Consider the following 115,343-nt stretch of genomic DNA (forward strand, 5'->3'; position numbering starts at 1 on the left):
AGCGTACCCCGTCAATGTAAGATATACACATATTTAAGAAATAATGTTAGAAACTTTGTCGAAAAATATTTTTTTGACACCCCTGAAACGGCTACAACCGTTGATATATCAACATTTATAGAGGGAGGTGAAAAAAGGATGGAAGCGATTTTACGTGAAATTTTAGGGAAGTTGACGAATGTCGAAAGTCATTTTCTACAGTTTCAACAAGAAGTGCGTAACCAATTTGCTCGAATTGACGAACGATTCGCACAGATAGATAGACGATTTGAACAAATGGAAGCGCGATTTGCCCAGATTGATGAACAATTCGCTCAAATTGACGAACGGTTCGCACAAATTGATGAACGATTCGTGCAAATTGACGAACGATTCGCACAAATGGAAGCGCGATTTGCTAACATGGAAGCTCGTTTAACCGCACTTGAACAAGAGATGAAAGAGGTAAACACGCGCATTAGTCGTCTCGAAGAAGAAATGTGTGATGTCAAAAAACGTCTGGAACATGTCGAGATGCAACTAAGCGACGTAAAAGAAACAGTGCATCGTTTAGAAATTCAACTAGCTAACGATGTACAAACATTACTGCAACATATTTATAAAAAGATTGACGAAAAAGGTTTTGAAATTTATGCTCTCAACAAACGACTCCACCATGTCGAAGCAACGATCGAACAACTTCAATCACCTCAACGATAACATCTCCCCAGCGTCCCCTACGCTGGCTTTTTCTTTTCTTTCGTATGAGTTGTCACCTTTTCTTGTAAGTGATATGATGGTAATTAGCGACTATATAAGCAAGGGGCGTTTTTGTATGCTTGGAATGTTGAAAAAAGTGTTTGACCCGAATAAACGACAAATTGCGCGATTAGAGAAAATCGCGAATGAAATTGATGCGCTCGGTCCGCAAATGGCGCAGCTTTCTGATGACGAGTTGCGTCAAAAAACAGAAGAGTTTAAGGCGCGTCTTGAAAAAGGCGAAACGCTTGATAATTTACTTGTTGAGGCGTTTGCGGTCGTTCGCGAAGCAGCGAAGCGCGTGCTTGGCATGTATCCATATAAAGTGCAATTAATGGGGGGCATCGCCCTTCATGAAGGCAACATTGCTGAAATGAAGACAGGGGAAGGAAAAACGTTAACCGCAACGATGCCGGTATATTTAAACGCATTAACAGGAAAAGGTGTTCATGTCGTCACGGTCAACGAATATTTAGCAAGCCGCGACGCAAATGAAATGGGCAGACTGTATCAGTTTTTAGGTTTATCTGTTGGACTGAATTTAAACAGTATGTCGCGTGAAGAAAAGCAAGCGGCTTATAACGCCGACATTACATACGGAACGAATAACGAGTTTGGTTTCGACTATTTGCGCGATAACATGGTGCTCTATAAAGAACATATGGTGCAACGCCCGCTTCATTATGCGATTATTGACGAAGTTGACTCTATTTTAATTGACGAAGCCCGTACACCGCTCATCATTTCTGGGACGGCGCAAAAGTCTACAAAATTGTACATTCAAGCAAACGCGTTCGTTCGCACATTAAAACGCGATGTCGATTATACGTACGATGAAAAAACGAAAAGCGTGCAGCTGACGGAAGAAGGAATGAACAAAGCAGAGCGCGCGTTTGGAATCGACAACTTATTCGATTTAAAACATGTGACGTTAAACCACCATATTAACCAAGCGTTGCGCGCCCATGTTGTGATGCAGCGTGACGTCGATTACGTTGTCGAAGATGGAAAAATCGTTATCGTCGATCCGTTTACCGGTCGTTTAATGCGCGGACGCCGCTATAGCGATGGGCTTCATCAAGCGATTGAGGCAAAAGAAGGGCTTGAAATTCAAAACGAATCGATGACGCTTGCGACGATCACGTTCCAAAACTATTTCCGCATGTATGAAAAGCTCGCGGGGATGACGGGAACAGCAAAAACAGAAGAAGAAGAATTTCGCAACATTTACAATATGCAAGTCATCGTTATTCCGACAAATAAACCAGTCATTCGCGATGATCGCCCAGACTTAATTTATCGCACGATGGAAGGAAAGTTTCGTGCGGTTGTTGAAGATATTGCGGAACGTCATGCGAAAGGACAACCTGTTCTCGTCGGTACGGTGTCGATTGAAACGTCTGAATTGTTATCGGGCATGTTAACGAAGCGCGGCATTCGCCATAACGTGTTAAACGCGAAAAACCATGCGAAAGAGGCAGAAATTATTGCGCAAGCTGGTCAAAAAGGAGCCGTAACGATTGCGACAAACATGGCAGGACGCGGAACGGATATTAAACTCGGCGAAGGAGTGCGCGAACTTGGCGGCTTAGCGGTCATCGGTACGGAGCGTCACGAAAGCCGCCGCATCGACAACCAGTTGCGCGGTCGTTCCGGCCGTCAAGGTGACCCTGGGGTATCGCAATTTTACTTGTCGCTTGAAGATGAACTCATGCGTCGCTTCGGCTCAGAAAATATGATGGCAATGATGGATCGTTTAGGCATGGACGATTCACAGCCAATTCAAAGCAAAATCGTATCTAAAGCGGTCGAGTCGGCACAAAAACGCGTCGAAGGAAACAACTTTGATGCGCGTAAACAACTATTGCAGTACGACGATGTATTGCGTGAACAACGTGAAATTATTTATCGTCAACGCTTCCAAGTGCTTGATTCGGAAAACTTGCGTGACATCGTTGAAAAAATGATTCAATCGGTTATCGAGCGTGTCGTACGCATGCATACACCAGATGAAGAAATGCCAGAAGAATGGAACGTGCAAGCGATCGTTGATTATGTGCAAGCGAACCTCCTTCCAGAAGGAGATGTGACTGTCAACGACTTGCGCGGCAAAGATCCAGAAGAAATGATTGAATTCATTTGGAATAAAGTACGTACACGTTACGATGAAAAAGAAGGCCGCATTCCAGCGGAGCAAATGCGCGAGTTTGAACGCGTCATCGTGTTGCGTGCGGTCGATATGAAATGGATGGAACATATCGATGCGATGGAACAGTTGCGTCAAGGCATCCATTTACGTGCGTACGGTCAAATTGATCCGTTGCGCGAATATCAAATGGAAGGATATGCGATGTTTGAAGCGATGATCGCTTCCATTGAAGAAGAAGTCGCTCGTTACATTATGAAAGCGGAAATCGAAAGCAATCTTGAGCGACAAGAAGTCGCGAAAGGTGAGGCTGTCCATCCGAAAGAAGGCGAAGAAGTAAAACGCAAGCCGGTGAAAAAAGCGGTGGAAGTCGGTCGAAACGATCCATGCCCGTGCGGAAGCGGAAAAAAATATAAACATTGTTGCGGACGATAAGTGAGGGATGTTCCCTCGCTTTCGTTATGTTGCGTCCGCCGAGATGTTTGCATACAATAATGGTTGAGGTGAAGGACATGATCGATTTAGTAGAAATTAAGCAAGAGCTTGAAAAAATGGCTAAGCGATTAGCGGATATTAGGGGGTCTCTTTGACCTCGAAACGAAAGAAGCCCGCATTGAACAACTAGAAGCGCAAATGGCTGCCCCTGACTTTTGGGACGATCAAAAAGCGGCTCAATCGGTCATTAGTGAGGCGAATGCGCTCAAAGATTTAGTCGGCGAGTTTCGTTCACTTGAAGAGCGATTTGAAAATTTAGAAGTAACATACGAACTTGTCAAAGAAGAACCTGATGAAGAATTACAAAAAGAGCTTGTAGCTGAGGCGAAAAAACTATCGAAAGACTTTAGCGAATTTGAACTGCAGTTACTATTAAATGAACCGTACGATAAAAATAACGCCATTTTAGAACTTCATCCTGGCGCAGGTGGAACGGAGTCACAAGACTGGGCATCGATGTTGTTGCGTATGTATACGCGCTGGGCGGAGAAAAAAGGATACAAAGTGGAAACGCTCGATTATTTGCCTGGTGAGGAAGCGGGAATTAAAAGCGTCACGTTGTTAATTAAAGGGCATAATGCATACGGATATTTAAAAGCGGAAAAAGGCGTGCATCGCCTCGTGCGCATTTCTCCGTTTGACGCTTCCGGTCGCCGTCATACATCGTTCGTTTCGTGCGAAGTGGTACCTGAATTTGATGACAACATTGAAATTGACGTGCGTCCGGATGAAATAAAAGTGGATACGTATCGTTCGAGCGGTGCGGGTGGTCAGCACGTCAATACGACTGACTCAGCGGTACGTATTACACATATCCCGACAGGTATTGTCGTCACGTGCCAATCGGAGCGGTCGCAAATTAAAAACCGCGAAAAAGCGATGAATATGTTGAAAGCGAAGTTGTACCAAAAGAAACTAGAAGAACAACAAGCGGAGCTCGCTGAAATTCGCGGTGAACAAAAAGAAATCGGTTGGGGAAGCCAAATTCGTTCTTACGTGTTTCATCCATACTCGCTTGTAAAAGATCATCGAACAAATACCGAAGTCGGAAACGTGCAAGCGGTAATGGACGGCGAAATAGACGTCTTTATCGACGCATATTTACGCTCGAAATTAAAACAAGGATAAGGTGTCCGACATGGGCACCTTTTTATGTGGTGAAAATTTTTAATTAAGTTGTTTGAAAATATTAAAAATTTTAATAAAAAATGTTTAAAGATAAAACTGTTTTTGTTATTATTATAAGTAGGAGGTGATGAGATGAAAGCGAAAGAAGTATTAGAGTTGTTGCAAATATCAAGACCAACGCTCACTAAATATGTAAAAGAAGGAATCATAAAAGTCCATGTCTTGCCTAACGGAAGATATGATTATGACAAAGAAAGTGTATATCAATTGTTTAATAAAGGCGTGGAAAGAAAAACATATATCTACGCCAGAGTTTCTACGCCAAAACAGAAAGCCGATTTAGAAAATCAAATTCAGATGCTAAAACAATTTTGTTTTGCGAATGGCTATTCTGTATCCAAAGTTTTTTCAGATATTGCAAGTGGCATCAGTTTTGAAAAGAGAAAAGACTTTTTTCGTATGCTTGATGATGTGTTGGCTGGAAAAGTTGAAAGAGTTGTCATTAGTTACAAAGATCGGTTGAGTAGAGTGGGTTTTGAATTATTTCACCATTTGTTTAAAAAATACCATTGTGAAATTGTTGTGATGAGCGAAGTGGGTTCTGAAAAATTAGACAGCGAGGAAATATTTGAAGAAATCATCAGCCTGTTGCATTGTTATTCCATGAAGATGTACAGCAAAAGAAAAGGCGAGAAGATCAAGCAAATATTAAGCGAAGGAGAACTTCCGTCATGATGGCGAATCGAGTGGAAAGGCATATGATTTGCGCCACTCATCCGTATTATCCGATGATCGACGAATATTGTTTTCGGTCAAAAAACTTGTACAACTTCGCCAACTATCAAGTCAGGCAAACGTTTTTCCAACACGGCACGTATCTTTCTTACAACAAGCTAGACAAGCTGCTGAAAACAGAAGGGATGGATGCAGACTATCGAGCGATGCCAATGGCTCAATCCGCCCAACAAACGTTAAGAATGTTGCACCAAAACTGGAAGGCATTTTTTAAATCGATGAAAGATTGGGCAAAAAACAAAGACAAATATACAGGCAGACCGAAACCGCCCAAATATCTCAAAAAAGACGGACGGTATGTACTTGTGCTAACGAATCAATCATGCAAAGTCGTCGATGAACACATCACGTTTCCTGCCTGTTTCCAAGGGTTTCAACTAAAAACAAACATGAAAGGGAAGCTTCAACAAGTCCGATTTATTCCAAAACACCGCCATATCATCGTCGAAGTCGTTTACAAAATCCCTATTCCACCGCAAAAACAAGATCACAACAGATACATCAGTATTGATTTGGGTTTAGATAACTTCGCAACCATTGTGAATAACGTGGGCAAACAACCGATTGTCATCAATGGTAAAGGTCTAAAATCCGCCAATCAATACTATAATAAAAAAATGAGCCACTACCGCAAAGTAGCGAAACAGATGAATGGACTTGATTGGACAAAACGAATGAGCAACATGACAGAAAAACGAAACCGCATCGTAGAAAACTTTATGCACCAAGCGAGTGCCTTTGTCATCAAACATGCGTTGGCTTTAGACTGCGATACGATTGTGGTGGGGATAAATAAAGATTGGAAGCGTGAAGTCCATCTCGGAAAGCGCACGAATCAAGCGTTCGTTCACATTCCGTATCAAACGTTTCTTCATCAGTTGCAGTACAAAGCGGTACAGCATGGCATTCGCGTCGTCGTGACAGGAGAAAGCTATACATCCAAATGCAGTTTTTTAGACATGGAAGAAATGAAGAAACAAAAACAATACAAAGGAAAACGAATCAAGCGTGGGCTGTTTCAATCTGAAAACGGAACGCTCATCCACGCAGATGTCAATGGAGCATACAACATCATGAGAAAAGTATTCCCAAAGGCGTTCGCCAATGGGATAGTGGGTGTGGGGTTACACCCGATCCGAGTACATGTCGCTTAAACGGCGTGGACGGATAAACAATTTTATTAAAATCTTCCCCATGATTTTGATAAAATTGATAACCTACTCACGAGGGAAGGTGAGAAGCATGCGAAAAAGAAGCAACATAACAAATCCATTCGTTGAAAAAGTGCTCGAATACGTATACATTCTTGTTGGCTCGGCTGTTGTGGCCGTTGCGTTTAATTTATTTTTACTCCCGAACCGTGTTGCGTCAGGCGGCGTGAGCGGCATTAGTACTATTTTACATGCGACGCTGGGTTGGCAGCCAGCATACGTGCAATGGTCTCTTAACATTCCGCTATTTATCGCAGGCGTGTTGTTGCTTGGAAGACAGTTCGGCATTAAAACGTTAGTTGGCACTGCTTTTTTGCCGTTTGTCGTATATTTGACGCGTGATGTCGCATCAGCAACAAACGACGCTCTACTTGGGGCGTTATTTGGCGGCATTGGCGTCGGTATAGGATTAGGGATTGTATTTCGTGGCCGGGCATCAACGGGAGGAACGGATTTAGCTGCTCAAATTATTCACAAATATACGGGTCTATCGTTAGGGACATGCGTCATTTTAATTGATGGCTTAATTGTTTTAACAGCTGCACTCGTCTTTGACTTAGAACGGGCGTTATATGCACTCATCGCGTTATTTGTGACGAGCAAAACAATTGATTTTGTTCAAGTTGGTTTCGGTAATTCAAAAATGGCGATGATTATTACAGAAAAAGAAGAACAAGTGCGTGAAGCGATTTTGCATAAAATTGACCGCGGTGTGACAAAACTACATGCATACGGCGGATATACAGAAAAAGAACGGCCTGTTCTTATGTGTGTCGTAGCACAAAGTGAGTTCACAAAATTGAAACAATTGGTGAAAACCATTGATCCGTCTGCGTTTGTCGTCGTTATGGACGCAGCGGAAGTGCTTGGAGAAGGATTTAAACGTGTCTAACATAAAAATGATGCGATATAATAGAAATATATGAAAATGTTGACAAGGGGGATTTCGTATGAAGAAAAAGCTACTGAGCTTATTTGCTGGTACAGCGATTGTGTTAGCGGCCTGTGGTGGCGGAAATACTGCAACAGAAAAGCCAGCGACTGGTGGAGAGGCGGTTTCAGCTGCTGAATCTTTGTATAAAAAATCATGTGCAAGCTGTCACGGCCAAAACTTAGAAGGTGGCGTTGGACCTGCCCTTGATAAAGTAGGCGGAAAATATTCACAAGACGAAATTAAAAACATTATCACAAACGGTCGTGGAGGCATGCCAGGTGGCTTACTTCGCGGTGAAGATGCTGATAAAGTAGCAGAATGGCTAGCTGCGAAAAAGTAAGAGGATGCGATTTTGTGCATCCTCTTTTTATTTGTAACAGTGTTGAAATATAACTGTAAATAAAATTCGCCCCCTTTTTGCGACAAATGATGATATAATGGACGAGGTAAGAATTTTGCAGGAATATGTAGAAAAACATCGAATACTTAGGTGGTTGCTTATGATTGAAATGCAAGATGTATATAAAACGTATCCGAACGGAGTGATCGCATTAAACGGCATTTCCGTTCGCATTAAGCAAGGTGAATTTGTATATGTCGTCGGTCCGAGCGGTGCTGGGAAATCGACGTTTATTAAAATGATGTATCGCGAAGAGAAGCCGACAAGCGGCAAAATTATGATTAATGGCGTGAACTTAGCGAATATAAAAGACAGTAAAGTGCCATTGCTTCGCCGAAATATCGGGATCGTCTTTCAAGACTTCAAGCTTCTTCCAAAGTTAACGGTGTATGAAAACGTCGCGTTTGCTTTGGAAGTCATTGAAGAATCGCCAAAAAACATTCGCAAGCGCGTCATGGAAGTGCTTGACTTAGTGCGACTAAAACATAAAGCGCGCTTTTACCCTGATGAATTGTCTGGAGGAGAGCAACAGCGGGTGTCGATCGCTCGTTCAATCGTCAACAACCCAGCAATTGTTATTGCTGATGAACCGACGGGAAATTTAGATCCAGATACATCTTGGGAAATTATGGACATCTTCGAGCGAATTAACGATCGTGGGACGACCATTGTGATGGCGACGCATAACCGCGAAATCGTCAACACGATTCGCAGGCGCGTCATTGCGATTGAGCGCGGCAAAATTGTGCGCGATGAAGTGAAGGGGGAATACGGTTATGAAGCTTAACACCCTTCGCCGCCATTTTCGTGAAAGTTTTAAAAGTCTCGGACGAAACGGTTGGATGACATTTGCATCCATTAGTGCTGTTACGGTGACGCTTTTGCTTGTCGGCGTGTTTCTCGTCATTATGCTCAATATTCAACATATAACGAAGCAAATTGAGCGCGATGTTGAAATTCGCGTGCATGTCGATTTGAGCGCGACAGATGCGGATAAAGATGCGCTGCGGGCGAAACTCGAAGCTTTTGCCGGTGTAGAAAAAGTGACGTACTCATCAAAAGATGAAGAGCTTCAAAAATTAATTGACAGCTTTGGGGAAGATGGACAGTCGTTTCGTTTGTTTGAGCAAGACAATCCGTTAAGCGATGTATTTATTGTGAAAGCGGAAAATCCGCTTGATACAGAAAAAATCGCAAAACAAATTGAAACTTTGCCTTCTGTCAGCAAAGTCAAGTACGGGAAAGGACAAATTGAAAAGCTATTTGCGGCAACGACGACGATTCGCAACGTCGGATTGGCGCTCATTGTCGGATTATTATTTACGGCGATGTTTCTCATCTCAAATACGATTAAAATTACAATTTTTGCCCGTCGTCGTGAAATTGAGATTATGAGATTAGTAGGGGCGACTAACGGATTTATTCGCTGGCCGTTTTTCCTTGAAGGGCTATGGCTCGGTGTATTAGGTTCGATTGTGCCAATTGCCATCGTCCTGTCCGCCTATTCGTACACATTTGATTTATTGTACCCAAGATTAAAAGATACATTTTTTCAACTTCTCCCATTTTATCCGTTTGCATGGCAAGTGGCGGCTGTGCTCGTCTTATTAGGTGCATGTATCGGCATATGGGGAAGCATGATGTCCGTCAGACGATTTTTGAAAGTATAGAAAGAGAGAGGGGTTTACGGTGCGAAAAAGTTGGGGAATGATTGTTGTCGCTGTGATGTTGCTTGTTTCGAGCGTAGCTGCGCCTGCGCATGCGGTGACGAAGCGCGATATTCAACAGAAAAAAGAAGAAATAAAAAATGTACAACAAAAGCAGTCAACGATTGAAAATAAAATTGAACAGTCGCAACAAGAAATTGAGCGATTGAAAGCAGAACAAGAGCAATTAGATGCAGAAATTAAAAAGCTAGATTTAGCGGTAGAAGAAACAAGCGCCAATATTCGTACAAAACAGCAAAACATTGAAGAAACGAAACAACAAATTGTTGCGCTTCGCAAAGAAATCGAGGAAGTAACAGCCCGCATTGAGCAACGCAATGAGTTGTTGAAAGAGCGGGCGCGTTCGCTGCAAGAAAGCGGAGGAGTTGTTAGCTATTTAGACGTGTTGCTTGGGGCGAAAAGTTTTAGCGATTTTATTGATCGAATGAGCGCTGTTGCGACCATTTTTGAGGCAGACCGTCAAATTATTAGAGAGCAAGAAGCAGATAAAGCGCTAAAGGAAGCGAAAGAGGAAGAACTAAACGATAACTTAGTTCGCCTGCAAGAGCAGCTAAATGAGCTACAAAAGTTAAAACAAACGTTAAGTGAACAAATTGCAGCAAAAGGAAAACTGATGGCGCAATTGAAAGAGCAGCAAAAGCACGAAGAGGAAAGGCAACTCGCTTTAGAGGAAGAAAAAGAGCTGCTTGAGAAGCAAGAAGCAACTATGAAAAACCAATTACAAGAAATAATTCGTCGCCAAAAAGAACAGGAAGAAGCGCGGAAACGAGCATTATCAAGCCGCGGATCGTCATCAGAGAGCGGTGGCAGTTTGCCTCCTATGTCGAACGGTGCGTTTATGCGCCCAGCGAACGGTCCAATTACATCAACATTTGGACCGCGGTGGGGTGAATTCCACTACGGTGTAGACATTGGTAAGCGTGGTGCTAGCGTTCCTGTCGTGGCAGCTGCTGACGGGTATGTGTATCGCTCCTATTACTCCTCAAGCTATGGAAACGTTATTTTTATCATGCATTATATTAATGGACAAGTATATACGACCGTATATGCTCACTTAGAATCGCGTCTTGTCGGTGAAGGACAAAACGTCAGCAAAGGACAAATGATCGGCTATATGGGCAATACAGGTCGCTCATTTGGCGAGCACTTACATTTTGAGTTGCATCGCGGACCTTGGAATGCATCAAAATCGAATGCGGTAAATCCAATGCAATACGTTCCGTTTTAAAGCACAGCTTGCCTGCTGTGCTTTTGCGTATTGGTTGAGAAAATGGTACGCTCGGTGTAAAATAAATACATCTTCAAATAGTTATGAACGGTACAAGCTATTCATATAATGAAAACAAACAGGCATCGCACACGGTGTGATGCCTTTCATGTATCGAAGGGTGAGGAGGCAAAACATGAATAAAAAAACAATCGCAGCACTCATGGCTTTATCGATGTTGTTCGGATCTGGGGTGACGTATGTCGGGATGCAGTCGCTTTCTTCCGATACGTCAACGATGACGATCAACATCCCAACAACAACGGAGAAGCCATCGAACGAAGAACTACAAAAAATTGAACAAGCATACAGCATGATTAAACAAAAATACGTTCAAAACATTGACGACCAACAGCTTATTGATGGCGCCATTCAAGGAATGATTGCGACGTTAAAAGATCCGTACTCTGTTTATATGGATAAAGAAACAGCAGAGCGATTTAACGAGTCGCTTGATTCTTCTTTTGAAGGAATCGGAGCGGAAGTGAGCATGGTTGACGGCAAAGTAACGATTGTCGCTCCATTTAAAGGATCGCCTGCGGAAAAAGCTGGGCTCCGTCCGAATGACCAAATTATTAAAGTGAATGGGGAAAGTTTAGAGGGGCTTGATTTGTATGAAGCCGTCTTAAAAATTCGCGGCAAAAAAGGGACGGTTGCTCGCTTGGAAATTATTCGCCCTGGTGTAAACGGTGTATTGACAATTGATGTCGTTCGTGACGAAATTCCGATCGAAACGGTATATGCGTCCATAAAGGAAGTGAACGGCAAACGAATCGGCTATATTGAAATTACATCGTTTGCGGAAACAACAGCAGAAGATTTTAAAAAGAAGTTATCCGAGTTTGAGAAAAAAGGAATCGCAGGGCTCATTATCGACGTGCGCGGCAATCCAGGAGGGTATTTACAAAGCGTGGAAGATATTTTAAAAGATCTTGTTCCGAAAGATAAACCGTACGTGCAAATTGAAGAACGTGATGGCGATAAACAACGCTTCTTCTCCAATATAACGAAGAAAAAAGATTATCCAATTGTTGTGCTTATTGATAACGGAAGCGCCTCGGCATCAGAAATTTTAGCCGCAGCGTTAAAAGAAGCGGGTGGTTATATGCTTGTCGGTGAAAAAACGTTTGGAAAAGGAACGGTTCAACAAGCGTTGCCGATGGATGACGGTAGCCATATTAAATTAACGTTATATAAATGGCTCACACCAAACGGAAATTGGATTCATCAGAAGGGCATTGAACCGGATGTGAAAGTGAAGCAGCCAGACTTTTTCTATGCTCATCCGCTTCAAATCGATAAGCCGTTGGCATATGACATGAACAACGAACAAGTGAAAAGCGCACAACAAATGTTAAAAGGTCTCGGTTTTGACCCGGGTCGCGAAGATGGCTATTTCAGCAAACAAACGGAGCAAGCCGTTCAATCGTTCCAAAAAGCGAATGGCTTACAAGTGACCGGAAAAATTGATAAGCAAACAGCGAATATGTTGCAAACAAAAGTGATGGAAGCTGTTCGCGACGAGCGATACGATGAACAATTGAAACGGGCATTGCAACTCATTGCGAAATAAAACATATCCCCCTGCCCATGTTGAAGGCAGGGGGAAACTATTATAAAAAGAAGCTAATAATGCCACGTCGTTTTTGTTTTGTTGGTTGCTCGATAGCTGGTTCGATTTGTTTTTGTTTTTCAAGTTGTGCGATGCGTTGTTCGAGCTGTTGCATATATTGAAGCATTTCTTCCATTTCTCGCCGATGTTGCAATAGTTGAAACGAGACGACGTCATCTGCTTTTTGTTCGATTTTCCGTTCCAGTTCGTGTAATCGTTGTTCTACTTCTTCCCAATCGACATGTTCCTTCTCTTCTTCCTCTATGCCGAGAAACTTATATTTTTCTAGTTGTTCGACCGCTTCGTTCGTAAACACATAATGTCCTGCCTCGTTTTTTTTGCATGGAATGTTATATTTTTTCACCCAACGTTGCACCGTTTTTGTTGATACGCCAAGCCGTTTAGCTACTGTACTCGTTTTTAGCTCCATCGTTCCACGCTCCTCCTCATCTTATATGAGAAAACAGTTAGACACTTCTTTTGAAATTCCTTTTACCTTGACAAAACTAGTGTTTATTCGGCAAAGAAAGTGAATTTTCGTCAACAATAAATGCTTGAAATTTGTTACAATACAACATAGATGATCGGAAAAAATGGAGATGATGGAAATGGAATTATGGGGACTAGAATGGTTGAAAGCATTCGGAACGTTTTGGCTGCAACCGTTGTTATATTATGTAATCATATTTGCATTTTTTATTGGATGGCGTCGCGTGCAACGCGAGCGGCGCGATTTTCATACGCGCGTCTATCGTTCTTCTCGTGAGCTGCGTGCGATCGTTCGCTCACGCAGTTGGTTTGCCATTGTTTTTTCAATTGTAACCGTTGGCGTTGGACTTGTCATTCCGAATGATACGCTCGTTTTTTGGACGATTGTGACGATCGTATGCAGCTTTATGATGCAGCTCCGGCTTCTATCGGCTGCATATATCGGGAGCATCGTCATATTTACTATTAGTTTTTTTGCGCAAATGGAGTGGGCGAAGCCATTTTTTGATCGTTTTTTCCCGCATATGACGGAAACAAATGTGACTGCCGTCGCGCTTTTAATCGGGTTGCTTTTGTTTATCGAAATGTGGCTCGTTTACCGCGAAGGAGCAGAACTCAGCTCTCCGCAACTTGTGACGAGTAAGCGAGGGCTTACGATCGGTGAGCAAGTTGTTCAACGGCTTTGGATTGTTCCATTAATGATTCCTGTACCAGGAGATGGTGTGCAATCGTTTGCTGCTTGGTGGCCGATGATTTCAGGCGGTGATGCGTATTCATTTGTTCTCGTGCCGTTTTTACTTGGCTTTTCCCACCGCGTGCAAACAAACATGCCTACTCATATGGCGAAATGGATCGCAAAGCGCATCGGTTGGCTCGCTACGGTTGTTAGTTTGCTAGCGATTGCTAGCTACTGGTGGGAGCCGCTAGCGATCGTTGTTGCAGTTGTCGCTATTTTATGGAGGGAATGGATTGCTTTATCAGCGAAATTGTATGAACAAAAGCGGCCTCCGTATTTTACAAAACGAACGAATGGGCTTGTTATTTTAGGCGTGTTGCCGGATACGCCAGCACATAAAATGGCGCTTTCGGTCGGAGAAGTAATTGTGAAGGTAAACGGTATACCGGTCGTGACGGAAGATGAATTTTACGCAGCATTGCAACATAATCGTGCATTTTGTAAGCTAGAAGTATTAAACGAGAGCGGAGAAGTTCGCTTTGCGCAATCGGCTTTATTTGAAGGCGAACATCACGAACTTGGACTGTTATTCGTAAGAGATGAGGGATAGTATGTGGTTTTTGTTAGCGTTAATTGTACCGGCGTTGCTAGTTATTTTATTTACGCGGGTGACGTATAACCATTATGTCGGAACGTTGCTTACTGTCGCGTTGCTCGTAGCATCGTATGTGAAAGGATATACGGATCAATTGTATGAAATTGTTGCTGATATAGCGTCGCTCATCGTCGGATTTTTGTATGCTAAACGCATGGTAGAAAAGCAAAAACAGTCGTAAACCTGTCCATATGGGCAGGTTTTTTCATAGAATATTTGTTCGTATTTTTCGCTTTTCGATTCGTGAATATGGTACAATGAAAATAGAAATGAAGTGGAGGGACGATTGTGGACACATTTCAATTAGTATCCGCTTATAAGCCGCAAGGTGATCAGCCGAAAGCGATTGCCGAACTCGTTGCAGGCATTCAACAAGGAAAAAAACATCAAACGTTGCTTGGAGCAACAGGAACAGGTAAAACGTTTACGATTTCTAATGTCATTCAACAAGTCAATAAACCAACGCTCGTCATCGCTCATAATAAAACGTTAGCGGGGCAGCTATATAGCGAGTTTAAACAATTTTTTCCTAACAATGCTGTTGAATACTTTGTCAGCTACTATGACTATTATCAGCCAGAAGCGTACGTGCCGCAAACGGACACGTACATTGAAAAAGATGCGAGCATTAACGATGAGATCGATAAATTGCGCCATTCCGCGACGTCTGCGTTATTTGAACGACGTGACGTGATTATTATTGCGAGCGTTTCATGTATTTACGGGTTAGGTTCGCCTGAAGAATACCGTGAACTTGTCGTTTCGCTTCGTGTCGGCATGGAAATCGAGCGGGATCATTTGCTTCGTCGCCTTGTCGACATCCAATATGAACGAAACGATATTGATTTTCGCCGCGGAACGTTTCGCGTGCGCGGAGATGTCGTTGAAATTTTCCCTGCGTCACGTGATGAGCATTGCATTCGCATTGAGTTTTTTGGTGACGAAATTGAGCGCATTCGCGAAGTAGATGCATTGACAGGGCATGTGATGGCAGAGCGAGAACATGTGGCGATTTTCCCAGCATCGCACTTCGTCACGCGTGAAGAGAAAATGAAGCTAGCCATCGAAAATATTGAAAAGGAATTAGAAGAACGGCTTCGTCAGTTGCGTGAACAAGGAAAATTGCTTGAAGCGCAGCGATTAGAACAACGGACGCGCTACGATATTGAAATGATGAAAGAAATGGGTTTTTGTTCAGGCATCGAAAACTATTCACGCCATTTAACGTTGCGTCCACCGGGTTCAACGCCTTATACGTTACTAGATTATTTTCCTGATGATTTTTTAATTGTCATCGACGAATCGCATGTGACATTGCCGCAAATTCGCGGCATGTATAACGGTGATAAAGCGAGAAAAGAAGTGCTTGTTGAACACGGCTTCCGTTTGCCGTCGGCGCTCGATAACCGGCCATTGACGTTTGAAGAATTTGAACAAAAAGTCAATCAAGTCATTTACGTATCTGCGACGCCAGGTCCGTATGAGCTTGAACATTGTCCAGAAGTCGTCGAGCAAATTATTCGTCCGACAGGGTTGCTTGATCCGACGATCGACGTACGGCCAATTGCGGGACAAATTGACGATTTAGTCGATGAAATTCAAAAACGCATCGCTCGTAAAGAACGAACGCTTGTGACGACGTTGACGAAAAAAATGGCGGAAGACTTAACCGATTACTTAAAAGATATTGGCATTCAAGTGGCATATTTGCATTCAGAAATTAAAACGCTTGAGCGAATTGAAATTATTCGTGATTTACGATTAGGAAAATATGATGTGCTCGTCGGCATTAACTTATTGCGAGAAGGGCTTGATATTCCAGAAGTATCGCTTGTCGCCATTTTAGATGCGGATAAAGAAGGCTTTTTACGTTCTGAACGTTCACTTATTCAAACGATTGGTCGGGCGGCGCGCAACGCTAACGGTCACGTCATTATGTATGCCGATACGATCACGAAGTCGATGGAAATTGCGATCAATGAAACGAAGCGACGTCGCGCGATTCAAGAAGCGTATAATCGCGAGCATGGCATCGTACCGAAAACGATTCAAAAAGACATTCCAGATGTCATTCGTGCGACATTTGCCGCGGAAGAAAAAGAAACGTATGAAACGAAAGATGTTCGTCATTTATCAAAAGAAGAGCGTGTTGCGTTCATCGCCCAACTTGAACAAGAAATGAAAGAAGCTGCAAAAGCGCTTCATTTTGAACGTGCGGCAGAACTGCGCGATCTCATTTTACAATTGAAAGCGGAGGTGTAACGAATGGATCATATCGTCGTCAAAGGTGCACGAGCACACAATTTAAAAAATATTGATGTCGTCATTCCGCGCAATAAGCTCGTTGTGCTTACCGGCTTATCGGGCTCGGGAAAATCATCGCTTGCGTTTGACACCATTTACGCGGAAGGGCAACGGCGATATGTCGAATCGTTATCGGCATACGCCCGGCAATTTTTAGGGCAAATGGATAAGCCTGATGTCGATTCGATTGAAGGTTTGTCACCTGCCATTTCAATCGATCAAAAAACGACAAGCCGCAACCCACGATCAACAGTTGGAACAGTCACAGAAATTTACGATTACTTGCGCTTATTGTTTGCACGCATCGGTCGCCCTGTTTGTCCAACACACGGCATCGAAATTACGTCGCAAACAATTGAACAAATGGTTGACCGCCTGATGCAATATCCAGAGCGGACGAAAATGCAAATTTTAGCGCCCATCGTCTCTGGCCGAAAAGGGACACATGTAAAGACGTTAGAGGAGATTAAAAAACAAGGATATGTGCGCGTCCGAGTTGATGGGGAATTGCGCGATGTATCAGAAGACATCATACTTGAAAAAAATAAGAAGCATTCGATCGAAGTGGTCATCGACCGCATCATCATGAAAGAAGGTATTCAGTCGCGCCTGGCTGATTCGCTTGAAGCGGCGTTGCAGCTTGCGGACGGTAAAGTGCTCGTTGATGTCATCGGACAAGAAGAGTTGTTATTTAGTGAACATCACGCTTGTCCGCACTGCGGTTTTTCAATCGGTGAACTAGAGCCGCGTTTATTTTCGTTTAACAGCCCGTACGGTGCGTGTCCATCGTGCGACGGATTAGGAGCAAAACTGGAAGTCGATCTCGATTTAGTCATTCCAAATAAAGAGTTGACGCTTCGTGAGCATGCGCTCGCGCCATGGGAGCCGCAAAGCTCGCAATATTATCCACAACTGTTAGAGACGGTATGCCGTCATTACGGCATCGATATGGACGTGCCTGTGAAGCAATTGCCAAAACAACAGCTCGATCTTTTATTGTACGGATCAAATGGAGAAAAAATATATTTTCGCTATGAAAACGACTTCGGTCATGTGCGCGAAACGTATGTGGAATTTGAAGGTGTCGTGCGCAACGTTGAACGCCGCTATCGTGAAACGACGTCCGATTACGTGCGTGAACAAATGGAAAAATATATGACCGAACAGCCTTGTCCGACGTGTCATGGCAACCGATTGAAAAAAGAAAGTTTAGCGGTTTTCGTTGGCGGCAAACATATCGGTGAAGTGACGGCGATGTCGGTGAACGAAGCGCTCATGTTTTTTGAAACGCTTCAGCTAACGGAAAAAGAACAAAAAATCGCTCATCTCATTTTACGTGAAATTGTTGAGCGACTTGGCTTTTTAAAAAATGTTGGGCTCGATTATTTAACGTTAAACCGCGCGGCAGGGACATTGTCAGGCGGAGAAGCGCAACGTATTCGATTAGCGACGCAAATCGGATCGCGGTTAACAGGGGTGTTATACGTGTTAGATGAGCCGTCGATCGGGTTGCATCAGCGCGATAACGACCGGCTTATTGCGACGTTACAAAGCATGCGTGATTTAGGGAATACGCTTATCGTTGTGGAACACGATGAAGATACGATGCTTGCGGCAGATTATTTAATTGACATCGGACCGGGAGCAGGGGCGCACGGCGGACAAGTCGTCGCTGCAGGCACACCTGAACAAGTGATGAACGATCCACATTCATTAACCGGTCAATATTTATCAGGGAAAAAGTTTATTCCGCTCCCGATTGAACGAAGAACGCCAGATGGTCGTTGGCTTGAAGTCGTTGGAGCTCGGGAAAACAACTTAAAAAACGTCGATGTTCGCATTCCTCTCGGGTTGTTTGTTGCGGTGACGGGGGTATCCGGTTCGGGAAAAAGTACGCTCATTAATGAAATTTTGCATAAAGCGTTAGCGCAAAAGTTACATCATGCAAAAGTAAAACCGGGAGAGCATACGGACATTCGTGGCATTCACTATTTAGATAAAGTGATTGATATCGACCAGTCGCCAATCGGCCGAACACCGCGCTCCAATCCGGCGACATATACGGGCGTTTTTGATGATATTCGTGATCTGTTCGCAACGACAAATGAAGCGAAAATGCGTGGATATCAAAAAGGACGGTTTAGTTTTAATGTGAAAGGCGGTCGTTGTGAAGCGTGTCGTGGCGACGGGATTATAAAGATCGAAATGCACTTTTTACCTGATGTCTATGTACCGTGTGAAGTATGCCACGGTAAACGATATAATCGCGAAACGTTGGAAGTGAAATATAAAGATAAAAATATCGCTGAAGTGCTCGATATGACAGTAGAAGAAGCGCTGACGTTTTTTGAAAACATCCCGAAAATTAAACGAAAGTTACAAACACTTCACGACGTCGGGCTTGGCTATATGCAACTCGGGCAGCCAGCTACAACGCTTTCTGGTGGCGAGGCGCAACGAGTAAAGCTAGCATCTGAGTTGCATCGTCGTTCAACCGGAAGAACGTTATACATTTTAGACGAACCGACAACAGGTTTGCATGTGGATGATATTGCCCGTTTATTACATGTTCTGCAACGGCTTGTGGGACAAGGGGATACAGTACTTGTTATCGAGCATAATTTAGATGTCATTAAAACAGCCGACTATATTATTGATCTTGGACCAGAAGGCGGCGATGGGGGTGGACAAATCGTTGCGGTAGGTACGCCAGAAGAAGTAGCGCAAGTTGAGCGATCGTATACTGGGAAGTATTTGCAACCAATTTTGGCACGCGATCGCGAACGCATGCGTCAACGTATACCGAGCGTATAATGCGCTCGGTTTTTTGCAAGAAACTTTCCTTGTGATGAAACGTATGTATGAGTAAAGGAAAAAAGGAGGAATTATAAATGGAAGGAAATAAATTGCTTGCGGCGTTATGTTATTTCAGCGTATTTTTTGCCCCGTTTTTATTTCCGATTATCGTTTATTTTGTCACGAAACATGAACGAGTGAAAGAACATGCGAAAAAATCGTTTTTATCTCATCTCATCCCTATTGCGATTGTCGTTACGACTGGTGGGTTGTTTATGTTGTTTGCCATCGCAGGAGTAGACGGATGGATCGGTCTTCCGTTTATCGGCATTGTGATCGGTGGCATTGTACATGTTGTCGTTATTGTTTGGAATATTATTAAAGGAATTCAAGTATTGCAAGAATCGGGAGGGATGTATGAATGAAAAAGCTTGTTAGGCTTCGTCATGATCGCATGATTGCAGGTGTGTTAAGCGGATTAGCCGCTTATATGAATATGGACGCTACGGTTGTACGTTTATTGTTTGTCGCGCTATTATTAATTACCGGCATTATGCCGTTTGCGCTTTTATACGCGCTTGCGGTATTTATTATTCCGAGTGAGGAGAACGTCATATGAGATGGCTAGCACATATAGTGATTAACGCTGTTTTATTATTAGCGTTAGCTGGGTATTTTGATTCGATTTATTTATCAAGTGTTGGTGCCGCGCTCGTTGCAAGCGTTCTTTTGTCTTTTCTCAATACGTTCGTTCGCCCGTTACTTATTTTACTGACGCTTCCTGTGACCGTATTGACGTTCGGGTTGTTTTTATTCATCATTAACGCAATGACGCTAGCAATGACAGCTTCGCTCATGGGCAGTTCGTTTGACATTGGCGGCTTTAGCAACGCGTTATTTGCGTCGCTTGCGATCTCACTTTTTCATTTACTCATTGAGTCAGTACGAAAAGAAAAGTAAAACGTTCCACTTCGTGCGTGAGCGTTTTTATTTTGACGGGAAAGTGTTACAATGAGAAAAAAGGAGGGGGTTCATGTGCCAAAAGTACGGACAAAAGATTTAATTGATGAGTTTCAATTTGAACTTGTAAGCGGGGCAGAGGGGATTCATCGCCCGATTACAACGAGTGATTTATCCCGTCCGGGCATTGAAATGGCCGGTTATTTTGCATATTATCCTGCTGAGCGTATACAGTTGCTTGGTGTGACTGAACTATCTTTTTTCGAACGATTAACGCCCGTAGAAAAACGGTTGCGTATGGAAAAGTTATGTACGGATATTACACCTGCGATTATCGTTTCACGTGGACTAGACGTACCAAAGGAGCTTATCGAAGCATCGGAAAAAAGGGAAGTGCCTGTCATGCGTTCAACGATGAAAACGACGCGATTGGCTAGCCGCCTGACAAACTATTTAGAAAGTAAACTCGCACCGACGACAGCTGTGCACGGCGTGCTCGTTGATGTGTACGGCGTTGGTGTACTTATTACAGGAAAAAGCGGGGTCGGAAAAAGTGAAACGGCACTTGAACTTGTAAAGCGCGGACATCGTCTCGTCGCCGATGATTGTGTCGAAATTCGACAAGAAGATGAAAACTTGCTCATCGGTAGCGCCCCCGAGCTCATTGAACATTTGCTTGAAATTCGGGGACTTGGAATTATTAATGTTATGACGTTGTTCGGTGCAGGTGCAGTTCGCCCGCATAAACGCATTTCGCTCGTGATCGACTTAGAACTATGGGATCCGAATAAACAATACGATCGTCTCGGGCTTGAAGAGGAAAAAGTAAAAATTATTGATACGGAAGTGACGAAGTTGACGATTCCTGTTCGTCCAGGGCGAAATTTAGCGGTCATTATCGAGGTGGCGGCGATGAACTTCCGTTTGAAGCGCATGGGGGTCAACGCAGCAGAAGAATTTTCTGCGCGGTTAGCGGATGCAATTGGCGATGCGGAACACGATTATGAATGAGAGGATGGAGAAACATGTTTTTATATATCCAACCACTTGATCGAGTCTTTTTTCAGCTCGGTCCTATTACAATTTATTGGTACGGTGTCATTATTGCGACTGGTGTATTGCTTGGACTTTGGTTGGCAACAAAAGAAAGCGAGCGGTTAGGGATACGAAAAGAAACATTTGTTGATCTTGTGTTAATTGCTGTGCCGATTGCGATTGTATGTGCACGGGCGTATTACGTTATTTTTCAATGGGACTACTATTCCAAACATATAGGTGAAATTCCGCAAATTTGGAACGGTGGCTTGGCCATTCATGGCGGTTTAATTGGTGCGATCGCAACAGGTGTTGTGTTCGCTAAAAAACGAGGGCTGTCGTTTTGGAAACTAGCCGATATTGCAGCACCAAGCATTATTTTAGGGCAGGCGATTGGACGTTGGGGGAATTTTATGAACCAAGAAGCGCACGGTGGACCTGTATCGCGCGCATTTTTAGAAAGTTTACATTTGCCGGATTGGATTATTAATCAAATGTACATACAAGGGCAATATTACCATCCGACGTTTTTATACGAATCGTTATGGAATGTGCTTGGGTTTCTCGTTTTGCTTGCGTTGCGGAGAAGAAATTTGCGACGAGGGGAATTATTTTTCACGTACGTGATTTGGTATTCGATTGGACGCTTTTTCATTGAAGGATTGCGAACAGATAGTTTAATGTTAACAGAAACGATTCGCATGGCGCAGTTTATCTCAGCTTTGCTTATCGTGTTTGCGGTCATGATGATTGTTTTGCGTCGCATGCGCGGTTTAGCGAATGAGCGGTACAACGATTAAACGAAGGGGGAGAGCGAGATGCTCCAAAGGGGTTTGTTTGTTGGGTTAAAAACGACATGGACGCTCGGAAAAGTGATTTTTCCGATTACGGTTATTGTGACGCTTTTACAATACTCCCCCGTTTTGCCGTGGGTGACAAATGTGTTAACGCCGATGATGCGATGGATCGGTTTACCGGGAGATGCTGCGGTCGTTTTAGTGCTCGGCAATTTTTTAAATTTATACGCAGGCATTGGTGCGATGTTAACGATGGATTTGACAGTGAAAGAAGTGTTTATTTTAGCGGTCATGTTGTCATTTTCGCACAATATGCTCGTTGAGTCGGCTGTTGCCGCCCAAGTAGGCGTTCGTGTATGGTGGACGGTTGCTGTGCGCGTCGGTTTAGCGTTTACGTCCGCTTGGCTTATTCATGTGTTATGGGATGGCGGAGAACAAATGGCGAAGTACGGCTTTATGCCGCAATCTTCGACAACGCCGCATACGTGGGGAGAAATCGTTTGGACAGGGATCGAAAAGGCGCTATATGGTATTGGGCAGTTAGCGCTCATTATTATTCCGCTTATGATTGCGATTCAAGTGTTAAAAGAATTAAAGTGGCTAGATACGTTTTCTACATGGTTGTCTCCATTTACACGAATGCTTGGCATTCGCGAAAACGCGTCGCTTACGATGGCAGCAGGCTTATTGTTCGGTCTTGCTTACGGGGCTGGTGTTATGATTCAAGCGGTGAAAGAAGACGGGGTATCTAAAAAAGATTTAACGTTGACGTTTTTATTTTTAGTGGCGTGCCATGCGGTAGTAGAAGATACGTTATTGTTCGTGCCGCTTGGAATTCCTGTATGGCCGCTTTTAGTCATTCGGCTAACAACGGCAATTTTGCTTACAGCTACGTTAAGTTTTATTTGGAATAGAATGGAACAACGAAAAAGAAAGGAAGCGACGTATGAATATTAACACGATTTTATTTGACTTAGACGGAACGCTCATTAATACGAACGATTTAATTATTGAATCATTTTTGCATACGCTCAATCATTATTATCCAAATCAATATACGCGCGAAGATGTGCTCGCCTTTATTGGCCCGCCATTGCGTGATACGTTTGAAGCGATTGATCCAGAGCGCGTTGATGAAATGATTGAAACGTATCGGGCGTTTAATCATGCACATCACGATGCGTTAGTGAAAGAATACGAAACGGTATATGATACTGTACAAACGCTACATGAAAAAGGTTTTAAACTTGGCATTGTCACAACAAAAATTCGCCATACGGTCAATATGGGATTGAAGTTAACAAAGTTAGACTCGTTTTTCGAATGTGTGATTACGCTTGATGACGTCGAGCATGCAAAACCGCATCCGGAGCCGATTGAAAAGGCGCTCGCTTGTTTACAGGCAAAACCGGAAGAAACGTTAATGGTCGGCGATAACCACCATGACATTTTAGCAGGAAAGCATGCGGGAACGAAAACGGCGGGAGTTGCTTGGACGATCAAAGGGCGCGAACATTTAGCTACATACGAACCAGACTTTATGCTTGAAAAAATGAGTGATTTATTAAGCATTTTAGGGGTGACATCGCGTTGAGAAAAACCGAACGCTATGTTGTAACCGGAACGAACTCTTTGTGGCAACTATATCGAACCGTTTCGTTTTGGAAAGTATTGAAAAATGTCATCGTCATTTTGATCGGGCGCTATACTCCCTTTTTTCCGTTGAAAAACTGGCTATATCGCACGTTTTTACGGATGGACATTGGTCAGCATACAGCACTTGCGTTTATGGTGATGCCAGATATTTTGTTTCCGGAAAAAATTCACATCGGTAACAACACGATTATTGGCTACAATACGACCATTTTAGCACATGAATATTTAGTGAACGAATATCGGCTTGGGGATGTCATTATTGGAAACGACGTTATGATTGGAGCCAATTCAACGATTTTGCCGGGGGTGACGATCGGGGATCGTGCTGTTGTTTCCGCAGGTACGCTCGTGCATCGTGATGTACCAGCTGGTGCATTTGTCGGCGGCAATCCGATGCAAATCATTCGTCTTAGCGAACGCTAAGGCGTTTTTTTATGAATAAAAAGGAATGAAGTCGAAAAAAATCGAATGAGTTTGTAGTTGACGAAATGAAAAATGGGGAGTAAACTACAAATAACAAACTTTACTTTGCTAATATATTAGCGAACTAAAGTAAAAGAAGGACGGGACAAAAATGAGAGTATTTATGTTTGAGAAACCGCTTGGCATGCGAGATACGTTGCCAGATGTATACAAAACAAAACGAGCGTTGCGGGAAGCGATGATGGCAGAAATGGAAATGTGGGGGTATTCGTTTATTGAAACGCCGACGTTAGAATATGACGAAACGGTTGGAGCTGCTTCTGCCATTTTAGATCAGCAATTATTTAAATTGCTTGATCGGGAAGGACATACGCTCGTGTTGCGCCCAGATATGACCGCGCCCATTGCGCGTTTAGCGGCATCGAAATTATATAAAGAAGGGTGTCCGCTTCGTTTAGCGTATGCAGCAAATGTGTTTCGTGCTCAGCAGCGTGAAGGCGGGAGACCGGCAGAGTTTGAGCAAGTGGGAGTGGAATATATTGGTGATGGTACGATGTATGCTGATGCAGAAGTGATCAGTTTAATGATTTTTGCTTTAAAGCGAGCAGGATTGCGCGACTTTACGGTGACAATCGGACATATTGGTTATGTGGATGCGTTGTTTTTTGATATTTTGCGCCACGAACAACGAGTAGAAACGTTGCGTCGCTTTTTATATGAAAAAAATTATGTTGGTTATCGCGAACACGTCAAATCGTTGCCGCTTTCCTCGATTGATCGTGATCGCCTTTTACGACTCTTAACGCTAAGAGGAGGAGAGGAAGTCGTTGCGGAAGCAAAAGCATTCGCAACAACAGAGGAGGAGCGACGGGCAGTCGAGGAACTAGAGCAATTATGGATGCATGTAAAACAATATGGCGTCACCGACATGGTGAAATTAGACATGAGCTTAGTGAGCCATATGAGTTACTATACTGGCGTTCTTTTTGAAGTGTACGCAAAAAACATTGGGTTTTTACTCGGAAATGGCGGTCGATATGATGAATTGTTAGGAAAATTCCATCGTCCATCGCCTGCGACAGGGTTTAGCGTCCGTTTAGATCGTTTAATGGAGGCGATTGGTGAGCAACACCGTAGAGAAAAGACGACGTGCATTATTTTTAGTCAAGAACGTTTTGCGGAGGCGTATGCGAAAGCTGCGGAAATGAGAAAAAAAGGGGAAAAAGTTGTATTGCAACACGTTGCTGGTGTAGGAGATATGGATCAATTTACTGCATCATTTGACGATGTAGAGTACGTATTAGGGAAACGCGGAAAGGATGAACAATCATGCTGACGGTTGCGATGCCAAAAGGTCGTATTTTTTCAGAGGCGCTTGCTTTGTTAAAACAAGCAGGTTATGACATTCCCGATGATTTGGAACATTCTCGAAAACTAATGATTGACGTGCCAAGTGAGCAACTGCGTTTTATTTTGGCGAAGCCGATGGATGTTGTCACATATGTTGAACATGGAGTTGCTGATGTTGGCATTGCCGGTAAAGATGTGCTCCTTGAAGAAGAACGCGATGTGTATGAAATGTTAGATTTGCGCATTAGCCCTTGCTATTTGGCGGTGGCAGGACTTCCGAATACGCACGTTCATCCGATTGCGCCAAGGGTGGCGACAAAATATCCAAATATTGCATCGACCTATTTTCGCGAACAAGGGGAGCAAGTAGAAATTATTAAACTAAATGGGTCTGTTGAATTAGCACCGCTTATCGGTTTAGCGGAACGAATTGTCGACATTGTTTCGACAGGGCGAACGTTAAAAGAAAATGGGCTTGTTGAGCTCGAACGAATTGTTGATGTGACATCGCGTTTTATTGTCAATCCAGTGAGTTATCGCATGCAAGATCGGGCGATTGAACGAATGGTTGATCGTTTAACGTACGCGATCGAGAAAGTGGGGGAAAATGATGAAAATTGAACGTGTACAAGGAGTTGTATCGCTTCGACGGACGATTGAAAATGGGACGGAAGAGCAACGACAAGCGGTAAAGCGAATCATTGATGACGTACGCAACAATGGGGATGCGGCGTTAAAAAAGTATACGGAAATGTTTGGCGGCATTTCACCTCATACGCTTGCTGTTACACAAGAAGAAATTGAAGAGGCGTATTGGCTTGTGGATGAAAACATCGTTCAAATTATTCGCGAGGCGGCACAAAACATTCGCGAATATCACGAACGTCAACGTGAGACATCATGGTTTATGACGCGTGACGACGGAACGATTCTCGGACAAAAAGTTACCCCGCTTGATGCAGTCGGGTTATATGTGCCGGGGGGGACAGCGGCTTATCCGTCTTCGGTGCTTATGAATGTCATCCCTGCACAAGTGGCTGGAGTGAAACGCATCGTCATCGTTTCTCCACCAAATGAACGAGGCACGTTGCCAGCGGCGGTGCTTGTTACGGCGTGTGAACTCGGTGTGCAAGAAATATATAAAGTAGGCGGTGCTCAAGCGATCGCTGCATTAGCATACGGTACGGAAACGATCGAGCCGGTCGATAAAATTTTTGGGCCTGGAAACATTTACGTCGCACTTGCCAAAAGGGAAGTGTTCGGTCAAGTCGATATTGATATGATTGCGGGACCGAGTGAAATTGTCGTGCTCGCTGATGAAACAGCCAAACCGAACGAAATTGCCGCCGATTTATTATCGCAAGCAGAACATGATGAGCGGGCGGTAAGTATATTGGTGACACCGTCTTTACAACTCGCTTTAAAAGTAGAGGAAGAGGTGGAAAAACAGCTTGTTACCCTTCCAAGAAAAGAAATTGCCCAAAAAGCGATCAATGAATATGGCGCCATTTACGTAACTGATACGATGAAACAGGCGATTGATGTCGTGAACGAATTAGCGCCTGAACATTTAGAAGTGATGACGGCAGAGCCGTTTGAAATATTAGGTGACATTCGACATGCAGGAGCGATCTTTTTAGGCCCGTACAGTTCTGAACCGGTAGGAGATTATTTTGCAGGAACGAATCATGTGTTGCCGACAAATGGGACCGCTCGTTTTTCGTCTGGGCTAACAGTTGAGGCATTTATGAAAAAATCAAGCATCATTTTTTATAGCGAGCAAGCTTGGCAACAACATGCGGCAAAAATTGCGGCGTTTGCACGACTAGAAGGGCTTGAAGCACATGCACGAGCAGTAGAGGAACGGTTAAAAAGGGGAGGAAAATAATGCGAACAGCAACCATTCAACGAGCGACAAGTGAAACACAAATTGAGCTTACGTTTGCGGTGGACGGAGAAGGAAAAGCGGAGTTAGAAACGGGTGTGCCGTTTTTAACACATATGCTTGATTTATTCACCAAGCATGGGCATTTTAATTTGTCCGTTCACGCCAAAGGGGATACACATATTGACGACCATCATACGACAGAAGATATCGGCATTTGTTTAGGGCAAGCAATTCGCCAAGCACTTGGTGATAAAAAAGGAATTAGACGATACGGAAATGCGTTCGTTCCGATGGATGATGCGCTTGCGCAAGTCGTCATCGATGTGAGCAATCGCCCGCATCTTGAGTTTCGTGGGGAGTTTCCGAGTCAAAAAGTAGGGACGTTTGATGTCGAGCTCGTACATGAATTTTTATGGAAATTAGCATTAGAAGCGCGAATGAATGTGCATGTCATCGTTCATTATGGGCGCAATACACATCATATGATTGAGGCGGTGTTTAAAGCACTTGCGCGTGCACTTGATGAGGCAACAATGATCGATCCACGCGTCAAATCTGTACCGTCAACGAAGGGAATGTTGTAAATGATCGGCATTATTGATTATGGTATGGGCAATTTATATAGCGTCAGCAAAGCGTTAGAACGGTTAAACGTGCCGTATATCGTTGAAAGCGATCAAAACAAGTTGAGTCAAGCAGATGGTTTCATTTTGCCTGGTGTTGGTTCATTTAAAGATGCGATGCACATGTTAACAGAAACGAAGCTGGACTCTTTTATCCACGAACAAGTTGCAGCAGGAAAGCCGCTTCTTGGCATTTGTTTAGGCATGCAGTTGTTGTTTGAAGAAAGCGAAGAAAACGGTTTGACGGCTGGGCTAAAGTTGCTCCCAGGTCGTGTCGTTCGCTTTACGGGCATGACAAAAGAAGGAAAACGATATAAAGTGCCGCATATGGGATGGAACGAGCTTGCTTTCCATCAATCGTCTCCGCTTTTTGATGGCGTTGAACGAGGGCATGTATATTTTGTTCATTCGTATTATGTACAAACAGATGATCGAATCGTTGTGCTAGCAAGTGCGCAATATGATGTAGAAGTTCCTGCGGTCGTTGGACGCGGGAAGATATTCGGGACACAATTTCATCCGGAGAAAAGTGGGGCACTCGGCATGCGTCTATTGCAAAATTATGCAAGGCTTGTAGAAAGGGAGAGAAACTAATGTTTACGATTTATCCAGCCATCGACATGCGTGACGGAAAATGTGTTCGTCTCGTGCAAGGAGACTATAACAAAGAAACGGTATATGGACATTCGCCAGTCGAAATGGCGCGTTCGTTTGTTTCACAAGGGGCGACATGGATTCATATGGTCGATTTAGACGGGGCGAAAGAAGGAAGACGGGTGAATGATGCATTCGTCGTCGAAGTGGCACAAACGCTTGCGGTGAACGTTCAAATTGGCGGTGGTATTCGTACAGAAGAAGACGTGGCATATTACTTAGAACAAGGTGTATCGCGCGTCATTTTAGGAAGTGCTGCGATTTCGAATCCTTCGTTTGTGAAAGCGATGCTTCGCGCGTATGGTGAACGCATTGTCATCGGTATTGATGCAAAAAACGGATTTGTTGCGACAGAAGGATGGACACATACGTCGACGATCGAAGCGGTTGAACTCGGGAGACAGCTTGCGGACGCTGGAGCAGAAACGTTTATTTTTACCGATATTGCGACAGACGGGATGTTATCCGGTCCAAATATTGAGGCGGTTGTTCGCCTAGCTCAGGCGACGAACAAACGTGTTATTGCTTCTGGCGGCATTCGCTCGCTCGATGATTTACACGCCTTAAAGCAATTCGAAAATGAAGGAGTGGCTGGAGCGATTGTTGGTAAAGCGTTATATACAGGGCAGTTTACTGTTGCTGAAGCGTTAAAGGCGGTGGAACAATGATTACAAAACGCATTATTCCTTGTTTAGACGTGAAAGATGGTCGTGTTGTCAAGGGGGTGCAATTTGTTTCGTTGCGCGATGCGGGTGATCCGGTTGAGCTCGCGCGTGCATATGATGAACAAGGAGCTGACGAGCTTGTTTTTTTAGATATTTCAGCGTCACATGAAGGACGAAAAACAATGGTACACGTCGTTCAGCGTGTCGCTGCACAGCTAGCCATTCCGTTTACGGTCGGGGGCGGAATTAGCACATTAGAAGATATGAAAACGATTTTGCGTGCGGGAGCGGACAAAGTGTCGGTTAATACGGCTGCGTTATTACGCCCAGAGTTGATTACAGAGGGAGCGAATTTTTTTGGTTCGCAATGTATCGTCGTGGCGATTGATGCTAAATATGATGAAACGATGCAATCGTGGCGCGTGTATACGCATGGCGGTCGCCGTCCAACGAATTGGGAAGTTGTTGCATGGGCGAAAGAGGCTGTCAAACGTGGAGCAGGAGAAATTTTATTAACGAGCATGGATCGTGACGGTGGAAAAGACGGTTTTGATTTGGCGTTGACGAAACGAGTAAGTGAAGCTGTTTCTGTTCCTGTTATTGCATCAGGAGGGGCTGGGTGCGCCCAACATTTTGTTGATGTGTTTCAAACCGCTCAAGCAGATGCCGCATTAGCCGCCTCGATTTTTCATTATAAAGAAACGTCCGTCCAGCAAGTGAAACAGTACGTGCGTGAACAGGGGGTAAACGTCCGATGAATATTCAATTTAATGAACAAGGACTTGTGCCGGCGATCGTCCAAGATGCACACAGTAAAGAAGTGTTGACGTTAGCGTATATGAACGAGCAATCGTTGCAAAAGACGTTAGAAACGAAAGAAACATGGTTTTATAGCCGCTCGCGGCAACAGTTATGGCATAAAGGAGAAACGTCCGGAAACGTACAAAAAGTTGTTGATATTCGTTATGACTGTGATGCGGATGCCCTTCTTATACTCGTTGAGCCGAAAGGATCGGCATGCCACACAGGGGAATACTCTTGTTTTCATCATCGGTTAAACGATGAAAAGCCAGTTGCTACGCCGAATCGTTTCGCGATTTTAAGCGTGTTAGAGTCGCTGATTGCAGAACGTGAGGCAAAACGTCCTGAAGGGTCGTATACAACGTATTTATTTGAAAAGGGAATTGATAAGATCGCAAAAAAAGTTGGGGAGGAAGCGGCAGAAGTCATTATTGCAGCTAAAAACCGCTCAAAAGAAGAACTACGATGGGAAGCGGCAGATTTATTATATCATTTACTCGTTTTGTTGCGTGAACAGCGTGTGTCGCTCGATGATGTGCTTTCCGTATTAGCGGAGCGTCATCGGTAACGCTTTTTTCTCCATCCATGTTGTTCTGAAGCGAAAATGTGGTATACTTTCTTTCGGTGAAAGAAATCAACATGGAGGGTTCGATGAAAAAACATTTGCAAAAACGTGTCGGGAAAGTCATTCCGTTTATTCAAGACGGTACGTACTTTTTTAATAAAGGTGTCACATATTATCGTCGTCGCGATTTACGTAAAGCGAAAGCGTATTTGCAACGGGCGGTGCAACTGGAGCCAGAACAAAGCACATTTGCGTGCCAATTGGCGATTGTATTGTCAGAATTGGGGGAATATGCGCAATCGAACGAATGGTTATTACGCATTATTGAACAAGACGACGATTTAGCGGAATGTTTTTACTTTTTAGCGAACAACTATGCTCATTTAGGGTTGTTTGGTGAGGCGACGAAATATGCGGAGCAGTATATGGAACGCGAACCGGATGGAGAGTTTGCGGAGTATACGCTCGATTTATTAGATATTTTAACGATTGAACAAGATGACGAGTGGCTGAATTATGATGATATGTTAATGAAGCAAGAACAGGCTCGTACGCTGCTTGAAAAAGGCGAGTTTCAAGAAGCGATTGTTTTGTTTGAAGAAATGATTAAAGAGCATCCAGAACATTGGGCGGCTTACAACAATTTAGCGCTCGCTTATTTTTATCAAGGGAATGTCGGGAAAGCGAAACAAACGATCGAATACATTTTAAAGCAAAATCCAGGTAATTTACATGCTCTTTGCAATGATGCGGTGTTTTCGTATTATTTACAAGAACAAGAGCGACTATTTTCACTTATTCAGTCGTTACAACGCGTACATCCGATTTCATTTGAGCATCGCTATAAGCTTGGGGTGACGTTTGCAATTGTCGGACGCTATGATTTAGCGTTTCAATGGTTGCGACAGTTACAACGCCGCGGTTTTGAAGGGGATGCACCGTTTTATTATTGGTACGCATATGCTGCATATCATATGGGATATCGCATGCTAGCGGAGTCGATGTGGAAAAAGTTCATTGCGCTTCACCCAGATAAAAAAGGAAGCGAGCCGTGGCGTTATCGTGAACAGACGATTGAACACATTCAGTCATTATTTGCAAAACAAGATATTGCTTCTTCATTGTATGCGTTATATTTAATAGGCAAATCGTTTATAGCAAGCGATTATCCGTTTCCAAAACAATCATGGTCTCATCCGTTTTTGCAGGAATGGAGCGACTACGTATACGGATATGAACATGAACCATCCGCGCATGTTGTCGATGCGCATCGCATCGTGACGTTGCTTATTCAACATAACGGGTTTGAATACGAGCCTTTATATATTGCTTGGTTTTCTTTTTTTATCGAGGCAATAAAGGAAATCGATTCGTTTTCTAATCACGAAGGATGGGCAGCGGCGTTTGAATATATGTTTCGTAAACGTCGTGGTGAGCGTGTGACACAGCGAATGCTTGCAGAACGTTATGGGGTGTCAGTAGCAACGATCGGAAAGTATGTGAAAGTTATGAAACAGCAGTGGCACGGATGAGCAAGTTAATAGACCCTTTTGTTTTGTTGTATTACGATAGAAATATGGAAATGATAAAATGGAGAGTCATGCATAAAGAAAGGGTGGAAGAAACGTGTCACAAGAAAATATTTATGACGTCATTATTATTGGCGCAGGTCCAGCAGGGATGACGGCAGCGGTGTACACATCGCGAGCGAACTTATCGACGCTTATGCTTGAACGCGGGGTTCCTGGCGGTCAAATGGCAAATACAGAGGAAGTAGAGAACTATCCAGGGTATGAACATATTCTTGGGCCAGAGCTCGCGACGAAGATGTTTGAACATGCGAAAAAATTTGGTGCTGAATATGCGTACGGTGATGTAAAAGAAGTGATTGACGGCGAAGCGTATAAGACGGTTGTCACAAGCAATCAACAATACAAAGCTCGTGCCGTTATTATTGCGACAGGTGCAGAGTATAAAAAGCTTGGCGTTCCTGGTGAAAAAGAATTGGGGGGACGCGGCGTTTCGTATTGTGCGGTATGTGACGGAGCGTTTTTTAAAGGCAAAGAGCTTGTCGTTGTCGGTGGAGGGGATTCAGCCGTTGAAGAAGGTGTGTATTTAACACGTTTTGCAAGTAAAGTGACGATCGTTCACCGTCGCGACCAGTTGCGTGCGCAAAAAATTTTACAGCAACGAGCGTTTGCGAATGAGAAGGTTGATTTTATTTGGAATCATACAGTCAAGCAAATTAACGAAAAAGATGGTCGTGTCGGCAGCGTGACGCTCGTTCATACACAAACAGGGGAAGAGCGTGAGTTCCCGTGTGATGGCGTGTTTATTTACATCGGTATGGTGCCGCTAACAAAGCCGTTTGCTTCACTTGGCATTACGAACGAAAACGGCTATATTGAAACGAACGAATTAATGGAAACGAAAGTGCCTGGCATTTTTGCAGCAGGGGATGTGCGTGAAAAGTCGCTTCGTCAAATTGTTACCGCAACAGGTGACGGAAGTATTGCGGCACAAAGCGCTCAACATTACGTAGAAGAATTAAAGGAAAAGCTTAACATTCAGTAATGAAAACGTAATGTGGCTTTAATTGAACTGTAACACGCTTGAAACAATAAAAGAGTATGATAAAAGTAAGTAATTGACCCCCTTTTTATATATACTTGTTGGCACGGGCTTTCGTCCCGTGCTTTCTTTTTGTTACGGTTATGAAAACGTTTCAAAAATTATACTTTGTGACCGTTTGTAAGAAATAGTATAATGAAAAAAAACATAGTCAGTATTGAGGTGAACGGACGTTGCAACGAGTGACGAACTGTGTATTAGTGAAAGACGGACACGTTCTTTTGTTAAAGAAACCTCGGCGCGGTTGGTGGGTAGCGCCGGGGGGGAAAATGGAACAAGGAGAATCAGTACGGGAAGCTTGTGTGCGAGAGTATCGTGAAGAAACAGGTATTTATTTGAAAAACCCAAAATTAAAAGGGGTATTTACGTTTGTCATGAAGCGAGGAGAAGAAGTCGTTTCTGAATGGATGATGTTTACGTTTTTTGCGGAACATTTTGAAGGGGAAAACGTATTACAATGTGAGGAAGGAGAACTCGCTTGGCATCCAATTGAACATATATCGACGTTGCCGATGGCGCCAGGCGATTACCATATTATTGACTATGTCGTGAAAGGCACGGGCATTATGTACGGCACATTCACGTATACAGAGGAATTTGAGTTGTTGTCTTACCGGCTTGATCCGAGTTAAAGAAAGGGGAGAGGGCGATGAGCACAGGCTCAGCACATGTTCATATGGTGATTATTACAGGGATGTCGGGAGCAGGAAAAACGGTAGCGATCCAAAGTTTTGAGGATTTAGGCTATTTTTGTGTCGATAATTTGCCACCGACGTTGTTACCAAAGTTTCTTGAATTAATTCGAGAGTCAGGAAATAAAATGAATAAAATTGCTCTCGTCATGGATTTGCGGAGTCGTGATTTTTTCGATCGTCTTTTTGCAGCGCTCGATGATTTGGCAGAAACATCGTGGGTGACGCCACAAATTTTATTTTTAGATGCGAACGATACGACACTTGTTAGCCGTTATAAAGAAACGCGGCGTTCTCATCCGCTTGCTCCAAGCGGATTGCCACTTGAAGGAATTAAGTTGGAGCGCCAGTTGCTCGAGGAATTGAAAGGGCGCGCGCAAATGATTATCGACACATCCAACTTAAAACCGCGCGAACTGCGCGAAAAAATTGTTCAAACATTTGCGACACCAGCTACGACAACGTTTTCTGTCAATGTTGTTTCATTTGGCTTTAAATATGGGTTGCCGATTGATGCGGATCTCGTCTTTGATGTTCGTTTTTTACCGAATCCGCATTATATCGAGCATATGCGTCCGAAAACAGGACTAGATGAGGAAGTATCATCTTACGTTTTGAAATGGACGGAGACGCAAAAATTTATTGAAAAAGTAACGGATTTACTTTCGTTTATGCTTCCACATTATAAGCGAGAAGGAAAAAGTCAAGTCGTCATTGCCATTGGATGTACAGGTGGACAGCATCGTTCTGTAACGTTAGCGGAGTATATCGCACGTTATTTTGCTGACGAATATACAACGCATGTATCACATCGAGATATTGCAAAAAGAAAGGATACGCACCGATGAAAAAAATTGTTGTCATTGGCGGGGGCACAGGGCTTCCTGTTTTGCTTCGGGGGCTCAAACAATATGATGTCGATTTGACAGCGATCGTCACCGTTGCAGATGATGGCGGAAGCTCGGGGAGATTACGTGATGAACTGGATATGCCTCCGCCCGGAGATATTCGTAACGTACTTGCAGCTCTTTCTGATGTAGAGCCACTCATTATCGAATTGTTTCAACATCGATTTGAAAACGGGAACGGGTTATCCGGTCATTCGCTTGGCAATTTAATTTTAGCGGCGATGACGGCCATCACTGGCGATTTCGTGCATGCGGTTCGTGAAATGGGAAAAGTGTTAAATGTGCGTGGAAAAGTGTTGCCAGCCGCAAATGAAAGTGTTGTTTTGCATGCAGAAATGGAAGACGGGACGATCGTATCGGGTGAGTCAAAAATTCCGTATTCCGGAAAAAAAATTAAACGTGTATTTTTAACTCCATCAAATATTGAGCCGCTCGAAGAAACGATTACAGAATTACAAACGGCAGATTTAATTGTGATTGGACCCGGGAGTTTATATACGAGCATTTTACCGAATTTACTCGTTCCTAAAATTGGCGAAGAGGTATGTCAATCAAAGGCGAAAAAAGTATATATATGCAACGTCATGACTCAAGCAGGAGAAACGTTAAACTATACGGCGAGCGATCATGTAAAAGCGCTGTATGATCATATGGCTTGTGCATTTTTAGATGCTATCATTGTCAATAATGCGCCCATTTTGCCAGAAACGAAAGAGCGATATGCGAAAGAACTGGCTGCACCTGTCAGTTGTGATATGGAAGAATTAGAGAAGCTCGGTTTACAAGTCATTTGTGATGCGATTATTGATGAGCGAGATGGAACGGTGCGTCACGATACGAAAAAAATAGCGGCGTTGCTCGTTTCGCTTCTAGCACCTCCTTCGCACGACGTATATTTATAGGAGGTGGGATCGTTGTCATTTGCATCAGAAACAAAGAAAGAATTAACGGGTATTGACGTGAAACCTTGTTGTTTAAAAGCAGAGTTGTCTGCTTTAATTCGAATGAACGGTTCCATTTCATTTTCTAACCGCCGTTTGTTGCTAAACATTCAAACAGAAAATGCCGCAATCGCACGGCGCATTTATACGTTATTAAAAAAAGGGTATGATGTAGTAGTTGAGTTGCTTGTACGCAAAAAGATGCGTTTAAAGAAAAATAACGTATATATCGTACGGGTGGTGGAAGGAACGCACGAACTATTATCAGATTTAAAAATTATGGAAGAAGGATTTTCGTTTGTTCACGTCATTTCGCCAGAACTCGTGCAAAAAAAATGTTGTAAACGTTCGTATTTGCGTGGAGCGTTTTTAGCGGGTGGATCTGTTAATAACCCAGAAACATCGTCTTATCATTTAGAAATTTTTTCATTATATCGTGAACATAACGAATCGCTTTGTGAACTGATGAACACGAATTTTCATTTACATGCGCGCACGTTAGAAAGAAAAAAAGGGTTTATTACGTATTTAAAAGAAGCGGAGAAAATTGCAGAGTTTTTAAGCATTATCGGAGCACATCAAGCGCTATTGCGTTTTGAAGATGTGCGCATCGTGCGCGATATGCGTAATTCTGTCAATCGTCTTGTTAACTGTGAAACAGCGAACTTAAATAAAACGATTGGCGCAGCGTTGCGACAGGTGGAAAACATTCGTTATATTGACGAGACAATCGGGCTTGATCAGCTCCCAGAAAAGCTTCGTGAGATCGCAAAATTGCGCATTGAATACCAAGATGTGACGCTTAAAGAGCTTGGAGAAATGGTTTCTGGTGGGAAAATTAGCAAATCGGGTATTAATCATCGCCTGCGTAAATTAGATGAAATTGCTGAACGACTTCGTGCAGGTCAGCCGATCGATTTTCATAAATCTTTATGAACTATGGGAGGAATGCAAAATGGTAGAAAAGCAAGTGGAAGTACGGTTGAAAACAGGGTTGCAAGCGCGTCCAGCAGCGTTATTTGTTCAAGAAGCAAACCGTTTTTCAGCCGATATTTACATCGAAAAAGATGGAAAAAAAGTAAATGCAAAAAGCATTATGGGTTTAATGAGTTTAGCGATTCATACAGGGGCAGTTATCACCATTTATGCGAATGGATCAGATGAACAAGAAGCGTTAAACAAACTTGTTGAGTATGTACAAAAAGAAGCATAAAAACAAGGCGGGAAGGCCGCCTTGTTTTTATTTTTCATCGACGCGTGTTAATACGCGGTCAATTAAACCGTATTCTTTCGCTTTTTCAGCTGTCATAAAGTTGTCGCGATCGGTGTCGCGCTCAATGACTTCGATTGGTTGTCCTGTATTTTCGGATAAGATGCGGTTTAATTTGTCACGCAAGAATAAAATGCGTTTGGCTGCAATTTCGATTTCTGTTGCTTGGCCTTGTACGCCACCGAGCGGTTGATGAATCATGATCTCGCTATTTGGCAATGCAAAACGTTTTCCTTTGGCACCTGCTGCCAGCAAAAACGCCCCCATAGAAGCTGCCATACCGATACAAATCGTCGATACATCTGGTTTAATAAATTGCATCGTATCGTAAATCGCCATGCCTGCTGTAATCGACCCACCAGGGCTGTTAATGTAGAGAGAAATATCTTTTTCAGGGTCTTCAGCGGCTAAAAATAAAAGCTGAGAAACGATTGAGTTTGCGACATGATCATCGATTGGGCTTCCTAAAATGATGATGCGGTCTTTTAATAAGCGAGAGTAAATGTCATATGCACGTTCTCCACGGCTCGTTTGTTCAATAACTGTAGGAATTAAGTTCATACTCTTCCTCCTCCGATAATTCATTTTTTATGTACTTTTATCATACAGGAAAGGTCAATAAAGGTCAAATGAAATACCTTTCATTCATATGTATTCGCTTTTTTTCTTCTGCATCCCTTCTTTCATCGTTTCCGCTTTTTTAAATTTTAAACGTCACCGCTATTGCATTTTTTTTTCTTCTTCACTATAATGGTAAGTGCATTTATCACTATGCCCTCGTAGTGTAGTGGATAGCACGAGAGATTCCGGTTCTCTTAGCGTGGGTTCGAATCCTGCCGAGGGCGTTAATTAACCCCTGCTTGCTATGCAAGCGGGGGTTTTTGTATAAAAAAATAAAGTCCGGTGTGCCGCACCGGACGAATAGATGAATTTTGCGAGGCTTGCTCGCTTGTTCTATAAGAATGATAACATGCCTTCGATGCATATGCATAGTAGAAAAAACATCCAATATGTTTTTATCGTCTCTCCGTTAGAGAGATGATAAAATGAGGATGAAGGGAGATGGCATGAATGGAGATGCAATTAACGCAAAGGCAAGAGCTAAAAGTTGCGTTGACAAAAGAGCTTGTACAGGCGATTGAATTGTTGCAATATTCAACGATCGAACTACAATCGCTTTTACATGAACAAGCGCTTGAAAATCCATTTGTTGAGTTGCATGAACGAAAACGAACGGCTAATAAGCGACGAGAACGAACAGATCAGAAGCATTATATTGAAAATGTAAGCGCTTTTAATTGTTCGCTTGCTTCACATTTACATGGCCAACTCGTTGGTATGCGTGTATCGGACGAGGAAAGAAAAGCACTTGATTATTTAATTGCGTCACTTGATGAATATGGTTATTTGCATACAACAATTGCCGAGGCGGCTTGCCATCTTCAGTTAGAAGAAACGACTATATCGCGAGCACTTCATATGTTACGGTCACTTGATCCTGCTGGGGTAGGAGCGGAAAATTTGTCGCATTGTTTATATTTACAACTCATCCGTCTTCCACAAAGGGATGAGCTAGCAGAGACGATTGTGACGGAGTATTTCGAATCGTTTGTCCATAAAAAATGGAAAGAAATAAAATCGAAACTAGGTGTAGAGTTAGCGGACTTACAGCGGGTGTGGGAACTTATTCGTACGCTCCATCCACGCCCAGGAAGTTTGTATAACGATGAACAAATGACGTACATTGTCCCTGATGTCATCGTGTCATATAGTGATGGGGTGTGGAATGTAACGATAAATGAAGAAATTATTCCAACTGTTGTATGGAATGAATCGTATGAACGGAAAGTACGATCGGATGATCCGCACGTTCAAAAATATATCGAGGAAAAACGTCAACAGTTTCAATGGATCCAACGTTGTTTAATGCAGCGAGCAACAACGATTGAGCAAATTGCCTGTGAGTTAATTCATCGACAACGTGATTATTTTGAAAAAGGTTTGCTCCATATGAAGCCACTTACGATGCGCGAAGTGGCAACAGCATTAAACATTCATGAATCGACCGTCAGTCGCGCGGTGAAAAATAAATATATGCAAACGCCTCATGGTTTAATTGACATGCGCCGCTTTTTTACAAGCGGTGTTGATGAACACGCATCGCAAGAAAAAGTAAAAGGTTTAATTGCGGAATTAATTAAGCAAGAAAATGGGCAAAAACCTCTTTCCGACCAAAACATTGCTGATTTACTCGAGCAACGATACAATATTTGTGTAGCGCGGCGGACGGTCGCGAAATATCGTGAACAGCTTTGTATTCCACCAGCTTCGAAACGAAAGCAATATGCATAAAGGGGACAAAACATGAAAATCGTGTTATATTCGAAAGAAAACTGCTGTCTTTGTGATGAAGCAAAAGACATTCTTCGCGAGTTACAAGTCGAATGGGAAGAAGTAGATATTTACAAAGATGAGCGATTACTTGAACGATACCATCTTATGATTCCTGTCATTGAAATGAACGGAGACATCGTTGCGTACGGTCGCATTCACAAAGATGTCATAAGAAAGCGATTACAACAAATACGAAGCAGTTGAATAACGTTTCACTTCCTGTTACAATAAAGTTGTAGCAGGGGTGAATTTTTTTTACGTAAAGTGGGACATAATACGTCATAGTGGGACTTAAAACGTCCTGGAAAAGAAAAAGAGAGTAAAGAAGGAAGAAAAGAGCATGCGACAATGGATTGAGGTTCAACGAAAATTGTTGCCTGATCTTCTCGCGATTATGCAAAAGCGATACGAAATTTTGCAGCACATTCGCTTAATGCAACCGATTGGACGCCGAACATTATCCTTAAACTTAGGCATTAGCGAGCGCGTCTTACGGTCGGAAGTGCAGTTTTTAAAAGAGCAAAATTTGCTTGATATTACAACTGCGGGCATGAGTGTTACATCGGAAGGAAACGATGTACTCATTCAACTTGAAGATATGATGCGAGAAGTACTCGGGTTAAAAGAGCTGGAAAGAAAAATAAAAAAGAAACTTCCTGTCAAAGATGTCATTGTCGTTGCCGGAGACAGTGACCAATCCCCTTGGGTGAAAAGAGAGATGGGAAGAGCTTGTGTCTCACGTATAAAACATTCACTAACAGGGAAAGACGTTGTAGCAGTAACTGGTGGAACAACCCTTGCTGCTGTTGCTGAAATGATGACACCAGACGTCAAATACCGAGATGTGTTATTTGTTCCAGCACGCGGTGGACTTGGAGAAGATGTAACGAACCAGGCGAACACGATTTGTGCGCGCATGGCGGAAAAAGCAATGGGACATTATCGTTTGTTACATGTCCCTGACCAGCTAAGTGCTGAAACGTATCAATCGATTATTGAAGAACCAGCTATTAAAGAAGTGCTTGAATTAATTAAGTCATCAACGGTCGTCATTCATGGTATAGGTGACGCAAAAACGATGGCAGAACGAAGAAAAACGCCACCAGAAGAAATGAAAAAAATTGAACACAACAAGGCGGTAGCAGAAGCGTTTGGATACTACTTCAATCAACATGGAGAAGTGGTTCATAAAGTAAACACCGTTGGCATTCAGCTCGAAGATGTGCGCCACGTTCCTTGCGTCATTGCAGTGGCAGGAGGCGCTTCGAAAGCAAAAGCAATTCAAGCGTATATGAAACAGGCACATCAGTGCATCTTAATTACAGATGAAGGTGCAGCAAAACAGTTAGTACGGGATGATTCATCCCTCTAAAATATATCCTTATAATTCCAAAGGAGGACAAAAACGATGGCAGTAAAAATTGGTATTAACGGTTTTGGTCGTATCGGCCGTAACGTATTTCGCGCAGCATTAAAAAATCCTGAAATTGAAGTGGTTGCAGTTAACGACTTAACAGATGCAAAAACGTTAGCACATCTTTTAAAATATGACTCTGTTCACGGCACATTAGATGCAGAAGTGTTTGTAAACGGCAATAACATCGTTGTAAACGGAAAAGAAATTATCGTCAAAGCAGAGCGCGATCCAGCAAACTTAGGATGGGGCGAACTTGGTGTTGATATCGTTGTTGAATCAACAGGACGCTTCACAAAACGCGAAGACGCAGCGAAACATTTAGAAGCAGGCGCGAAGAAAGTCATCATTTCTGCACCAGCGACAAACGAAGACATTACAATCGTGATGGGCGTAAACCAAGACAAATACGATCCAGCAAACCATCATGTCATTTCAAACGCATCTTGTACAACAAACTGCTTGGCGCCATTTGCGAAAGTATTGCATGAAAAATTTGGTATCATTCGTGGTATGATGACGACTGTTCACGCGTATACAAACGACCAACAAATTCTTGATTTACCACATAAAGATTTACGTCGTGCGCGTGCAGCAGCTGAATCGATCATTCCAACATCAACAGGTGCGGCAAAAGCAGTAGCACTTGTATTGCCTGAATTAAAAGGAAAATTAAATGGTATGGCGATGCGTGTACCAACACCAAACGTGTCCGTTGTTGACCTTGTTGCTGAACTTGAAAAAGAAGTTACTGTTGAAGAAGTAAACGCAGCGTTAAAAGCAGCGGCAGAAGGTGAATTAAAAGGCATTCTTGCTTACAGCGAAGAGCCATTAGTTTCTCGTGACTACAACGGCTCAACAGCTTCTTCAACAATCGATGCCCTTTCAACAATGGTTATGGAAGGTCGCATGGTGAAAGTTCTTTCTTGGTACGACAACGAAACAGGATATTCTCACCGCGTTGTTGACCTTGCTGCATACATTGCGTCAAAAGGTTTATAATTTTTTGGATTGTTTGCCCAAAACGGTTTATAATAAATAGTTGGACATACCGAGAAGGGGAGCGGGGATCATCCCCACTCCCTTTCTATGTATCACACGAATAAGGAGGCCTTTCCGTCAACTACCCCCACTTAGCTAACGCTTGAAGTGAGGGCTTGCAACTCCCCAGAAGTGCAAACGGACTTCGTCCTCCTTCCTTGACTTGGGGTTGCATCAGGGGCAGGTTGACGACTACCCAACGACGCAGGTCATGCCTGCATCGTTACCGATTCTCTCGGTGTGTCTGTTGGCAGTACTTGGCTTCCACACACAACAGACGGATCCACGCTCGATGTTTTACGGTTACAACGTTTCCTGTAACCAACTCCATACATCGAGTAGCAGTTATTGGAGTGCCTTTATTGAACGGTTTTCTCCACGCCTTTATTATATCATACACAAAAGAAAGGGGGAACGCGCATTCCTCTCCCACTTACTCCCTTTGGTCGTTGAAGTGGGAGTCTCCTGCGCGAAATAGGATGAACAAAAAAACCGTCCGTGACATTGATGTGAAAGGGAAACGTGTATTTTGCCGCGTCGATTTTAACGTGCCAATGCAAAACGGTGTCGTCACTGACGATACACGCATTCGCGCCGCGCTCCCAACGATCCAATATTTAATGGAACAAGGAGCGAAAGTCATTTTAGCGAGCCACCTTGGTCGTCCGAAAGGAAAAGTTGTTGAAGAGATGCGCTTAAATGCTGTGGCAGAACGTTTAAGTGAATTGCTTGGCAAGCGCGTCGTGAAAACAGATGAAGCGTATGGCGATGCAGTGAAAGCTGCGATTGCTGAAATGAATGAAGGCGATGTGTTATTGCTTGAAAACGTACGTTTTTATCCAGGTGAAGAGAAAAACGATCCAGAGTTAGCGAAAGCATTCGCAGAACTGGCAGATGTATATGTCAACGACGCGTTTGGTGCAGCACATCGTGCGCATGCATCGACAGAAGGTATTGCCCATCACTTGCCTGCGGTAGCTGGATTTTTGATGGAAAAAGAAATTGAAGTGTTAGGAAAGGCATTATCGAACCCAGACCGTCCGTTTACCGCAATCATCGGTGGTGCGAAAGTAAAAGATAAAATCGGTGTGATCGAAAACTTATTAGACAAAGTCGATAATTTAATTATCGGTGGCGGATTAGCTTACACATTTGTGAAAGCGCTCGGCCATGAAATCGGAAAATCGTTATTAGAAGAAGATAAAATTGAATTAGCAAAATCGTTCATGGAAAAAGCGAAAGAAAAAGGCGTCAACTTCTACATGCCTGTGGATGCAGTCGTAGCTGACGATTTTTCAAACGATGCGAATAAAAAAGTTGTTAACATCGATGAAATTCCAAGTGATTGGGAAGGACTTGACATCGGTCCGAAAACACGCGAATTGTATCGCGATGTGATTTTGAAATCAAAACTCGTCATTTGGAATGGTCCAATGGGCGTATTCGAAATGGACGCGTTTGCTGAAGGAACAAAAGCTGTTGCTCAAGCGCTTGCCGATGCGAAAGATACATATACGGTCATCGGTGGCGGCGACTCGGCAGCAGCGGTTGAAAAGTTCGGACTTGCAGACAAAATGGATCACATTTCTACAGGTGGCGGTGCGTCGCTTGAATTTATGGAAGGTAAACAACTTCCAGGTGTCGTCGCGTTAAACGATAAGTAAGAAAGGGGATTAAAGCGATGCGAAAGCCGATTATTGCAGGAAACTGGAAAATGCATAAAACGTTAAAAGAGGCGCTTCAGTTTGTGGAAGAAGTAAAACATGAGGTTCCTTCCAACGAGCAAGTGGACGCCGTTGTATGTGCCCCAGCCCTCTTTTTAGCGCATTTAGTTGAGGCGACAAAAGGAACAAATGTAAAAATTGGTGCGCAAAACATGCACTTTGAAGATCAAGGGGCATTTACAGGTGAAATTAGCCCCGTTGCGTTAAAAGATCTCGGTGTGGAGTATGTTATCATCGGGCATTCCGAACGCCGTGAAATGTTTGCTGAAACAGATGAAACAGTCAACAAAAAAGTGCTTGCGGCATTTAAGCACGGACTTGTGCCAATCGTTTGTTGCGGGGAGACATTAGAAGAGCGTGAAAGCAATCGCACAAATGAAGTCGTTCGTGTACAAGTTGAAAAAGCGCTTGAAGGCTTAACAGAAGAACAAGTAAAGCAAGTTGTCATTGCCTACGAGCCAATTTGGGCGATCGGAACAGGGAAATCGTCCACAGCAGAAGATGCCAACAACGTATGCGGCTACATTCGCCAAGTCATTGCGAACAAATTCTCACAAGAAGCAGCTAATGCGGTACGCATTCAATACGGTGGTAGCGTAAAACCAGAAAATATTGCTGCATTTTTAGCGGAAGAACATATTGACGGAGCGCTTGTTGGTGGTGCGAGCTTACAACCACAATCGTTTTTACAACTCGTGGAGGCAGGAAAATGAGCAAAAAACCAGTAGCATTAATTATTTTAGATGGCTTTGCTCTTCGTGAAGAAACATTTGGCAACGCGGTTGCACAAGCGAAAAAACCAAATTTCGATCGTTATTGGAACGAATATCCACATGCGACATTAACGGCATGCGGTGAAGCGGTCGGTTTGCCAGAAGGACAAATGGGGAACTCGGAAGTCGGTCACCTAAACATCGGTGCTGGTCGCATTGTGTATCAAAGTTTAACGCGCGTGAATATCGCCATTCGCGAAGGTGAGTTTGAGCGCAACGAAACATTTTTAGCAGCGATGGATCATGTGAAAAAACACGGAACAAATTTGCACATTTTCGGTCTTCTTTCTGACGGTGGTGTGCATAGTCATATTAACCATTTATTCGCTTTACTCAAGCTCGCCGCAAAAGAAGGCGTCAAACATGTGTATATTCACGGCTTTTTAGACGGACGTGACGTCGGTCCACAAACAGCGAAAACGTACATTCAACAGTTAAATGAACAAATCGCACAAATTGGTGTCGGTGAAATCGCTACATTATCCGGTCGTTATTACTCCATGGACCGCGATAAACGTTGGGAGCGCGTAGAAAAAGCGTATCGTGCGATGGTGTACGGTGAAGGTCCATCATACCGTGATCCGCTTGCATGCGTTGATGATTCGTACGCCAACGGCATTTATGACGAATTCGTCTTGCCGTCTGTGATCGTCCGTGAAGACGGAACGCCAGTCGCAACGATTCAAGATAATGACGCGGTCATTTTCTACAATTTCCGTCCTGACCGTGCGATTCAAATTTCAAACACGTTTACAAACGATGACTTCCGTTCATTCGATCGTGGACCGAAACATCCGAAAAACTTGTTCTTCGTATGCTTAACGCACTTTAGTGAAACAGTAAAAGGGTACGTGGCATTTAAGCCAACGAACCTTGATAATACGCTCGGTGAAGTATTGTCACAAAACGGATTAAAACAGTTGCGCATTGCCGAAACAGAAAAATATCCGCACGTTACATTCTTTATGAGCGGCGGACGTGAAGAAAAGTTCCCTGGCGAAGAGCGCATTTTAATTGACTCGCCAAAAGTAGCCACATACGATTTAAAACCAGAAATGAGTGCATACGAAGTAACGGACGCTTTACTGAAAGAAATTGAAGCAGACAAATTCGATGCAATTATTTTAAACTACGCAAATCCTGATATGGTTGGTCATTCTGGAAAATTAGAGCCAACGATTCGAGCGGTTGAAGCGGTCGATGAATGTTTAGGAAAAGTCGTCGATGCGATTATCGCCAAAGGTGGTATTGCGATTATTACCGCAGACCACGGAAATGCGGACGAAGTATTAAATCCAGACGGCAGTCCGAATACGGCGCATACGACAAATCCGGTTCCGGTCATCGTAACGAAAAAAGGCATTACGCTTCGCCAAGATGGCATTTTAGGGGACTTAGCGCCAACGATGCTTGATTTGCTCGGATTACAACAACCGAAAGAAATGACAGGAAAAACGTTAATTCAAAAATAAACTAAAGGAGAGATGAACGATGCCAACAATCATTGACATTTATGCTCGTGAAGTATTAGACTCTCGTGGCAATCCGACAGTAGAGGTAGAAGTATACACAGAATCAGGTGCATTCGGACGTGCCCTTGTACCAAGTGGAGCGTCAACAGGTGAGTATGAAGCGGTTGAATTGCGTGATGGCGACAAAGGTCGCTACCTTGGTAAAGGTGTATTACAAGCAGTGAAAAACGTAAACGAAGTCATCGCGCCAGCATTAATTGGTAGCTACGATGTGACAGAGCAAGTTGCTATCGACCGTGCATTAATTGCGTTAGACGGTACAGAAAATAAAGGAAAATTAGGTGCAAACGCAATTCTAGGCGTTTCAATGGCTGTTGCACGCGCAGCTGCTGACTATTTAGGCGTTCCTCTATATCAATATTTAGGCGGATTTAATGCAAAAACGTTGCCTGTTCCAATGATGAACATTTTAAACGGCGGTGCGCATGCGGATAACAACGTCGATATCCAAGAATTTATGATTATGCCAGTTGGCGCACCGAACTTCCGTGAAGCGCTTCGCATGGGAGCAGAAATTTTCCATAGCTTAAAATCAGTATTAAAAGCAAAAGGTTACAACACAGCAGTTGGTGATGAAGGCGGATTTGCGCCAAACTTAAAATCAAACGAAGAAGCGCTTGAAACAATTATCGAAGCGATTGAAAAAGCAGGCTACAAACCAGGCACAGAAGTGATGCTTGCGATGGACGTTGCTTCTTCTGAGCTTTACAATAAAGAGACGGGCAAATACCATTTAGAAGGCGAAGGCGTTGTGAAAACGTCAGAAGAAATGGTTGCTTGGTATGAAGAACTTGTCAACAAATATCCGATCATCTCGATTGAAGACGGCTTAGACGAAAACGACTGGGCTGGTCATAAGTTATTAACAGAGCGCCTTGGCAAAAAAGTTCAACTTGTTGGTGACGACTTGTTCGTAACAAATACGAAAAAATTAGCACAAGGTATCGAACAAGGTGTCGGCAACTCGATCTTAATTAAAGTCAACCAAATCGGTACGTTAACCGAAACATTCGAAGCAATCGAAATGGCGAAACGCGCAGGCTATACAGCAGTAATTTCTCACCGTTCTGGTGAAACAGAAGATAGCACAATCGCCGACATCGCCGTCGCAACAAACGCAGGCCAAATTAAAACAGGTGCGCCATCACGCACAGACCGCGTCGCAAAATACAACCAATTGCTTCGCATTGAAGACCAATTAGGCGAAACAGCAGTGTACGATGGAATAAAAACATTCTACAACTTGAAGAAGTAATAGATGAAGGATGCCTCATGTGGGCATCCTTTATTTCTAGTTTTTCTTTTCTTTTGTATTATTGCACTATAATGACAATAAATATGAGAAAAAGTAGCACATCAATAACCCAATCGAGGGAGTATGTTTTTAAAAAATCTTTTGCGGTACTTTTTATGACTAATAATAAAAGACTAACGATTAACCCTATGATAACGCCTGTCATGGTAGTAAATATAATTTTTGCTTTACTCATTTTTGTATCCCTCTGTTGAATTTATATCGTTTTATCAAATAAGGATGTCTTCGTATCAGGATTAATTTTGTTTTTGTAGTTTGTTGAAAGTTCAGACTAGACAAATGAGTGCTTCTCATGGTCAACAAGTTAAGGAAGCAGCGACATTTGTCACAGTCCTAAAATATTAGAATTTATTTCGTGTATTGTCAATTGGCATTCTATCAAATCAAATACATCGGAATATGCGAAATTGGAACTCAATCTAAAAGATTGTCCTCGGTGGATTCATCAGTAGGCGCAGTTAATGTCTCATTGTACTTTTCTTGAATAAAGTGTAATCAAATCCTCCAAAAAAATCATTAATTGTTCATCTACTCCTCACATTTCTCATAGCGGGATGATCTTACAAAACAATTGAAAAAAACAACCGTTATCGCTATTGTCTGAAAGGTTAAGTGATAAAATCGATTTCTGTCGAACAATGACGAAATTTGTTTGTCGAAAAATATTGCGAGTATGTTTTTTATAGCATAAAATCTCCTCATGCAGCTCGAATTAGACAACTTAGGATTGATAAGGAGAGAAAACATGAGGCATCTAAGAACATGGTTTGTTTGGTGGTTAGTATTTTTATTAGTTTTTACGAGTATTCCTATGGAGGGATTGGCGGAGTTCGTCTATTCTAAATCTGACAATGCGATGAAACAATCACCTCTTAAAGTACCAGAAGCGCCCAGCATAAACTTGAAGCCGGGAGAGCTGATAGGGGAACGAACAGAGAATACGAAAGTGTATTACAATGGTGATGGTACGTTTACCAGAAAAATTTTCTTTGAACCGATTCATATTAAGAAAAAGAACGAAAAACAATTTGAGGAAGTTTCCACTTTCTTCATCGACCATCCCAATCATGTTCAAGCAGAGAATACGATTTTGGAACCTCGTTTTTACAAGAAAATGGTGGATGGAGAATATGCAAAATTTCTGTATAATGAATATTTCATTTCTTATTCTATTTTAGAAGCATCAGGGAATGGACTGAAGCCGATTCAAGCGAAAGATGTTCCCGCTATTTATAAGAAAAAAGACAATAAGATTGTGCATAAAAATATTTTTCCAAATATAGACTTGCAAAATATCGTATTTAACGAATCAACGAAAGAAGATTTAGTTCTTCACTCTTTTACGGGCTATCACATTTTCAAATTTCGTTTGAAAACCGATTTGCATGCCAATATTCAAGACGATGGATCGATTTTATTTACAAACAAAGAAAATGAAAAAGTATTTGAACTCCCTAAACCATTTATGGTCGATTCGAATATCGACGAACACTCGGGAGAAGCACAGCGCTCGGAAAATGTAACATACGAACTTCAACAGGATGATCAAGGGTATATTTTAACGGTTAAAGCTGATCCGCAGTGGTTGAAAGATCCGAAGCGCGTCTATCCGGTTTATATTGACCCTAGCACTTCTGTTGCTATTGCTACCGATGCATTTGTCATGAGCGCCTACCCGACGACTAACTATGGTTCTGCATCAAGTAAATGGGATTCGGCGCAAGGACAATATGTGTTAAAAGTCGGTTATTATGATGGAACGACAGGGACTTGTTACGGATTTTTAAATCCTGATACATCAAATATCGAAAATATGAATGTGACGAGTGCCACATTCAACGTGTATGTGACACACTCATACTATGCAACAACAGCAACCGGCTTATGGTTAGATGCGGTCAATGGTTCATGGTCTGCGAGCACCTTAACATGGAATAATAAACCCTCTTCCACGAACATTGGTAAAGTCGATGTGGCAAGAGACCAATGGGCGCAATTCGATGTGACGAACACCGTCAAAGCGTGGGCATCAGGGACCAAACCAAACTATGGATTGAAACTCCATACGAATGGAAATGGACAAACGTATTGGAAAAAAGTTGTTTCCACTACGAACAGCAGTTATAAACCATATTTGTCTGTTACGTATACGATACCAGTTCCCGATACGCCAACAGGAACGGCCTTCAGTAATGGGGATGGCACAGGATATATCAATTTATCATGGGATCGGGTTCCTGGCGCTGTGGGTTATAAAGTTTGGATTTATAACGGGAAATCATATGAAGCGTTTGATGTAGGCAATGTTACTTCCTGGAGTACAAAAGGGAAAAAAATTTGGCCGACCCCTTCTGAAATTAGTGCTGGAAGATACGATCTGCATCAAGATCAGTTAGGGACGGAGTTGGCTGTCGATCCTTCCCCAGTCTATCGAAATTCAGGCGGAAGTTATCCAAACAGCAAGAACTACTGGTTCCGAGTCAGTGCGATTTTTCCTCAAGGCGAAAGCGCCATGTCAGGCGCGTATATGCCGACCATTCCGAATTTGGCAAAACCATCTGCTCCGACGGGGGTAAGTTATACAAACGGAAACGGAACAGGATATATCGATTTCAAATGGAATCCTGTGAGTGGAGCGACGGGGTATAAAATTTGGATTTTTAACGGTTCCTACTATGAATCGTTAGATGTCGGGAACGTCACTTCTTGGACAACGAAAAACAAAAAGTATTGGCCAACCTCTACGGAAATTCAAGCAGGTAGATATAAGTTGCATTTAAATGACGGTCTCGGCACAGAATTAGCTGTTGACCCGTCTCCAGTCTATGCTAATGCGGGAACGAAATATGCAACGGCTACCAACTACTGGATTCGAGTAAGCGCCTATAACTCTCAAGGGGAAACCGTCTTTTCGGATGCGTATATGCCTCGTATTCCGGATTTGCGAGTGCCGCCAGCGCCTTCCGGATTTGCTTACAGCAATCAATCGGGGAGCAACTCGGGTTATGTCATGTTAGACTGGGATAAGATTCCTGGAGCGACAGGGTATAAAGTGTGGATTTTCAATGGACTTTACTATGAAGCATTTGATGTAGGAGACGTGGACCATTGGACGACGCAAAACAAAGGAATTTGGCCAACGCCGGAGGAAATCCAACAAGGGGATTCCAGCACCTTAACGCTGCATCATGATGGACAAGGATTGGAACTTCCGAAAGATCCTTCCCCAATGTATGCGAAAATGGGGACCAAATACGCGACAAGCCCCCATTACTACTTCCGACTCAGCGCCTACAATGCGGATGGGGAAACGGTATTTTCCAGCAATGCCTTGACGGTGAACATTCCGGAAGCGAATGAGTATTTAGGAAAAGAAGAGTACTGGTCCATCATTGATGTTCCGTATGGCAGCGTGAATGCCGCTACGGGTAATCTCATGATAGATGAACAAGATGTTTCGATTTCAGGTAGGGGGCTAGGACTTGGTCTATCCAGAACCTACAATAGCTTGTCTCCATGGACCGGTTTATTCGGAAAAGGCTGGCACAGCGATGCGGAAATGAATATCGTCACGCAAGGAAATGAAGCGCGATTGACGGATGAAGACGGGACGCTTCACATATTTATGAAACGAGCCGACGGAACATACCAAGCGCCAACCGGTGTTTATTTGGAGCTAAGCGAGACCGCCACTGAGTGGATCGTGAAATCGAAAGATCAAACGAAAATGTATTTTAATAAAAGCGATGGCAAGTTAACCAAAATGGTCGACGGTCATGGAAACGCAACGACGTACGGTTATTCGAATGGAAAGCTTACGTCGATTACGGACGCATCGGGAAGAAAATTAGACATTCAGTATCGTCCAGACGGAAAGATCGAAAAAATCATAGGCCCGATGAATCGGACGGTGACATATGGCTACACGAATGATTTGTTAACGACGGTGACTCAGGCGGGCGGAGAAGTGACAAGATATGAATACAATGAGATTGATCGTCTAGTCAAAGTATTCGAGCCGACACATACGGAGGATCAGCCAGTTGTCAATCAGTTCGTGTACGACGGCGACAGGCTTAGTCAAGTACGTGATTCCGAAGGCCATGTATACACATTGACCTATGATCCAACGGAACGGCGATTGCTCATACAAAAGCCGAATGGCCGCAAAACTCAATATACTTTCAACGAGGCTGGTAACCCGATTGAGGTTGTGGATGACGTAGGCGGCTTAAATATTACAACGAAATATGTGTATGAAGGCAACAATTTAAAGGAATCATACGATCCGAATGATGTTGGGGCCACTACACCGACGGAATCATATACGTACGATGCGAATGGAAATGTGTTAACAGCGAAGGATAGCTATGGGACCGAAATCTACCAGTATAATCCAAATAACGATGTCATCTCCATGACAGATACAGAAGGCGACAAGACAACGGTTGCGTATGATGGCTTAAATCCAGTATCCGAAACCGATCAATCGGGAAAAACGTCTTCTGTAGCGAAGTACGATTCCTATGGAAATGTGATTGAAGAAAGTGACGCATTGGGCAGTGCGACCAATTTACTCTCTAATCACGGCTTTGAACAGGGAACGACCGCTTGGACTGTGCTTCGTTCGTATGATTCCGGGCAGTTACAGGAAGATACGAATGTTTATAATGGGTTGACGGGACGAAAAACGTTAAAAATCACAGTGAATTCGACGTCGCCTAGTGCAGAAGCCGGTTATGTGGCCGCTACGCAAGAAATTGCGGTAAAACCGAATGCGACATACACATTAAGTGGAAAAATCAAAACAAATTTAACGAAAGCCAGTGCGTTCTTTAATGTTGAATTTTTAGATAGCCAAAATCGTCGAATTTCTTGGACGGACAATCGTTATAGTCAATTGGTAGGCACAAGACCTTGGACAGAGCGGCAAGTGACGTTTACCACTCCTTCGAATGCAGCCAAAATTCGCGTCTATTTAGAGGTCGATCATAAGTCTCCAGATGCTTCCGGAGAAGCCTGGTTTGATAATGTTCAATTGGAAGAAGCGCAGGTTTCTTCCAGCTACAACCCAGTTGTAAATAGTAGTTTTGAAGGAACCACCACGAATTGGAGTGGAACAGGAGGAAGCGTAGATTCTACGCAATCATTTGATGGAGGGTACTCACTAAAAATATCTAGAACAAGCACCACGCAATCGGCAAGTGAGTATAAGCAGACCATCATCGTTGGCCAAACATCTGGTGATGCACCAATTAACCTTACGCTTACTGGGGTTTCGAAAGCTGAAAATGTAAAAGCCAATGGCACAGTGAGCGCAAGCGATTATGCCATTACGGCTAAAGTATACTTTGTGGATGGAACGACCCAAACGTATACCGCCGATTTCCCTACTGGCAATCAAGATTGGAACCGTGCCGCCGTTTCGATTCAACCTTCCAAGCCAATTGATAAAATCGACATATCCGCTGTCTTCCGCGGCAATTACACGGGAACGGTATGGTTTGACGCGATCCGTTTAATGGAAGGAAACGTGGTGACGAAAAACAAGTATGATGCAAGCGGAAATTATGTCACGGAAGAAGTGGATGAAGAAGGCTATGTGGCGAAAAAGAATTATGATGCCGTAGGAAACCTGTTAAGCGAGTACGATAAGAAAGGAAACAAGAAAGAGTACACGTATGATTTATCGGATCGCTTAAAACAGCTGTTGTTAGCGAACGGTACTTCCGTCAACTACGATTATGACTTAAATGGCAATATGACTTCAAAAGTCATTCGAACCAGCGACGGCCAGTCTCAAACATTTGCCTATTCTTATGATGCGACCGGTAAACTCATGAAAACCGTCGGTCCGTTGAATGATGTGACAACGAATGAATATGATGCCAACGGAAATAAAATCAAAACGGTTTTGCCGAAAGGAAACACGATTCAATGGACGTATGACGGAACGGAACGGGTCAAAACGATTTCTTACAACAACGTTCCGTATTACGAATTTAGTTACGATAAAAACGGAAATGAACTTTCTGTAAAATACTTAAAGGACGGCATGACCAAGACAAGAACCTTTGATAAAGCAAATCGGGTCATCGAACAATCTGACCGTGGAGGGGTACAAAAGTGGACCTATCCGACGACATCGGATAAATTACAGCAGTTGATGTTCTCTCATGGGTCCTTTAGCCAAACGATCCATTACCAATACAATGCCTTGGATCAAAATACGGTCGTCCAAGATGGAACGTATACGTACCGCTTTGACTATGACGAGAGAGGAAACGTTCGCACCTTCACGACGGGAAACGGAGCCGGTTCGACCTTTACGTATGATGACCGCGGCTTAGTGGAAAGCGTTTCGATCGGTACGGCGGACGGAAAAGAAATTTTATCGGAAACGTACCGTTACGATGAAAACGGCAACCGGACGAAAGTGGAATCCCCAACGGGGGAAACGACCGTCTACCGTTACGATGCCCTAGACCAATTAGTGGAAGAGCAGCTTCCAGATGGTACAAAAGTCGAATATGCCTATGACGGATTCGGAAACCGGAAGCAAATCGTGAAAACCAAGGATGGGCAGTCGACGACGACCAATGCCGATTATAACGCTGCCAATCAGTTGGTTCGTTTTGGAACAGAGACAATCTCTTATGATGCCAACGGCAACCGTCTCGAAGATGGAAAATATCAATACGAATGGAACGAAGCGGACCAATTGGTTTCTATTACGAGAAAAGGAGAAAGCACTCCTTTTGTGACGTACAAATATGATGAAGACGGCCGGCGCATCCAAAAGAATGTAAATGGCGTCATTACGAACTACCATTACCAAGGCGACAGCCTGAACGTCTTATATGAAACCGATGCAAGCGGCAGCGTTGTGCGGTCGTATGTGTACAGCGCCGATGGCCAACGCCTGGCGATGAAGCAAGGCGGCGTGACGTACTTCTACCACTACAACGCGCATGGCGATGTCATCGCCCTAACGGATGCGCAAGGAAACATCGTGGCCCGTTATCAATATGATGCATGGGGGAACATTCTTTCCCAATCCGGCGCATTGGCGGACGAAAATCCATACCGATATGCGGGATACCAATATGACCAAGAAACGGGTCTGTACTATCTGATTGCCCGATACTATCATCCAACGCATGGCGTGTTCCTTTCTTTGGATCCAGACCCAGGGGATGAAGATGATGTTTTAACTCAAAATGGCTATAATTACGTAAGTAATAATCCTGTAATGCTAACGGATAGTGATGGGCGTAATCCTTACCTTATAGTTGCTGCTTATGTTATTGTTAGAGTAGGTACTAAGTATGTTGTTAAAAAGGTTATTAAAAAGAAAATACCTAAAAAAATAAAGGTAAATAAAGGAATTTACAATCGTAAAAAACATTACGGAAATGGTACTAGAAAGAGTGTAAGAGATGCAGTTTTAAAGAGAGATAATTATACTTGTCAGTATTGTGGTAGAAAAGGGGGTAAACTAGAGGTCGATCATAATCCATCATTAAAGCAGCATTATTATAAGAAAGGGTATGCCATGTCTAGAAAGGCACGTATAAAATATGCCAATAATCCAAAATATCTAAAAACTGCTTGTCAAAGATGTAATCGTAGTAAACAGGAAAGATATTATCCTGATGAATGGAGGCCATGATAATGAACGACTATGAAATACTTTTTCAAAAATATGTAAAAGAATTAAAAGAGGCAATTGAAGAAGAAAAGGAATTTTTAGATCCGAATCTTGACAAAGAGAGATATGAATACGAATTAAGTATTAGCGGAAGAGTAATTGCCGTATTTAGGAAATATTGGTTTGAGTGTGACAAGTTAAACGATAATGAGGAAAATGAATACTATGTAAATCCAAAAGATTTTTGTGTTGATTGGTTGTCAGGTGAACATGAGGAGCTATTTAGAATTATTGAAAAAATGCCATATTATCCAATAGGAATAGACGAACATGGAAATTATGTTTAAAAAAACAGCTGTAATATGGGCTATCTCATGATTTATGAGATAGTCTTTTTATTTTCCGTGAAAATGCAGGACTGACGCGAGATTTTCATCCCCGGGTGGAGAGCAAAAATTGCTCATGGAACTTTTCCGTGAAAATGCAGGACTGACGCGAGATTTTCATCCCCGGGTGGAGGGCAAAACGTTGCCCATGGATCTTTTCCGTGAAAATGCATGCGCCCCGATGAGTCATTTTCATGCCCGGGTGGAGAGCAAAAATTGCTCATGGAACTTTTATGTGAAAAAAATGAATAGAAAACAAAGAAAAAATTTAGGTATATAGGTTGTAATAAAGAATTTCCGATCTCCATGTCCCGTCTTTATCACCTGACAAGCTGGCACGGTGACAAGAAGAGCGAACAATGCCATGTAAAACAAAATTGCAACTTATATAGTTTCTCATCACAAAAAAGTACTTCCATGTATTTTTACCACTATAACGCCCATGGCGATGTCATCGCCCTAACGGATGCGCAAGGAAACATCGTGGCCCGTTACCAATACGATGCGTGGGGGAACATTCTTTCCCAATCCGGCGCATTGGCGGACGAAAATCCATACCGATATGCGGGATACCAATATGACCAAGAAACGGGTCTCTATTACCTAATTGCCCGGTACTATCACCCGACGCACGGTGTGTTCTTGTCCTTGGATCCAGATCCAGGGGATGCGGACGATATCCTCACGCAGAACGGATATACGTATGCGAACAACAACCCAGTGATGTTGGTGGATCCGGATGGGCATTGGGTATGGTTGGCCATCAATGCTGGGTTTGCGGTTTATGATGGGTATAAGGCGTATAAAACCGGAAGAGGATGGATGTATGTCGCCAAAAAAACGGCTCTTGGCGCGATTGGTGGGGGAAAGCTTAAACTTGTTAGAGGCGCAGGGAAGTATATTGTTAAGGTTGGAAGGCAGTACACAAAATCTAATTTCAAACTTGGTCGACAGATGCATAAAAAATATATGGCACATTTGCATGATGAATTAAAGGGAAGAATTAAAGAATATAAAGGGATAAAAGGTATTCGTCCAGATTTTGTGGACTTCAATACGAGAACCATCTATGAATTAAAACCGTATAATCCTAGAGCCATTGCTCGAGGGAAGCGACAGTTAAAAAAATATAAGCGAATATTTGAACAAGAACATGGAGGAAAATGGAAAACAGTTTTGCATGTTTATTAAGGGGTGATAGAATGGATAAATCCGAATTTGTAAAATATTTAGATGAGTTGTTTAAAGCCCATTCTTTTAAAAAGAAGGGAACCCAGTGGAGCTTTAGCAATGATGAGATTATAAAAATAATTAAATTATCAAAATCAAATTATGGTAATTATTATCATATCGATTATGGGTTTATTATAAAAAACCTTGAGCTAGGCCGCCTTGTGATGCATATTTATCATAGACTAAGTTCCTTGGATCAGGGGGAAAGTATAAGAATTAAGGAGCTATTAGATTTTGAGATTCCTATCCCTGACGAAGATCGAAAGAACGAACTGAAAAAGTTTATTGAAAGGGAAATATTTGGAATGTTCAACAAGATTCATACGGAAGAAGATCTGTTAATGGAACTAAAGAAACGCGACCATTTAAATGATATTCCATTACGCGTGAAAAAATATTTTGGATTAGAAGATGCCGATGAATGTTAAGGGTTTTGAATTTCGAATGAGAATGAAGTAACAGGTATATGTTAAGTATGCCAACCTTAGGAGAGTCTATATCTCTCTTAAGGTTTTTCTCTTTTTCAAGAAAAGTTTGACCCAATGGGGCTTATGGAAGGAAATCTACGAGTGGCAACCAACCGTATTTTGATTGAAAATGAAATTTAGAAAAAGACGAAAAGCATTTATCCGATAACCTCGGATAAATGGAAGAAATTCCAATTCTCACATAGTTCCTTTAGCCAAACCATCACCTATCAATACAACGCCTTGGACCAAAATACCATCGTCCAAGATGGAACGTATACGTACCGCTTTGACTATGACGAGAGAGGAAACGTTCGCACCTTCACGACAGGAAATGGGGTCGGTTCAACCTTTACGTATGATGACCGCGGCCTCGTGGAAAGCGTTTCGGTCGGTACGGCGGATGGAAAAGAAATTTTATCGGAAACGTACCGTTACGATGAAAATGGCAACCGGACGAAAGTGGAATCCCCAACGGGGGAAACGACCGTCTACCGTTACGATGCCCTAGACCAATTAGTGGAAGAGCAGCTTCCAGATGGTACAAAAGTCGAATATGCCTATGACGGATTCGGAAACCGGAAGCAAATCGTGAAAACCAAGGATGGGCAGTCGGCGACGACAACGGCTGATTATAATGCGGCGAATCAGTTGGTTCGTTTCGGTGACGAAACAATCACGTACGATGCGAACGGCAACCGATTGGAAGACGGCCAGTATCAATATGAATGGAACGCAGCCGACCAGCTCGTCTCCATCACAAGAAAAGGCGAAAGCACGCCGTTTGTGACGTACCAATATGATGAAGACGGCCGGCGCATCCAAAAGAATGTAAATGGCGTCATTACGAACTACCATTACCAAGGGGATAGCCTAAACGTTCTGTATGAAACCGATGCGGATGGAAATGTGGTAAGATCGTATATATACGGAGGAAACGGGCAACTCCTTGCCATGAAAAAAGGCAATGCGACGTATTTCTATCACTATAACGCGCATGGCGATGTCATCGCGTTAACCGATGCGCAAGGAAATGTGGTCGCTCGTTACGAGTACGACACATGGGGCCAAATTCGTTCCCAAACGGGCGTCCTAGCAGACGAAAACCCATATCGCTACGCCGGATACCAATACGATGAAGAGACGGGATTGTACTACCTCATGGCCCGTTATTACCACCCAACGCACGGAGTGTTTTTATCGCTCGACCCAGACCCAGGCGATGCGGATGACATCTTGACGCAGAACGGGTATACGTACGCGAACAACAACCCGGTGATGCTGGTCGATCCGGATGGGCATTTTGTGTGGATGGCGATCAATGCGGGATTCGCGGCGTATGATGGGTATAAAGCCTTTAAAAAAGGCGGTTGGAAAGCGGCGGCGGTTGCTGTAGGTGTAGGGCTTGTTGGTGGTGCTGCTTTTAAAGCGTATAGAATTTATAAAGCGAAAGAAACAGCCAAGATTATGAGGATTTTATTGGCGGCTAAGCACGGAAAAGGTAACACTACTATAGAAGTAGGTAGAGTAAGTAAGAGACTAGCAAAAAAAGCTGGGAAAGCATGGGTTGGATCAGGGGCTAAGCCACTTTACAAAAATGGTAAATGGATAGGATATAGAAGTAAAGATAAATCTAAAGTATTTAGAATGCAGTATAAGAAAACAAGAAGGGTATATCAAGCGAATTATGAGGAATTTTATAAGAGTCCTATCAACAAAAAGACATATAAGTTACGAAATGCACACCTGAATTTTTAGCATGGAGGGAACCATATATAATGATAATTCCTGAATTATTTTGTTTAACGATAATGGATGAAGACTGGGGAGAGGAGGTTGATGATTTTTGGATTGAAATTGAAGCGGATATTGGTATCAAGGGGAACTCAGATTCTGCTGAAGTATTTACTATTTATGTTACAAGTCCAAAAAGGTTAGGGAATATGGTGAAGAAGTCAGGATTGGAGATAGCTAGAGGATTGTTTATAATGAAGGACTTTAATATAAAAAGTGTAGAGGATCGTCTCAAAAAAATACTTGCCCATTGTTCAAGAAAAACATGGCACGAAACCGCTCTAGCCATTAGTCGGTATGCTATTTGGGAGTATGAAAACTAGGTTCATCACCAAAAGTTGTACTTGCACCTGTCATGAAAGTATGTTAGCTGTTTCTAGCCGAACCCGCAGTGCAAAACGCTGGATATTTCTGTATCCGTATCCCCGACGTTTCATCAGCTTGATCTTGTTATTTGTTCCCTCCATTTTCCCATTTGAATAAGGGGATAAAATGCACGATATGATTTCGTCTGTTCGTTTGACGAGTGATTTTGCGATGGCGCGAACAGCAGAACAAGGACAAAACAAATACCGATGAACCCAGGCGTTCAAACGACGTTTCGCCTGTTGCTCATCTTTGCTTTTGAACACATAGCGAACATGTTGGAGCGATTGGTAAACAGACTTTAAGTAATCGCTTTCATTACACCATTCTCGTATGATTTGACGTTCTTCCTCCGTCAATTTCTCTGGACATTGGCTCAATAAACGGCAAACGTAACGAACATTTCCGTGTTTCTTGCCTCCTTTGCCCAAATATTTGCGACAACGTTCTAAAGCATCGGTAAACAGCTGAATGACATGGAAATAGTCGACGACATGTGTCGCCTCTGGGCAAACCCGTTGAATCGCTTTTTTCATCGCTGGAGCCAAGTCACTCACGACATACTGAACGGAACGAGACACATGAGCCAATGCACGCCCAATGGCTTCCTCGTTCTTTCCTGCTTCCATGGCATACACTTCTCCCGTTTCGGCATCCATGATCGCCACTCCATAGTCGTGCCCTTTTCGAAAAGCAAACTCATCGACACAAACCGCCTTTGGTTGGACGTCATTCGATAGGAAGGAAGGGGCATGGGTATAAAACCATCGTTCAACGGTCGTGTAAGGCAGCTTGAGCATACGAGCCACCGCCTGAATGGATGTTCCGATGCAAGATTGCGCGACCCATCGCTGAAACGCATCCGTCGCCACACTTCGCGGAGAGATGGCTGGATACGACGTGCTGAACGTCACGCCACACGTGCTACAACGTCTGCGCTCGACAGGAAGTTCGATCCAAAAAATTCCGATTCGCTGAGCATAGCCATGCATCCATTGCTTCTTTTTGTCTGTCATTTTGATCGTGCGCTTCAAGCAGACAGGACATAACGGGCATTGTTCGGGTAGAGAAAGTTCGAAAATCCAACGTTCCCCTTCTTTCCGCACCTTTTGAATCAAAACATCTGGTAAATCGATGAGTTCTTTGATAAACTGAGAGTACATGCGAATTTCCCTCCATGGTTTGGTTTGGTCACCTTTACCATACAGGAAAATTCGCATTTTTTGTACCCTCTATTTCCTCTATGCACACCTACCTTAAATGATCAAGTACAACTTGTGGTGAAGAGCCGAAAACTAAATCGAAGTATAATTGGAAATTTTTTAGATACTGCAGATGAGCATTTTTTATTACAATAATTTCCATGTTCTAAGAGACAAACAGGGTACCGCTTAGGCGACATGGAGCTGTTTTTTGATCACATCAATGGGAATCTCTTGCTTCGCGGCGTTATAAATGAACTCGACGACGCTGTGGCCTTTCCGCGATCGAAGAAGCTCCAATCCGGCGGAGAGGTCTTGCTGGGATTCGGCGATGCTATACACGCAGGAGGAGAGCACCACCGCCCAATACCGTTTCACCGCCCGAATGTGGGGAACTCGGTATCCATCCAGCTTCAGTTGATCTTTCGCCTGGCGGAAAAAGCATTCAATCGTCCGACGCTGGGCGTAGTAACGCAAGATGTCTTTGTCCCCGAGTTCCCAGTCGGTGCTCAAGACGCAATGGAGATGTTCCGGCGCCATCGGCTGATCTGCTTTCCAAGCTAGCTGTAAATTATATACATGCAACATGAAAAGTTAACTTCTCAGTCATCTTGCACACCCTAAGCGCTGCAACACTTCCTCCGGACGTTCGTGGATGTAGTCCACAAACCCAGCAGTGGCCTTTATTAAGTGCCAGATACATGTCCGAACGGGGCGTCCAATAGCCGAACAATCCACTGATTGGACAGTCCCTTTTTTATTAGAGTCATCGACACCTAATGGAGCCGCTACCGTTGATTAACGAGTCATTTCACTTACTACATGACGAGAGAGGAAATGTTCGCACCTTCACGACAGGAAACGGAGCCGGTTCGACCTTTACGTATGATGACCGCGGCCTCGTGGAAAGCGTTTCGGTCGGTACGGCGGACGGAAACGAAATTGTATCGGAAACGTACCGTTATGACGAAAACGGCAATCGGACGAAAATCGAGTCCCCAACAGGAGAAGCGATTGTTTACCGTTACGATGCGCTCGATCAACTAGTGGAAGAGCAATGGCCGGATGGAACGACGATCGAGTACACGTACGATGGATTCGGCAATCGGAAGCAAATCGTGAAAACCAAGGATGGGCAGTCGGCGACGACCACGGCTGATTATAATGCGGCGAATCAGTTGGTTCGTTTCGGTGACGAAACAATCACGTACGATGCGAACGGCAACCGATTGGAAGACGGTCAGTATCAATATGAATGGAACGCAGCCGACCAGCTCGTCTCCATCACCCGAAAAGGCGAAAGCACGCCGTTTGCGACGTATCAATACGATGAAGACGGCCGGCGCATCCAGAAGACCGTGAATGGCGTGGTGACGAACTACCATTACCAAGGCGACAGCCTGAACGTCTTATATGAAACCGATGCAAGCGGCAGCGTTGTGCGGTCGTATGTGTACAGCGCCGATGGCCAACGCCTGGCGATGAAGCAAGGCGGCGTGACGTACTTCTACCACTATAACGCCCATGGCGATGTCATCGCCCTAACGGATGCGCAAGGAAACATCGTGGCCCGTTACCAATACGATGCGTGGGGGAACATTCTTTCCCAATCCGGCGCATTGGCGGATGAAAACCCCTACCGATATGCGGGATACCAATATGACCAAGAAACGGGTCTTTATTACCTGATTGCCCGGTACTACCGCCCAGAACAAGGTGTGTTCCTATCCTTGGATCCAGACCCGGGGGATGCGGACGATATCCTGACGCAGAATGGATACACGTACGCAAATAACAATCCGGTGATGTTGGTGGATCCGGATGGGCATTGGGTATGGTTGGCCATCAATGCTGGGTTTGCGGTTTATGATGGGTATAAGGCATACAAGTCAGGGAAAGGATGGAAAGGCGTCGCGGCTGCGGCAGCTATTGGTTTTGTTGGTGGAGGAAAATTTAAACTTGTTAAAAATACAGGTAAATTTAGTAAGTATGGTGTAGGATTATATAAAGAAATAAAAGGTGTACCGGGGTTAGATGCACATCATGTTGGACAAAAAGCAATTATGAAAAAATTCATTCGAAATTATGATCCAAATAATGCACCAGCAATATTAGTACCAAAAGCTGGACATACAAGAAAAGGTCCTAGGGGAATAGTTTCGAGAAGTTCAAAAGGAATTGAGAGTGCAAGACAATTATTAGCAAGAGATATAATGGAGTTAAGAAGAGTATATCCAGACATTCCTAATTCTCAACTTCGAAAATTAATTGAATTAAATAAACAATTGTATCCAGAGATGAGAAGGAGATGAGATATATGAATAAAGAAGAGTTTGTTAAACTTTTACATCAGTCAATTATAAAAGAAAATCGTAATTTTTATCGAGATATATTCAATAATACTGATATTAATGAAGTTACAGACCCCTATTGGAAAGAAGCATTGATGTTTTATTCAGAACTATCAGATAAAAATAAAGAAATATTATTTAAAATAATCGAACAAGTAGAAGTGGATGCTGTATCTAATATTTTAGGGGTGTTAGATGGGGTAGTATCAATAGGAGAAGAGGATATTGAGTTTAAAGTGACAATTAACGATAATAATGAACCAATTAATGGAGATTTACAAGACCTATTTTTGGAGTATGATGAAGAGAATAGGTAACAAGTTTAGAGATATGATTTTGTATTTGCTAAAATACCATTTATAACTTTCTTTTAAAGTAATTTGTGAATTTGAGATACAATGTATCAGTGGAACAAAAAGAAGGCTTCTAATAAATTATATTACCTTGATTGGCTTTATGCCTTTCAAGGTTTTTATTTTAAAACTATATAGATTCAGATTAATTTTCCGACATAACTATCTGTCCAATGCGTTGGAGCACTTTTTCTGGAAATTGAGTGAGATGCTCCAAGAACGAAACAATCGATTCCCGCAACTCTTTTCGATTGGCATGAAACCGATTGGCAATCACGCTCTCTTTCAGCCAGCCCCAAATTCGTTCAACTAAATTTAAATTCGGCGAATAAGGGGGTAAGAATACAAAAGTTAACTGTTCTTCGCGCTCCTGTAAAAAAGGCTGAAGAACTTTGGCATGATGAATTTTTGCGTTATCTAAGACCATCACGACATGTTTATCTGGATACTGGTTCAATGTGTATTGAAGAAACTGCCGAAAAGCCTGTGCATTACATTGCTCCGTTTCCATACAGAGAAATTCACCCGTTTCGATATTCACACCGCCTAATAAGCTAACCGTCGCGTGGTGTCCATACGTAGGGATTTGTTTTTGACGCCCTTTGACACTCCATGTGATACGAAGAGCTTGGTAGTCCCGAATATGACTTTCATCTTCATAGATTATGACCGTGTTGTCGGACAAGTTTTTTTTATGAGTTCCATTTCTTGTTGAAACTCTTTTTGTTTTTGAGGATTCGCCCGTTTGATGGTATACGTAGGGCGTGTATAACGAAATCCCCATCGATGGAGCATGTCACAAATCCCACCACGAGACATGGTGACAGAAAATTTCTCTTCTAATACATGTTGAATGATTCGTGTATTCCAGCACGTTTCTATGCCGTATCCTTCATCGGCAGGGGTACTTTCTTCCAACATTTTTCTTAATTCGCGTTCTTCGTCAGGAGACAGATACGGCTTTCTACCGGGAGCATAATGGCGCTCTAATAGCGCATCCATGCCACCTTGATTAAACTTTTGAACGTAAATCGAAACGGTTTCACGATGGATGTTCAAAAGCTCAGCGACTTGGATTCCTAAGTAACCTTGCATAATGAGACGAATCACCGCAATCCGTTTCGCCATGTTCGCCTTTTTCATTCTGCGTTCCTGCTCTTGAAGACGTTCGATGGTCCAACCATGGTCGTTGGTAATTTGTAATCCTTTTTTCTTCATCCCTCATCCGCTCCTTTGATTAACCTGTTTAGGAGCAGTATAGACAAGAACAGGCATTGGTTAAACATGTCGGAATTTCAAACTGAATTTATATAAATAACAAATCTATTATGTATGAAAAAAAGAGGATATATGTTCTTATATTGAACATATTATCCTCTAATCATTATAGTATAGTTAACCAAATGTGCCTATTGTTTATACAACTTCAATAATATCTTCAGAAACATTTAGCTGTTTGGCCACAAAGCGAATTACAGCCCGTTCAGAATGAAATTCATCATTATTGATCAAATCAGGAATGTCTCCAATTATATTTCCAGAAGCATCATAGCAAGTTACAGATTCTAATCTTAAAATCCCTAGCATTTCCTCCGGCTGCTCAATACTAATTTGGACGCTAGCAATCACACAATCTACTCCTTTCTAGCCTTTTTGCTTAGTATTTTCATTGTATCAATGTATACCAAATTATGCTACGATTAAATTCTCTCTACCTTTAGAAATTAAATAAGCGTCAATCCCTTCTTTGAGATCTGGACGCTTAGAAATCACATAATCATAGGTATATGCTTCGTCGATGATACGTTGCGCTAAATAATCCGCCATATTACATACCTCCTAAAATAAGTACATCAAGTGCTTTTTGTAACAATTCTAGCCGTTCTTCAAGTGTTGGCGGTTTTGGTTTTGCTTGTTCTTCTTCATATTGGTTGATTTCTTCTTGTGTAAGGTCAACCTCTTCAAAAGTTTTAGTTGATGTGTTATATATTAACTTTCTTCATACATAACCCTCCAATATTTATTTATAACCGTACAAAACTACTCTTGAACCTGCTTTGATATTATCTCCAATCCAGATGCTCATTGAAGTAATAGGGTTTTTAAGTGGCGAATGATTTGTCCATCCAGTGGACAATACAGTAGCGTAACTCGGACAACTAGTCAAAGCGGTAAATAATTTATAATTGTTATTCGGATTACTTATGTCAAGAACAGTGAATGCCGGTTGTGTTGATGTAGAAGCAGCCCCGACGACAAGATAAATGGCTGATGTGTCATTATAAGAGCTAGGACTGCCGCCAATCGTGTATCTTGTTGTATATGCCGCGGAAAAAGATACGCCATTAAAGGTAATTAATAACGGCTGATTAGTTCCTGTTGTAGCGCAATTCACTTCAAGTAAAAGTCTAAAATATTTATAATTAGTAGGAATATTGATAATATCGATTTTTGCAGTATCAGCCCCAAGAGTTATATCTGCGATTTTGTCTATAGAACCAGCACCAGGTAATTGCGCTACAGGTATTTTTCCTGTTCCATCTAAGGTAGATACACCACTTAGTTGTCCTTTTTTCACTTGCTTGAATCGCACCATCTGCTTTATTAAGTGATGCTTGTACACTTGAATCTAAATCGGTTTTCGGAATTCCTCCTGCCGGCTTTGTATATTTACCGTTCCATGTAGTTCTTTCTGATACCGTGATGTGTGACGTAGTATCAGCCTAATGCGAAATAAAAAGACAGCATCTTTTCAAATAAGTAGTTCCGATAACGTGAAGAAACAATACAAATAACATAGGCAATCGAGTGTAAAATCGCATAGGTTTTACACTCGATTTTTTATTGTCAAAGCAAAGTTTCTCACGTTTTTAACATAAGAAATAGCATAAGAATTAGCACTCTATTTCGCATATTGACAATCGCTGTTGTCGCTCATAGATTTAGTGTGCGATTTTAAGTTTTAATAAGAGTGTTGAAAATAATGTAACTATTCACCCCAGTGCTAGTGTATAAAAAAGCCCAGCACAAATAGGGCATTTCGGTCATAGAAAATGCCCTAGGTAGCGGAAAGAACTCGATCGATCGTTTCGCCTGCCAACAGAAGACATAACGAATCCCACACGTTTTTTTCGTGTTTCGTCAGTGTGGAAACGATGCTTCTTGCGATGCAAAACGACTGCGCGAATGTTTCTTCGCGAAACGTACCCGAAATGTTCTCTTTGACTTTGACCATGCGAAGATCGCGTTCGGCTTGGTTGTTATCAAAGGGAACATGTACTTCACGTAAGAAACGCAGCGCTTCTTCCTTTCGTTTTTGAAGGCGTCGAACAAAAGCGAGTGCTTTTTTCGGAAGAGGCGTCATCGTTTCTAATCGGTGTTGTGCTCTTTCTAGGATGCGATCATACACTCGTTCCCACCGTCTCGCTTCTTCTTCGGAAAGTGCACCGTGATGGGCTTCGACGGCTTGCTTGGCGGCTAACAGAAACGTGGTCATGCGCATCGCCCACGTATGCCCCTGTTCGATGAATCCTTTTAACTCACGCAAATGGTGGGCATGACAAAGGGCATGGGTGGCATGTGTGTATTTCGGATACGTACCGAACGCATCGTGCATCATCGTCCCTTCATATCGGGGAAGAATCCCGATATCATCGGTCGCTTTTTTTCCACGAGAAGCGTGAGGAGCCAAGTATGTATATCTCGATGTACACGCGACATGCACCCATGCGAGTTTCCCATTGATGCGCAAACTCGTTTCATCGACATGCAGGATGTTGGATTCAAGTAAGGCGTCTTCGATGATGTCCATATTTGATTCCAGCGCTTCGCGTCCTCGTTTCACCATATTGGCAAGGGTTCCTGTACTAATCGAGTGTTGATATAACGCTTCGATTGTATCACTTAAACGCTTGTACGGGATCAATTGGATATGATGTAAATAAACAACGAGCGCCGTGAGCCGTGGACCGTATTGCACATGATTCGTGACATGGGATGGGAATTCGGCTTGTTGCACGCATCGACAATGTGGACACGATTTCACTTCACGTTCATGTTGTGTCACCTCGATCGCCACAGGAGGGACATCAAACACTTGACGGATATCGACTTTGAACGGTTTGACTTCACGCAAAGAAGCCCCACATCCTTGACACGTATGCACACGGTGGACGACACGATGATGTGGATGTTCCACTTGACGGAGCGTCTTCCCCTCATGTCCCTCTTGCCCACCAGGCTTTTTGCCAGACGGCTCGCGGGAGGAACGCTTTTTCTCAAAACGGTCAGAAGATGGGGGCAAATGGCTATTAGAGCTGTTTTTTTTCGTGCGTGCTTCCAGCTCTTGAACACGGTACTTCAGTTGTTCATTTTCTTTGCGTAGTTGTTTGTTTTCGTGACGCAAATGTTCATTTTCTTGAATGAGTTGATGAATGAGCTGTTTTTGTTGTTGAACTTTGCCGATTAAGCTCTCAACTGTAAATACAGCTTGTTGTACCGTCAACATGCGATTCACCTCCTTGTCTATCAATATTCACATCATAGACAAGGAAAGAAGAAAATATTCAGCTCACTTTATGATGTGGCTGAATAGTTACAAAATAATTTTTTATAAGGATTACAAGGCAATAAGGGAATTCATGTTAAAATTAGGTACAGGAAGTTATTGAACAGGCAGGTTAGTGAAAAACAGTTGTCATTTCATCGAAGCAGGAAATTGAAACCTTTTCTAATAATAATCGTACAAATTATTAAAATACATTAAGTAGGAGGGATTATTTTTGAGTGATAATAGTAATAGTAACAAATGGAATATTGCAGAAATCAAAACAAGTTATTTTGTTTTTGGAGGATTAGTAATAGGTGCGGTTTTCGGATTAGTCGCTTATGTGAAAGATTGGTTATGATTTGGGGTGTTTTTTGAAGATAGGTTTATAATCTTAGTAAGATTGTGAATAAATATACTTAAACTATAGGGTGCGTTAGTGGAATAGTGACGTTAAAATTTAAAGCTTGAGGACAAATTTTCCTCAAGCTTATTTCGTGCGAATTACTATGTAATTTTTACTGCGGATTATCGTGTGATTCATTATGTTAATTTAAGGTTTACTCCACAAAAACGGAACTACTTACTTTATCAAATATTGACCTTTGTTCCTCAACTAACACAACCGTTAGGAAACTTACTTCATACCCTTATACTCACTTATGTCTGCATCTGGGAATGCTTCTTTCCATAATTCAAATGTCTTATAAAGCTTTCTAGTTCCGTTTTTATGAAGATGAACATTAACGTATCCATATTCATTACCTTCTCTATGGCGAACTCGATTATTTCTTTTTATAATAATCCTGCCTGACCTCGTAATGTCATAAAGTTCTTCATAGCCTTTAATACTTCTTCTCTCTTCTTCCATAGGTTTCACCTCTAATAAATCGAACCTTTTATTTTCATGGTAATTATCCCCTAATGAAAAAGCAATACCTTGTTGAACAAAACTTCCCCGTTAGCCAACCATGTTTGACAAGAGTGCCTGTCACGTGTCGATTGGTATCGGAAAGCTAAAAGCTGCATCTAAAGCTGTTTCATTTGTTAAAAAAATCAATGGAAATAGTCTCTGGAGTAGAAGAGCAAATCATGGTTACGAGATATATCAATATGTTAATGGAAAAAAACAAGTATTGAAAGTTGGAATAAGTGGGGGACGGATTTCAAAATCCGGTAAATCGTATAGAGCCACCAGACAGGCTAATAAATGGGCTAAAAAATATGGCGGTAAATATTATACTCGAGTTGTAAAGAAAAATATGACAAGGCAACAAGCATTGAGATGGGAACAAGGGCATGTAAATAGAGTTGCAAGAGCTGGGGGGGTGTTTCAATCTAGATACCATAAGCGACCACGTCCTTGGTAGACAAGAAGAAAGGGTGATTAAATGGTAAATATTCATTTTCAGGATTGGGGGAAAAACCGTCCTAAAAAACACTATAATCGTATTCACGAAATGAGAATTTTTGAGTTGATCTTTTCAAATAAACTAAGTGAATTAGGAATAAAATTGGGAAAATTTGAAAACATTATCGTTTATTGTTTGGCTGATCCAAATAAGAGAATGTCTTATGAGGAAAATCATGCTTTACAAGCGATTAGTGTATCGATCCCTTATGATTTTATGGATTTTTTAAATTTAGACTCTGCTAATGCCAAGTTTCAAGCTTTTGCCTATTTGGTTCATACTTATATTAAACCGATTTTAGAAAGATACTCGACATTGCCACAATTAACAGTTTCAGAATGTGTGGAGAAGGCGCTTGAACAAATTATAAAACAAAATTACGAAGCGGTTTTTCTAGTTGGAAAAACTCCTAAAAAAAGTCCAGACCGTAAGAAATTAGCGATTTTAAAAGGAATTCACCGATTAGAGGGATTTCAGTTAAGATGTGAGGTCTATAACGAGAAAGGTCTTAAAATTATGGATCAGATACTAGTTCGTGATGTTGGAAACGAAATTGTGTATTCAAGATACCTTGGGACACTGAAATGGGAAAACGATCATCACATCGTTGTAAAATCGAGTTCAAGCAATTGGTTGGTGGAGATCCATGTCGAAGATTAGAAAACTATAATTAGATAGTAACGGTTTCATGCAAAATAAGACGGGCTCTTACGTTCTTTTAGTGGAAAATCACGAGGTAATGGAGAATTCAGAGTTAAAAATAATGATTTACACGCTCATTTTCTCCATTCTCTTCTTCCTTTCACTAAGGTTACGTAAGGGCCGTTTTTTGTCAAAAAACATGTTCTGTCCAATATTTACAGGATGGCACGACGAAGACAAGAAAATTTGACTCGGCGAATCGGGTCATCGAACAGTCCGACCGCGGGGGATTACAAAAATGGACGTATCCGACCACCTCGGATAAATTGCAACAGTTCCTGTTCTCGCATGGATCGTTTAGCCAAACCGTCACCTATCAATACAACGCCTTGGACCAAAATACCATCGTCCAAGACGGAACGTATACGTATCGCTTTGATTATGACGAAAGAGGACACGTTCGCACATTTACGACTGGAAACGGAGCGGGAGCCACCTTCACGTATGATGACCGCGGCTTGGTGAAAAGTCTGTCAGTGGGGACGGCAGATGGAACCGAGTTATTGGCGGAAACGTACCGTTATGACGAAAACGGCAATCGGACAGAAATCGCCATCCCGACCGGCGCGAAGACGCTCTATCGTTATGACGCCTTAGATCAACTAGTGGAAGAGCAATGGCCGGATGGAACGACGATCGAGTACACGTACGATGGATTCGGGAACCGGACGAAAATCGTGAAAACGAAAGAGGGATCATCCACGACGACGACGGCCGATTATAATGCGGCGAATCAGTTGGTTCGTTTCGGCGATGAAACGATCACGTACGATGCGAACGGCAACCGGACCGAAGACAGTGAGTACCAATATGAATGGAACGAAGCCGATCAGCTTGTCGCTATCACTCGAAAAGGAGAAAGCGCGCCGTTTGTCACATACAAATATGACGACGACGGTCGCCGCATTCAAAAGACCGTGAATGGCGTGGTAACAAACTACCACTACCAAGGCGACAGCCTCAACGTCTTATATGAAACCGACGCGAGCGGAAATGTGGTACAATCGTATGTATACGGAGAAAACGGCCAGCTGTTGGCAATGAAAAAAGGCGGGGCGACGTACTTCTACCACTACAACGCGCATGGCGATGTCATCGCGTTAACCGATGCGCAAGGAAACGTGGTCGCTCGTTACGAGTACGACACATGGGGCCAGCTTCTTTCAAAATCCGGTGAGATGGCAGACGAAAACCCTTATCGCTATGCGGGATATCAATATGACGAAGAGACGGGACTATACTATTTGATCGCCCGATACTACCACCCGACCCATGGTGTGTTCTTGTCCATGGACCCTGATCCGGGAGATTCGGATGATATTCTAACCCAAAACGGCTACACATATGCGAACAACAATCCGGTGATGATGGTCGATCCGGATGGGCATTTTGTTTGGATGGCGATTAATGCGGGATTGGCGGCGTATGATGGGTATAAGGCGTACAAGGCAGGAAAAGGATGGAAAGGCGTTGCGTTTTCCGCTGCGTTCGGTTTGGTTGGTGGAGGAAGATTAAAGGCAGCTAGGTCAGCTGGATTAGCTGCTGAGAAATATCTTGCTAGAAGGTTAGGAGCTAAACCAGTGCATATTCAAAGAATATTTAATATTGGCAAAACAAAAAGACGAGCGGATATTGTAAAAAATGGTACACTACATGAAGTTAAAGTAGGAAGAGTCTCAGCTTCTATTTTCACAAGGGCACAGGTTGCAAAAGATGCATGGTTATTAAAAAATAGGAAAGTGAAAAGGGTGCACTGGAATTTCTATATACATCCAATTTAAAATTTTAACCTCTGGTTCACGCAGTACACCCGATGCGGCGCAACACCTCATCCGGGTGTTGTAGAACGTACTGTTCAAAGCGAGTAATGGACTGGGCAATGTCATTTTGATCCTTGTGAAAAACATTGGCAATCACTTCATCTTTCAACCACTTCCACAGCCGTTCGATCGGGTTCAACTGTGGAGAATACGGCGGCAAAAAGATGAAATGAAAAGCAGCACCTTCCTCGCCATCAAGAAAGGCTTGTACCATCTTGGCATGATGAATACGCGCATTGTCTAACACAAGCACGAGGAATCGATCGGTATATTTCTCTTTCAATCGGCGCAAAAAGCCGAGGAAGGTTTCGGCATTGGCGGATGGTGCACGATGAAACACCACATCGCCTTGTTGAACGTCAACTGCACCAAAAATGGACACATGGTCATGGTGTCCGTAGCTTGGCACTTGTTTCTGATTCCCTACTTCTGCCCATGTCGTACGTAGCGCTTGATAAGCACGAACATGTGTCTCATCCACATAAAACAGCGTGACATTCTCGGTAATTAGTTTTTTTTTATAAATTCAAGTTCTTTTTGAAAGGCAGCTTGACGCTTGGCGTCTCCTTTGACTAGCTTGTAAGTCGGACGTGTCCATGACAAACGAAGACGATGCAACAACTTACGAATCCCTTCACGTGACATCGAAACGCCATAGGTATGTTGGATGTAAGATTGTAAAATGCGCGTGTTCCATGATGAAGCGATGCCCCAGCCAGCATCCACAGGTGTGGTGGTTAACACGAGTTGTCTAATTTCTTGTTGTTGTTCTTCCGTAAGAAACGGCACACGGCCAGGCGGCAACCGACGATCGAGTAGATGATCGAGCCCACCTTGATTAAACCGTGCAACGTAGAGGGCAACGGATTGACGGCATAGATTGACCATTTTGGCCACATCTTTACCGAGGTGACCTTCCATGACAAGACGAACAGCGGTCACCCGAACGCGAAGGGAAGCATCTTTGATTTTCCGTTCTTGTTTTCGAAGGGTTCGAGGCGTCCAACCGTGATCATTTGTGATTTTCAAACGTTTCATGCCAATTCCGCTCCTTTTGTATAGAAATATTCAGGAGCAGTATAGCCATGAAAAAAGGTGTTCATACAGAAGTCATGGTTTTAAGGTGCATGTATATATATAAGTTCAAGAACTGGTAAAGTAGATCCAAGTAGAAGTCTTAGAAAGCTTTTAAAGAAGCATGGTATATCATATAGCATACACCGTGAAAGTTTTTAACCAGTAAGGAGCGATTTTATGTCTAATAAAGATAAGATGATTAGTGCTTTAAAGAAAATAGTAGTCCCAGAGTTAAAAAGCAGGGGATTCAAGGGTAGCTTTCCTCATTTTAGGAAACAAGGGGGCAGCTGGGGTATCTATTATCGTTTCAATTTGATAAATGGGGGGGAGGATTTTTAATAGAGATTGGGGTAGCGAAAGTTAATGAAGAAGGAAAAGTAAAGATTGATAATCTCATCCGTCCATTTCAAAAGTTAAATGCTTTTCACTTAAACAATCGCTTCAGAATCTTGGAACATAAAAATGGCAATAAGGATTGGTTTAGATTTGATAACGAAACACAAAACTTAGAAGAAGCAGAGTTTATGGAAATAGCTAAGAATGTCTTACCCTATTTAGATGTTGCAGACGATTGGTTTGAAAAGATAAAACAAAAGCAAACTGTACGATAGAACAAATTTGACGACACGCTTATTTTATATTATAGCGTTGTCGTCTTTTTAGTTAGACCATTGATAATGTAACTATTCAGCTCACTTTATGATGTGGCTGAATAGTTACTTTGTTCATTAATAAGTGGAAGTTTAAGTTATGCCCTGGCTCATAAGAAGATACCTAGGTATCAAAGAAAATTGTTGTATAAAGATTTTTTGCTTTGTATCCTTATTACGAACCTTTAAGGAAACATTTAGAAAAATCCTCCCATTTTTCTGAAGAATTAAAAGTTCATGAAAGGGTTCGGGAATTACTTTTAGAAGTCGTTAAATCATACTAAGGCACGGCTGATGATTATCCAAAATTAGGCATACTTCTCCCGGAAATGTGAGTATACTCAAATAAGACAGCTGCCATCTCGGATTTCCATTCGAGAGGAAGTTGCCCAGAGAAAAAACGACGGACAAACGAAAGAAAGGAAAGAGACGAGGTTGTCCGTTTTTCCGTTCGGGGATATAGCCATCTTAGTAACACATAAGCGATAAATGCTGCAAACAGTTGGTTGTATACCGCGTGCTCGTTCGTGCCAAATAAGGTCGGAACGTTTAGATATTGCTTCAGCCAACGGAAAAACACTTCCACCGTCCAACGCACTTGATACATTTCGGCAATCTTTTCTGCCGATGCTTCCAAGACGTTCGTGACGACACGGATGTCATGCCTGTTCGCATTCTGAAAGATCACGACGCGATGGCGTTTCTTGGAACGACATTGTTTTGTTCCTAACTGGCAAGTAAAATACGCACGATCGAAGAGGTGGAGGAAGAAAGGTGTTAGTGACAGTCGTGGAATCTACTACACGCAACGCTTTCGGAAGCGAAGCGAACGGCGGGTGTGGCGATTGCATTTCGAAACCACCAAAGCAAATAAGCGCTTCATCACGTCGTACGGAACTTCTTTCGCTTTCTTAGAAACCGTCGAGTAATGAAACGTTGGCAACCCGTACATCTTCGCCACATCGGTGCCATGACGGAAACTTTTCCTTTCGTGAAGTGACGCCAACAGAAAAAAGGCAACCAACGTACGCACCGTAAACGTCCGCGAAGTGTCATGGTAGCCAACGGCTTCGATCATCGATTGGAGATCTTCATCAGATCTTTTCGTCCGTTGTACAAATGAATGTTGTTATGTTAAAATAAAACTATTGTGATTGATGTGCGTCGTTGGAGGTGTAAAGTATGCATACGTTTCTTGTTACGTTGCTTGTCATTGTTTCGATCGGAATGATTGCGGTTGTTTTATTGCAATCCGGTCGAAGCGCAGGGCTTTCGGGTGCGATTACAGGCGGGGCTGAACAATTGTTCGGCAAACAGAAAGCACGCGGGATTGATGCGGTGTTGCACCGTGTGACTGTTGTTCTTGCCGTGTTGTTTTTCGTATTAACAGTAGCTGTCACTTATTTTGAACTGTAACAGCGGTCCAGCGATGCGGATCGCTTTTTTCATGGAGAAGGGAGGAATTGTTGTGAAGCTAGTTGCACCACAACCGTTTACGTTTGAAGCAGGTGAACGGGCAGTATTGTTATTGCACGGATTTACCGGAAATTCTGCCGATGTACGGATGCTTGGACGTTTTTTACAGTCAAAAGGATATACGTGCCACGCCCCAATTTATAAGGGACATGGCGTGCCGCCAGAAGAACTTGTGCATACCGGCCCGGAAGATTGGTGGCAAGATGTGATGAACGCTTACGAATATTTAAAACAAAACCATGAAAAAATCGCTGTTGTTGGATTATCGCTTGGCGGTGTGTTTTCGTTAAAACTTGGCTATACTGTTCCTGTCGTGGGCATCGTGCCGATGTGCGCCCCGATGTATATCAAAAGTGAACAGACGATGTATGAAGGAGTTTTAGCGTACGCTCGCGAATATAAAAAGCGAGAAGGAAAAAGCGAGGAGCAAATCGAGCAAGAAATGACCGAGTTTGCGAAAACGCCGATGAAAACGCTGAAAGCACTACAACAACTGATCGCCGATGTGCGCGATCATCTTGATTATATTTATGCCCCTGTTTTTGTCGTGCAAGCACGTCATGATGACATGATTAACCCAGATAGTGCAAATATTATTTATAACGGCGTCGAATCTCCCGTAAAGCAAATCAAATGGTATGAGGAGTCAGGACACGTCATTACGCTTGATAAAGAAAAAGAACAGCTTCACGAAGACATTTATACATTTTTAGAATCATTAGATTGGTAATCCTCGAAAGGAGGAAGTAAATGAAAGAAAAATTATTAGCGTTTATGCGCGATGAAGCGTACAAACCGCTTACTGTTCAAGAGTTAGAAGAGGCGTTTCATATTACAGACGCCGCGGAGTTTAAAGAGCTTGTTAAAACACTTGTGGCGTTAGAAGAAGAAGGGTTGATCGTTCGAACAAGAAGCAATCGCTACGGGCTACCTGAAAAAATGAACTTAATTCGTGGGAAAGTGACAGGTCATGCGAAAGGGTTTGCGTTTGTCATTCCAGAAGATCCGACGCTTGATGACATTTTCATTCCGCCGTCGGAATTGAAGAATGCGATGCATGGCGACACCGTTCTTGTGCGTGTCAACGGACAAGCAACGGGGGCGCGTCAAGAAGGGACGATCGTCCGCATTATTGAGCGGGGCATTACAGAAGTCGTCGGTACGTATACAGAAAGCAAAAACTTTGGCTTTGTTATTCCAGACGATAAAAAAATCGTCAACGACATTTTTATTCCGAAACATGCCGCAAACGGTGCGGTCGAAGGGCATAAAGTTGTCGTTCGTTTAACGACGTATCCAGAAGGGCGGATTAGTGCCGAGGGAGAAGTTATTAAAATTTTAGGTCATAAAAACGATCCGGGGGTCGATATTTTATCGATTATCCATAAACACGGATTGCCGTTGCAATTTCCGGAAGACGTCATTGCCCATGCGAACAGCATTCCGGACACGATTTCTGAAGAAGAAATAAAGGGACGGCGTGATTTGCGCAATGAAATGATTGTCACGATCGATGGTGAAGACGCAAAAGATTTAGACGATGCCGTAACAGTGACGAAATTAGCAAACGGAAACTATAAGCTTGGCGTTCATATTGCCGATGTCAGCCATTATGTGACGGAAGGGTCGCCGATTGATCGCGAAGCATATGAACGCGGAACGAGCGTTTATTTAGTTGACCGCGTCATCCCGATGATTCCGCACCGGTTATCAAACGGTATTTGTTCATTAAATCCGAAAGTCGATCGGTTAACGTTATCGTGCGAAATGGAAATTAACGATCGTGGCGAAGTGGTCAGTCATGAAATTTTCCAAAGCGTCATTCGCACGACCGAACGAATGACATATTCCGATGTCAACCGCATTCTCGTTGATCACGATGAGGCACTACGAGAAAAATATGCCCCGCTTGTGCCGATGTTTGAGTTAATGGCAGAGTTAGCCGATATTTTACGCAACAAACGCATGAAGCGAGGTGCCATTGATTTTGACTTTAAAGAAGCGAAAGTGCTCGTTGATGAAAATGGAAAACCGTATGACGTCGTGTTGCGTGAACGTTCTGTTGCCGAGCGATTAATTGAAGAGTTTATGCTAGCAGCGAACGAAACGATTGCGGAACATTTCCATTGGATGAACGTGCCGTTTATTTATCGTGTGCATGAAGATCCGAAGCCAGAGAAGTTGCAACGCTTTTTAGAGTTTATTACGAATTTCGGCTATATTGTCAAAGGAACGGGCAATCAAATTCATCCGCGTGCCTTGCAAGAAGTGCTAGAGGCGGTACGTGGTGAGCCAGAAGAAATGGTCGTCTCAACCGTCATGCTGCGGTCGATGAAGCAAGCGCGTTATGACGCCGAAAGCCTCGGGCACTACGGATTATCTACCGAATTTTATACGCATTTTACGTCACCGATTCGCCGCTACCCAGACTTAATTGTGCATCGCCTTATTCGCACATACTTAATTAACGGGCAAATCGATGAACAAACGCAACAAAAATGGGCGGAGAAGTTGCCAGAAATTGCGGAGCATACGTCGAATATGGAACGCCGTGCGGTCGAGGCAGAGCGCGAGACAGATGACTTGAAGAAAACCGAATTTATGGAAGATAAAATTGGCATGGAGTTTGACGGCATTATTAGTTCGGTGACAAATTTCGGGCTGTTTGTTGAACTGCCAAATACGGTCGAAGGGCTCGTGCACGTTAGCTATTTAACGGACGATTACTATCATTATGACGAGCAACATTATGCGATGATTGGTGAGCGAACAGGGAAAGTATATCGCATTGGCGACCAAATTACGGTGCGTGTCATTAACGTCAATAAAGAGGAACGCATCGTTGACTTTGAAATTGTCGGCATGAAAGGGCGGAAAAACAAACAGCCAAAAGCGGCGCCTGTCGTTATTGAAGGAAAGCGGAAAAAGAAAAAAGAAGAACAATGGCCAACGAAAAAAACGAAGAAAAGCAAGAAGTTTTTCGAAGACATCCCAAACATGAAAAAGAAGAAAAAGAAAAAACGATAAGGAAAGCCTCCACCGATGAGGCTTTTCCTTTCTTCTCATTTTTGTTAAAATATTCGTTGTCTGAAGGGAGGGAAATCGATGCCAAAAGGGGAAGGGAAGCTCATTGCCCAAAATAAAAAAGCGCATCACGATTATTTCATTGAAGAAACGTACGAAGCAGGACTAGTGCTGCAAGGAACGGAAATTAAGTCGATTCGCGCAGGCAAAGTGAACTTAAAAGATTCATTTGCGAAAGTGGAAAAAGGTGAAGTGTTTTTGCATAATATGCATATTAGTCCGTACGAACAAGGCAACCGTTACAATCATGATCCGTTGCGGACGCGCAAATTATTGCTTCATCGTCGCGAAATTAATAAGCTCATCGGCTATACAAAAGAACAAGGCTATACGCTCGTGCCGCTCAAGCTATACATTAAAAATGGTTTTGCGAAACTGTTGCTAGGCGTCGGAAAAGGAAAGAAAAAATACGACAAACGAGAAGATATGAAAAAGAAAGAAGCCCAACGCGAAGTCGAACGCGCTTTCCGCGAACGGCAGAAATAATCCAAAAAGTTACAATTGCAAATGAGCGGGAATGTGCTATAATAAATGATGTCAGCCAGTTATAAAAGCTTAAGCTTCCTTCGTACGTTTCTCTTATACGGGGACGTTACGGATTCGACAGGGGTAGATCGAGCTTAAGCTGCGAGCCGAGGGGATCGTCCTCGTAAAAACGTCACTTAAAGATAACTGGCAAAGAAAACTACGCTTTAGCTGCTTAATTAACGCGGCTAACTCCTACCGCCATCGCCCATGTGGCGGCCTAGGGGTTCATAACAAGTGGGCTACGCCTAAGTCCGCCGTCTGAGGACGAGGGAAGAGAATAATCAGACTAGCTGCTCGGATGCCTGTCGGTAGGCGGAAGAAGCAGCGAAACATAAATATACCGACTACGCTCGTAGACGCTTAAGTGGCGATACCTCTGGACGTGGGTTCGACTCCCACCGTCTCCATACATTGATGAAAAAACGCTAGGGAGCAATCGGCTCTCTAGCGTTTTATGTTTAATAGTACCATCCGCCACCATATGGATAAAACGGATACGGACGTGGTGGATAATAATATGGGCGTGGCGGATAAAACGGATAAGGCGTTAATGCGCTACCGAGCAATCCACCTAAAAAGCCCCCGAAAAACGGTGCACCGAAAAAACCGAAAAACGGTCTGCGACCATACATTTGAGCATTCCCTCCTCGCAAATTCATCATTACATTAACACGATATGCAAGGCGTTTGTCCAATGGTTGGGCGTATAACAAAAACCGACTGCATAAGCAGCCGGCTTTTGTTATTGCATCATATTGTTGTATGGAAATTGGCTCGTGTATCCTTGAAATTGTTGATATGATTGTTGTAATTTTTGTTGATCTGCTTGTTCAAGCGCATACCAACCTTTTTTAAACATTAAGTTGTACAATTCACGTTGACAGTTTTGTGTTTCGGTAAATATATGCAATATTTCGTCATACAAATGTTGATGGCTTGCTTCGTTTAAAAATGTACAATAACTATCCGTCATATATTTTTCAGTCGATAACATATCATTAATAAAATCACGGTCGTTCATTTGTGGTGTTTTTGGAATTGGTGTTTCACGATTTTGCACTTTCATGTTATGGCCTCCTTTATTGCATGTGTGCTGATGGCTGTAATTGATGTAACAGTTGTTGATAATGGCGTTGATGCATTTGTCCAACACGCTCTATCGCCTGTTTAATTTCTTGATCTTGACATTGTGAAGCGAAAAAATGAGCTTTTTTCATCGCAAGTAAATTCCATGATAAGGCATCTGTTAAATAAAGTGCATCTTTCGTTGAAATCATTTCAGGTGGTTGAGCCATCATCTCATGCGGTTGTGTGTTCATTTGGTGTTGCACAATCATCCCTCCATATAAAATCATGTTCGACTGTATATTGCCCACGTGCTGTATAGTTATACGTACGTAGACAAAAAATACGATTATTCGACAAAAACATATTCAAGCGATTGAAAACGTGTTACAATACGGGTGGATGCGCTTGCAAAAGGGGGTAAACAACAATGGAGCAGTTGATGCGCGACTTTTTCTTATTTTTGTCAAAAAATAAAACGTTAACAAAATTGGCGAAGCGTTACGGTCTTCGTTTCGGTGCGTCGCGTTTTGTAGCGGGAGAAACGATTGAACGGGCAGTAGACGTGATTAAAGAACTCAATCGTAAAGGACTAGCGGTCACGATCGATTATTTAGGGGAATTTGTTGATAACGAACAAGAAGCAAATGAAATGGCGAACCATTCGATTGAGGCGATTCGTGCAATTGGTGAAAACCAATTAAATTCCCAACTGTCGCTGAAAATGACATCGATGGGATTAGACATTTCCGATGAGCTTGTGATGAAAAATATGCGCCGCATTTTAGATGAAGCAAAAGCCTATGACGTATTTGTGACAATTGATATGGAAGATTATTCTCGTTGTCAAAAAACAATCGATATTTTTAAACAGTTGAAAAAAGAATATGACAATGTTGGGACGGTATTGCAAGCATATTTGTATCGCACAGAAAAAGATATTGAAGATTTAAATGCGTATCATCCCAATTTACGTCTCGTGAAAGGCGCATATAAAGAGTCGCCGGAAGTCGCTTTTCCAGATAAAAAAGATGTAGATGAAAACTTTAAAAAAATCATTAAAATGCATTTGTTAAATGGTAACTATACAGCGGTTGCGACGCATGACGATGCGATTATTGAATATACGAAACAATTGGTCAAAGAACATAACATTCCAAATAGCCAATTTGAATTTCAAATGTTATACGGCATTCGTCCAGAGAGACAAGAACAATTAGTACGTGAAGGGTATACGATGCGCGTCTACGTTCCATACGGAACCGATTGGTACGGCTATTTTATGCGCCGTTTAGCAGAACGTCCAGCCAATGTGGCGTTTGTGCTAAAAGGTATATTCAAAAAATAAAGGTGGGGTGTCCCACCTTTATTCATTTCCCATATTTTCTTTTCCATATTGTTGATTTTGGCTCGTTTTCTTTCCGCCTCCATCACGTTCCACCGTTGGACCAGCATTTCCTTTCACACTTGCAGCACTTACACCTGCTTTAGACGGGTGTTTTTTCATTTTCATTGCCTCATCACCTCCTTTCGTATCATGTCCTAAATCGTTGACAAAATTCGCTACATTTATTTGTTGCGAAAATTTAAAATATAATTTATATTTAAGATAAAGGAAAAATGAATGACCATTCATTCAATTCGGATAAGGGGGAACGAGCATGCGAATTAAAAAAGCAGCGGTTCTCGGTTCCGGAGTTATGGGATCGGGGATTGCGGCACATTTAGCGAACGTCGGTATTCCGACATTGTTGTTAGATATTATACCGAAAGAGTTGACAGCTGAAGAACAAGCAAAAGGATGGACGCTTGAACATAAACAAGTGCGCAATCGCATCGTCAATCAAGCGGTTCAACGTTTATTGAAACAAAAGCCAGCGCCACTTATGTCGAAAGCCAACTTAGCATTAATCGAAGTCGGTAACTTTGAAGATGACTTTCATCGCTTAGCCGAATGCGATTGGATTATTGAAGTCGTTGTTGAGCGGCTTGATGTGAAAAAAAGTGTGTTTGAAAAAGTGGATGAAGTCAGAAAGCAAGGAAGTATCGTCAGCTCAAACACGTCCGGCATTTCCATCGAAGCGATGGCCGAAGGACGCTCGGACGATTTTAAAAAGCACTTTTTAGGCACGCACTTTTTCAATCCACCGCGCTATTTAAAATTATTAGAAGTCATTCCGACAAAGCACACTGATCCAGCTGTTGTTACGTTTATGAAACAATTTGGTGAAAACGTGCTCGGTAAAGGGGTTGTGCTTGCGAAAGATACGCCAAACTTTATCGCCAATCGCATCGGTACGTACGGTTTGCTTGTGACGGTACGTGAAATGATGAAAGGCGGTTATAGTGTTGGCGAAGTCGATTCTGTGACAGGTCCATTAATCGGTCGTCCGAAAAGTGCAACGTTCCGCACGCTTGATGTCGTCGGTTTAGACACGTTTATTCATGTGGCCAACAACGTATTCGAAAAAGTAGAAGGTGAGGAAAAAGAAGCATTTACCGTTCCATCTTTTATGAAGACAATGGTTGAAAAAGGATGGCTCGGCAGCAAATCAGGGCAAGGATTTTTCTATAAAAAAGGAAAGGACATTTTTGAATTAAATTATGAAACGCTTGAGTATGAACCGACGAAAAAACTAAAGGCACCGTCCGTTGAAATGAGCAAACAAGCAAAAGGAACAGCGAATAAATTGAAAGCGCTTGTATATGCGAATGACCGTGCGGGGCAACTACTTTGGAACATTTTAAGCCCAACGTTATTATATTCTGCCAAGTTACTGGGAGAAATTGCAGATGATATCGTAGCGATTGACCGTGCGATGAAATGGGGCTTTGGTTGGGAGCTCGGTCCTTTTGAAACATGGGATGCAATTGGTGTGAGACAGTCTGTTGAAAAAATGAAAGCGGAAGGTCGTCAAGTACCATCGTGGGTTGAAGATATGCTTGCGAGCGGACACGAAACGTTTTATAAACACGAGCACGGTCGCGTGTCGTACTACGATCGTGGACAATATAAGCCGGTTGAAGAAAACGAAAAAGTCATTCACATTCATCGCTTAAAAGAACAAAAAGGGGTCATTAAGAAAAATAGTGGAGCAAGTTTAATTGACCTTGGTGACGATGTGGCGTTACTTGAATTTCACTCACCGAACAACGCCATTGGTTTTGACATCGTCCAAATGATTAACTACGCACTAGAAGAAGTCGATCGCAACTATAAAGGACTTGTCATCGGAAATCAAGGGAAAAACTTCTGTGTCGGTGCGAACCTTGCCATGATCTTAATGGAAGCACAAGATGATAACTATTTCGAAATTGAAATGGTCGTTCGTCAATTCCAACAAGCGATGATGAATATTAAATATAGCTCAAAACCGGTTGTCGTTGCGCCATTTGCGATGACGCTCGGCGGTGGAACGGAAATTTGCTTACCAGCTTCACGCATTCAGGCAGCTGCAGAAACATACATGGGGCTTGTTGAGGTAGGTGTCGGTCTCATTCCAGGCGGTGGTGGAAATAAAGAGCTATACATTAAACATTTAAGCTGCATGCCAAACGGTGTGGAATTTGATTTGCAAAAGGTTGCAAATAAAGTGTTTGAAACGATTGCGATGGCGAAAGTATCGACATCGGCAGCAGAAGCGCGTGAGTTAAATTTCTTAAATGCACAAGATGGTATTTCGATCAATGGTGATCATCTCATTCATGACGCAAAACAAGCTGTATTAGCGCTATATGAGAGCGGATACAAACCGCCGGTGCGTAAAAAAATTCCGGTTGTCGGGGAAACAGGGTATGCGACGTTACTACTTGGCGCTCAAGGTATGTATCATTCCGGTTACATTTCAGAGCACGATTTAAAAATTGCGAAAAAGCTTGCATACGTCATCGCTGGTGGAAACGTACCGTACGGAACAGAAGTGGACGAACAATATTTGCTTGATTTAGAGCGCGAAGCATTTTTAAGTCTTGTCGGTGAGCCGAAAACGCAAGCGCGCATGCAACATATGCTTCTCAAAGGAAAGCCGTTAAGAAACTAAGGGGGGATTGACGTGAAAGAAGCGGTCATCGTTGCCGGGGCGCGCACGCCTGTCGGCAAAGCGAAAAAAGGGACGTTAGCAAACGTCCGCCCGGATGATTTAGGGGCGATTGTTGTTAAAGAAACGTTGAAACGAGCAGGAAACTATGAAGGAAATATTGACGATCTCATTATCGGTTGTGCTATGCCAGAGGCAGAACAAGGATTAAATATTGCGCGCAACATTGGTGCGCTTGCTGGGTTACCGTATACAGTGCCAGCGATTACAATCAACCGTTATTGTTCATCGGGATTACAAGCGATCGCTTATGCGGCAGAAAGAATTATGCTTGGTCATGCAGATACGGTTATTGCTGGTGGCGTGGAGTCGATGAGCATGGTTCCGATGATGGGTCATGTCGTACGTCCGAACGTGAAGCTCGCAGAAAGTGCGCCAGAGTATTACATGTCGATGGGGCATACAGCTGAGCAAGTCGCGATGAAATATGGGGTGACGCGCGAAGAGCAAGATGCGTTTGCCGTTCGCAGCCATCAAAGAGCAGCAAAAGCGATTGCCGAAGGAAAATTTGTCGACGAAATTGTGCCGGTCGAAGTGACAGTCCGTCATATTGAAAACAATAAATTAGTAGAGAAAAAGATGACGTTTAGTCAAGACGAAGGAGTACGCCCAGATACAAATATGGAAACGCTCGCGAAGTTACGCCCTGCGTTTTCGGTAAACGGAACGGTAACAGCAGGAAACGCTTCACAAACGAGCGACGGAGCAGCTGCGGTGATGGTGATGGATCACGAAAAAGCGAAAGCGCTCGGGTTACAACCGCTTGGTAAATTCCGCTCGTTTGCTGTTGCAGGTGTTCCACCTGAAGTGATGGGTATCGGTCCGATTGCAGCCATTCCAAAGGCGCTTGAGCTTGCGGGCCTTGAGCTTTCTGATATCGGTTTAATTGAACTAAACGAGGCGTTCGCATCACAAGCAATTCAAGTCATTCGCGAACTCGGACTAGATGAAGAAAAAGTAAACGTGAACGGAGGAGCCATTGCTCTTGGGCATCCGCTCGGTTGTACAGGTGCAAAGCTAACATTGACGCTTTTACATGAAATGCGTCGTCGCAACGAACAATTTGGTATTGTCACGATGTGCATTGGCGGCGGCATGGGTGCTGCTGGCGTATTTGAATTATTATAAGAGGGGGAAATAATGATGGAAAAAACATTGAAAGTTGCACAAGGTGGTAGCTTTTTAATTGAAGATGTGTCACCAACGCAAGTGTTTACACCAGAGGATTTTACAGACGAACAAAAAATGATTGCCAAAACGACAGAAGAATTTGTCGTGAATGAAGTGTTGCCACAACTTGAACATTTAGAAAATCATGAGTTTGATCGTTCTGTTGCGCTTTTAAAACAAGCAGGTGAACTCGGATTGCTTGGTGCAGATGTGCCTGAAGAATATGGTGGATTAAGTTTAGATAAAATTAGCTCGGCATTAATTGCGGAAAAAATGTCGCGTGCCGGAGGTTTCTCGATTTCACACGGTGCACACGTCGGGATCGGTTCGCTTCCAATCGTCTTGTTCGGAACAGAGGAGCAAAAACAAAAATATTTACCAGCGCTTGCGACGGGTGAGAAAATTGCTGCATATGCGTTAACAGAGCCAGGTTCGGGTTCAGATGCGCTCGGTGCGAAAACGACGGCAAAACTCAATGCAGAAGGAACACATTACATTTTAAACGGGGAAAAACAATGGATTACAAACGCTGGGTTTGCCGATGTGTTTGTTGTATATGCGAAAGTAGACGGTGAACATTTCACAGCATTTATCGTCGAGCGCGATTTCCCTGGCGTATCGACAGGAGCAGAAGAAAAGAAAATGGGGATTAAAAGCTCATCGACGCGGACACTAATTTTACAAGATGCGCTCGTTCCGAAAGAAAATTTACTTGGCGAGATCGGCAAAGGGCACATCATTGCATTTAACATTTTAAATATCGGTCGTTACAAACTTGGCGTTGGTGCTGTTGGCGGAGCAAAACGTGCCCTAGAAGTGACGATTCAATACGCCAATCAACGTCAACAATTTAAAACACCAATTTCGAAATTTACATTAACACAAGAAAAATTAGCGACGATGGCGTCGAAATTGTATGCGGCAGAAAGCTCCGTCTACCGTACAGTCGGTTTATTTGAAGCGCGCATGGGACAGTTGACAGATGAACAAGCAAAAGACGGAAAGGAAACGGCAAAAGCGATTGCAGAATACGCGATCGAATGCTCTTTAAACAAAGTGTTTGCGACAGAAATGCTAGACTATATCGTCGATGAAGGGGTACAAATTCACGGTGGTTATGGTTTCATGCAAGAATACGAAATTGAACGCATGTATCGCGATTCACGTATTAACCGTATTTTTGAAGGAACGAACGAAATTAACCGTCTCCTCGTGCCAGGTATGTATTTGCGCAAGGCGATGAAAGGCGAATTGCCGCTTTTACAAAAAGCGCAACAATTACAAGAAGAATTAATGATGCTTATGCCAGAAGAAGTTGGCGATGGCGTGCTTGAACAAGAGAAGTACCTTGTCCGCAATGCGAAAAAAATCGCTTTAATGGTCGCGGGACTGGCGGCGCAAAAATTCGGTCCAAAACTTGAAAAAGAACAAGAAGTGCTCGTAAATATTGCAGACATCGTCAGCAACGTATACGCGATGGAGTCTGCGCTATTGCGTACGGAAAAAGCAATTGCGCAATCTGGCGTTGAGAAAAACAAACAAAAAGTATTGTATACACAAATTTTCTGCCAGGAAGCATTTAATGAAATTGAAGCGCATGCAAAAGAAACAATCGTCGCTGTTGAGCACGGTGACATGTTGCGTATGATGTTATCAGCATTGCGTAAATTAACACGTCATACGCCAATCAACATCATTGCGAAAAAGCGTGAGGCAGCGCAAGCACTAATTGAAGCTGAACGATATGTTGTGTAATAATGGAAGTACCAGGCGCATCGTCTGGTACTTTCGCTTTGTTATCGTAATATATAGATGAGGTGAGGAGATGGCGACATTTTATTGGTATCCAAAGTGCGGCACATGTCGCAAAGCAAAAAAATGGCTAGATGACAACAACATTTCTGTGCAAGCGATACATATTGTTGAACAGCCTCCGTCAAAAGAGCAGTTGCGGATGTTATATGAAAAAAGTGGGCTTGATTTAAAGAAATTTTTTAATACGAGCGGCATGAAGTATCGTGAACTTGGATTAAAAGACAAATTAAAAACGATGACAGAAGAAGACATGTTGCAATTGTTGTCATCAGACGGGATGTTAATCAAGCGTCCAATCATCACAAATGGCGAGCAAGTTATTGTCGGATTTGACGAACAAAAATATCACGAAATGTTTAAATTATCGTGAAATCATGACAAAAATCGTGTATGATGAAAAAGAAGATGATATGTTGGAGGGAAAACGATGAGCATTCCAAAAGAGCTACGTTATTCACAAGAACATGAATGGGTGCGTGTCGAAGGAAATACGGTTCGCATTGGGATTACGGACTTTGCCCAGTCAGAACTCGGCGATATCGTATTCGTTGAATTGCCAGAAGTGGGGGCACAACTCACAGCAAATGAGCCATTTGGTAGCGTGGAGTCAGTAAAAACCGTATCTGAATTATATGCTCCAATTAGCGGAAAAGTCGTAGCCGTGAACGAAGAGTTAAACGACAACCCAGAGTATGTAAACGAATCACCATATGATAAAGCGTGGATGATCGTCATTGAGCCAAGCGATTTAAGTGAAGTGGACAACCTATTAACGGCAGAACAATACGAACAAATGATTAACCAAGATTAAAAAAACAACTCACAGGGCACCCTACAACACAGGGGTGTCTTTTTTGTTAAAACAAAGAACAATCGATATTACAAAAGATGTTGTTGGGAAATTTAATGAAAACGGCAACTTTGAGCTGTTTTATGACAACGAATGTGTTGGAGAATTTGTTCAAGAAACGAATAAGTTAAAGTTAAAGCATGGATACCAACAACAAAACGGGCGTATTTTGAAAAGCGTAACAGTTACTGAACATCCAAACATGAAATATGTCGATTGTGATACAGAAGGTGGTTGGTGTTAAGGACAGCGACATCGCTGTCCTTTTGTATTGGATAAAAGGAGAAAAAGTGTGCGATCACGAATATAATATACATAAATGAATGTACAAGGTGATGACGATGGCGATTGTAGAGGTAGAAAAAGTAATTATTGTTGAAGGGCGCTCAGATAAAAAGAAAATCGAGAGTATTATTAGTGAACCGGTAGAAATTATTTGTACGAACGGAACGCTTGGTACCGCCAAACTTGATGAATTAATCGATGCTTTGTACGATAAAGAAGTGTACATTTTAGTCGATTCCGATGAAGCAGGAGAAAAACTGCGCCGTCAACTTCGCCGTGAATTTCCACAAGCTGAGCATTTATACGTCGATAAAATGTATCGTGAAGTCGCAGCAGCTCCGAAGCATCATATTGCGGTCGTGTTATTAAGTGCAAATATCGATGTACACGCACAATATTTATAGAAAGTTGTGTGATCGTTGTGAAAGTTGTCTATATGTACACGCCATTATGTGGAACATGTCAAGTGGCAAGTCGAATGGTTGATGTACTTGAGCAGTTATTGCCATCTGTTACATTTGAACGTCAAGATTTAAACTACGTGCCGGACAAAGCGGTTGAGTGGTGCATCGAAAGCGTTCCGTGTTTACTTATTTTTCAACATGATAAACTTGTACAAAAAATATATGCTTTTCATTCTGTTCCATATTTATACGAAACGTTGCGAAAGCTGGCTGAATAAAGCCAGCTTTCGACATATTTCTTGGGAAATTGACGAGGAAACGAGACATTTGTCGAGCGTTTATAGCAGGAACTACTCGCATTTATATGGAAACAATGGATATGAGAAATATGGGACGGGGGCGATTGAATGAACATGTTAGCGCCGATTTTGCCGAATGACTGTTTATATATTCAACTACAATGGGAGAGTCGAGAAGTATTATTATGCATATCGAAAGAAGGTATTCGTCGCGTAGAAGAGGTAGATGGAGAGCGAGTCATTACGATTCGTGGTTCGGCACAGGCGATTATGTCGCTATTGCAAGGGTCTTTAAAACTACAGCAACAACTGCGATTAAACGAATTGTCCGTCACAGCATCGTTTCGTCACATTTTATTGTTAGAGTCGATCTTTTTCCTTGCCAAGCCGTATGATGTTGTTCGTTGACGAGCAATATGTATCGTGTTAAAATTCTAAATATTCACAAATTATTACATGTGGGGGAGAAACGATGAAATTTGAAACGATTGCTGTGCACGGTGGCTTGCAAACGGATCCAGTAACGAAAGCGCGTGCAGTGCCAATTTATCAATCGAATGCGTATTTGTTTGATAACACAGAGCATGCGGCCAATTTGTTTGCGTTAAAGGAAGCTGGGTACATTTATACGCGCATTCATAATCCGACGGTAACGGTGTTTGAAGAGCGTGTCGCTCAACTTGAAGGGGGCATTGGTGCTTTAGCGGTAGCGAGCGGCATGGCTGCTATTACGATGGCAATATTAAACGTCGCTCAAGCGGGAGATGATATTGTTTCTGCTTCGACGTTATATGGGGGAACGTACAATTTGTTTGCGAATACGTTGCCGAAATACGGCATTACAACACATTTTGTCGATCCGTCTGATCCAGAAAATTTCCGTGCGGCAATTACACCAAAAACGAAAGCGATTTTTGCTGAAACAATTGGCAACCCAAGCCTGCATGTGTTAGACATTGAGGCAGTTGCGGAAATTGCGCATGAAGCAGGCATTCCGTTGATTATTGACAACACGTTTGCGACGCCATACCTTTGCCGGCCAATCGAACACGGAGCGGATATTGTTATTCATTCGGCAACGAAATGGTTGCTTGGTAACGGAACGACGTTAGGTGGTATCATTGTCGATGGTGGAAAATTTGATTGGAATTCGCCGAAGTTTCCAGCGTTTACGGCGCCAGATCCAAGTTACCATAATCTCGTATACGCAGACATCGGTGCGGCGGCGTATATCGTCAAAGCACGCGTGCAGTTGTTACGTGACTTAGGACCGGCGATTAGCCCGTTCAACGCCTTCCAGTTTAATTTAGGGCTAGAGACGTTGCATGTCCGCATGAAAGAACATATTGCCAATACGAGAAAAATCGTCGAGTATTTGGACAACCATCCAGCAGTCCATTGGGTGTTGTACCCTGAACATGACAATCATCCAGCAAAAGAGCTAGCGAAAAAATATATGCCAAAAGGGGCAGGAGCAGTCGTTGTCTTCGGCATTCAAGGTGGCCGTGAAGCAGGGGCTACGTTAATTAACAACGTTAAGCTTTGGTCACATGTGGCAAACGTCGGCGATGCAAAAAGTTTAATTATTCATCCTGCAAGTACAACGCATCAACAGTTAAGTTCAGAAGATTTGAAAGCATCCGGCGTAACAGAAGATATGATTCGTTTATCGGTCGGTATTGAAAATGTCGATGATTTAATTGAAGACTTAGAACAGGCGATTGAAGCGGCGACAGGGGTACGGTCGATGTATTCGGATGTGTAGCGTGTTAGTTGTATATAGCTAGCACGTTTATCTATGTCAAAAAATTTTTATTATTTTTCGTTGACACCGTCCTTCTTTCGATGATATACTCACTCTTGTAGTTTAAAATGATCCTTAAACATATTAAAACGTTAACTGAATAAAGCGTTTAAAAGCGCTCTTATCAAGAGAGGTGGAGGGATGTGCCCGATGAAACCCGGCAACCGTCAGCGCTGCTGAAATGGTGCCAATTCACACAAAGCGTTTGCTTTGAGAGATAAGAGACAGAATGGACGATTCGCGCCTTTCTGTTCTCTTGAGCAGAAAGGCTTTTTTCATGGAAGGAAGGTGACAGCAACGTGATCACATTATCGAATGTAACAAAAGTGTACAAAGCAGCAAGTGGGAATGTAACGGCAGTCGATCATGTGAATTTGCATATCGAACAAGGAGAAATTTTCGGTATCATCGGTTATAGTGGAGCAGGGAAAAGCTCGCTCATTCGGTTATTGAACGGATTAGAAAAGCCGACGAGCGGTGAAGTGATTGTTGATGGGAAAGATATGGGGAAAATTAGCGGGAAGCAGTTACGCCAAGCGCGCCAACAAATCGGCATGATTTTTCAACATTTTAATTTGCTTTGGTCACGAACCGTGCGCGAAAATATTGCTTTTCCGTTAGAAATTGCTGGCGTGACGAAAGAAGAACGGATGAAGCGTGTCGATGAACTTATTCAACTCGTCGGTTTACAAGGGAGAGAAAATGCGTATCCATCGCAACTGAGCGGCGGACAAAAGCAACGCGTTGGCATTGCACGCGCATTAGCGAACAATCCGAAAGTGCTGTTATGCGATGAAGCAACATCGGCGCTTGATCCGCAAACGACCGACTCAATTTTAGACTTGCTTGTTGATATTAATAAACGTCTCGGTTTAACGATCGTATTAATTACACACGAGATGCACGTGATTCGCAAAATTTGTGATCGCGTTGCGGTCATGGAAAACGGAAAAATTGTCGAAATGGGCGAAGTGCTTCACGTATTCCGCAAGCCAGAACAGCCGATTACAAAACGATTTGTTCAGCAAGTGACAGAGCCGGAAGAAACGAAAGAAGCGATGTTGCATCTTCTTGAACGATATCCGAATGGTAAAGTTGTTCAACTGACATTCGTTGGTGAAGCAGCTGAGCAACCGCTCATCACACAACTCATTCGTCAATTCGATTTAAATATAAATATTTTACAAGGGAAAATTTCGCAGACACATCACGGAGCATACGGGGTGTTGTTCATTCATTTAGACGGTGCGAATGAGGAGATTGAGCGAGCGCTCGCTTTTATTCGCCAGCAAGAAGTTGAAGTGGAGGTGTTGGCGAATGTTCAATGAACTATTTCCGAACGTCGTTTGGGATAAAATATGGGCGGCCACGACGGAAACGTTGTATATGACCGCCGTCTCCGTTGTCGCAACGTTTGTGCTTGGTATTTTACTCGGATTGTTGTTGTTTTTAACGTCTAAGGGAAACATATGGGAAAATCGTTTTATTAACGGTGTGATCGCATCGTTCGTCAACATTTTTCGTTCCATTCCGTTCATTATTTTAATTATTTTGCTCATTCCATTTACGAAACTTGTTGTTGGTACAATTCTTGGAGCGAATGCTGCGCTACCGGCACTCATTATCGGGGCCGCTCCGTTTTATGCACGCATGGTTGAAATTGCGCTTCGTGAAATTGATAAAGGTGTCATTGAAGCGGCAAAAGCGATGGGGGCAACGACAGCAACAATTATTTGGAAAGTGCTTCTCCCTGAAGCGTTGCCAGCACTTGTATCTGGTATTACAGTTACAGCGATCGCGCTCGTTGGTTATACAGCGATGGCAGGAGTTGTCGGTGCTGGGGGGCTTGGAAACTTAGCGTATTTAGAAGGGTTTCAACGTGACAATAACGACGTCACGTTCGTTGCAACAGTGCTCATTTTAGTCATCGTCTTTATCATTCAGTTTATTGGTGACCTTGTCACTTCTAAAATAGATAAACGATAAAAGGAGGAAGAAACAAATGAAAAAATGGATCTCTTTACTTGTTGCTGCAGTTGTTGTATTAGCGCTCGCTGCTTGCGGAAAAAGCGAAAGTGCCGAAGAAAAGACGAATAAGCTTGTCGTTGGGGCATCAAACGTGCCACATGCCGAAATTTTAGAAAAAGCAAAACCGATTTTAAAAGAAAAAGGAATCGAATTAGAAATTGTGACGTTCCAAGATTACGTGTTACCAAACAAAGCATTAGCGGATAAAGAGTTAGATGCAAACTATTTCCAACACATTCCTTATTTAGAATCTCAAATGAAAGAACATGGCTATGACTTTGTGAATGCAGGCGGTATTCATATTGAGCCGATTGGCGTATATTCAAAAAAATACAAAAGTCTTGAAGAGCTACCAAACGGTGCAAAAATCATTATGAGTAACTCTGTTGCTGATCACGGTCGTATTTTATCGATGCTTGAAGAAAAAGGACTAATTAAATTAAAAGATGGTGTCGATAAGACGAAAGCAACAATTGATGACATTGTTGAAAATCCGAAAAATTTAGTATTTGAAGCGGATGTTGAGGCAGGATTGCTTCCGCAAGTGTATAAAAATGATGAAGGAGATGCGGTATTAATTAACGCAAACTATGCGTTAGATGCCGGATTAGATCCAGCAAAAGATCCGATTGCGGTTGAGTCGCCAGAAAACAACCCATACGTGAACATTATCGCGGTTCGTAAAGGTGATGAAAACCGTAAAGAAATTCAGACGCTTGTTGAAGTGTTGCAATCAAAGGAAATTCAAGACTTCATTTTACAAAAATATAATGGTGCTGTTATTCCAGCAACGAAATAAGGATGTCCATTCGGGCGTCCTTTTATATTTTCTCGAAAACGACGCATGATAAAAAGGAAGGAGGAGTGCATATGTCGATAGAACAATGTTTACACGAATATAAGCAAGGGTTAGGCACCGTTCACACAACAAATGCCTCATGTTGGACGAGCGTTTAACGCATTTACGGAAGCTTGCTTCGTCGAAGGGGAGCTATCAAAAAAGAAAAACAACTCATCGCACTAGCGATTAGTGTCGCTAAACAAGATGAATATTGTACCATTTATCATATTGAAAGGGTGCATCGATGAAGGGGCGACAGAGAAAGAAATATTTGAAGCGTGTGCTGTCGCATCTGCTTTAGCTGGAGGGGCGACGATGAGCCAGTCCGTTACGCTCGTTCGACAATGTGTCAATGAATTTACTCGCATGCATTAAAGGGTAGGGGGTTCCCCACCTGTTTTACATATATGATAAAACAAGCAAACTTTAGAAACAAAAAAGTATCAAAATGCTTGCAATAAGGTTGCTAATACTTTTCATCTGTTATAAAATTGTAATGAGAATAAAATGAGAATTACGTTTCATGAACATAAGCGAAACTGGAGGTATTTTTTTATGGCAACATTAACAATTAAAGATCTTCACGTTGCAATTGACGGAAAAGAAATTTTAAAAGGGGTTAACCTTGAAATTAAAGGTGGCGAGTTCCATGCGATCATGGGGCCGAACGGAACGGGAAAATCGACATTATCGGCGGCGATTATGGGCCATCCAAAATATGAAGTAACAAAAGGAAGCATTACATTAGATGGTCAAGATGTATTAGAAATGGAAGTAGATGAGCGCGCTCGTGCTGGGCTATTTTTAGCGATGCAATATCCGAGCGAAATTAGCGGTGTAACAAATGCGGATTTCCTTCGCTCAGCAATTAACGCACGTCGCGGAGAAGGAAATGAAATTTCATTAATGAAATTTATCCGTCAATTAGATGAAAAAATGGCGTTTTTAGAAATGAATCCAGATATGGCGCATCGTTATTTAAACGAAGGATTTTCAGGTGGAGAGAAAAAGAGAAACGAAATTTTACAATTAATGATGTTACAACCAAAAATTGCTATTTTAGATGAAATTGATTCCGGTCTTGATATCGATGCATTAAAAGTTGTCGCAAAAGGTGTAAATGACATGCGCAATAGCGACTTTGGCTGTTTAATCATTACGCACTATCAGCGTTTATTAAACTACATTACGCCAGATTACGTGCATGTTATGATGCAAGGACGCATCGTGAAATCTGGTGGTCCAGAGTTAGCACAACGTCTTGAGGCTGAAGGATACGATTGGATTAAAAAAGAGCTAGGCATTGAAGATGAAGTCGTCGAGCAAGAAGCGTAAGCGTTAGGAGGATTTGTGATGATTGAGACGAAACTACCATTCGACCAACAGTATGTCCGCTCTTTTTCTGAAGGGCGTGGAGAACCGGACTGGCTTTTAAACGTTCGCTTACAAGCTCTTGCGCAAGCTGAACAACTTCCTTTACCGAAGCCAGATAAAACGAAAATTGATCGTTGGAACTTTACACAATTTTCTACTCATCTCGTTGAAAGCGCACCGCTTTCTTCGCTAGAAGAGCTACCTGAACAAGTAAAAGTGCTCATCGATATAGCTGAGGAGCAAAAAAACGTATATGTTCAGCGAGATCATACATGTGCATACGTATCGCTTGCTGATGAATTAAAAGAAAAAGGTGTTGTTTTCACAGACTTAGCAACAGCTGTTCGCGAACATAGCGACCTTGTGGAAAAATATTTTATGGACGGCGTCAAAGTAAATGAGCACCGTCTTACTGCCCTTCATGCTGCGCTTGTTAACGGTGGAGTGTTCGTATATGTGCCAAAGCATGTGCAAATCGACGTTCCTTTGCAGGCGGTATATGTCCATGAAAAGGCGGAAGCGTTATTTAACCATGTCATTATCGTTGCGGATGTCGGTAGCAAAGTGACGTATGTTGAAAACTATATTTCAACATGTGAACGTTCCGAAGCGATCGTGAACATCATTGCTGAAGTGTTTGCATTAGACGATGCGCAAGTATTTTTTGGCGCTGTGGACAGTTTAGCGAAAGGGACGACGACATACGTAAACCGCCGCGGTATCACAGGTCGTCATGCACGCATTGAATGGGCGCTCGGCTTAATGAATGACGGGAATACGATTTCAGAAAACGTGACGCGCCTCATTGGTGATGGGTCGCTTGGCGATACGAAGACGGTCGTTGTGGGCCGCGGTGAGCAAGTGCAAAACTTTACAACGAGCGTGATTCATTACGGCAAGCATACGGAAGGATACATTTTAAAACATGGCGTAGTCAAAGATGAAGCAACATCTATTTTTAATGGTATTGGTAAAATTGAGCATGGGGCATCGAAATCAAATGCAGAGCAAGAATCACGCGTGCTTATGTTAAGTCCGAAAGCGCGTGGCGACGCCAACCCAATTTTATTAATTGATGAAGATGATGTTACAGCAGGCCACGCTGCATCTGTCGGTCGTGTTGATCCGACGCAACTATATTATTTAATGAGCCGCGGCATTCCGAAAGTAGAAGCTGAGCGATTAATTATTCACGGCTTTTTAGCACCTGTCGTTAATGAAATTCCTATTGAGCGTGTGAAAAAACAATTAATTGAAGTGATCGAAAGGAAAGTTAAATGATGAACGTAAAAGAACTTCGTCAACTATTCCCGATTTTAGATCAACAAGTAAACGGCAAGCCGCTCGTTTATTTAGATAGCGCAGCGACTTCTCAAAAGCCGTTGCCTGTCATTGAAGCGATTGACAACTATTATCGGCAATACAATTCGAACGTTCATCGCGGCGTGCATACGCTCGGTACGAAGGCAACCGACGCATACGAAGGGGCTCGTGAAAAAGTGCGCCGCTTCATTGGTGCCGCTTCGACGGAAGAAATTATTTTTACGCGTGGGACGACAACGGCCATTAACTTAGTGGCGGCAAGTTACGGTCGCGCAAACGTGCGCGAAGGCGATGAAATCGTCATTACGTATATGGAGCACCATAGTAACATTATCCCCTGGCAACAAGTTGCTAAACAAACAGGTGCGACATTAAAATATATTCCGCTTCAGCCTGACGGAACGATTCGTTTAGAAGATGTCGAACAAACAGTCACGCCAAACACGAAAATTGTAGCTGTCATGCACGTATCCAACGTGCTCGGTACAATCAACCCAGTAAAAGAAATTGCACAAATTGCCCATAAGCACGGCGCTGTCATGGTCGTTGACGGAGCACAAAGCACGCCGCACATGAAAGTAGATGTGCAAGATATTGACTGCGATTTTTATGCGTTTTCGGGACATAAAATGTGCGGACCGACAGGCATTGGCGTGTTATACGGTAAAAAGCGCTTGCTTGAGCAAATGGAGCCTGTGGAATTCGGCGGGGAAATGATTGATTTTGTTGGGTTGTACGAGTCAACATGGAAAGAGCTTCCGTGGAAATTTGAGGGTGGTACACCAATTATCGCAGGAGCGATTGGTTTAGGAGCGGCGATTGATTTTCTTGAGCAAGTCGGGTTAGACCATATCACTGAGCATGAACATCGTTTAGCGCAATATGCGCTTGAACAGCTTGCGACGATTGATGGATTGACGATTTACGGTCCGAAAGCGCGTGCAGGGCTTGTGACATTTAATATTGACGGTGTGCATCCGCACGATGTTGCGACCGTCTTAGATGCGGAAGGTATTGCTGTTCGTGCTGGTCACCATTGTGCGCAACCACTTATGAAGTGGCTAAACGTGACGGCAACTGCACGCGCAAGCTTTTATTTGTACAACACAGAAGAGGAAATTGATGCACTCGTTTCAGCATTAAAGAAAACGAAGGAGTATTTCAGCTATGTCTTTTAATAGCCATTTAGATACGTTGTATCGACAAGTCATTATGGATCATTATAAAAACCCGAGAAATCGTGGTGTGTTAGAAGGGGAACACGTCGATATCAACATGAACAACCCGACGTGTGGCGACCGTATTCATTTAACGTTAAAAGTAGAAGGCGGAAAAATTGTCGATGCGAAGTTTGAAGGAGAGGGCTGCTCTATTTCGATGTCCTCCGCATCGATGATGACGGAGGCGATTAAAGGAAAAACGATTGAAGAGGCGCTCAAGCTATCAACGATTTTTTCCGACATGATGCAAGGAAAAGATTATGATGATTCGATTGATTTAGGTGATATTGAAGCACTTCAAGGTGTATCGAAATTTCCAGCTCGCATTAAATGTGCAACGTTAGCGTGGAAAGCGATGGAAAAAGGATTGCATGAGCAACAAGGCTAGTCATAAAAAGGAGGCGAACGAGATGGCGAAAAAAATGCCAGAAATCGGTGAATATAAGTACGGTTTCGCCGATAAAGACGTATCTGTATTCCGCGCTGAGCGCGGATTAACGCGTGAAATTGTTGAAGAAATTTCACGCATGAAAAATGAGCCAGAGTGGATGCTTGAATTTCGCTTGAAATCTTTAGATATTTTTTACAGCATGCCGATGCCGCAATGGGGTGGCGATTTATCAAGCTTAGATTTCGATGAAATTACGTATTACGTTAAACCTTCAGAAAAATCTGGGCGCTCATGGGATGAAGTACCAGAAGAAATTAAAGCGACGTTCGATAAGCTCGGTATTCCAGAAGCAGAACAAAAATATTTAGCAGGGGTATCGGCTCAATACGAATCAGAAGTTGTATACCACAACATGAAAGAAGACCTTGAGAAATTAGGTGTCATTTTTAAAGACACAGACTCGGCGCTAAAAGAAAACGAAGATTTGTTCCGCGAGCATTGGGCGAAAGTCGTTCCGCCGACGGATAATAAATTTGCGGCACTCAACTCAGCCGTTTGGTCGGGTGGTTCGTTCATTTACGTACCAAAAGGTGTAAAAGTTGATACGCCATTGCAAGCGTATTTCCGCATTAACTCTGAAAATATGGGACAGTTTGAACGGACGTTAATTATCGTCGACGAAGGGGCACACGTTCACTATGTTGAAGGCTGTACGGCGCCTGTCTATACGACAAACTCCCTTCATAGCGCCGTCGTTGAAATTATCGTGAAAAAAGGCGCGTATTGCCGTTATACGACGATTCAAAACTGGGCAAACAACGTCTTCAACCTCGTGACAAAACGTGCAGTTTGTGAAGAAAACGCGACGATGGAATGGATTGACGGAAATATCGGATCAAAGTTAACGATGAAATATCCAGCAGTTATTTTAAAAGGAGAAGGTGCGCGTGGTTTGACACTTTCGATTGCGATTGCTGGAAAAGGACAACATCAAGACGCAGGTGCAAAAATGATTCACTTAGCACCAAATACGTCATCAACGATCGTATCCAAATCGATTTCGAAACAAGGCGGAAAAGTCACATATCGCGGTATCGTTCATTTCGGACGGAAGGCGGACGGATCGCGTTCAAATATTGAGTGCGATACACTTATCATGGATAATCAATCAACATCTGATACAATTCCATATAACGAAATTTTAAACGACAACATTTCGCTTGAACATGAAGCGAAAGTGTCGAAAGTATCAGAAGAACAATTATTCTATCTGATGAGCCGCGGTATTTCCGAACAAGAAGCAACAGAAATGATCGTAATGGGCTTTATCGAGCCGTTTACAAGAGAATTGCCGATGGAATATGCGGTTGAAATGAACCGTCTCATTAAGTTTGAAATGGAAGGTAGTATTGGTTAATGAACAGCTGATGATCTGTGCTATGCAGGTCATCGGCTTTTTTTGTATGTTATGGTAAGATAAAATGTAGGTGATGAAGATGATTTATGTCGGATTAACAGGTTGGGGCGATCATGATAGTTTATATCCGTCTCGACTTGCGTCAAAAGATAAGCTACAAGCGTATGCCGCTTATTTTCCAACGGTTGAGGTTGATGCGTATTTTTATGCGATTCAACCGCGCCAGAACGTTGAAAAATGGATGGCGGAAACGCCTGCGTCATTCCAATTTGTCGTGAAAGCGTATCAAGGAATGACAGGGCATCAACGTGGTGACATTCCATATGCAAACAAAGACGAGATGTTTACTGCATTTTTACAATCGATTGAGCCATTTCAAGAAGGAAATAAGCTTGCGATGGTGTTATTTCAATTTCCACCTTGGTTCGATTGTAAAAAAGAACATGTTTACTATTTGCGTTGGTGCCGGGAGCGAATGGGGAATGTTCCTGTGGCACTTGAATTTCGTCATCAATCTTGGTTTTCCCCTCCGTTTTACGAAAAGACGTTGCGTTTTATGGAAGAAGAGCGCTGGATCCATAGCATTTGCGATGAACCGCAAGCGGGGGAAGGATCGGTACCGACTGTTTTGCATCCAACAGATCCAAATAAAACGCTCATTCGTCTACACGGACGCAACGTAGCTGGTTGGAATAAACGAGATGACGAAAATTGGCGTGCCGTTCGTTATTTATATCGATACAACGAGCAAGAGTTGCAAGAATGGGTAAAACATATTCGTCTGTTACAAACGAAATGTGAACATATTTACGTGTTGTTTAACAACAATTCGGGCGGTGATGCCGCTCATAATGCAAAACAGCTCTTGCAGATGTTAAGTATTGAGTATACGGACTTAGCGCCACGGCAATTAGATTTGTTTTCATAATGGGGGATGAAAATGGAATATATACTTCTTTTAGTGGTCGGTTTTTTAGCAGGAACGATCGGCAGTCTTGTCGGTTTAGGGGGAGGGGTCATTATCGTTCCCGCGCTTCTTTTTTTAAGCACCGCACATGTATTGCCAGCGATTTCACCACAAATGGCGGTTGGTACATCGCTTGTCGTCATTATTTTTAATGGATTGTCGTCAACTTTAACATATATGAAGCATAAAATGGTGGACTATAAAAGCGGCTTGTTTTTTTTCATCGGTAGTGGACCGGGGGCAATGCTTGGTGCATGGGTAAATCAACATGTGCATATGCAACATTTTTCGCTTTACTTTGGACTGTTTTTAATTGCTGTTTCATTTTTGCTTATGTTTCAATCGCGTTTTTCACCGCGTGCAACACGAACGTTTCCTATTATGCGCACATATGTCACGAACGAAGGAGAGGAAGTGACATACGGCTATAATCCGTTCATCGCTACGGTCATTGCGTTTATTGTTGGCTTTGTCGGCGGGTTTTTTGGCATTGGTGGCGGTTCGCTCATGGTGCCTGCGATGATGTTATTGTTTTTATTTCCTCCTCATGTGGCGGTAGCGACATCGATGTTTATCGTCTTTTTGTCATCCATTGTTAGCTCATCGACACATGTATGGATGGGAAATGTCGCATGGACGTTTGCATTTGCGCTCATTCCGGGCGTATGGGTCGGTGCAAAATGTGGCGCATGGCTTAATCGGAGACTAAAAGGAAAAACAGTTGTGACGCTATTGCGGATCGTACTCATTTTACTTGGGGTTCGTTTAATCGTGCAAGGACTTGGCTGGTAAAGGGAAAGGTGTGTTGCAAACATTGAAAGAGACGATACATATTTATCATACAAACGATGTGCATAGCCATTTTGAACGATGGCCGAAAATTGTTCGTTATTTTCAAAGCGAGAGAAGAAGGCATAAGAAAAATCACGAGCATATGGTTTTGCTTGATATAGGTGATTTTATTGATCGGTTTCATCCATTGACAGAAGCATCAGACGGAAAAGCAAATGTCATTCTTTTAAACGATGCAGCATACGATGCGGTCACAATTGGAAACAATGAAGGAATTACACTGAGTCATAAACAGCTCGATACGTTATATGCACATGCTAAATTCCCTGTGATTGTTGCGAACGTTTTTTATGAAAACGGAGAACGTCCACATTGGATGAAACCGCATGTCATCATGACGTTCGGGTGTGTTCGTGTGGCGTTCATTGGGGTGACCGTTCCGTTTCAGACGTTTTATGAGCTACTTGGATGGCGTGTTGCGGATCCATTTGAGACGGTCGCTCAGCTTGTGGAAGAGCTTTCGGAAAAAGTGGATGCGATCGTTTTATTATCTCACTTAGGCGTAAATGATGACGAAAAAATGGCAGAAATGTTCCCACAATTGACATCGATTTTAGGTGGTCATACCCATCATGTATTTGAGCAAGGAAAATGGGTGAATGAAACGTTGCTCTGTGGAGCGGGGAAATTCGGTCATTATGTTGGGCATGTCACGTTGACGATCGATCAAAAAAGTCGAAAAGTAGATATGAAGGCGCATGTACAACATACGGAAGCGTTAGAATATGAATGCGAAGAAACAAAACAAAAATTAAATGATATGATTGCACAATCTGCTCGTGCGTTGGCTCAGCCGATTGTACAATTGCCAGAGACGCTATATATTGATTGGTTTGCCCCGTCTCCATTGGCAACCATTCTTGCGCAAGCGTTAAATGAATGGTGTGAAGGTGATGTAGCGATGGTGAATGCCGGGGTGCTACTGTCTTCTCTCGAAAAAGGTGTTGTGACGAAAGGAGACATTCACCGCATTTGTCCACATCCGATTAATCCATGCAAAGTATATTTGCGAGGGAGCGAGTTAAAAGAAGTCATTTTACAAGCGGAAACTGAACAAATGAAACAGTTACGTCTGAAAGGATTTGGATTTCGTGGAGAAGTAATGGGACAAATGGTGTATGACCGCATTACTGTTGAAAAAGAACAACTGATAGATGGTCAAGCACACGTGCGCCGCATTTTGATTCATCATCAGCCAATTGAAGAACAAAAAACGTATGCGGTGGCGACAATTGATATGTTTACGTTCGGACATTTATATCCAGAAATATATCGAGCGAAAAAACAATATTATATGCCAGAAATGTTGCGTGATGTGCTTGCGTGGAAGCTAAAAAACATGTATCAATCGTAGGCACCCTTCGTTCCTTTATTCATACATTGAATAAAGGAAAGGAGCGTGAACATATGATTGAGGTAAAACCGTTATGGATTAACGGAGAACCGTTTACAGCGATTTCTGTTCAGTTGCCTAAAACAACGTTATTAGCTGTTGCAAATGATAAAGGATACATTATGTGCGGGGCGTTAGATGTAGCGCTGTTAAACGAAAAATTGCGTGATCGCGGTATTATCGCAGGAAGAGCAGTAGGAGTGCGAACAATTGACCAACTGTTAGAAGCACCGCTTGAGTCTGTCACTTTTGCGGCTGAACAATTAGGGATCTCACGTGGAATGAAAGGAAAAGACGCTTTGCTTCTCATGAAATAAAATAATAATCCCCTGCTTGATCGCATACATATAGCGTGAGAGGGGGGATTTTTGTTGTATCAGCAACTACGCAAAAGAAGAAAACCGCTACCCGTCCGCTATATATTTTTAATAACGTTCGTTTTTTTTATTATTTCGACTGTTGCGAGCCTTTGGTTCATTAATAGAGGGATTGAACCCACGCTTATGGCGATCGCCGAGAAAGAAACACGCCGCCTAGCGAACTTAGTGATAAACAATGCGATTAATCAACAAATCGCTGAGGACGATTTCAACGTCGAAAACTTTATTAAAATTGAAAAAGATGGGCAAGGAAAAATTTCGGCTATTGACTTTAATGCAACAGTAGTCAATCGTGTGTTAGCCAAAACGACAAACCGCGTACAGCGAAATTTAAAAGCAGCATCGGAAGGAAAACTATCCGCGCTTGAGTTTCCAGACGTTCAAATCGAAACAGAAAAAGAACAAGGAATCATTTATTATATCCCGCTCGGACAAGCAACAAATAACGTACTATTAGGAAATTTAGGACCACGTATTCCAGTTCGTTTTTATGTTATTGGGGATGTTCATTCAGATGTAAATAAAAATATCCGTCCGTTCGGCATAAATAATGCTTTAATAGAAATAGCAATTCATATCGAAGTAAATGTGCAAATTATTATTCCATTTGCAACAAAAACAGCAACGATTCAAAGTGACATCCCTGTGGCTATCCAAATTATTCAAGGCGAAGTTCCACAGTTTTATAATCAAGGTGGAGATGGGAATACGTCCATTGAACTTCCTGTTAAATAATAAAAATTCTTAAAATTTTATTTTTTGAAATATTATTTTGACGAAAGACCTGTCCGTTGATATACTTAAAATTAAAATGAAACAAAAAAAGTCTGAAAAATTAAAATAATCGAACAAGGAGGTGCTCATATTTTTTCTACGTGACCATATAAAAAAGTTCGGAAAGACTAAGGAGGTAATCTTACTATGGAAAATCGTCAACAATGGGGCACGCGTGCTGGTTTTATTTTAGCAGCAGCTGGCTCGGCAATTGGATTAGGGAACATTTGGAGGTTTCCGGCTGTCGCGTATGAAAATGGTGGAGGAGCGTTCTTCTTCCCGTACTTATTCGCTTTATTAACGGCAGGCATTCCAATTCTTATATTGGAATTTACGCTCGGACATAAGTATCGTGGTTCAGCGCCATTAACGTTTGCTCGCCTAAGCAAAGGAGCGGAATGGATCGGTTGGTGGCAAGTACTTATTTCATTCGTTATTTCAACGTATTATTCCGTTGTTATTGCTTGGGCGATGTCTTACACGTATTTCGCTTTTACGTCGAAGTGGGGAGAAGATACAGAAGGCTTCTTATTCGGTGAGTATTTAAAATTAGCAGAAACGCCAGGTACGTTCGGCAGTTTAGTTCCAGCTGTCCTTATTCCGCTTCTTCTTGTTTGGATTATTAACTTGGCGGTTTTATATAAAGGTGTTCGTAAAGGAATTGAAGCAGCAAATAAAATTTTCTTGCCAACGCTCGTTGTTTTATTCTTTATTATCGTCGTTCGCGCGGTTACGCTCGATGGGGCAGTTGAAGGATTGAACGCATTTTTTAAGCCAAATTGGGATCAAATTATGAACGGAAAAGTATGGCTTGCTGCATATAGCCAAATTTTCTTTAGCTTATCGATTTCATTCGCTATTATGATTACTTATTCGAGCTATTTACCAAAAAAATCAGATATTACAAACAACGCATTTATTACCGGTTTTGCAAACTCCGGATTCGAGTTATTAGCTGGTATTGGCGTATTTGGCGTACTCGGTTTTTTAGCTCACCAACAGGGTGTAGCAGTAAGCGAAGTCGTTAAAGGGGGCGTCGGGTTAGCGTTTGTTGTCTTCCCGCAAATTATTAACCAATTTCCAGCGTTTAATGAATTTTTCGGCGTGTTATTTTTCCTTTCGCTAACGTTAGCTGGCTTGACATCTCTCATTTCCATTTCGGAAACATATGTAGCGGCATTTCAAGAAAAGTTTGGTATTTCTCGCTCGAAAGCCGTTCTTGGTGGCGGCGGATTAGCGGCGTTAATCGCGCTCGTGTTTGCAACAAACGGTGGATTATATTTCTTAGATGTGGTCGACTATTTTATTAATAACTTCGGTGTTGCGCTTGTCGGTCTAATTGAAGTGATTGTTATCGCATGGGTGTTAAAACAACTCGATGCGCTTCAAACACATGCAAACAGTGTATCAGATATTATGGTAGGTGCGTGGTGGAAAGTTTCGCTCTCCGTGATCACACCGGTTGTACTAGGCTATATGATGTTTGATAGCATTAAAACGAACGTGAAAGAAAATTATGGTGGGTACGATACACTATTTGTTGTGAAGTATGGTTGGACGATTGCGGCACTCGTTATCGTTCTCGGTTTTGTCCTTTCAGTAAAACGTTGGAGAGATGGTGTATTGTCCGTTCCAACGGATAAGGAGGTTTCGAGCTGATGGAAACAAGTGCATTGATTATGATGCTTGTTGGCATGGTTATTATTTGGGGAGGTTTTGCAGCGAGCGTCGCTCATGCAGTGAAGAAAAGCCGTCAATCATAAAAAAGATGAGGGGAAATCCTCATCTTTTTTTCATGCGTTCTTGTCTTTCCCACTGCTTTAAATAAGGATATGGATCGAACGACCATTCTGTATAGCCATTATCTTTATACATCCCATAATGAAGATGAGGTGGAAACTTACCTGACGTTCCAGGTGGCCCATAACCAGAGCTTCCGACTGAACCGATGAGCATGCCAGGTTCCACAATAGATCCTTCTTCTAAATTGTTGGCGAATCCGTTTAAATGTGCAAAGTAGTGGTACGTATTGTTGATGTCACGAATACCGATGCGCCAACCACCGTATTTGTTCCAACCTTTTAATTCAACGATGCCATAACATGTAGAACGAACCGGCGTGCCATAGTGAGCAAAAATGTCTGTTCCCTCATGAATGCGGCGCCCTCCCCACCCACGTGCATCTCCCCATGTACTCCGATAGCTATATTCAAATCGTCTTGGAATTGGGAAGGCATATTGATCGAGTTGTATTGTCCCAAAATGTTTATATAGCTTCACTTTTCCTAAAATGATATCGACGGTTTTGCTTCGCTCATAATAATCCCATAGCGCCATTTTAATATGCGTATGATCTGTGCCGTACGATCGTAAAAAGCGAGCGAATGCAAATAATACGTCTTCATCGTTTGTCCGATCAGCGATACCGTCTCCATTTCCATCTATCCCTATGCCACCGAATTGGCTAATGGTAAACGGGTTTTGATCTTCTTGATTTTTGTTGAGCGGACCCGCCCAGCGTTCCGGGGGAATATAAATGCTAATGACTCCTGTTGGTTTCGGTAGATCTCTACGTGCTTGTCGAACACTTCGTTCATATTGATCAACAGCGGCGAAATAGTACCATGGGATGAAAGAAATCGCTTCGGCCTTTTTATAAAGTTCCATTCGTTTCTCGGACAAATCATTTGGTGCAGCAGCGAATGATTGTAGCGGCATGAAAAGAAGAAAGATGATGCACCATAATGTTTTCACGCGTTCTTGCTCCTTTCTCCGATGTTCATATCATTAGTTTGGGGTAATCGACTGTTTTCATAAATAAAAAATGTTGGAAAAACAAACTGTTTTGTATTGTAAGGCAATAACTCGTATAATGGGTAATGTACATTAACGAGTGGAGCGTGAAAAACATGTCAACAAAAGAACAGCACCTTCGCAAACCAGAATGGTTAAAAATAAAGTTAAATACGAACGAACATTATACAGGCTTAAAAAAAATGATGCGTGAAAAACAATTGCATACTGTATGCGAAGAAGCCCGTTGTCCAAATATTCATGAATGTTGGGCGGTTCGTCGAACAGCAACGTTTATGATTTTGGGTGATGTATGTACGCGCGCTTGTCGCTTTTGTGCCGTTAAAACAGGTTTGCCAACGGAACTAGATTGGCAAGAGCCAGAGCGTGTGGCTGAATCCGTTCGTTTAATGAATTTAAAACATGTTGTCGTTACCGCAGTAGCTCGCGATGATTTAAAAGATGGTGGGGCAGCTGTATTTGCGGAGACAGTTCGCGCCATTCGTCGTAAAAATCCATTGACGACGATCGAAGTATTGCCGTCTGATATGGGTGGCGTGTATGAAAACTTAAAAACGTTAATGGATGCGCGTCCAGATATTTTGAACCATAATATTGAGACGGTTCGTCGTCTTACTCCACGTGTTCGTGCACGCGCAACGTATGAACGTTCGCTTGAATTTTTACGCCGTGCAAAAGAAATGCAGCCTGATATTCCAACAAAATCAAGCTTAATGGTTGGTCTTGGAGAAACGAAGGAAGAAATTTTGGAGGCGATGGATGATTTGCGGGCGGTCGGTGTGAATATTTTAACAATCGGCCAATATTTACAGCCGACAAAGAAACACTTGAAAGTAGAAAAATATTACCATCCGCATGAGTTTATGGAATTGAAAGAAATTGCGTTAATGAAAGGATTCAGTCATTGTGAGTCTGGTCCGCTCGTTCGCTCCTCTTATCATGCCGATGAACAAGTGCAATCAGCAAAGGCGGCGGAGTGAATGATGAAGGATGTCCCACTTCATTTGAGCGGGACATCCTTTTTTCTTATTGCATCATATTCATTTCTTCGCGTTGCACGCCGTTTTCGTTTTCACCGCTACTCACTTTTCTTCCTTGTGGTGATTTCAGCATGTCTTTAATTGTCTGTTGTAAAATTTGATCGATATTTCGGCTATTAGCGTCTAAACGGCCAAAGCGTTCAATATCTTGAAACATGCGCGGATTATCCGAAACATACACGTGATAATAGCGCGGCACGACAGAAATGGCTGTTTTTTTCACTTGATCGGCCGTTTCGAATCGGTTTGTACTATCTGTTTTGTAAACGACGAACACTGTATCGTCTGTGACGAGCGTTCCAACGTCATAAACGTTCGGAAGCTGTGTACATAATTTGCTAATTAAGTCCGCAACGTTTTCACGGTTTAATACTGGAATGGTCGCATATTGTGTCGTGTCCCCTGGAATAGGACTTTTTTGATGACGGACGTAACCGAAATTAGTTAACCGTGAATCCATCCCATTTTTTACGCCATGTTCGTTATATAAATCGTTTCGTGAACGGACGTTAATGGTGGTTCCGCTTTTTTCATACAAAGATGTGGATTCATTCATTTGAGCACAGCCAGATAATAAAACGATAGTGCTAATCCCTGTCCATAACCATGTATTACGCAAAGTAACTCCCCCCTTCTTTTTTATTATTCGTTTTATGGAAAGGATCATAATGGTGATTGCCTGGGAGAAAGACATGTTTTATGATAGAAATGGAAAGAAGAGGTGAGAACTATGATTTGCGTTCATAATACGTGTTACGAACTCGTGGAAAATGTGCGTAACGGGTTCAATGAAGAAGCGTTTCGTGCTCGCTACACAGACATTTTAAATAAATATGACTACATTGTCGGTGATTGGGGATATAACCAACTTCGTTTGCGAGGCTTTTTTGATGACCATAATCAAAAGGCGACATATGATACGAAAATAAGTACGTTATTGGAATATTTGTTTGAATATTGTAATTTTGGATGTGCATATTTTGTGTTGCGGAAAGTGAAAAAATAGGTCAGAACACCTGACCTATTTTTTGTCAACTACCCCCACTTAGCTAACGCTTGAAGTGAGGGCTTGCAACTCCCCAGAAGTGCAAACGGACTTCGTCCTCCTTCCTTGACTTGGGGTTGCATCAGGGGCAGGTTGACGACTACCCAACGACGCAGGTCATGCCTGCATCGTTACCGATTCTCTCGGTGTGTCTGTTGGCAGTACTTGGCTTCCACACACAACAGACGGACCTACGCTCGATGTTTTACGGTTACAACGTTTCCTGTAACCAACTCCATACATCGAGTAGCAGTTATTGGAGTGCCTTTATTGAACGGTTTTCTCCACGCCTTTATTATATCATACACAAAAGAAAGGGGGAACGCGCATTCCTCTCCCACTTACTCCCTTTGGTCGTTGAAGTGGGAGTCTCCTGCGCGAAATAGGATGAATATGGTTGTTGTCCGTTCTCGTCTGGATCGTCATGAACGGGATGTGCCCCTGGATCTTGGCGTGGAATATTTTGATGGAGCGATTTGTACTCATAATTAAAAGCACTATAATGTCGCTGTCCTTCTTGCCACGGGGTACTTTTATTTTGTACCGGCTCATGTTCACCACGCGGCGCACCATATGGACCTTCAGGCAACGTCTCTGGAACGAGAAAATTTTTTCTTGCTTCTACCGTTGAAAAATCATGATATGTCTCATCGGTCATACGAACGCTTCCTTTCGTTTTTTACATAGCGTATCCTTTAACCGACGATTTCATGTAAAAAATTTCGCAGTTCATTTGCTTCCTCTTCATTGATATTGTATGCATGTTCAATATATCCTGGTTCTTGTAAGTCGTCTGAACCGATAATGGCAAACCGATTACTTTGTAAATCAAGAACAAGCACTTTCCCGTAAAAGCGGTCTGTTTGGACGATCGCTAAATCAAACCGTTCATTTTTGCCAACGAAGCTGACAAAACGTGTTTTCGTATCGACTGTATCATCATATAAAAAGAAACGTTCCATATTCAAACCTCCATATGTTTTTGTTTGCTCCTTCATCTTAACAAATTTCTGTTAGATGTGTAAAAGAAAGCGCTATGATACAATAAAATAAAACACTGAGGGGAAGATGGATGATGTATTTTGTTGATCGTCAAAAAATCGAAAAAACATTGCAATATATGGAGCAAATCGTTCATTATGTGGAACAACCGTTTCATACACCGATCGAGAAACTCGCGCTTGAGCGCATTGCACATGTCATTATTGAATCTATTATTGATGTAGGAAACGCAATGATTGATGGTTTTATTATGCGTGATCCAGGGAGTTATGAGGACATTATTGATATTTTAGTCGATGAACGTGTCCTTTCAGCTGAAGATGGAGAAGCGCTAAAACAAATCATTCATTTCCGTAAAAAGCTTGTTCAACAATACATCGCTGTGCCGCATGACGAATTGTTGGAAGTGTTGCAACGTCATAAGCATGTTCTTCATTCTTTTCCGCATGCTATTCGCACATACTTACATAATGAACTAGGTCCAGTGTCTGCCTTTTTAAACGAAAATGTTTAAAAATTGTGTGTATAGGGAAAATCGTATAAAATGGAAGAGGGTGAAAATTGATGCGAAAAAAAACCTCTTCTACAAAAGAGCAAATTTTAAAAATGTTAAAAGTGCAGAAACGGTTGACTGTCGGTGAAATGGCGGAACAATTGCAAATTACAGAAATGGCTGTCCGCCGTCATTTAAGTGCATTAGAGCGTGAAGAATTGATTGAATCGACGCTTGTTCGTCAGCCGATGGGAAGGCCGACGAACGTATATCAGTTGAGCGCAAAAGGACATCAGCGGTTCCCGCGTCATTATCAACAAACGATGCTTGATTTTTTAGCTGATTTAGAACAGATGGGCGGGAAACAAATTGTAGCAGATTTGTTTCAAAACCGACAAGAACGAATGAGAAAACTATACGAACAACAATTTGGTGATAAATCGTTTGATGAAAAAATAAAAGAACTTGTGGTGGTACAAAATGAGCACGGATATATGTCAGAGTTGTTACAGTACGATGACGGTTCATTCGAGTTAGTGGAACATAACTGTCCGATTGCAGAGGTTGCCCAAGCGTATCCGATTGCTTGTGAGTGCGAACGAAAGTTGTTTGAGACGCTTATTCACGAGGCGGACATTGTGCCAAAAACATGTTTAGCTGATGGGGATGATGCGTGTCGTTACCATATTAAGCGAAAAAAATGAACAATCGTTGACAGTTGCTGCTCTCTTTTTGACAAAAATAGTTGTTTTGCGTTAAAGTTTGAACGTGCAAGTTGTCAAAAGGAGTGGCAAAAGTGAAAACGTATAAAGGATATTTAATTGATTTAGATGGTACGATGTATCGTGGGACCGAACGAATTGAAGAGGCGTGTGCGTTTGTGCATCGTCTTCATGAAAAGGGTATTCCGTATTTGTTTGTCACGAATAATTCTTCACGCACGCCAGAACAAGTAGCTGAAAAGCTACGGAATTTTGGCATCCCTGCAACGAAAGAGCAAGTATTTACAACAAGTCAAGCAACGGCCAATTACATTTATGAAAAGAAGCCGAATGCTTCTGTGTATGTGATTGGAGAAGATGGCATTCGTCGAGCGCTTGAAGAAAAAGGGTTTACATTTGCGAATGAAGATGCAGAAGTTGTTGTAATGGGCATTGATCGCAGCATTAATTATGAAAAATTAGCGATCGCTTGCTTAGCTGTTCGCAACGGAGCGATGTTTATCTCGACGAACGGAGACATCGCCATTCCGACCGAGCGCGGGCTTTTACCTGGGAATGGCTCTCTCACATCTGTTGTTGCTGTATCGACACAAACAAAGCCTATTTTTATTGGCAAACCAGAAAAAATCATTATGGAGCAAGCACTTGAAGTACTTGGTGTTCCAAAAGAAGAAACATTAATGGTTGGGGATAATTATGACACCGACATTATGGCGGGAATGAATGCCGGAATAGATACACTTCTCGTTCATACAGGCGTGACGACGAAAGAAATGTTACAAACGTATGACCGACAACCGACGTATGTCATCGATTCGCTACAAGAATGGATGGAACGTATATAGAAAAGGCTAACCCTAGAACGCAAATGCGTCTCGGGGTTAGCCTTGTTTTTTTGTTATAAAATATGCAGCTTTATATCGATTAGCGGTGAAGGGGAAACAATCATTTATTCAATATGGGCCGCGCGATGCGCTAAGCGACTCGAAGCGGCAGCGGCAATTGCTCCGACAATATCATCTAAAAACGTATGACATTTGCCAGACGATTTATCATTCAATTGTTGTAAAATACCTGGCTTTTGTTTATCGATGTAACCGTAATTTGTAAAACCAATGGAACCATATACGTTAACGATGGATAAAGCTAAAATTTCATCGACTCCATACAGTCCTTCGTCTTTTTCGATAAACGATTGAAGAGGCTCTTCCAACAATCCTTTTTCCGCTAAAATATCGAGCTGAATGCCGGTAAATAGCGCATTTTGCACTTCGCGTTTTGCAATGACTCGATTGACGTTATGAATACATTCGTCCATTTGTAAGTCAGGATGATATTTAGATTGTAAATAATAAACGAGTTCCGCGATATGTTCAATTGTTACTCCGCGATCTGCGAGCCATTGTCGTGCGATTTGCTCCATTTTTCCTATTTTCTTTTCCTCCATCCAACTTCACCTATTTCATTTTTTATTTTTTACAATGTATGTGCTTTTTTATGAAACGTGCGTTTATTTCCTCTCTCATATGAAGTTTATACGTATTTTTTAAACATATACATGAAAGAAGGAGGGATGTGCATGGATTATTATTTTCGTGTCGATCATATGGAAACAAAAAATGATCGTTTTCTTGTTCGAAGTGGAAATGACATATATGTTGCGATACCGACGGATGAGAGAGAGAGCGACATACAGCAGTTATACTACATGGGGATGTATATGCGAACGCAAGGTGACGAAACGATTGCGACGTTGCTTCCGACGAAGACAGGTCGATTTGTTGGAAAGTTACAAGGGATGCAAGTCAGTGTGTGGAAAATGGAAAAGAGAAATGAAACAGACGATTTAGCACAACAGCTTGCATTATTTCATCAGCGCGGGCGCACATATCCGTATGATGTTTCCACAAGAAACCGATTCGGGCAATGGGGCGAGCTGTGGGGACAACGTATTGATCAATTAGAACAGTTTTGGCAATTGCAAGTGAGATCGTCTGAAAAAAGTGAAATGGACGAATTGTTTATTGAGACATTTCCGTATTACTTAGGTTTAGCCGAAAATGCGATTCAGTATGTCGTAGATACGCAATTAGACGAAGTTCCAATGCGTAGCGATATGCGAACCATTTGTCATGAACAATTTGCGCCTGAAGCATGGGAGATGGGGAAAATACCGACGGATTGGGTGTGTGATCATGCAGGTCGCGATATAGCAGAATGGATACGAACGCAATGGCTTATCAAACAAGTAGATGAAACGATTACGCATTTTTTACGGACGTATGAACGGGTGCAAACACTTAGTCGTTTTGCTTGGCGGATGATTTATGCCCGCTTACTATTCCCGCTTCATTATTTTCAAGCAATTGAAAACTATTACGGAGCAGAAGGAGACATAAGACAAGGCTATGAACAACAATTGAGACAAGTGTTTGAAGAGAGTGATATGTATGAACAAAAACTTCGCCATTTTCATGATATGACTACTGTTTCCATTCCTCGTCTTGACTGGTTATAAATGTGCTACAATAAAACGGAGGACAATGTGCGAAAGGGGTTAAAAAGATGGGAAGACCGTATGTGTTTATTACAAGAAAATTACCGGACGATATTGTTGCTCCGTTATACGACAAATATGATGTAAACATGTGGCCACACGAGCATCTTGTTGTTCCACGCGACATATTGCTTCAAGAAGCAAATCGGGCGGAAGCGCTGATTACGATGCTATCTGATCGCATTGATGAGGAGCTATTAAAAAACAGCCCTAATCTACGCGTTGTTGCGAACGTAGCAGTCGGTTACGACAATGTTGATGTAAAAGCAGCGACAAAACGCGGGATTATTGTTTGTAACACGCCCGATGTGTTGACAGAAACGACGGCGGATTTAACATTCGCTTTGTTGTTAGCAACAGCAAGGAGGTTAGTTGAAGCAACAGAGTTTATAAAAAGAGGAGAATGGAAAAGTTGGAGCCCGCTGTTACTTGCCGGGACAGATGTTCACCATAAAACGATTGGAATTGTCGGTATGGGGAAAATCGGGCAAGCTGTTGCGCATCGAGCGAAAGGGTTTCATATGCGCGTGTTATACTATAATCGTTCACGAAATATTGAAGCGGAACAAACGCTTGGTGCAACGTATTGTTCGTTTGACGAGTTGCTTGAGCAAGCGGATTTTGTTGTCTGTTTAACTCCTTTAACGAACGAAACGTATCAATTGTTTAATCGTGAAGCATTTATGAAAATGAAGCGGTCGGCCATTTTTATTAACGCAGGTCGTGGAGCGGTTGTTGATGAAAAAGCGCTGTATGATGCATTAATTGACGGACAAATTGCTGGTGCAGGATTAGATGTATTTGTAGAAGAACCGATTCAGTCGGATCACCCACTTTTACAATTGCCTAACGTTGTTGCACTACCACATATCGGAAGTGCAACGAAGGAGACGAGATATGCAATGATGCAACTATGTTGTCGCAATGTGATAGCTGTCTTAGAAGGGAGAGAACCTTATACTCCTGTGTAGAGCCAAAGGGCTCTTTTTTTATTTTTTAGAAAATTTTTAAACATAAAGCGTTTTCATATGGTACGATAATGAAAATAAGGATTGTAAAAGAAATAGAGATCCTCTATAATGTCTACTATATAAAAACAAATGTTCATTACAGAAAAACAAGAGGTGGGGAAGATGGTAAAAAGCGTATCAGTTGGATTGTTAGGATTAGGAACGGTTGGTAGTGGGGTAGTTAAAATTATTAAAAATCATCAAGATAAATTGATGCACCAAATTGGTTGCCCTGTTGAAATAAAAAAAGTTGCGGTGCGTGATCGCGATAAAAAAAGAGATGTCGTTTTGTCAGAGGCAGTATTAACAACACATGTAGAAGAAGTGATTAACGACCCGGACATTGATGTTGTCATTGAAGTCATGGGAGGCATTGAAGAAACGCGCCAATATATATTACAAGCATTAAAAAATGGAAAGCATGTCGTTACAGCGAATAAAGATTTAATGGCATTATACGGTACAGAGTTGCTCTCCGTTGCGTCTGAGTACGGTTGTGACTTATTTTATGAAGCAAGTGTAGCAGGAGGCATTCCAATTTTACGTAGCCTTGTGGACGGATTAGCTTCTGACCGCATTACGAAAATGATGGGGATTGTCAACGGAACGACAAATTACATTTTAACAAAAATGAGCAAATTTAATCGGCCGTATGAAGAAGTATTAGCGGAGGCGCAAGCGCTTGGTTATGCGGAAGCTGATCCGACGTCAGATGTGGAAGGATTAGATGCAGCACGGAAAATGGCAATTTTAGCTCGACTTGGCTTTTCGATGAATATTGATTTACAAGATGTATACGTAAAAGGGATTACTGGGATTACGGAAGAAGATTTAAACTATAGCAAACGGCTCGGTTACACGATGAAATTAATCGGTATTGCCCATCGAGATGGAGAGAAAGTTGAAGTGAGTGTACAACCAACGTTGCTACCGGAAACGCATCCACTTGCGTCTGTAAACGATGAATATAATGCAGTTTACGTTTATGGAGAAGCGGTCGGAGAGACGATGTTTTACGGTCCGGGGGCAGGAAGTTTGCCGACAGCAACGTCTGTTGTGTCCGATTTAGTTGCCGTCATGAAAAATATGCGTCTTGGGGTGAATGGAAGAAGTGCAGTTACTCCGCAATACGATAAGCAGTTAAAAGACGATAGCGAAATATACTCGAAATATTTTTTACGCATTCATGTGAAAGATCAAGTGGGAGCGTTTGCGAAAATTACATCGCTCTTTTCAGAACGGGGAGTAAGTTTCGAGAAAATTTTACAACTTCCTTTAAAACAAAAAGATTTAGCTGAAATTGTACTCGTTACACATCAAGCGTCCTTAAAAGATTATCGTGATGTATTGCAGCAATTGCGTGATTTAGAAGTTGTCGAAGAAGTGAA

Annotated in this window: 117 protein-coding genes, 1 tRNA gene, 1 other RNA gene, 4 pseudogenes and 1 riboswitch (1 of these 124 running past the window's edge); of the genes and pseudogenes, 100 read left to right on the plus strand and 23 right to left on the minus strand. The window is 42.5% G+C overall.

The annotated features are described in order from the left end of the window. The first annotated feature begins 138 nt into the window (after positions 1–138). From ETB99_RS06340 to ETB99_RS06390, 11 genes are all read left to right on the plus strand, one after another. Positions 139–699: a hypothetical protein gene (locus ETB99_RS06340; RefSeq protein WP_171700231.1), complete on the plus strand. Its 561-nt coding sequence runs from the start codon at positions 139–141 to the stop codon at positions 697–699. A 115-nt stretch (positions 700–814) separates the two neighbouring features. Then, positions 815–3,319, plus strand: a complete 2,505-nt coding sequence (gene secA, locus ETB99_RS06345) for a preprotein translocase subunit SecA (protein WP_171700232.1) — start codon at positions 815–817, stop codon at positions 3,317–3,319. 80 nt (positions 3,320–3,399) lie between these two features. Then, a protein-coding gene (gene prfB / locus ETB99_RS06350; RefSeq protein ID WP_129000922.1) for a peptide chain release factor 2 occupies positions 3,400–4,507 on the plus strand; the annotation gives its coding sequence in 2 pieces (ribosomal slippage) (positions 3,400–3,471 and positions 3,473–4,507; 1,107 coding nt in all). A 132-nt stretch (positions 4,508–4,639) separates the two neighbouring features. Further along, entirely contained in the window at positions 4,640–5,242 is a 603-nt protein-coding gene (locus ETB99_RS06355) for an IS607 family transposase (RefSeq protein ID WP_009362398.1), read from the plus strand. After that, positions 5,239–6,456, plus strand: a complete 1,218-nt coding sequence (locus ETB99_RS06360) for an RNA-guided endonuclease InsQ/TnpB family protein (protein ID WP_171700233.1) — start codon at positions 5,239–5,241, stop codon at positions 6,454–6,456. Before ETB99_RS06355 ends, ETB99_RS06360 begins: the two co-directional genes overlap by 4 nt. Positions 6,457–6,544: 88 nt before the next feature. Next, the gene (locus tag ETB99_RS06365) at positions 6,545–7,405 is read left to right on the plus strand and encodes a YitT family protein (protein ID WP_077429034.1); all 861 of its coding nucleotides are present in this window, start codon (positions 6,545–6,547) and stop codon (positions 7,403–7,405) included. Between the two features lie 58 nt (positions 7,406–7,463). Beyond that, positions 7,464–7,787: a cytochrome c551 gene (gene cccB / locus ETB99_RS06370; RefSeq protein ID WP_171700234.1), complete on the plus strand. Its 324-nt coding sequence runs from the start codon at positions 7,464–7,466 to the stop codon at positions 7,785–7,787. Between the two features lie 160 nt (positions 7,788–7,947). Next, positions 7,948–8,634, plus strand: a complete 687-nt coding sequence (gene ftsE / locus ETB99_RS06375; protein ID WP_171700235.1) for a cell division ATP-binding protein FtsE — start codon at positions 7,948–7,950, stop codon at positions 8,632–8,634. Further along, a complete protein-coding gene (gene ftsX / locus ETB99_RS06380; RefSeq protein ID WP_128999719.1) occupies positions 8,624–9,517 on the plus strand; it encodes a permease-like cell division protein FtsX in 894 nt (297 codons plus the stop codon). Before ftsE ends, ftsX begins: the two co-directional genes overlap by 11 nt. Before the next feature lie 19 nt (positions 9,518–9,536). Then, positions 9,537–10,802, plus strand: coding sequence for a murein hydrolase activator EnvC family protein (locus ETB99_RS06385; RefSeq protein WP_171700236.1), 1,266 nt, complete (start codon positions 9,537–9,539; stop codon positions 10,800–10,802). 175 nt (positions 10,803–10,977) lie between these two features. Continuing rightward, the gene (locus ETB99_RS06390; protein WP_171700237.1) at positions 10,978–12,414 is read left to right on the plus strand and encodes a S41 family peptidase; all 1,437 of its coding nucleotides are present in this window, start codon (positions 10,978–10,980) and stop codon (positions 12,412–12,414) included. 40 nt (positions 12,415–12,454) lie between these two features. On the opposite strand, the gene ETB99_RS06395 is transcribed toward ETB99_RS06390, so the two are convergent. After that, positions 12,455–12,883, minus strand: coding sequence for a MerR family transcriptional regulator (locus ETB99_RS06395; RefSeq protein ID WP_077429039.1), 429 nt, complete (start codon positions 12,881–12,883; stop codon positions 12,455–12,457). A gap of 178 nt (positions 12,884–13,061) precedes the next feature. Here ETB99_RS06395 and ETB99_RS06400 point away from each other — a divergent pair, with 178 nt between their 5' ends. From ETB99_RS06400 to ETB99_RS06530, 27 genes are all read left to right on the plus strand, one after another. Further along, positions 13,062–14,228 (plus strand): PDZ domain-containing protein, encoded by a 1,167-nt coding sequence (locus ETB99_RS06400; protein WP_171700238.1) that lies wholly within the window; start codon positions 13,062–13,064, stop codon positions 14,226–14,228. Between the two features lies 1 nt (position 14,229). After that, entirely contained in the window at positions 14,230–14,454 is a 225-nt protein-coding gene (locus tag ETB99_RS06405; protein ID WP_004892581.1) for a CsbA family protein, read from the plus strand. A 107-nt stretch (positions 14,455–14,561) separates the two neighbouring features. Then, positions 14,562–16,535: an excinuclease ABC subunit UvrB gene (gene uvrB, locus ETB99_RS06410; protein WP_375153710.1), complete on the plus strand. Its 1,974-nt coding sequence runs from the start codon at positions 14,562–14,564 to the stop codon at positions 16,533–16,535. Positions 16,536–16,538: 3 nt separating this feature from the next. Then, positions 16,539–19,391 carry an excinuclease ABC subunit UvrA gene (gene uvrA / locus ETB99_RS06415; protein ID WP_171700239.1) on the plus strand — a complete coding sequence of 951 codons (2,853 nt, stop codon included), beginning with the start codon at positions 16,539–16,541 and terminating at the stop codon, positions 19,389–19,391. Between the two features lie 77 nt (positions 19,392–19,468). Then, positions 19,469–19,798 carry a magnetosome magnetite crystal formation protein family gene (locus ETB99_RS06420; protein ID WP_077429043.1) on the plus strand — a complete coding sequence of 110 codons (330 nt, stop codon included), beginning with the start codon at positions 19,469–19,471 and terminating at the stop codon, positions 19,796–19,798. Beyond that, positions 19,795–19,992, plus strand: coding sequence for a PspC domain-containing protein (locus tag ETB99_RS06425; protein WP_006320155.1), 198 nt, complete (start codon positions 19,795–19,797; stop codon positions 19,990–19,992). Before ETB99_RS06420 ends, ETB99_RS06425 begins: the two co-directional genes overlap by 4 nt. Then, positions 19,989–20,333 carry a phage holin family protein gene (locus ETB99_RS06430; protein ID WP_077429045.1) on the plus strand — a complete coding sequence of 115 codons (345 nt, stop codon included), beginning with the start codon at positions 19,989–19,991 and terminating at the stop codon, positions 20,331–20,333. The genes ETB99_RS06425 and ETB99_RS06430 overlap by 4 nt, the downstream gene beginning before the upstream one ends. A gap of 75 nt (positions 20,334–20,408) precedes the next feature. Beyond that, positions 20,409–21,344, plus strand: coding sequence for an HPr(Ser) kinase/phosphatase (gene hprK / locus ETB99_RS06435; protein ID WP_128999725.1), 936 nt, complete (start codon positions 20,409–20,411; stop codon positions 21,342–21,344). Positions 21,345–21,358: 14 nt separating this feature from the next. Then, positions 21,359–22,168 (plus strand): prolipoprotein diacylglyceryl transferase, encoded by an 810-nt coding sequence (gene lgt / locus ETB99_RS06440; RefSeq protein ID WP_128999726.1) that lies wholly within the window; start codon positions 21,359–21,361, stop codon positions 22,166–22,168. Positions 22,169–22,186: 18 nt separating this feature from the next. Then, positions 22,187–23,122, plus strand: coding sequence for a nucleoside recognition domain-containing protein (locus ETB99_RS06445; RefSeq protein ID WP_171700240.1), 936 nt, complete (start codon positions 22,187–22,189; stop codon positions 23,120–23,122). Then, complete coding sequence (gene ppaX / locus ETB99_RS06450) at positions 23,112–23,759, plus strand: pyrophosphatase PpaX (RefSeq protein ID WP_077429049.1); 648 nt, start codon at positions 23,112–23,114, stop codon at positions 23,757–23,759. Before ETB99_RS06445 ends, ppaX begins: the two co-directional genes overlap by 11 nt. Next, positions 23,756–24,244 (plus strand): acyltransferase, encoded by a 489-nt coding sequence (locus ETB99_RS06455; RefSeq protein WP_077429050.1) that lies wholly within the window; start codon positions 23,756–23,758, stop codon positions 24,242–24,244. Before ppaX ends, ETB99_RS06455 begins: the two co-directional genes overlap by 4 nt. Positions 24,245–24,395: 151 nt before the next feature. After that, positions 24,396–25,580, plus strand: a complete 1,185-nt coding sequence (locus ETB99_RS06460) for an ATP phosphoribosyltransferase regulatory subunit (RefSeq protein WP_077429051.1) — start codon at positions 24,396–24,398, stop codon at positions 25,578–25,580. Continuing rightward, positions 25,574–26,215 carry an ATP phosphoribosyltransferase gene (gene hisG, locus ETB99_RS06465; RefSeq protein ID WP_012576030.1) on the plus strand — a complete coding sequence of 214 codons (642 nt, stop codon included), beginning with the start codon at positions 25,574–25,576 and terminating at the stop codon, positions 26,213–26,215. The genes ETB99_RS06460 and hisG overlap by 7 nt, the downstream gene beginning before the upstream one ends. Next, the gene (gene hisD, locus ETB99_RS06470) at positions 26,205–27,482 is read left to right on the plus strand and encodes a histidinol dehydrogenase (protein ID WP_171700241.1); all 1,278 of its coding nucleotides are present in this window, start codon (positions 26,205–26,207) and stop codon (positions 27,480–27,482) included. The genes hisG and hisD overlap by 11 nt, the downstream gene beginning before the upstream one ends. After that, positions 27,479–28,066 carry an imidazoleglycerol-phosphate dehydratase HisB gene (hisB, locus tag ETB99_RS06475; protein WP_035019912.1) on the plus strand — a complete coding sequence of 196 codons (588 nt, stop codon included), beginning with the start codon at positions 27,479–27,481 and terminating at the stop codon, positions 28,064–28,066. Before hisD ends, hisB begins: the two co-directional genes overlap by 4 nt. Continuing rightward, complete coding sequence (gene hisH, locus ETB99_RS06480) at positions 28,067–28,699, plus strand: imidazole glycerol phosphate synthase subunit HisH (RefSeq protein WP_128999728.1); 633 nt, start codon at positions 28,067–28,069, stop codon at positions 28,697–28,699. Beyond that, positions 28,699–29,427: a 1-(5-phosphoribosyl)-5-[(5-phosphoribosylamino)methylideneamino]imidazole-4-carboxamide isomerase gene (gene hisA, locus ETB99_RS06485; protein ID WP_077429054.1), complete on the plus strand. Its 729-nt coding sequence runs from the start codon at positions 28,699–28,701 to the stop codon at positions 29,425–29,427. The genes hisH and hisA overlap by 1 nt, the downstream gene beginning before the upstream one ends. After that, positions 29,424–30,182, plus strand: coding sequence for an imidazole glycerol phosphate synthase subunit HisF (gene hisF / locus ETB99_RS06490; protein ID WP_006320176.1), 759 nt, complete (start codon positions 29,424–29,426; stop codon positions 30,180–30,182). Before hisA ends, hisF begins: the two co-directional genes overlap by 4 nt. Continuing rightward, on the plus strand, positions 30,179–30,793 hold the full coding sequence (hisIE, locus tag ETB99_RS06495) for a bifunctional phosphoribosyl-AMP cyclohydrolase/phosphoribosyl-ATP diphosphatase HisIE (RefSeq protein ID WP_171700242.1): 615 nt from the start codon (positions 30,179–30,181) through the stop codon (positions 30,791–30,793). Before hisF ends, hisIE begins: the two co-directional genes overlap by 4 nt. An 83-nt stretch (positions 30,794–30,876) precedes the next feature. Beyond that, the gene (locus ETB99_RS06500; RefSeq protein ID WP_171700243.1) at positions 30,877–32,322 is read left to right on the plus strand and encodes a tetratricopeptide repeat protein; all 1,446 of its coding nucleotides are present in this window, start codon (positions 30,877–30,879) and stop codon (positions 32,320–32,322) included. Positions 32,323–32,416: 94 nt separating this feature from the next. Further along, complete coding sequence (gene trxB / locus ETB99_RS06505) at positions 32,417–33,364, plus strand: thioredoxin-disulfide reductase (protein ID WP_006320194.1); 948 nt, start codon at positions 32,417–32,419, stop codon at positions 33,362–33,364. A gap of 230 nt (positions 33,365–33,594) precedes the next feature. Continuing rightward, a complete protein-coding gene (locus ETB99_RS06510) occupies positions 33,595–34,053 on the plus strand; it encodes an NUDIX hydrolase (protein ID WP_171700244.1) in 459 nt (152 codons plus the stop codon). Between the two features lie 17 nt (positions 34,054–34,070). Next, positions 34,071–34,961 carry an RNase adapter RapZ gene (rapZ, locus tag ETB99_RS06515; RefSeq protein ID WP_035019915.1) on the plus strand — a complete coding sequence of 297 codons (891 nt, stop codon included), beginning with the start codon at positions 34,071–34,073 and terminating at the stop codon, positions 34,959–34,961. After that, positions 34,958–35,923 (plus strand): gluconeogenesis factor YvcK family protein, encoded by a 966-nt coding sequence (locus ETB99_RS06520; RefSeq protein ID WP_077429736.1) that lies wholly within the window; start codon positions 34,958–34,960, stop codon positions 35,921–35,923. Before rapZ ends, ETB99_RS06520 begins: the two co-directional genes overlap by 4 nt. A gap of 12 nt (positions 35,924–35,935) precedes the next feature. Next, positions 35,936–36,898, plus strand: a complete 963-nt coding sequence (whiA, locus tag ETB99_RS06525) for a DNA-binding protein WhiA (protein ID WP_035019916.1) — start codon at positions 35,936–35,938, stop codon at positions 36,896–36,898. A 19-nt stretch (positions 36,899–36,917) separates the two neighbouring features. Next, positions 36,918–37,175 (plus strand): HPr family phosphocarrier protein, encoded by a 258-nt coding sequence (locus ETB99_RS06530; protein ID WP_006320199.1) that lies wholly within the window; start codon positions 36,918–36,920, stop codon positions 37,173–37,175. Positions 37,176–37,202: 27 nt separating this feature from the next. On the opposite strand, the gene clpP is transcribed toward ETB99_RS06530, so the two are convergent. Beyond that, positions 37,203–37,817 carry an ATP-dependent Clp endopeptidase proteolytic subunit ClpP gene (clpP, locus tag ETB99_RS06535; protein ID WP_304413198.1) on the minus strand — a complete coding sequence of 205 codons (615 nt, stop codon included), beginning with the start codon at positions 37,815–37,817 and terminating at the stop codon, positions 37,203–37,205. Positions 37,818–38,005: 188 nt separating this feature from the next. Here clpP and ETB99_RS06540 point away from each other — a divergent pair. From ETB99_RS06540 to ETB99_RS06615, 16 genes and pseudogenes are all read left to right on the plus strand, one after another. Further along, a tRNA-Arg gene (locus ETB99_RS06540) sits at positions 38,006–38,077 on the plus strand. Positions 38,078–38,303: 226 nt separating this feature from the next. Then, the gene (rpoN, locus tag ETB99_RS06545; RefSeq protein WP_171700245.1) at positions 38,304–39,584 is read left to right on the plus strand and encodes an RNA polymerase factor sigma-54; all 1,281 of its coding nucleotides are present in this window, start codon (positions 38,304–38,306) and stop codon (positions 39,582–39,584) included. 12 nt (positions 39,585–39,596) lie between these two features. Then, the gene (locus tag ETB99_RS06550) at positions 39,597–39,830 is read left to right on the plus strand and encodes a glutaredoxin family protein (RefSeq protein WP_012576015.1); all 234 of its coding nucleotides are present in this window, start codon (positions 39,597–39,599) and stop codon (positions 39,828–39,830) included. 136 nt (positions 39,831–39,966) lie between these two features. Continuing rightward, entirely contained in the window at positions 39,967–40,998 is a 1,032-nt protein-coding gene (locus ETB99_RS06555; RefSeq protein WP_171700246.1) for a sugar-binding transcriptional regulator, read from the plus strand. Between the two features lie 36 nt (positions 40,999–41,034). Further along, positions 41,035–42,042: a type I glyceraldehyde-3-phosphate dehydrogenase gene (gap, locus tag ETB99_RS06560; RefSeq protein ID WP_077429733.1), complete on the plus strand. Its 1,008-nt coding sequence runs from the start codon at positions 41,035–41,037 to the stop codon at positions 42,040–42,042. Positions 42,043–42,560: 518 nt separating this feature from the next. Continuing rightward, entirely contained in the window at positions 42,561–43,745 is a 1,185-nt protein-coding gene (locus tag ETB99_RS06565) for a phosphoglycerate kinase (RefSeq protein WP_043967836.1), read from the plus strand. Between the two features lie 17 nt (positions 43,746–43,762). Then, the gene (tpiA, locus tag ETB99_RS06570) at positions 43,763–44,518 is read left to right on the plus strand and encodes a triose-phosphate isomerase (RefSeq protein ID WP_006322696.1); all 756 of its coding nucleotides are present in this window, start codon (positions 43,763–43,765) and stop codon (positions 44,516–44,518) included. Then, a complete protein-coding gene (gene gpmI, locus ETB99_RS06575; RefSeq protein WP_171700247.1) occupies positions 44,515–46,050 on the plus strand; it encodes a 2,3-bisphosphoglycerate-independent phosphoglycerate mutase in 1,536 nt (511 codons plus the stop codon). Before tpiA ends, gpmI begins: the two co-directional genes overlap by 4 nt. A 19-nt stretch (positions 46,051–46,069) precedes the next feature. Then, complete coding sequence (eno, locus tag ETB99_RS06580; protein ID WP_094240472.1) at positions 46,070–47,365, plus strand: phosphopyruvate hydratase; 1,296 nt, start codon at positions 46,070–46,072, stop codon at positions 47,363–47,365. 1,525 nt (positions 47,366–48,890) lie between these two features. Further along, positions 48,891–55,097, plus strand: coding sequence for a DNRLRE domain-containing protein (locus ETB99_RS06585; protein ID WP_483860844.1), 6,207 nt, complete (start codon positions 48,891–48,893; stop codon positions 55,095–55,097). A 2-nt stretch (positions 55,098–55,099) separates the two neighbouring features. Further along, complete coding sequence (locus ETB99_RS06590; RefSeq protein ID WP_006324135.1) at positions 55,100–55,423, plus strand: hypothetical protein; 324 nt, start codon at positions 55,100–55,102, stop codon at positions 55,421–55,423. A 109-nt stretch (positions 55,424–55,532) separates the two neighbouring features. Then, positions 55,533–55,742: a hypothetical protein gene (locus ETB99_RS06595; protein WP_171700248.1), complete on the plus strand. Its 210-nt coding sequence runs from the start codon at positions 55,533–55,535 to the stop codon at positions 55,740–55,742. A gap of 134 nt (positions 55,743–55,876) precedes the next feature. Continuing rightward, positions 55,877–56,653: pseudogene (locus tag ETB99_RS06600) on the plus strand (RHS repeat-associated core domain-containing protein); the annotation flags it as partial. Positions 56,654–56,664: 11 nt separating this feature from the next. Next, complete coding sequence (locus ETB99_RS06605; protein ID WP_042382768.1) at positions 56,665–57,123, plus strand: DUF4304 domain-containing protein; 459 nt, start codon at positions 56,665–56,667, stop codon at positions 57,121–57,123. A 282-nt stretch (positions 57,124–57,405) separates the two neighbouring features. Further along, positions 57,406–58,920, plus strand: a complete 1,515-nt coding sequence (locus ETB99_RS06610) for an RHS repeat domain-containing protein (RefSeq protein ID WP_216366090.1) — start codon at positions 57,406–57,408, stop codon at positions 58,918–58,920. Between the two features lie 20 nt (positions 58,921–58,940). Further along, positions 58,941–59,279, plus strand: a complete 339-nt coding sequence (locus ETB99_RS06615; protein WP_035020810.1) for an Imm8 family immunity protein — start codon at positions 58,941–58,943, stop codon at positions 59,277–59,279. Positions 59,280–59,309: 30 nt separating this feature from the next. Here ETB99_RS06615 and ETB99_RS06620 read toward each other — a convergent pair whose 3' ends face one another. Next, positions 59,310–60,485: an ISL3 family transposase gene (locus ETB99_RS06620; RefSeq protein ID WP_050367897.1), complete on the minus strand. Its 1,176-nt coding sequence runs from the start codon at positions 60,483–60,485 to the stop codon at positions 59,310–59,312. Positions 60,486–60,713: 228 nt separating this feature from the next. Continuing rightward, positions 60,714–61,088 (minus strand): annotated as a pseudogene (locus ETB99_RS06625) (IS701 family transposase); the annotation flags it as partial. Between the two features lie 230 nt (positions 61,089–61,318). On the opposite strand from ETB99_RS06625, the gene ETB99_RS06630 reads away from it, so the two are divergent. Then, complete coding sequence (locus tag ETB99_RS06630; RefSeq protein ID WP_305792550.1) at positions 61,319–62,836, plus strand: RHS repeat domain-containing protein; 1,518 nt, start codon at positions 61,319–61,321, stop codon at positions 62,834–62,836. 5 nt (positions 62,837–62,841) lie between these two features. Continuing rightward, entirely contained in the window at positions 62,842–63,192 is a 351-nt protein-coding gene (locus ETB99_RS06635; protein WP_006324125.1) for a transposase, read from the plus strand. 181 nt (positions 63,193–63,373) lie between these two features. On the opposite strand, the gene ETB99_RS15000 is transcribed toward ETB99_RS06635, so the two are convergent. The 6 genes from ETB99_RS15000 to ETB99_RS06660 form a co-directional block, all read right to left on the minus strand. Then, on the minus strand, positions 63,374–64,006 hold the full coding sequence (locus tag ETB99_RS15000) for an IS630 family transposase (RefSeq protein WP_309138140.1): 633 nt from the start codon (positions 64,004–64,006) through the stop codon (positions 63,374–63,376). Beyond that, positions 63,892–64,446 carry a helix-turn-helix domain-containing protein gene (locus ETB99_RS15005; RefSeq protein ID WP_253263570.1) on the minus strand — a complete coding sequence of 185 codons (555 nt, stop codon included), beginning with the start codon at positions 64,444–64,446 and terminating at the stop codon, positions 63,892–63,894. The genes ETB99_RS15000 and ETB99_RS15005 overlap by 115 nt, the downstream gene beginning before the upstream one ends. 198 nt (positions 64,447–64,644) lie before the next feature. Beyond that, positions 64,645–64,857 carry a hypothetical protein gene (locus ETB99_RS06645; protein ID WP_171700250.1) on the minus strand — a complete coding sequence of 71 codons (213 nt, stop codon included), beginning with the start codon at positions 64,855–64,857 and terminating at the stop codon, positions 64,645–64,647. Between the two features lie 60 nt (positions 64,858–64,917). Then, positions 64,918–65,055 (minus strand): hypothetical protein, encoded by a 138-nt coding sequence (locus ETB99_RS06650; protein ID WP_171700251.1) that lies wholly within the window; start codon positions 65,053–65,055, stop codon positions 64,918–64,920. A gap of 193 nt (positions 65,056–65,248) precedes the next feature. Continuing rightward, entirely contained in the window at positions 65,249–65,806 is a 558-nt protein-coding gene (locus ETB99_RS06655) for a hypothetical protein (RefSeq protein WP_171700252.1), read from the minus strand. 480 nt (positions 65,807–66,286) lie between these two features. Beyond that, positions 66,287–67,735 carry an IS66-like element ISBst12 family transposase gene (locus tag ETB99_RS06660; RefSeq protein WP_062898466.1) on the minus strand — a complete coding sequence of 483 codons (1,449 nt, stop codon included), beginning with the start codon at positions 67,733–67,735 and terminating at the stop codon, positions 66,287–66,289. A 274-nt stretch (positions 67,736–68,009) separates the two neighbouring features. On the opposite strand from ETB99_RS06660, the gene ETB99_RS15185 reads away from it, so the two are divergent. Then, positions 68,010–68,135 carry a hypothetical protein gene (locus ETB99_RS15185; protein WP_256368170.1) on the plus strand — a complete coding sequence of 42 codons (126 nt, stop codon included), beginning with the start codon at positions 68,010–68,012 and terminating at the stop codon, positions 68,133–68,135. Between the two features lie 276 nt (positions 68,136–68,411). On the opposite strand, the gene ETB99_RS06665 is transcribed toward ETB99_RS15185, so the two are convergent. After that, the gene (locus ETB99_RS06665; protein WP_171700253.1) at positions 68,412–68,645 is read right to left on the minus strand and encodes a 3-ketosteroid-delta-1-dehydrogenase; all 234 of its coding nucleotides are present in this window, start codon (positions 68,643–68,645) and stop codon (positions 68,412–68,414) included. 124 nt (positions 68,646–68,769) lie between these two features. Here ETB99_RS06665 and ETB99_RS06670 point away from each other — a divergent pair, with 124 nt between their 5' ends. The 3 genes from ETB99_RS06670 (at position 68,770) to ETB99_RS06680 (ending at position 71,669) form a co-directional block, all read left to right on the plus strand. Then, entirely contained in the window at positions 68,770–69,144 is a 375-nt protein-coding gene (locus ETB99_RS06670) for a hypothetical protein (RefSeq protein WP_052023560.1), read from the plus strand. A gap of 21 nt (positions 69,145–69,165) precedes the next feature. Beyond that, positions 69,166–69,846, plus strand: coding sequence for a hypothetical protein (locus tag ETB99_RS06675; RefSeq protein ID WP_012576005.1), 681 nt, complete (start codon positions 69,166–69,168; stop codon positions 69,844–69,846). A 386-nt stretch (positions 69,847–70,232) separates the two neighbouring features. Then, positions 70,233–71,669, plus strand: a complete 1,437-nt coding sequence (locus ETB99_RS06680; RefSeq protein WP_309138141.1) for an RHS repeat domain-containing protein — start codon at positions 70,233–70,235, stop codon at positions 71,667–71,669. A 16-nt stretch (positions 71,670–71,685) separates the two neighbouring features. Here ETB99_RS06680 and ETB99_RS06685 read toward each other — a convergent pair whose 3' ends face one another. From ETB99_RS06685 to ETB99_RS06705, 3 genes and pseudogenes are all read right to left on the minus strand, one after another. Continuing rightward, on the minus strand, positions 71,686–72,189 hold the full coding sequence (locus ETB99_RS06685) for an IS630 family transposase (RefSeq protein ID WP_309138139.1): 504 nt from the start codon (positions 72,187–72,189) through the stop codon (positions 71,686–71,688). Positions 72,190–72,215: 26 nt separating this feature from the next. Continuing rightward, a complete protein-coding gene (locus ETB99_RS06690; protein ID WP_006324127.1) occupies positions 72,216–72,746 on the minus strand; it encodes a helix-turn-helix domain-containing protein in 531 nt (176 codons plus the stop codon). A 987-nt stretch (positions 72,747–73,733) separates the two neighbouring features. Next, positions 73,734–74,534: pseudogene (locus ETB99_RS06705) on the minus strand (transposase); the annotation flags it as partial. An 83-nt stretch (positions 74,535–74,617) separates the two neighbouring features. On the opposite strand from ETB99_RS06705, the gene secG reads away from it, so the two are divergent. From secG to ssrA, 5 genes are all read left to right on the plus strand, one after another. Then, positions 74,618–74,851 (plus strand): preprotein translocase subunit SecG, encoded by a 234-nt coding sequence (gene secG / locus ETB99_RS06710; protein WP_009362284.1) that lies wholly within the window; start codon positions 74,618–74,620, stop codon positions 74,849–74,851. A gap of 31 nt (positions 74,852–74,882) precedes the next feature. Next, positions 74,883–75,641, plus strand: coding sequence for an alpha/beta hydrolase (locus tag ETB99_RS06715; protein WP_216366097.1), 759 nt, complete (start codon positions 74,883–74,885; stop codon positions 75,639–75,641). 20 nt (positions 75,642–75,661) lie between these two features. Continuing rightward, positions 75,662–77,938 carry a ribonuclease R gene (rnr, locus tag ETB99_RS06720; RefSeq protein ID WP_171700255.1) on the plus strand — a complete coding sequence of 759 codons (2,277 nt, stop codon included), beginning with the start codon at positions 75,662–75,664 and terminating at the stop codon, positions 77,936–77,938. Positions 77,939–78,016: 78 nt separating this feature from the next. Beyond that, positions 78,017–78,481 carry an SsrA-binding protein SmpB gene (gene smpB, locus ETB99_RS06725; RefSeq protein ID WP_006322717.1) on the plus strand — a complete coding sequence of 155 codons (465 nt, stop codon included), beginning with the start codon at positions 78,017–78,019 and terminating at the stop codon, positions 78,479–78,481. A 99-nt stretch (positions 78,482–78,580) separates the two neighbouring features. Next, positions 78,581–78,933, plus strand: a transfer-messenger RNA (tmRNA) gene (ssrA, locus tag ETB99_RS06730). A gap of 48 nt (positions 78,934–78,981) precedes the next feature. Here ssrA and ETB99_RS06735 read toward each other — a convergent pair. From ETB99_RS06735 to ETB99_RS06745, 3 genes are all read right to left on the minus strand, one after another. Continuing rightward, positions 78,982–79,155, minus strand: coding sequence for a hypothetical protein (locus ETB99_RS06735; RefSeq protein ID WP_009362281.1), 174 nt, complete (start codon positions 79,153–79,155; stop codon positions 78,982–78,984). 110 nt (positions 79,156–79,265) lie between these two features. Beyond that, on the minus strand, positions 79,266–79,589 hold the full coding sequence (locus ETB99_RS06740; RefSeq protein WP_171700256.1) for a spore coat protein: 324 nt from the start codon (positions 79,587–79,589) through the stop codon (positions 79,266–79,268). Between the two features lie 13 nt (positions 79,590–79,602). After that, on the minus strand, positions 79,603–79,854 hold the full coding sequence (locus ETB99_RS06745; protein ID WP_375153711.1) for a hypothetical protein: 252 nt from the start codon (positions 79,852–79,854) through the stop codon (positions 79,603–79,605). A gap of 164 nt (positions 79,855–80,018) precedes the next feature. Here ETB99_RS06745 and ETB99_RS06750 point away from each other — a divergent pair, with 164 nt between their 5' ends. Continuing rightward, positions 80,019–80,936, plus strand: a complete 918-nt coding sequence (locus ETB99_RS06750; RefSeq protein ID WP_006322721.1) for a proline dehydrogenase family protein — start codon at positions 80,019–80,021, stop codon at positions 80,934–80,936. Positions 80,937–80,954: 18 nt separating this feature from the next. On the opposite strand, the gene ETB99_RS06755 is transcribed toward ETB99_RS06750, so the two are convergent. Next, on the minus strand, positions 80,955–81,101 hold the full coding sequence (locus ETB99_RS06755) for a YuzL family protein (protein ID WP_009362277.1): 147 nt from the start codon (positions 81,099–81,101) through the stop codon (positions 80,955–80,957). 148 nt (positions 81,102–81,249) lie between these two features. Between ETB99_RS06755 and ETB99_RS06760 the strand changes: the two genes are divergently transcribed. From ETB99_RS06760 to ETB99_RS06885, 26 genes and pseudogenes are all read left to right on the plus strand, one after another. Continuing rightward, positions 81,250–83,628, plus strand: a complete 2,379-nt coding sequence (locus tag ETB99_RS06760) for a 3-hydroxyacyl-CoA dehydrogenase/enoyl-CoA hydratase family protein (protein WP_171700258.1) — start codon at positions 81,250–81,252, stop codon at positions 83,626–83,628. A 12-nt stretch (positions 83,629–83,640) separates the two neighbouring features. Further along, on the plus strand, positions 83,641–84,813 hold the full coding sequence (locus tag ETB99_RS06765) for an acetyl-CoA C-acetyltransferase (protein ID WP_077429554.1): 1,173 nt from the start codon (positions 83,641–83,643) through the stop codon (positions 84,811–84,813). A 15-nt stretch (positions 84,814–84,828) separates the two neighbouring features. Then, positions 84,829–86,610, plus strand: a complete 1,782-nt coding sequence (locus ETB99_RS06770; protein ID WP_077429555.1) for an acyl-CoA dehydrogenase family protein — start codon at positions 84,829–84,831, stop codon at positions 86,608–86,610. Positions 86,611–86,680: 70 nt separating this feature from the next. After that, entirely contained in the window at positions 86,681–87,040 is a 360-nt protein-coding gene (locus tag ETB99_RS06775; RefSeq protein WP_077429556.1) for an arsenate reductase family protein, read from the plus strand. Positions 87,041–87,097: 57 nt separating this feature from the next. Continuing rightward, positions 87,098–87,481: a glycine cleavage system protein GcvH gene (gene gcvH / locus ETB99_RS06780; protein WP_006322727.1), complete on the plus strand. Its 384-nt coding sequence runs from the start codon at positions 87,098–87,100 to the stop codon at positions 87,479–87,481. 34 nt (positions 87,482–87,515) lie between these two features. Then, positions 87,516–87,764: a YusG family protein gene (locus ETB99_RS06785; protein WP_077429557.1), complete on the plus strand. Its 249-nt coding sequence runs from the start codon at positions 87,516–87,518 to the stop codon at positions 87,762–87,764. Positions 87,765–87,861: 97 nt separating this feature from the next. After that, positions 87,862–88,209: a ribonuclease M5 gene (locus ETB99_RS06790; protein ID WP_003398331.1), complete on the plus strand. Its 348-nt coding sequence runs from the start codon at positions 87,862–87,864 to the stop codon at positions 88,207–88,209. Positions 88,210–88,217: 8 nt separating this feature from the next. Next, a complete protein-coding gene (locus tag ETB99_RS06795; protein ID WP_004892431.1) occupies positions 88,218–88,487 on the plus strand; it encodes a thioredoxin family protein in 270 nt (89 codons plus the stop codon). Between the two features lie 129 nt (positions 88,488–88,616). Next, positions 88,617–88,916: a hypothetical protein gene (locus ETB99_RS06800; RefSeq protein WP_035020823.1), complete on the plus strand. Its 300-nt coding sequence runs from the start codon at positions 88,617–88,619 to the stop codon at positions 88,914–88,916. A gap of 64 nt (positions 88,917–88,980) precedes the next feature. After that, positions 88,981–90,273: an O-acetylhomoserine aminocarboxypropyltransferase/cysteine synthase family protein gene (locus ETB99_RS06805; RefSeq protein ID WP_171700259.1), complete on the plus strand. Its 1,293-nt coding sequence runs from the start codon at positions 88,981–88,983 to the stop codon at positions 90,271–90,273. A gap of 157 nt (positions 90,274–90,430) precedes the next feature. Then, positions 90,431–90,536, plus strand: a riboswitch (SAM riboswitch). 75 nt (positions 90,537–90,611) lie between these two features. Next, entirely contained in the window at positions 90,612–91,640 is a 1,029-nt protein-coding gene (locus ETB99_RS06810) for a methionine ABC transporter ATP-binding protein (RefSeq protein WP_171700260.1), read from the plus strand. Then, positions 91,630–92,298, plus strand: a complete 669-nt coding sequence (locus tag ETB99_RS06815) for a methionine ABC transporter permease (RefSeq protein WP_077429561.1) — start codon at positions 91,630–91,632, stop codon at positions 92,296–92,298. The genes ETB99_RS06810 and ETB99_RS06815 overlap by 11 nt, the downstream gene beginning before the upstream one ends. Positions 92,299–92,314: 16 nt before the next feature. After that, positions 92,315–93,139, plus strand: coding sequence for a MetQ/NlpA family ABC transporter substrate-binding protein (locus ETB99_RS06820; protein WP_171700261.1), 825 nt, complete (start codon positions 92,315–92,317; stop codon positions 93,137–93,139). 71 nt (positions 93,140–93,210) lie between these two features. Then, positions 93,211–93,556, plus strand: a pseudogene (locus tag ETB99_RS06825) (carboxymuconolactone decarboxylase family protein). Between the two features lie 180 nt (positions 93,557–93,736). Beyond that, positions 93,737–94,516: a Fe-S cluster assembly ATPase SufC gene (sufC, locus tag ETB99_RS06830; RefSeq protein WP_077429563.1), complete on the plus strand. Its 780-nt coding sequence runs from the start codon at positions 93,737–93,739 to the stop codon at positions 94,514–94,516. A 15-nt stretch (positions 94,517–94,531) separates the two neighbouring features. After that, entirely contained in the window at positions 94,532–95,836 is a 1,305-nt protein-coding gene (sufD, locus tag ETB99_RS06835; protein ID WP_171700262.1) for a Fe-S cluster assembly protein SufD, read from the plus strand. Beyond that, the gene (locus ETB99_RS06840; RefSeq protein ID WP_171700263.1) at positions 95,836–97,056 is read left to right on the plus strand and encodes a cysteine desulfurase; all 1,221 of its coding nucleotides are present in this window, start codon (positions 95,836–95,838) and stop codon (positions 97,054–97,056) included. Before sufD ends, ETB99_RS06840 begins: the two co-directional genes overlap by 1 nt. Next, positions 97,046–97,486, plus strand: a complete 441-nt coding sequence (sufU, locus tag ETB99_RS06845; protein ID WP_055441462.1) for a Fe-S cluster assembly sulfur transfer protein SufU — start codon at positions 97,046–97,048, stop codon at positions 97,484–97,486. The genes ETB99_RS06840 and sufU overlap by 11 nt, the downstream gene beginning before the upstream one ends. Before the next feature lie 22 nt (positions 97,487–97,508). Continuing rightward, the gene (gene sufB, locus ETB99_RS06850) at positions 97,509–98,906 is read left to right on the plus strand and encodes a Fe-S cluster assembly protein SufB (RefSeq protein WP_171700264.1); all 1,398 of its coding nucleotides are present in this window, start codon (positions 97,509–97,511) and stop codon (positions 98,904–98,906) included. Positions 98,907–98,985: 79 nt separating this feature from the next. Continuing rightward, complete coding sequence (locus ETB99_RS06855; RefSeq protein ID WP_128999748.1) at positions 98,986–99,834, plus strand: DUF72 domain-containing protein; 849 nt, start codon at positions 98,986–98,988, stop codon at positions 99,832–99,834. 12 nt (positions 99,835–99,846) lie between these two features. Beyond that, positions 99,847–100,665, plus strand: a complete 819-nt coding sequence (locus ETB99_RS06860; RefSeq protein WP_128999749.1) for a sulfite exporter TauE/SafE family protein — start codon at positions 99,847–99,849, stop codon at positions 100,663–100,665. 22 nt (positions 100,666–100,687) lie between these two features. Beyond that, a complete protein-coding gene (locus ETB99_RS06865; RefSeq protein WP_128999750.1) occupies positions 100,688–102,079 on the plus strand; it encodes a bifunctional metallophosphatase/5'-nucleotidase in 1,392 nt (463 codons plus the stop codon). 53 nt (positions 102,080–102,132) lie between these two features. Then, the gene (locus tag ETB99_RS06870; protein WP_077429567.1) at positions 102,133–102,435 is read left to right on the plus strand and encodes a YunC family protein; all 303 of its coding nucleotides are present in this window, start codon (positions 102,133–102,135) and stop codon (positions 102,433–102,435) included. Positions 102,436–102,486: 51 nt separating this feature from the next. Beyond that, complete coding sequence (gene yunB, locus ETB99_RS06875; RefSeq protein WP_094240504.1) at positions 102,487–103,233, plus strand: sporulation protein YunB; 747 nt, start codon at positions 102,487–102,489, stop codon at positions 103,231–103,233. Between the two features lie 186 nt (positions 103,234–103,419). After that, positions 103,420–104,931 carry a sodium-dependent transporter gene (locus ETB99_RS06880; protein ID WP_171700265.1) on the plus strand — a complete coding sequence of 504 codons (1,512 nt, stop codon included), beginning with the start codon at positions 103,420–103,422 and terminating at the stop codon, positions 104,929–104,931. Continuing rightward, positions 104,931–105,035, plus strand: coding sequence for a methionine/alanine import family NSS transporter small subunit (locus ETB99_RS06885; RefSeq protein ID WP_009362251.1), 105 nt, complete (start codon positions 104,931–104,933; stop codon positions 105,033–105,035). The genes ETB99_RS06880 and ETB99_RS06885 overlap by 1 nt, the downstream gene beginning before the upstream one ends. Positions 105,036–105,054: 19 nt before the next feature. Here the strand turns inward: ETB99_RS06885 and ETB99_RS06890 are convergent, their stop codons facing one another. Next, positions 105,055–106,026, minus strand: a complete 972-nt coding sequence (locus tag ETB99_RS06890) for a M23 family metallopeptidase (protein WP_171700266.1) — start codon at positions 106,024–106,026, stop codon at positions 105,055–105,057. A 155-nt stretch (positions 106,027–106,181) separates the two neighbouring features. Here ETB99_RS06890 and lipA point away from each other — a divergent pair, with 155 nt between their 5' ends. Beyond that, on the plus strand, positions 106,182–107,066 hold the full coding sequence (gene lipA / locus ETB99_RS06895; protein ID WP_171700267.1) for a lipoyl synthase: 885 nt from the start codon (positions 106,182–106,184) through the stop codon (positions 107,064–107,066). Between the two features lie 46 nt (positions 107,067–107,112). On the opposite strand, the gene ETB99_RS06900 is transcribed toward lipA, so the two are convergent. Next, positions 107,113–107,745, minus strand: coding sequence for a YhcN/YlaJ family sporulation lipoprotein (locus tag ETB99_RS06900; RefSeq protein WP_171700268.1), 633 nt, complete (start codon positions 107,743–107,745; stop codon positions 107,113–107,115). A gap of 111 nt (positions 107,746–107,856) precedes the next feature. Here ETB99_RS06900 and ETB99_RS06905 point away from each other — a divergent pair, with 111 nt between their 5' ends. After that, positions 107,857–108,132, plus strand: a complete 276-nt coding sequence (locus tag ETB99_RS06905) for a YutD family protein (protein ID WP_171700269.1) — start codon at positions 107,857–107,859, stop codon at positions 108,130–108,132. 334 nt (positions 108,133–108,466) lie between these two features. Here ETB99_RS06905 and ETB99_RS06910 read toward each other — a convergent pair whose 3' ends face one another. Continuing rightward, complete coding sequence (locus ETB99_RS06910) at positions 108,467–108,829, minus strand: cytosolic protein (RefSeq protein WP_253263574.1); 363 nt, start codon at positions 108,827–108,829, stop codon at positions 108,467–108,469. A 37-nt stretch (positions 108,830–108,866) separates the two neighbouring features. Then, positions 108,867–109,133: a DUF3055 domain-containing protein gene (locus tag ETB99_RS06915; RefSeq protein WP_035018914.1), complete on the minus strand. Its 267-nt coding sequence runs from the start codon at positions 109,131–109,133 to the stop codon at positions 108,867–108,869. A 113-nt stretch (positions 109,134–109,246) separates the two neighbouring features. Here ETB99_RS06915 and ETB99_RS06920 point away from each other — a divergent pair, with 113 nt between their 5' ends. From ETB99_RS06920 to ETB99_RS06930, 3 genes are all read left to right on the plus strand, one after another. Continuing rightward, positions 109,247–109,687, plus strand: coding sequence for a DUF86 domain-containing protein (locus ETB99_RS06920; RefSeq protein WP_077429609.1), 441 nt, complete (start codon positions 109,247–109,249; stop codon positions 109,685–109,687). Between the two features lie 50 nt (positions 109,688–109,737). Beyond that, positions 109,738–110,370: a helix-turn-helix transcriptional regulator gene (locus ETB99_RS06925; protein WP_171700270.1), complete on the plus strand. Its 633-nt coding sequence runs from the start codon at positions 109,738–109,740 to the stop codon at positions 110,368–110,370. A gap of 92 nt (positions 110,371–110,462) precedes the next feature. After that, positions 110,463–111,233, plus strand: a complete 771-nt coding sequence (locus ETB99_RS06930; protein WP_171700271.1) for a TIGR01457 family HAD-type hydrolase — start codon at positions 110,463–110,465, stop codon at positions 111,231–111,233. A 104-nt stretch (positions 111,234–111,337) separates the two neighbouring features. Here the strand turns inward: ETB99_RS06930 and ETB99_RS06935 are convergent, their stop codons facing one another. Next, the gene (locus ETB99_RS06935) at positions 111,338–111,835 is read right to left on the minus strand and encodes a phosphatidylglycerophosphatase A family protein (RefSeq protein WP_077429575.1); all 498 of its coding nucleotides are present in this window, start codon (positions 111,833–111,835) and stop codon (positions 111,338–111,340) included. Between the two features lie 132 nt (positions 111,836–111,967). On the opposite strand from ETB99_RS06935, the gene yutH reads away from it, so the two are divergent. The 3 genes from yutH to ETB99_RS06950 all read left to right on the plus strand — a co-directional run. Beyond that, entirely contained in the window at positions 111,968–112,906 is a 939-nt protein-coding gene (gene yutH / locus ETB99_RS06940; RefSeq protein WP_077429576.1) for a spore coat putative kinase YutH, read from the plus strand. A gap of 47 nt (positions 112,907–112,953) precedes the next feature. After that, positions 112,954–113,916 carry a 2-hydroxyacid dehydrogenase gene (locus ETB99_RS06945; RefSeq protein ID WP_171700272.1) on the plus strand — a complete coding sequence of 321 codons (963 nt, stop codon included), beginning with the start codon at positions 112,954–112,956 and terminating at the stop codon, positions 113,914–113,916. A 162-nt stretch (positions 113,917–114,078) separates the two neighbouring features. Continuing rightward, positions 114,079–115,343 carry the 5' portion of a homoserine dehydrogenase gene (locus tag ETB99_RS06950; RefSeq protein WP_171700273.1) on the plus strand. It continues 37 nt past the right edge of the window, so 1,265 of the gene's 1,302 nt are visible here — the first part of the coding sequence; its start codon is at positions 114,079–114,081; the stop codon falls past the right edge of the window.

This window comes from Anoxybacillus sp. CHMUD (assembly GCF_013096965.1).
GTDB lineage: Bacteria > Bacillota > Bacilli > Bacillales > Anoxybacillaceae > Anoxybacillus > Anoxybacillus kestanbolensis_A.

Coding starts and splice junctions, on each gene's coding strand:
- sufB (WP_171700264.1), top strand. CDS start 97,509: ATGGCGAAAAAAATGCCAGAAATCGGTGAATATAAGTACGGTTTCGCC.
- ETB99_RS06690 (WP_006324127.1), bottom strand. CDS start 72,746: ATGAAACGTTTGAAAATCACAAATGATCACGGTTGGACGCCTCGAACC.
- ETB99_RS06925 (WP_171700270.1), top strand. CDS start 109,738: ATGCGAAAAAAAACCTCTTCTACAAAAGAGCAAATTTTAAAAATGTTA.
- ETB99_RS06635 (WP_006324125.1), top strand. CDS start 62,842: ATGAATAAAGAAGAGTTTGTTAAACTTTTACATCAGTCAATTATAAAA.
- ETB99_RS06565 (WP_043967836.1), top strand. CDS start 42,561: ATGAACAAAAAAACCGTCCGTGACATTGATGTGAAAGGGAAACGTGTA.
- ETB99_RS06660 (WP_062898466.1), bottom strand. CDS start 67,735: ATGTTGACGGTACAACAAGCTGTATTTACAGTTGAGAGCTTAATCGGC.
- ETB99_RS06615 (WP_035020810.1), top strand. CDS start 58,941: ATGATAATTCCTGAATTATTTTGTTTAACGATAATGGATGAAGACTGG.
- rpoN (WP_171700245.1), top strand. CDS start 38,304: ATGGAGATGCAATTAACGCAAAGGCAAGAGCTAAAAGTTGCGTTGACA.
- ETB99_RS06355 (WP_009362398.1), top strand. CDS start 4,640: ATGAAAGCGAAAGAAGTATTAGAGTTGTTGCAAATATCAAGACCAACG.
- ETB99_RS06885 (WP_009362251.1), top strand. CDS start 104,931: ATGGAAACAAGTGCATTGATTATGATGCTTGTTGGCATGGTTATTATT.
- ETB99_RS06750 (WP_006322721.1), top strand. CDS start 80,019: ATGGAGCAGTTGATGCGCGACTTTTTCTTATTTTTGTCAAAAAATAAA.
- ETB99_RS06425 (WP_006320155.1), top strand. CDS start 19,795: ATGAAAAAGCTTGTTAGGCTTCGTCATGATCGCATGATTGCAGGTGTG.
- ETB99_RS06855 (WP_128999748.1), top strand. CDS start 98,986: ATGATTTATGTCGGATTAACAGGTTGGGGCGATCATGATAGTTTATAT.
- ETB99_RS06360 (WP_171700233.1), top strand. CDS start 5,239: ATGATGGCGAATCGAGTGGAAAGGCATATGATTTGCGCCACTCATCCG.
- uvrA (WP_171700239.1), top strand. CDS start 16,539: ATGGATCATATCGTCGTCAAAGGTGCACGAGCACACAATTTAAAAAAT.
- smpB (WP_006322717.1), top strand. CDS start 78,017: ATGCCAAAAGGGGAAGGGAAGCTCATTGCCCAAAATAAAAAAGCGCAT.
- hisG (WP_012576030.1), top strand. CDS start 25,574: ATGCTGACGGTTGCGATGCCAAAAGGTCGTATTTTTTCAGAGGCGCTT.
- ETB99_RS06520 (WP_077429736.1), top strand. CDS start 34,958: ATGAAAAAAATTGTTGTCATTGGCGGGGGCACAGGGCTTCCTGTTTTG.
- ETB99_RS06945 (WP_171700272.1), top strand. CDS start 112,954: ATGGGAAGACCGTATGTGTTTATTACAAGAAAATTACCGGACGATATT.
- ETB99_RS06420 (WP_077429043.1), top strand. CDS start 19,469: ATGGAAGGAAATAAATTGCTTGCGGCGTTATGTTATTTCAGCGTATTT.
- ETB99_RS06920 (WP_077429609.1), top strand. CDS start 109,247: ATGTATTTTGTTGATCGTCAAAAAATCGAAAAAACATTGCAATATATG.
- cccB (WP_171700234.1), top strand. CDS start 7,464: ATGAAGAAAAAGCTACTGAGCTTATTTGCTGGTACAGCGATTGTGTTA.
- ETB99_RS06585 (WP_483860844.1), top strand. CDS start 48,891: ATGGTCGATTCGAATATCGACGAACACTCGGGAGAAGCACAGCGCTCG.
- ETB99_RS06620 (WP_050367897.1), bottom strand. CDS start 60,485: ATGTACTCTCAGTTTATCAAAGAACTCATCGATTTACCAGATGTTTTG.
- ETB99_RS06840 (WP_171700263.1), top strand. CDS start 95,836: ATGAACGTAAAAGAACTTCGTCAACTATTCCCGATTTTAGATCAACAA.
- ETB99_RS06815 (WP_077429561.1), top strand. CDS start 91,630: ATGTTCAATGAACTATTTCCGAACGTCGTTTGGGATAAAATATGGGCG.
- lipA (WP_171700267.1), top strand. CDS start 106,182: ATGTCAACAAAAGAACAGCACCTTCGCAAACCAGAATGGTTAAAAATA.
- gpmI (WP_171700247.1), top strand. CDS start 44,515: ATGAGCAAAAAACCAGTAGCATTAATTATTTTAGATGGCTTTGCTCTT.
- hisA (WP_077429054.1), top strand. CDS start 28,699: ATGTTTACGATTTATCCAGCCATCGACATGCGTGACGGAAAATGTGTT.
- tpiA (WP_006322696.1), top strand. CDS start 43,763: ATGCGAAAGCCGATTATTGCAGGAAACTGGAAAATGCATAAAACGTTA.
- ETB99_RS06715 (WP_216366097.1), top strand. CDS start 74,883: ATGGAGAAGGGAGGAATTGTTGTGAAGCTAGTTGCACCACAACCGTTT.
- ETB99_RS06340 (WP_171700231.1), top strand. CDS start 139: ATGGAAGCGATTTTACGTGAAATTTTAGGGAAGTTGACGAATGTCGAA.
- ETB99_RS06460 (WP_077429051.1), top strand. CDS start 24,396: ATGAGAGTATTTATGTTTGAGAAACCGCTTGGCATGCGAGATACGTTG.
- ETB99_RS06935 (WP_077429575.1), bottom strand. CDS start 111,835: ATGGAGGAAAAGAAAATAGGAAAAATGGAGCAAATCGCACGACAATGG.
- yutH (WP_077429576.1), top strand. CDS start 111,968: ATGGATTATTATTTTCGTGTCGATCATATGGAAACAAAAAATGATCGT.
- ETB99_RS06775 (WP_077429556.1), top strand. CDS start 86,681: ATGGCGACATTTTATTGGTATCCAAAGTGCGGCACATGTCGCAAAGCA.
- ETB99_RS06400 (WP_171700238.1), top strand. CDS start 13,062: ATGGAATTATGGGGACTAGAATGGTTGAAAGCATTCGGAACGTTTTGG.
- ETB99_RS06405 (WP_004892581.1), top strand. CDS start 14,230: ATGTGGTTTTTGTTAGCGTTAATTGTACCGGCGTTGCTAGTTATTTTA.
- secA (WP_171700232.1), top strand. CDS start 815: ATGCTTGGAATGTTGAAAAAAGTGTTTGACCCGAATAAACGACAAATT.
- sufU (WP_055441462.1), top strand. CDS start 97,046: ATGTCTTTTAATAGCCATTTAGATACGTTGTATCGACAAGTCATTATG.
- ftsE (WP_171700235.1), top strand. CDS start 7,948: ATGATTGAAATGCAAGATGTATATAAAACGTATCCGAACGGAGTGATC.
- ETB99_RS06805 (WP_171700259.1), top strand. CDS start 88,981: ATGAAATTTGAAACGATTGCTGTGCACGGTGGCTTGCAAACGGATCCA.
- rnr (WP_171700255.1), top strand. CDS start 75,662: ATGAAAGAAAAATTATTAGCGTTTATGCGCGATGAAGCGTACAAACCG.
- ETB99_RS06740 (WP_171700256.1), bottom strand. CDS start 79,589: ATGAAAGTGCAAAATCGTGAAACACCAATTCCAAAAACACCACAAATG.
- ETB99_RS06365 (WP_077429034.1), top strand. CDS start 6,545: ATGCGAAAAAGAAGCAACATAACAAATCCATTCGTTGAAAAAGTGCTC.
- ETB99_RS06555 (WP_171700246.1), top strand. CDS start 39,967: ATGCGACAATGGATTGAGGTTCAACGAAAATTGTTGCCTGATCTTCTC.
- ETB99_RS06390 (WP_171700237.1), top strand. CDS start 10,978: ATGAATAAAAAAACAATCGCAGCACTCATGGCTTTATCGATGTTGTTC.
- ETB99_RS06665 (WP_171700253.1), bottom strand. CDS start 68,645: ATGGAAGAAGAGAGAAGAAGTATTAAAGGCTATGAAGAACTTTATGAC.
- ETB99_RS06880 (WP_171700265.1), top strand. CDS start 103,420: ATGGAAAATCGTCAACAATGGGGCACGCGTGCTGGTTTTATTTTAGCA.
- gcvH (WP_006322727.1), top strand. CDS start 87,098: ATGAGCATTCCAAAAGAGCTACGTTATTCACAAGAACATGAATGGGTG.
- clpP (WP_304413198.1), bottom strand. CDS start 37,817: ATGAATTATCGGAGGAGGAAGAGTATGAACTTAATTCCTACAGTTATT.
- ETB99_RS06760 (WP_171700258.1), top strand. CDS start 81,250: ATGCGAATTAAAAAAGCAGCGGTTCTCGGTTCCGGAGTTATGGGATCG.
- ETB99_RS15005 (WP_253263570.1), bottom strand. CDS start 64,446: ATGAAGAAAAAAGGATTACAAATTACCAACGACCATGGTTGGACCATC.
- ETB99_RS06550 (WP_012576015.1), top strand. CDS start 39,597: ATGAAAATCGTGTTATATTCGAAAGAAAACTGCTGTCTTTGTGATGAA.
- ETB99_RS06605 (WP_042382768.1), top strand. CDS start 56,665: ATGGATAAATCCGAATTTGTAAAATATTTAGATGAGTTGTTTAAAGCC.
- rapZ (WP_035019915.1), top strand. CDS start 34,071: ATGAGCACAGGCTCAGCACATGTTCATATGGTGATTATTACAGGGATG.
- ETB99_RS06800 (WP_035020823.1), top strand. CDS start 88,617: ATGAACATGTTAGCGCCGATTTTGCCGAATGACTGTTTATATATTCAA.
- ETB99_RS06860 (WP_128999749.1), top strand. CDS start 99,847: ATGGAATATATACTTCTTTTAGTGGTCGGTTTTTTAGCAGGAACGATC.
- ETB99_RS06910 (WP_253263574.1), bottom strand. CDS start 108,829: ATGACCGATGAGACATATCATGATTTTTCAACGGTAGAAGCAAGAAAA.
- ETB99_RS06915 (WP_035018914.1), bottom strand. CDS start 109,133: ATGGAACGTTTCTTTTTATATGATGATACAGTCGATACGAAAACACGT.
- ETB99_RS06395 (WP_077429039.1), bottom strand. CDS start 12,883: ATGGAGCTAAAAACGAGTACAGTAGCTAAACGGCTTGGCGTATCAACA.
- hisD (WP_171700241.1), top strand. CDS start 26,205: ATGAAAATTGAACGTGTACAAGGAGTTGTATCGCTTCGACGGACGATT.
- ETB99_RS06770 (WP_077429555.1), top strand. CDS start 84,829: ATGGAAAAAACATTGAAAGTTGCACAAGGTGGTAGCTTTTTAATTGAA.
- ftsX (WP_128999719.1), top strand. CDS start 8,624: ATGAAGCTTAACACCCTTCGCCGCCATTTTCGTGAAAGTTTTAAAAGT.
- ETB99_RS06735 (WP_009362281.1), bottom strand. CDS start 79,155: ATGTATGGTCGCAGACCGTTTTTCGGTTTTTTCGGTGCACCGTTTTTC.
- ETB99_RS06590 (WP_006324135.1), top strand. CDS start 55,100: ATGAACGACTATGAAATACTTTTTCAAAAATATGTAAAAGAATTAAAA.
- ETB99_RS06445 (WP_171700240.1), top strand. CDS start 22,187: ATGCTCCAAAGGGGTTTGTTTGTTGGGTTAAAAACGACATGGACGCTC.
- ETB99_RS06755 (WP_009362277.1), bottom strand. CDS start 81,101: ATGAAAATGAAAAAACACCCGTCTAAAGCAGGTGTAAGTGCTGCAAGT.
- ppaX (WP_077429049.1), top strand. CDS start 23,112: ATGAATATTAACACGATTTTATTTGACTTAGACGGAACGCTCATTAAT.
- ETB99_RS06675 (WP_012576005.1), top strand. CDS start 69,166: ATGGTAAATATTCATTTTCAGGATTGGGGGAAAAACCGTCCTAAAAAA.
- gap (WP_077429733.1), top strand. CDS start 41,035: ATGGCAGTAAAAATTGGTATTAACGGTTTTGGTCGTATCGGCCGTAAC.
- ETB99_RS06870 (WP_077429567.1), top strand. CDS start 102,133: ATGATTGAGGTAAAACCGTTATGGATTAACGGAGAACCGTTTACAGCG.
- hisH (WP_128999728.1), top strand. CDS start 28,067: ATGATCGGCATTATTGATTATGGTATGGGCAATTTATATAGCGTCAGC.
- ETB99_RS06530 (WP_006320199.1), top strand. CDS start 36,918: ATGGTAGAAAAGCAAGTGGAAGTACGGTTGAAAACAGGGTTGCAAGCG.
- eno (WP_094240472.1), top strand. CDS start 46,070: ATGCCAACAATCATTGACATTTATGCTCGTGAAGTATTAGACTCTCGT.
- ETB99_RS06820 (WP_171700261.1), top strand. CDS start 92,315: ATGAAAAAATGGATCTCTTTACTTGTTGCTGCAGTTGTTGTATTAGCG.
- sufC (WP_077429563.1), top strand. CDS start 93,737: ATGGCAACATTAACAATTAAAGATCTTCACGTTGCAATTGACGGAAAA.
- lgt (WP_128999726.1), top strand. CDS start 21,359: ATGTTTTTATATATCCAACCACTTGATCGAGTCTTTTTTCAGCTCGGT.
- hisIE (WP_171700242.1), top strand. CDS start 30,179: ATGAATATTCAATTTAATGAACAAGGACTTGTGCCGGCGATCGTCCAA.
- ETB99_RS06650 (WP_171700251.1), bottom strand. CDS start 65,055: ATGGCGGATTATTTAGCGCAACGTATCATCGACGAAGCATATACCTAT.
- ETB99_RS06430 (WP_077429045.1), top strand. CDS start 19,989: ATGAGATGGCTAGCACATATAGTGATTAACGCTGTTTTATTATTAGCG.
- ETB99_RS06905 (WP_171700269.1), top strand. CDS start 107,857: ATGATTTGCGTTCATAATACGTGTTACGAACTCGTGGAAAATGTGCGT.
- ETB99_RS06500 (WP_171700243.1), top strand. CDS start 30,877: ATGAAAAAACATTTGCAAAAACGTGTCGGGAAAGTCATTCCGTTTATT.
- hisF (WP_006320176.1), top strand. CDS start 29,424: ATGATTACAAAACGCATTATTCCTTGTTTAGACGTGAAAGATGGTCGT.
- ETB99_RS06790 (WP_003398331.1), top strand. CDS start 87,862: ATGGCGATTGTAGAGGTAGAAAAAGTAATTATTGTTGAAGGGCGCTCA.
- secG (WP_009362284.1), top strand. CDS start 74,618: ATGCATACGTTTCTTGTTACGTTGCTTGTCATTGTTTCGATCGGAATG.